The sequence below is a fragment of the Archangium lipolyticum genome (assembly GCF_024623785.1).
Taxonomy (GTDB): Bacteria; Myxococcota; Myxococcia; order Myxococcales; family Myxococcaceae; genus Archangium; species Archangium lipolyticum.
This window is the reverse complement of record NZ_JANKBZ010000033.1, coordinates 1-115,343: the sequence shown is the minus strand read 5'-3', so window position 1 is coordinate 115,343 and position 115,343 is coordinate 1. Positions and strand designations below refer to the sequence as shown.

Sequence of the window (115,343 nt, the reverse complement as noted above, 5' to 3'; positions counted from 1 at the left end):
CTACCTCATCTCGGGCAGTCGCGGACCAGAGCAAGGCACATGCCGTCCCGGTGGGGCACGTGCTCCCGCTCTACCCACGGGAAATTACCGGGAAATCCGACCCTTGGAGTGGGGCTCGACATGTCGAGAGGTGTCGAGCCGTGTCCAGGGCGCTTCTTCAGGGCTCGAGCCCCAGCTCCTTGATGCGGCGGCGCAGGGCCTGCTTGGAGACCTCCAGGCGCTCCACCATGGCGTCCAGGTTGCCCTGACACTCGTGGTGGCAACGGGTGATCTCCTCCGTGCTCAGGTCTCCCGCGGTCCGGATGCTCTTGCTGCGCTCGATCAGGTCATAGATGGAGGTCCGGGAGATGCCGAGCTGATCCGCCGTGGGTTTGAGGTCCCAGGAGTTCTCCCGCAGTGCGGCGATGAGCTCCTGCTCGGTGATGTCCGAGGGTTTGCGGCGGGGGACGGGGGGGGTCCTGGGTGTCGGCGTCTCCGGGGCGGTGAGGGCGCGTCCGGCGGGGAAGGGCAGGGCGGAGCCCAGCTCGCGCTCGATCCGGGGATCGACCCGCAGGTGGGGCAGGCCCCGGCTGGCGATGACCAGCTGCCGGACCACGTTGCGCAGCTGGCGGATGTTGCCGGGCCAGGAGTAGCGGACGAGGCGGGCCGCCAGCGAGGCCGGCAGCCACGGCTCGGCGGAGGAATCGGTGTGGGACAGGCGCCAGGACTCGCCGATGGCCTCGAGCTCCTCGCGGGCGAAGTGGAGGAAGAGCAGACCGATGTCCTCGCGGCGCTCGCGCAGCGGGGGCACGCGGATGTCATAGCCGGTCAGCCGGTGCAGCAGCGGGGCCTTGAAGCGTCCCTCCTGGATGCGCGCCTCCAGGTTGGCATCCGTCGCGGCGACGAGGCGCACGTCCGTGGTCAGGGGCGTGTGCCCGCCCACCGGGTACATCTCGCCCGTCTCCAGCACGCGCAGCAGCATCACCTGGACTTCGGGGGGCGCTTCACCCACCTCGTCGAGGAACAGGGTGCCCCCCTGGGCGGCGCGGAAGAAGCCCTCGCGGTCCCGCGTGGCGCCCGTATAGGCACCCTTGTGCGCGCCGAAGAGCTCCGCGGCGGCCAGCTCCTTGGGGATGGCGCCCAGGTTCACGCTGATGAACTTCTCGCCCCGGCGCTTGCTCCGCTCGTGGATGGCGCGAGCCACCAGCTCCTTGCCCGTTCCCGTCTCGCCCCGGATGAGCACCGGGACCTCCAGGTCGGCGATCTGCTCGATGTGCGCGCGCACGCGCCGGGTGCTCGCGCTCTCACCCACCATGCCCAGCGCGTCCGGGGAGGGCTCGTCCGTCTCGGGCTCCATCAGGTGCAGGAGGAGCACCACGCGCTCGGCGAGCTCGAGCGGAACGCCCGCGGTCAGCTCCTCGGGTCCGAACTCCCGGCCTCCCCGGATCGGCTCGCCCGCCACCACCTGGGTGCCCCCCTCCTCGACGAGCAGCCGCAGCCGCCCCTCTCCGGCGGACATGAAGCGCAGCGGCTTCCTGCTCAGGCCGCGATCGGCGAGGGGTGCTCCCGGGGCGCCACCGGGCCGCACGAACTCCGGCGCCATCCGGGACAGGGACACCTCTCCACCGGCGAGCACCTCGCGCAGCAGGAGCTGCTCTCCCACCCGCCACATGTCGGGATGCGAGACGATGGTCAGGGCTGGAACGAGGCGAACGGATTGAGCGCCGACGCTCCGTTTCGGCCGGCTGAGTGTGGTCACGTCATCCAGCTGACCTTCATTCATGGCTTTTCACTGTACACTGGGGACTGACCCTGGACGATGTCTCCGCCTTGCTGGTGGGGGACCCCCAGCCAGCAAGGCGCTTGCTCGCCAGCTCCCCTCGCGTCTCTTCGTGAGCGGAGGGCAGTGGACCGCCGGGCGGGCTTTTGCCGGAACGGCCGGGCGTGCCAACCCTGTGGGTATGGCGACCCCTCGACGACCCAGTGGCTCCGCCCGGGAGCGATTGCGTACCTACCGTGAGAAGCGTGACTTCACCAGCACTTCCGAGCCCGCCCCGGAGGTTCCGGCTCCACGCGGTGGGAGTGGACCCGTCTTCGTGGTGCACAAGCACGACGCCACGCGGCTGCATTACGATCTGCGGCTGGAGATAGACGGGGTGCTGGTGAGCTGGGCCATTCCGAAGGGCCCCAGCTACGACCCCGCCGACAAGCGGCTGGCGGTGCAGACCGAAGACCATCCGCTGGCCTACGCCACCTTCGAGGGCCGCATCCCCGAGGGCAGCTATGGGGCGGGGGATTCGATTCTCTGGGACTCGGGCACCTTCGACACGGTGCCGCCGGGCCAGGCCTCCGAGCAGCTCTCGCGGGGACGTCTGCACGTGGCGCTGCACGGACAGAAGCTCGAGGGGGAGTGGCACCTCATCCGCACGCGTCCCAGCGGGAAGAAGGCGCAGTGGTTGTGCTTCAAGGCCAAGGACGGCACCGAGCGGGCCGGCTACGACGTCGCGCAGGAGCGCCCCGAGTCCGTGAAGTCCGGGCAGAGCGTCACCCGCGGGCCTACGCGCCGCACCCGGAAGCCCACGGCGAAGTCCGCGCGCAAGGCGAGTCCCTCGCGCCGGGTGGCACGGGTGCGCACGCCCGAGGCCCTGCTGGAGCGGGTGGGGTCGCCCATGCTGGCGACGCTCGCCCAGGTGGACGCCACCGAGGGGGCCGACTGGCTCTTCGAGGTGAAGTACGACGGCTTCCGCGCGCTCGCCGGGCTCCAGGGAGGCAGGGTCGCGCTTCAGTCGCGCGGCGGGAAGGATCTGTCCCTCCGCTTCCCGGCCATTGCCCGGGCGCTCGAGACGCTCGGCGAGCACGAGGCGGTGGTGGACGGAGAAATCGTGGCCCTGGACGCACAGGGGCGCTCTCGCTTCCAACTGCTCGGCCAGGGCGCCGAGGAGCGCTTCGTCATCTTCGACCTGCTGTGGCTCGAGGGAGAGGACCTGCGCGCCCTGCCGCTGGAGGAGCGCCGGGAGCGGCTCGAGCGGCTGCTCGCGCGGGTGAAGCCACCGGTGGTGCTCGCCGAGCGGGTGGAGGGCAGCGCGAGCGAGGCGCTGGCGGAGGCGAGACGGAACGAGTGGGAAGGCGTCATGGCCAAGCGCGTGGGCAGCCCCTACACGCCGGGCCGGAGCGCCACGTGGCTCAAGCTGAAGGTGCAGGCCAACCAGGAGGTGGCCATCGTGGGGTTCACGCCCATGGCCAACGAGCGGCCGGAGCTCGGCTCGCTGCTGGTGGCGGTGCGTGAGGGTGAGGGCTGGCACTACGCGGGCAAGGTGGGCACGGGCTACAGCGCGAAGGTGCGGCGCGAGCTGCTCACGCGTCTGTCGCGCGACGTGGTGAAGAAGCCGCCGGTGGAGGACGCGCCCTTCGTACGGGACGCCCTGCGCAACGAGGAGGCGCGCTGGGTGAAGCCGCGCTACGTGGCCCAGGTAGCCTTCACCGAGTGGACCGAGGATGGCCGTCTGCGCCATCCCTCCTTCCAGGGTTTGCGCAACGACAAGCGCCCCGAGGAGTGCGTGCGGGAGCGGCCGCGCAGCACGCCGGTGGGTGGGCCGGGCACGAAGAAGTCCACGGCGCGAGGCCCCCACCGGCGGACCGGGACCAAGGCGCGCCGGGGGACGGCGGCCGCGGGCAGGACCGCCGTGGCCCGGAAGGAGCAGGAGGCCACCACTTCCAGGGCGGGCCGTACGCCGCTGGTGGCGCTCACCCATGGAGAGCGGGTCCTCTTCCCCGAGCCCGGCTTCACCAAGGCGGACGTGTTCGCCTACTTCCGGGACGTGGCGCCCCTGATGGTGCCGGCGCTCGCCGGACGGCCGCTCGCGCTGCAACAGTGGCCGCGCGGAGTGGACGAGCCCGGCTTCTTCCGCCAGGGGGTGAAGGGCACGCCGGACTGGCTCACCACCGCGTGCATCCACCACGAGACGAAAGACCTGCCCCACGTGGTGGTGGACCGGCCCGAGTCGCTGTTGTGGCTCGCCAACCAGTCCGCGCTCACCCTGCACATCTGGTCGAGCCGGGTGGGGCACCTGGAGGAGCCGGATTGGGTGTTCTTCGATCTGGACCCGGGCAGTGGGACCTTCGATGACCTCATCCAGTTGACCACCTCGTTGCGGCGCTACCTGGAGGGGTTGGAACTGAACAGCGTGCCCAAGACCTCTGGCAAGCGGGGCCTGCACGTGCTGGTGCCGCTCGCTCCCGGGCACACCTACGAGCAGGTCCTGGAGTTCGCCCACGCGACGTTCGAGGAGCTCGCCCGGAAGCACCCGGAGCTGGCCACCACCGCACGAGCCAAGAGCCAGAGACAGGGGCGGCTGTACCTGGACGCGGACCAGAACGCCTGGGGCAAGACGCTCGTGGCGCCGTACTCGCTGCGCGCCCTGCCGCACGCTCCGGTGTCCACGCCCCTGAAGTGGTCCGAGGTGACCCGGCGGTTGGATCCCACCCGCTTCACCCTCGGCACGATGCGCCGGCGCCTGGACAAGGTGGGAGAGCTGTTCGCCCCGGCACTGGCCGGCGGGCAGAAGCTGCCTTCACCCTCCCGGGCCGCATCGAAGCGCCGACGGTAGGCTCGGACATGCGCGTTGCACTGCTGTTTCTCAAGATTCGGTGTGACGCGCTTCCAGGGTCAAGGCGTGCACGGTCTGGGAGTTCACCCGGTAAACACCGCTAGTCAATTCCGGGCGGGGTGGTAGCGTGCGCTCTCCGAGAACATGAGACAAATGGCGGACGGAGCGGACAGCCTTCTTCGGCAGAGGGATCGAGCCGGGCAACTGGCCGCTTGGGGGCGTCTGGACGTGGCGCTCACCGAGTTCCGGCGACTCGAATCGGAGGGGCGCACGCAGGAGGCCCTCGCTGGCTACGAGGGGCTCGCGAAGGCCTGGGCCCATGGCAGCCAACTGCTGCGCGCCATCGTGGCGTGCAAGGCGCTGTCGAGGCTCGGACCGGCCCCCCTCCGCATCCAGTCCCTCATCGCGAGCCTCTACGCGCGCCAGGGCGTGAGCCCGTCCAACGAGGGCACGGGGCCGCTGTCCTCCGCCGAGCTGGAGTCCCTGCTGGAGCGGGAGAACCCGGCGTTGTCGGTGCCCATCTTCTCGATGCTGGACCGCGACGCGTTCGTGGCGCTGCTCGACGCGGTGGAGGTGCGCACGTTCGCGGCCGGCCAGACGGTGGTGCGCGAGGGCGAGCCGGGCGCGTCGATGGTCTTCATGGCGGAGGGGCGCGCGGACATCGTGCGGACGCTGGAGGACGGCTCGCGGCAGGCGGGGCCCTCGGTGGTGGAGGGCGGGGCCTTCGGGGAGCTGACGCTGCTGGTCGAGGGGCCACGGTCGGCGGGGCTGGTGGCGGCGGTGCCCTCCGTGCTGCTGGAGCTGACGAGGGAGCGGCTGGTGGAGGTCGCCGGCCGGCATCCGCTGCTGATACGGGTGGTGGAGGCCTTCTGCCGGAGGCGCGCGGTGGACAACCTGCTGCGCACCCACCCGATGTTCTCGCTGCTACCGTACGAGCAGCAGCGGGTGGTGGCGCGCGAGTTCCGGCTCCAGCGGGTGGAGGCGGGCACGACGCTGCTCACCGCCGGAGCCACCGGAGACGCCGTCTACCTGCTGCTGCGTGGCCGTTGCACCCCCTACCATGTGCACCCGGACGGCCACGAGACGCCCTACCCGGTGCTGCGCGAGGGCGACGTGCTCGGGGAGATCTCCCTGCTGCTGGACAAGCCGGTGACGGCCATGGTGCGGGCGGACGTCCAGTGCCTGCTGCTGCGGCTCGATCGTTCGGCGTGCGAGCGGCACATCTTCAGCCAGCCGGGCATGCGGGATGCGCTGATGCGGATCGGCGCCGAGCGCCTGCGGCGGACCGCCCGGGTGCTCGCGGAGCGCTCCCTGCCCGAGGGCGACCCGGGCCTGTAGCCATGGGTGTGCCGGGTGACCCGGACGGGCGGTGAAAGCCCCCCAACCGTCCGCCTCTGGAATCCCCCGCAGGAACCCTTTGCAAGCCGCTTTCGACGGGCCTAGAAGACGCACGATCCCAGCGGACGGTAAGGAAGGACGGCACTCACAATGACGGACAGTTTCAAGAGCAAGAGCCAGTTGAAGGTGGGCTCGGCCACGTACGACTTCTACAGCCTCGCCAAGGTGGGCAAGGACCACGCCTCGGTCGCGCGCCTGCCCTTCTCGCTGAAGATCCTGCTCGAGAACCTGCTGCGCCACGAGGATGGCCGCGTGGTGAAGCGCGAGCACGTCGAGAAGATGCTCGCCTGGAACCCCAAGGCGGACCCGGACACTGAAATCTCCTTCCACCCGGCCCGCGTGCTGCTGCAGGACTTCACCGGCGTGCCCGCGGTGGTGGACCTGGCCGCCATGCGCGAGGCGCTCGCCGCCATGGGTGGCGACCCCGCGAAGATCAACCCGCGCAACCCGGCCGACCTGGTCATCGACCACTCGTTCCAGGTGGACGTGTTCGGCACCTCGGACGCGTTCCGCGCCAACGCCGAGCTCGAGTTCGACCGCAACAAGGAGCGCTACGCGTTCCTGCGTTGGGGTCAGAACGCGTTCAAGAACTTCCGCGTGGTGCCGCCCGACGTGGGCATCTGCCACCAGGTGAACCTGGAGTACCTGGCCCAGGTGGCCTTCCGTCAGGGCAACGTGGTGTGCCCCGACACGCTGGTGGGCACCGACAGCCACACCACCATGATCAACGGCCTGGGCGTGGTGGGCTGGGGCGTGGGCGGCATCGAGGCCGAGGCGGCGCTGCTCGGCCAGCCCATCACCATGCTGATTCCGCAGGTGGTGGGCTTCAAGCTGTCCGGCAAGCTGCCGGCGGGCGCCACCGCGACGGACCTGGTGCTCACCGTCACGCAGATGCTCCGCAAGAAGGGCGTGGTGGGCAAGTTCGTCGAGTTCTACGGCAACGGTCTCAAGAGCCTGTCGCTGCCGGACCGCGCCACCATCGCCAACATGGCGCCCGAGTACGGCGCCACCATCGGCTTCTTCCCGGTGGACGAGGAGAGCCTCAACTACCTGCGCTTCACCGGCCGCCCGCCGGAGCTCGTCGCGCTCGCCGAGGCCTATTACAAGGAGCAGGGCCTCTTCCACACCGAGAGCACGCCGGACCCGGTCTTCAGCGACACGCTGGAGCTGGACCTGGCCACGGTGGTGCCGAGCCTCGCCGGCCCCAAGCGCCCGCAGGACCGCGTGCCCCTCAAGGACATGAAGGCCGGCTACGAGAAGTCGCTGGTGGAGATGCTCTCCGCGGGCAAGAGCAAGGGCGAGGACGACGAGGGCGGCGGCAAGGCCAAGGCCCCCGCGGCCCCGGTGCCTCCCGAGCGCCTCAAGCAGACCGTCACCGTCAAGCAGGGCAACCAGAGCTACGAGCTGGGCCACGGCGCCGTCGTCATCGCCTCCATCACCTCGTGCACCAACACCTCCAACCCGGCGGTGCTGCTGGGCGCGGGCCTGCTGGCCAAGAAGGCCGTGGAGCGCGGCATCAACGTGAAGCCCTGGGTGAAGACGAGCCTGGCCCCGGGCAGCCGCGTGGTGACGGACTACCTCAAGGAGGCCGGCCTCATGCCCTACCTGGAGGCGCTCGGCTTCCACATCGTGGGCTACGGCTGCGCCACCTGCATCGGCAACTCGGGCCCGCTGCCGGACCCGGTGGCCGAGGCCGTCACCACGGGCGACCTCGTGGTGGCCGCGGTGCTCAGCGGCAACCGCAACTTCGAGGGCCGCATCAACCCGCACGTGCGCATGAACTACCTGGCCTCGCCGCCGCTGGTGGTGGCGTACGCCCTGGCCGGTGAGGTGGGCAAGGACCTGGACACCGAGCCGCTCGGCACCGACCGCAACGGCGCCCCGGTGTTCCTCAAGGACATCTGGCCCTCCGCCGAGGAGATCCGCGGCTTCATCAACTCCGCGGTGAAGCCCGAGCAGTTCCGCAGCCAGTACTCGCGCGCCATGGAGGGCGACCAGCTCTGGCAGCAGCTCCAGTCCGGTGGCGGCAACACGTTCAAGTGGGACCCCAAGTCCACCTACGTGCGCAAGCCGACCTTCCTGGAGAACATCCCCGCCGAGCCCAAGCCGCTCTCGGACATCAAGGGCGCCCAGGTGCTCGCGGTGCTGGGCGACTCGGTGACGACGGACCACATCTCGCCCGCGGGCAACATCGCCAAGACGAGCCCGGCCGCCAAGTACCTCATGGAGCAGGGCGTGGAGCCCAAGGACTTCAACTCCTACGGCGCGCGCCGCGGCAACCACGAGGTGATGGTGCGCGGCACCTTCGCCAACATCCGCCTGAAGAACCTGCTGGTGCCGGGCGTGGAGGGCGGTGTCACCGTCCACATCCCCACCCGCGAGCGGATGAGCATCTACGACGCCTCCATGAAGTACCAGCAGGCGGGCACTCCGCTGGTGGTGCTCGCGGGCGCCGAGTACGGCACGGGCTCCAGCCGTGACTGGGCCGCCAAGGGCACGGCGATGCTCGGCATCAAGGCTGTCATCGCCAAGAGCTTCGAGCGCATCCACCGCTCGAACCTCATCGGCATGGGCGTGCTGCCGCTGCAGTTCGAGGCGGGCCAGGACGCGCAGAGCCTGGGCCTGACCGGCCACGAGTCGTTCGAGATCGTCGGCATCGCGGAGAACCTGGCGCCGCAGAAGAAGCTCACCGTGAAGGCCACGGGCGAGGGCGGCTCCAAGGAGTTCACCGTGCTGTGCCGCATCGACACGCCGAATGAGCTCGACTACTACCGGCATGGCGGCATCCTGCTGTACGTGATGCGCCAGCTGGCCAAGGCGTAGTCCACGTCAAGAAAATCGGGAGGAGCCGCCCCCCAGCAGCTCCTCCCGACCCATCCCCACCCAACCCCGTCCGTCCTCCCCCACCGCCTTGCCGGAGTGGGGTAGAGCATCCCACGTGCCAGCGGGGCCCGGCGGAAAGGGCGTGTGATTTCGCGGTCTTATCGAGCCGTGGCAGGGTGCATCGGCGGGGAGCCGGTAAGACTGACAGAGCTCCTCCGCCGCGTGTCGGCCCGCTGTCGGGGCGGACCGCCTTCACCACCGCCGAGGTTCGATGGTTCCACCAGCGGGCGGGCAGGCGGGCGCTCCCACATGCCTGGCACCTCCCCACCGGGTCTGCTTTGGAACGTTCTTGTGCCTGAGCAGCGCCCCAAACCCGTTGTAATATGGGGAGGCGCGGCGCCGCTCTCCGAGCTCGAGGCCGCTGGAAAGCGAGCATGAGTACCGAGTCGGCACCAAGCAGTGATCGCACCTACGATGCGGAGCAGGATCTGCAGCACCGGTTGAGCCTGGCGACCCCGGAGCACACCACGCGCGGCTTCCTGTTCACCTCCACGTTGAGGGTGGTGCGCGACCTCGGCGAGAGCGAGGCCGTGGTGCGGCGTTGCATGGCCGCGAGCGGGGAGAAGTCCTTCGCGGAGTTCTTCAACTACCCCACGCGCTCCCTGCTGTTGTTGCTCGCCGCCGCGGCCCAGGCGCTGAGCGGCAGGTTCGGCGGCTTCGGCGAGGCCCTGCGGCAGATCGGCTTCAAGGCCGGGGAGAGCTACATGGAGACCCCGGTCGGGCGGACGGCGATGCAGCAGGCCGGAGGGCCTCCCCAGCAGATCATGGGCACCCTGCAGACGCTCTACTGGGTGTTGACGAGCTACGGAAAGCCCGAGGTGACCTGGACCGGGCCCAAGAGTGGCGTCCTCGCCATCCAGCGCACCCTCATGCCGCTCGCCTACCACGAGGGTGCGGCGGTCTCGATGGCGACGAAGCTGGGCATGCGGGGCGTGAAGGTGCGCGCGCGCAAGACGGGCGAGCTCAGCATCGAGCTGGAGTTCTGCTGGTGAGCCGGACGAAGGTCCGGGCGCCTCACGCCTCCTTCAGCCGGGCCCACGCCGCCCGGTAGCGGGCCAGCCGCTCGGCGTCCTTCGCGGTGACGGCCGGCAGCCGGCGCACGTCCATGTTGTCCTCCAGGTCCGCCAGCTTCACCCGGCGCGCGAGCGCGTGGGGGCGGACGCGTTCGATGAAGGACTCGTACGTCTCGCCCTCTCGCTTCGTCAGGTGTTCCAGCGCGCCCAGCACCTCCTCCGGGTAGCCGAGCCCGCGCAGCCGCTCCAGTGTGTAGGGCGAGTCCTCCACCACGTCGTGCAGGACGGCCACCATCCGCTCCAGCTCCCCATCCAGGCGCAGCATCACCCGCAGGGGGTGGAGGATGTACGTCTGTCCGGCCTTGTCCCGCTGGCCCCGGTGGGCCTCCACGGCCAGGGCGATCGCGTCTTCGAGGGTGGGCACGGAGTGGGCTCCTTTCACCAGAGGCCCTTCTTGCTGCGCTGGGCCTTCTTCTCGCCTTCCCGCTTCTTGGTCTCCAGACGGCGCCGCTGCGAGCCCTTGGTGGGCTTCGTCTTGTGGCGCTTCTTGGGCACGTAGGTGAGCGCCTGGAGTCCCTCGCGCAGGCGCTCGAGGGCGGCGCCCTTGTTCTGCACCTGGCTGCGGCGCTCGGTGCCCGTGACGGACAGGCCGGTGGGGGGATGGGTCAGACGTACCCCACTGGCGGTGGTGTTGCGGTGCTGGCCGCCCGGGCCGGAGGCGATGAAGTACTCGACCTCGCAGGCCTTGAGCAGGGCTTCATCGTCCAGGGCGAGGGCCTCCAGAGCGGCCTGGCGGCGGGAAGGATCGACATTCATGGAAGCGTCAACCTAGTAACACTCCGGCATACCCGCGAGTCGGATGTCATCCGATTGAATCTACACTGCATTTATTTACATATACGGTGCTCATGGGTTAACAGGCCGGGTCTGGATACCCGGAAAAACCCTCCCAAGGGAACGAAGAGGAACGCACATGATGGGGAGTACCGTGTCGAGGAGCCTGGGAGTCACGCTCCTGCTGCTCGTGACCTCGCTGTTTGCCGCGTGTGACGCGGGCGGAGAGGGCGATGAGCGGACGCTGGCCTCGCAGCGCGCTCCCGCCATCATCGTGCAGGGCCGGCCGTACCGGTTGGCCGGTGGGTCGGGTCATTCCCTGTTCGTGACGCCGGCGGACACGGTGTGGAGCTGGGGCATCAACAGCCAGGGCCAGCTCGGGGACGGCACCACCGCCCAGCGGCTGAGCCCGGTGCAGGTGCAGGGGCTCACGGGCATCACGGCCGTGGCCGCGGGCAACACGCACTCGCTGGCGCTGAAGGCGGATGGCACGGTGTGGGCCTGGGGTGGCAACGGCGAGGGGCAGCTCGGGGATGGCACCACCAGCCAGCGGCTGACTCCCGTGCAGGTGCCGGGGCTGACGAGCGTGAAGGCCATCGCCGCGGGCAACACGTACTCGCTGGCGCTGAAGGCGGATGGCACGGTGTGGGCCTGGGGCGCCAACGACGCCAGCCAGCTCGGGGATGGCACCACCACCTCGAGCGTCTCACCCGTGCAGGTGCTGGGGCTGGCGGACGTGAAGGCCATCGCCGCGGGTGACTCCCATGGCCTGGCCCTGCTCCAGGACGGCACCGTGTGGGGCTGGGGCAGCAACTACTTCGGCCAGCTCGGCGATGACACCGCCGCCACGCATGCCAGGGCGGTGCGGATCTCCGGCCTCACGGGCATCAGCGCCATCGCTGGCGGGTGGGCCCACAGCCTGGCGGTGGACGCCAACGGCGTGGTGTGGGCCTGGGGTGACAACACGTACGGCCAGCTTGGCAACGAGGGCGCCGCCCCGTCCACCACGCCGACGCGGGTCCTCGGCCTCTCGAACATCACGGCCCTCGCCAGTGGCTCCTACCACTCCCTCGCCCGGCGCATCGACGGCACGGTGTGGGCCTGGGGCGACAACAGCCTGGGGCAGGTGAGCGCGGCGGGGGCCAGCGTGCAGCGCGTCGCCATCCGGGTGCCCGAGCTCCTGGACGTGCAGGCCATCGCCTGCGGCAACTCCTATTCGCTGCTCGCGCTGGGCGACAACACCGTGCGGGGCTGGGGCCTCAACAACTCCGGCCAGCTCGGCAATGGCAGCGCCAGCTGGCGCCCCCTTCCGGGTCAGGTGCAGGGCCTCTCCGGCGTGGCGCAGATCGCCTCCGGAGAGCTGCATGCCCTCGCCGTACGCGGGTCGGACGGCACGGTGTGGACCTGGGGCCAGAACGACTATGGCCAGCTGGGCGATGGCACCCTCACCCTGCGCGCCCTGCCGGTGCAGGTGCCGGGGCTGACGTCCGTGCGGGCCCTCGCCGCGGCCACCTACCACTCGCTGGCGGTGAAGAGCGACGGCACGGTGTGGGCCTGGGGCGACAACATCCATGGCGAGCTGGGCGATGGGACGAACGTCCAGCGGACGAGCCCGGTGCGGGTGACGGGCCTCACGGGCGTCTCGGCCGTGGCGGCGGGCACCTACCACTCGCTGGCGTTGAAGAGCGACGGCACGGTGTGGGCCTGGGGCTACGACAACTATGGACAGCTCGGGGATGGAGCCTTCTCCGGCAACCCGCGCACCACCGCGGTGCAGGTGCGGGGCCTCACGGGCGTCGTGGCCGTGGCGGCGGGCACCTACCACTCGCTGGCGTTGAAGAGCGACGGCACGGTGTGGGTCTGGGGCTACAACGGCACGGGCCAGCTCGGCGATGGCACCAACGTCTCGAGCAACCTCCCCGTGCAGTTGAAGGGGCTGTCGGGCGTGAGGTCCATCGCGGCGGGGGCCTACCACTCGGTGGTGGTGAAGGACGATGGCTCGGCGTGGTCCTGGGGAGACAACACGTACGGCCAGCTCGGAGATGGGAGCACCCAGACGCAATACACGCCGGTCCAGGTCGCGGTCGTCACGGAGGGCATGTCCGTCTCCTGCCGGGGCAACCACGTGGTGGTGCGGCGCACCGACGGCACGCTCTGGGCGTGGGGACGCAATGGCCAGGGACAGCTCGGTACGGGCAACAGCACCTCCGTGAACGTGGCGGTGCCGGTGCCGAGCTTCTCGCGCATCGCGGCCATCGCGGTGGGGGCCCGCTCCTCGCTGGCGTTGCGGACCGATGGCACGGTGTGGGCCTGGGGCGACAGCACCTATGGCCAGCTGGGCAATGGCGTCACCAGCTCCGTCTTCTTCCCCGTGCGGACGAGGGGCAACCCGCGCTTCTCCCTGCTCGCCTCGGGCGACCACCACTCCCTGCTCGTGCGCGACGACAACGCCGTGTGGGGCTGGGGGAACAATGGCAAGGGGCAGCTGGGTACCGGCAATACCCTCCACCGGACCTCGCCCACCCGGGTCCGGGGCCTCACGTGTGTCGTGGCCGTGTCGGGTGGCGCCGCCTACACCCTGGCGCTGCGCTGCGATGGCACGGTGTGGGCGTGGGGTGACAACACCCATGGCCAGCTCGGGGTGGGCTCCCAGTCCTCGCGCACCACCCCCGTGCAGGTGCAGGGGCTCTCGAATGTCGTGAGCTTCTCGGCGGGTTCCTCCCATGCGCTGGCGGTGCGCTCCGACGGCACGGTGTGGGCCTGGGGGCTCAACGACAGTGGGCAGCTCGGGGATGGCACCACGCTCTGGCGCAACACCCCGGTGCAGGTGCGGGGCTTGCTGGACGTCATGGCCGTCTCGGCTGGCGCCGCCCACTCGCTGGCGGTGAAGAGCGACGGCACGGTGTGGGCCTGGGGACGCAACACCTCCGGGCAGCTCGGCGATGGCACCACCACCTCGCGCGGCCTGCCGGTGCTCGTGCCGGAGCTCGCGGGCGCCACGGCCATCTCCGCGGGTGACTCCCACTCGCTGGCGCTGACGGGTGACGGCTCCGTGTGGGGCTGGGGTGACAACACCTCCGGCCAGCTCGGCACGGGCTCCACCGACTCGAGCTACCTCCCGGTGCGGGCGCTGGAGCTCTCGAAAGTCACGGCCATCGCGACCCACCACTCGCACTCCCTGGCCCTGCTGGCGGATGGCTCCTTGTGGAGCTGGGGCGGCAATGACTTCGGGCAGCTCGGGGATGGCACCTCCCATCCGCGCTTCCTGCCCACGCAGGTGCCGGGAGTCTCGGACGTCGTGGCCATCGCCGCCGGCTACCAGCACACCCTGGCGCAGTCCCGGGACGGGACGCTCCTGACGTGGGGCAGCAACGAGTATGGGCAACTGGCGGAGGCGTCCACGAGCTTCCGAGGGAGCCCGGAGCTCATCTCCGGGCTGACGGATGGGACGGCCCTCGCGGCCGGCGCCCACCACGCCTTGGTGCTGCACGCGGACGGCACCGTGTCGGCCTGGGGCCTGAACATCAATGGCCAGAGTTCCAAGCCGGGGTGGGTGGAGGGGCTGACGGACGTCACCGCCATCGCCGCCGGTGCCTCCCACAATCTGGCCCTGCGCTCGGATGGCACGGTGTGGGCCTGGGGTCTGAACGAGCAGGGCCAGCTTGGCGACGGGACGCGCTTGGACCGGTCCGTGCCGGTCCAGGTGCTCGAGCTGAGTGACGTGAAGGCCATCGCCGCCGGCGCCGCCCACTCGCTGGCGCTGCGGAGTGACGGCACGGTGTGGGCCTGGGGCGGCAACACCTCCGGGCAGCTCGGCGATGGCACCACGGCCGGGAGCCTCGTTCCGGTGCGGGTGGTGGAGCTGGCGGGCATCGTGGGTGTCGCCGCGGGAGACGCCCACTCCCTGGCCCTGCGCGAGGACCGGACGGTATGGGCCTGGGGCGGCAACGACTTCGGGCAGCTCGGGGAGGGCACCACCCAGATGCAGCTCCTGCCGGTGCAGGTGGTCGGGCCGTCGGACGTCCAGGCCATCGTCGCGGGAGCGGCCCACTCCCTGGCCCTGGATGGCGCCGGCTCGGTGTGGGCCTGGGGCTCCAATGCGAGCGGCCAGCTCGGAGATGGCACCACCGTGCCGCAGCCGTTGCCGGTACGGTTGGAGACGGTGACGAGCCTCCAGGGCATCGCCTCCGGGGCGAATCACTCCGTGGGCCTGCTCCCCGATGGAGGGCTCGCCACCTGGGGAAGCAATGCGCACGGCGAGCTCGGGGATGGCACCAACGACGCGCGCCCCCAGCCCGCCGGGGTGGTGGGGCTCGCGGACGTGACGCGAGTCGCCGCGGGCCATGCCTTCACGCTGGCCCTGAGGTCCGACGGCTCCGTGGCCAGCTGGGGCGGCAATCTGTACGGCACGCTGGGCAATGGCGTGATGTCCCAGCGTCTCACGCCGGGCGCCGTCCAGTTCTGAGTGAGGTGGCGCGCGGTGCGCCTCCTCACCTCGCGAACCGCTTCCGGAGGGGCTTCTCCTCCTGGAGCAGGAGGCGCACGAGCCGCTGGCCGAACGTCAGCAGGACGATGCCCATCAGTATCTGGCCGCCGAGGATGATGCGGTTGACGTCCACCGCCGGCATCCAGCGCACCTTGCCCTTGCTCAGGACGAAGGCGCCGGCCGGACGGGCCCGCAAGCCGAAGCCGCTGCCGTAACCCTTGCCCGTGCCCGCGGGAGTCTCCGCTCCCTCGGGGGCGGTGCCTTCTCCGCCACCTCCGCCGCCTCCTCCGCTCACCCAGGCGGCGGGAATCACCGTCACCTCGCCCTGCTGGATGGGTTCTCCGAAGACGCGCCGGACATTGAAGGCGTCGCGAGCCCTGTCGATGACATCATTGACGTCCATGTGGCTACCCCCTGTGTTCCGAGGACCTTCCCGGATGAGGTAGCCACCTGCGAAAGGGGTAGCACCGGGCGCCTGCTCGGAGGCGCCCCCGGCCCGCGCCCTTCTCCCGATGAGAGGCCATGCCTCTCATTCTGAGAGGGATATGAGGGCACAATCCGGTGGAGGTCAGTAGTTCCAGGGGTTTACATGTTGGCAGGGGGATTGCTCTAGGGAAGGGGTGTAGAGGCACCCTTCCTGGAGACGACTCCAATGTCCATCGAGACCTGGCGGATCGACACCACCCACTCCTCCATCGGCTTCACCGTGCGGCACATGGTGGTGGCCCGCGTGCACGGCCGCTTCACCCGGTACGAGGGCCGGCTGTTCGTGAACGGCGACGACCTCAGGAGCGCGCAGGCGGAGGTGAAGATCGAAGCGGCGAGCATCGACACGCAGCTGGAGGCGCGTGACACCCACCTGCGCTCGCCGGACTTCTTCGACGTGGCGGCCTTCAAGCGCGTCATCTTCCGCAGCCGGCGCGTGGTGGCGGTGGGCAAGGACCGCTACCAGGTGGTGGGAGACCTGACGATCAAGGACTTCACGCGCGAGGTGGTGTTGGACGCCGAGTTCCTCGGCCGCGTGACGGATCCGTTCGGCACCGAGCGCCTGGCCTTCAGCGCTCGCACGAGCATCGATCGCAAGGACTTCGGTCTGACGTGGAACAAGGCGCTGGAGACGGGCGGGGTGTTCGTGGGCGAGCGCATCGACATCGAGCTCGATGTGCAAGCAGTGAAGGCGGCCGCCTTGGAGAAGGCGGCGTGAAGCGGAGAGAGGCTGGCCGGCCGCTCAGCCGGCGCCAGGTGACTGGCGGGCTGGTGGCCGGCGTAACGGGCCTGATGGGAGGGACGCTGCTCACGCGCGGCGAATCGCTCCCGGGCCCTCGTGCATCGAAGAAAGTTGGAGAACAGGAGTACCCCATGATGATCGTTCGACCCTCTGAAGCGCGCGGACATGCGAACCACGGTTGGCTGGACAGCCACCACACCTTCTCGTTCGCGGACTACTACGACCCGGACCAGATGGGCTTCCGCTCCCTGCGAGTCATCAACGAGGACCGGGTGGCGCCGCGCAGCGGTTTCGGCACGCACCCGCACCGGGACATGGAGATCATCACCTACGTGCTCTCGGGGCAGATCGAGCACCGGGACAGCATGGGCACGCTCGGGCTGCTGCGCGCGGGCGAGCTGCAACGCATGACGGCGGGCACCGGCGTGCTGCACAGCGAGATGAACAAGAGCGGCGAGGAGCTGCACTTCCTGCAGATCTGGATCCTCCCCGAGCGCAAGGGCCTGACGCCGAGCTACGAGCAGAAGGCCTTCACGGAGCAGGAGCGCCAGGGCCGCTTCAGGCTGGTGGTGTCTCCGGAGGGGAAGGACGGCGCGCTGAAGGTGCACCAGGACATGCGGCTGTACAGCACGCTCCTGGGCAAGGGCGAGCAGACGGAGTACGCGCTGGCGCCGGGCCGGCATGCGTGGCTGCAGGTGGCGAGGGGCAAGGGCACGCTCAACGGCGTGGAGCTGAAGGCCGGGGATGGAGTGGCGGTGTCCGAGGAGTCGCGCCTGGTGCTCAGCGCCTCCGAGCCGCTCGAGGCGTTGCTGTTCGATCTGGCGTGAGTCAGCGAAAGACGGACAGGGCGGTCTCGTAGGTGCCCACGTGGGCCTCGAGGGTGGCGGAGATCGGCTTCGAATAGCCGCCACCCAGGGTGAGCACGAGGGGGAGGCCGCGATGCCAGGCGGCCTCCAGCACGAGCCGGTCGCGCTCCCTCATCCCCGCGTGGGTGAGGGAGAGCCGGCCGAGGGAGTCCCCGGCGAGAGGATCCACGCCGGCCTGGTAGAAGAGGATGTCGGCGCCCGCTGCCTCGAGCACCTCGGGCAGATGGGTGGCGAGCACCTCGAGGTAGGCGCGGTCATCGGTGCCATCGGGCAGACCGACATCGCGGCTGGAGCGCTGCTTGCGGAAGGGGAAGTTGTGCTCGCCGTGGATGGAGAAGGTGAAGACGGAGTCATCGCCCTCGAAGACGGCGGCGGTGCCGTTGCCCTGGTGCACGTCCAGGTCCACCACGACGGCGCGCTGGATGCGGCGCCGGGCCTGGAGGACGCGGATGGCCACGGCGATGTCGTTGAAGACGCAGTAGCCCTCGCCATGGTCGGGGAAGGAGTGGTGGGTGCCCCCGGCGAGGTTGCCGGCGAGCCCGTCCTCGAGCGCGGCCAGGGCGGCGCCCACGGTGCCTCCCACGGAGGCGCGGGAGCGCACGAGCAGCTCCTCGGACCAGGGGAAACCCAGCCGGCGGATCTCCGCCTCGGAGAGGGTGCCCGTCCAGAGGGCATCGAGGTAGCGCGAGGTGTGGACGCGCTCCAGGTCCTCGCGAGCGATGGGCTCGGAGGGGCAGAGCCAGGAGGGGGCGAGGACGCCGCGCTCCAGGAGCAATTCATGGAGGAGCCGGTACTTCTCCATGGGGAAGCGGTGTCCGGGGGGGAGGGGGACGACGTACTGGTCGCAGTGGAAGACGCGCACGGGTGGGGACAGGCGTAGCGCCGGGGCGGGGCGGGTGCAACCGGAGGCGACAGACCCAAGCGGCGGCTCGTCCGTTACACCAGCGAGCGCGCGCTGGAATTTCGACCCGGTTTTCCTCTCCCCGGAGCCCCTGCCATGACCCTGAAGCCCTTCTCGCGCCCCGTTCTCGGGGCCGCGCTGGCCCTCCTCACGTTCGCGTCTCCCCTGGCCCTTGCCGAGGCCCCGCCGGTCCAACAGCAGCCCCAGTCGCAGCAGCAGCCACCGTCTCAGCAGCAGAAACAGGCGCGTCCGAGGATCGACGTGGTCTTCGTGCTGGACACGACGGGCTCGATGGGAGGGCTCATCGAGGGAGCGAAGCAGAAGATCTTCTCCATCGCGTCGCGGATCGCGCAGGGCAAGCCCACGCCCCAGGTGAGGGTGGGGCTGGTGGCGTACCGGGACGTGGGGGACGAGTACGTGACGAGGCGGTACGACCTCACGGAGGACCTGGACGGCATCTTCACGCACCTGCGGAAGCTGCAGGCGGATGGGGGAGGGGACACGCCGGAGCACGTGGGGCGGGGCCTGGGCGAGGCGGTGTCGAAGCTGTCGTGGGACCAGAACCGGGAGACGATGAAGCTCATCTTCCTGGTGGGGGACGCGCCGCCAGCGAATCGCCAGGACGAGTGGAACTTCAACCGCTGGGTGAAGAAGGCGGTGGAGAAGCACATCGTGGTGAACACGGTGCGCTGCGGAGCGGACGCGGAGACGGAGTCCAGCTGGAAGCTCGCGGCGAGGCTGACGGACGGCAGGTACGAGTCGCTGGAGCAGTCGGGCGGGATGGTGGCGGTGGTGACGCCGTACGACGCGGAGCTGGCGAAGGTGAACGCGGAGCTGGCGCGCAAGACGATGTACGCGGGGAAGAAGGAGGCGCAGCTGGCGAACCGGGCCCGAGCGGAGCAGATGGCGGAGCTGGCGCCGGAAGCGGCGGCCGAGCGCATCCAGTTCCTGAAGACGACGCGAGGGGCGGGGAAGGCGCCGTCCGCGCCGGCGCCGTCCGCGGCGCCGGTGACGGTGGGAGGGGCGGTGGACCTGGCGTCCCAACCGGAGGCGCTGGCGAGCGTGAAGGACGACGAGCTGCCGCAGGAGCTGCGGGGGCTGGACGCGAAGGCGCGCGAGGTGAAGGTGAAGCAGCTGGCCGAGGAGCGGAAGTCGCTGGAGGAGAAGGCGACGAAGCTGGCGGCGGAGCGTGACGCCTGGAGGGCGAAGAACGTGGCGGAGAAGGAAGACTCCTTCGACGCGAACGTGATGAAGGGCGTGAAGGAGAAGGCGGCGAAGTACGGCCTGTCCTACTGAGCCCTCCGCGCGTTGACAGCCGTGAGCCCTTCCAGGACGATGTCTGGGTGAATCATTCCGCGAGCATTCATCGAGCCCGGCGCCTGCCACGTGGGGTGCGCTGGGGCCTGCTGCTCTGCGTGCTCCCGCTCCTGGCGGGGTGCAACAAGAAGACCGAGACGACGCCGGACGAGCCCCCCACGCGGGCCGCCGAGCCCGCGCCTCGCCGCGAGCCGCTCCTGCTGGAGATCAACGGCTTCAACTACACCGACCTGTACATCGACAGCTTCGAGGTGAACGGACAGGGCGGGGGCAATCTGTTCGTCAGCTCTCCGGAGTCAGGGGGCGGCGGTGGCGTGTGTTGCGTGAGCTGGTCGCCGGAGGGCACGACGCCAGTGCGGCTGAAGATCACGTGGACGCGTGACCGCAAGCGCTGGTGCGAGAAGGAAGTCCTGCTCACGGGCCCCGCTCCCTCCAATCCCCGTCACCTCGGGGTTCATTTCTTCCCCGATGGACACATCGAAGCCGAGGTCACGGAGGACTACCCGGACCTGAAGCTTCGGATGGAGCGTGTGGATACGGCCCGGCGCAAGCCATCGGGTAACACCGTCGCCGACGAGCAAACCGCCAGGTGCCAGAATGAAGAATGATCCGCTCAAGCAGAAGCAACGGTTGATGCCAGACCTGCGCCAGTCCGCCTCGTTGTCGGATGTGCGGAGCGAGGGAACGGCGAAGGGCTCCGCCGAGAACACCGGCAAGGCGAAGAACACCGTGGTCCCCGCGCAGGTGGGTCACTGGGTCAGCTTCTTCTTCGACGGCACTGGCAACAACATGGAAGCGGACGTCCGCAATGACAAGCACAGCAACGTGGCTCGGCTGTTCCGCTTGCACCAGGACAATCCCGCTCAGGGCATCTTCCGTTATTACCTGCCCGGCATTGGCACGCTCTTCAGAGCCATCAACGACACCGGCGGAAAGATGGCCGCTGGCACCGGCGGCAAGGGCGAGGAGCGCCTGGATTGGGCGATGAATCTGCTGGAGGAGCGTTTCGCGAAGAGCAAGGGCGCGCTGCTCAACGTATCGCTGTTCGGCTTCTCGCGTGGAGCGGCGCTGGCGCGTGCTTTCGCTGTGCGTATCGCCGAGCGGTCCGAGCGCGGAAAGGATGGTGTCTGGCGCTTCTCGCACAAGGGCACCGGGTATCCGATCCGGATTTGCTTCATGGGGTTGTTCGACACCGTGGCCTCCGTGGGTGTGGCCATGGCCGCGAACAACGAGCCGGCCCGTGGCTTGACGGTGGGCTTGTTCGGCCTGGAGACGGCGATGAAGAATCGCAGCGGCTTCAGCAACGCGCTCGAGAACATCGCCTTTGGTGACGCGCCGGGGGCGGATCCAGCGGCGGGCATGGCCAACGGTCATATGGCCTGGGGAGATGACCTCCACATTCCCGAGATGGTGGTGGACTGCCTCCACCTGGTGGCTGCCCATGAGATCCGCAACTCCTTCCCGCTGGACAGCGTGCTCCAGGGCTTGCGCTACCCGAAGAACTGCCGAGAGATCGTCTTTCCCGGCGCTCACTCGGACGTCGGAGGTGGCTACCGCAAAGGGGAGGGGGCGCGAAGCCCGAGCTCCGGCTCACTCCTGAGCCTGATCCCCTTGTGGGAGATGCGTACCCAGGCGCTCAAGGCCGGAGTGCCGCTGTTGAAGACGATCGATTCCGAGGTCCAGAAGATGGACTTCGGAGAAGACCCCGCGAGCAAGAGCAGCTTCGAGACACTCAAGCGCCGGTACATCCACTACATGAAGGTCGCGGGCTGGGGAGGCAAGCCGCTGGGCAGCATGATGCTGTCGCACATGAAGCTCTACTACCAGTGGCGCTTCTTTGAGATCGCCAGAGACCAGAAGGCGCGTGCGGCGAAGCTCCCGACGAAGGACGCGGCCTTCATGAAGGACTTCGAGCCCAGGTGGGAGCAGGAGCGCGTCAAGCTGGAGGCCAGGACGAAGAAGCTGAAGGGCGAGACCGATGCGCACATGGCGAATGCCCTGGCGCTCAGCCGGAGCGCGGTGATTCCCAGCGTGAGTGAGAAGGCTCGGAACGAGGTGACGCTCGCCAGGCAGAAGCGGGAGGAGTTCCTCACCGCGCAGTCCCTGCTGGACGCGCAACCCAACTCGGACGGCTCGTTCGTTCGCAACTCGGACCTCTATGATGCGCAGCTCCTGGCGGACGCGCGCACTCTCCAGGCGGCGGTCAAGAAGGGAAGGACGAACCTGCGTCCGCACTACCGGGCGCTGCTCGATGCATACGAGGCCGAGCAACGCGGGCAGGGTCTGCGCGACCCGGAGATCATCGCGTTCTTCGACACCTACGTGCATGACTCCCTGGCGGGATTCGGTGGGGACGCGACCCTGCCTTCCGACCCTCGTGTCCTCTACATCGGTGGTGACGAGAAGCTGCGTTACGCCATGAACAAGCCCGGGGGGATGAATTTCCCGGCCTCCATGACGAGCTGAGCCAGCCGTCCACGGGGCTGCTACAAGGGGACTTCGTTCACCCGAGGCCCCGATGGACTTTTCCGCGCTAGCTCTTTCTCCGCCGCTGCTGCAGATCCTCGAGGAACTGGACTTCCGGACTGCCACGCCCATCCAGGCCCAGAGCATTCCGGTGTTGTTGCAGGGCCGGGATCTCGTCGGCCAGGCGAAGACGGGGAGCGGGAAGACGGCGGCCTTCGCGCTTCCGATTCTGCAGAAGATCCAGCTCCAGAGGCGGCGGCTTCAGGCACTCGTGCTCTGCCCGACGCGCGAGCTCTGTGCCCAGGTGGCCGGAGAGTTCCGGCGGCTGGGCCGGAGATTGCCCGGACTCCAGGTGCTCGTGCTCGCGGGAGGCCAGCCCGTCCGGCCCCAGGTGAACGCGCTCGAGAAGGGCGCGCACATCGCTGTCGGGACTCCTGGCCGCATCCTGGACCTGCTCCAACGGGAGGCACTCGAGACGCGTCAGCTCGCCACCGTGGTGCTCGACGAGGCCGATCGGATGCTCGACATGGGCTTCCGGGAGGACATGGAGCGCATCCTCGGGGAGACGCCGCCGACGCGGCAGACGGTGCTCTTCTCGGCCACGTTCCCTCCGGACATCGAGGCGATGAGCCGTGCCTTCCAGAAGGAGCCCGTGCGGGTGACGGTGGCGGAGGCCGACGCGGCGCCCGACATCCAACAGCTCAGCTACACGTGCGAGCCCGAGGAGAAGACGGCGCTCCTGCTGCGAATCCTGCGGCAGTACCAGCCGGCCTCGGCCATCGTGTTCTGCAACCTGAAGGCGACGGTCGTCGAGCTGACGCGGGCGCTGGTCGAGGCGGGGGTGGGGGCGGACGGTCTCCAGGGCGACATGGAGCAGATCGAACGCGATGACGTCATGGCGAAGTTCCGCAACCACAGCGTCCGGGTGCTCATCGCGACGGATGTGGCGGGCCGGGGCATCGACGTCGAGGCGCTCGATGCCGTCATCAACTTCGATCTGCCCTCACAGCCCGAGCCCTACGTGCACCGCATCGGCCGCACGGGGCGCGCGGGGAGAAGGGGGCTGGCCATCTCCATCGCCACCCCGCGAGACGAGCGCAAGATCGAGAGCATCGAGCTCGCCACCGGAGTGAAGCTGGAGCGCGCGAGCGTGGAGGCGCTGCCCCCAGCGGGTCCGGCGGGTGGCGTGTCACTGGAGGCGGCCTGGGAGACGCTCTTCATCTCCGCCGGACGCAAGGACAAGATGAGGCCGGGGGACATCCTGGGTGCCCTGACGGGAGAGGCCGGCGGACTGAGCGCCTCGGACATCGGGAAGATCGAGATCCACGATCGTCATGCCTACGTCGCCGTCTCCAAGCGCATCGCGCGCGTGGCGCTTCAGCGGCTGCGCGAGGGCCGCATCAAGGGGCGCAGATACCAGATCGAACGGGTGAGGTAGTGGACCGTCCGCGTTGCCCGTCGCTTCAGGTGTTGACGAACTCCTCCAGGCGCTTGCGATTGAGGGTCTGGTTCAAGAACGAGAAGTCATCGCCGTAATTGGAGAGCGAGAGGTCGCTCTGCTGGGCGAGCCATCGGGCGAGGTGTTCCTCGTCCTTGAACCGCCGCCATTCGCGGTCGCTGAATCCGTCCCAGAGCGAGGTGTAGACGAAGCTCCCGTCCTCGTCCTTGAACAGGCCCATGCCGCAGTAGTCGCGGTGGCTGAAGCCGAGCGATGCACCCGTCTTCAACCTTCGCGCCACGCTCCAGGCCAGCTCGGGGCCGAAGGGCTCGTCGCTCGGCGCCACGTTACGAAAGTAGGCCAGCCGCGAGTCCACCTGCCTCGCGGCAGCCTCCAGCGTCTCCAACTCCCGCAGGCTCTTGACCTCGGCCGCGCCCATCAGCGTCACCGACGAAGTCCGCGCGGTCAGGTCCACCTGGACGGTGAGCACGCTGTTTCCCGGGTGTTGCTGGAGGAGCTTCTCCGCGAGGGTGGCGAACGGCTCGAACCGGAACTGGAAGAAGCTCTCGGGCTGGCCATTGGCGCCCGTGGCGTACACGAGCGAGTCGAGCTGCTCGGTCTCTCCCGCCGCGATGCGGGTCATCTCCAGCGTGCCTTCCATGCACCGGTTCCGCTGGAGGAATTCCCCCAGGGCCCGGGCGATCTCCTCGCCGGCCGGTCCCGTGGGGAGGGCGGGGCGTTTCCTCGCATCGAGGTGCTCGCGCTGGCTGGTGAGCTTGTTCCGCTCCTCCGTCAGCTCGGCCAACCTGCGTTGCCGCCACGACTCGAACTCATCGCGTACGTTGCTCATCCCTGGACCTCACCCGAGGGGCCTTCCATCCGGGATAGGAAAGCACAAGGACTTCGGCCAGTTCCATCGGGACGGGGAGCGCTTGACGCATCCCACCTCGGGTGGGACGTTGGAAGACCGCCCCTGACAAGATGGCTACCGAATCCCACCCGACCCCGTTCGTCCTCGAGCGCAATCAGCGCCTGTCGCGTTCCCTGCTCTGGGGCTGCCAGCGGGCCTTCTTCGAGCACCAGGGCATCGAGGCCTGGCGCCAGGGCTTCGTCCCGAACTTCATCACCAGCAATCCCGTCATCGGCCAGGCCTATGCGCAGGTGGTGCTGGGCTGGATGCGGGACTGGTGCGAGGGCGCTCTGGCGGAGGGCGGCCGGTTCCTGGCGCCGGATCCACGCCAACCCTTCTACCTCATCGAGCTCGGGGCCGGAGCGGGGCGCTTCGCCTTCCACTTCCTGGAGGCCTTCCGCCGGCTGCGCGCGCGCTCCCAGCTCCGGGACGTGGCCTTCCAGTACGTGATGACGGACCTGCCGGAGCGCAACATCGAGTTCTGGCTGTCCCATCCACGCCTCCAGCCCTTCCTGGAGGAGGGCCTGCTGGATGTCGCCCGCTTCGATGCCGAGCGCGACGAGCAGCTCGTGCTCCGCCGCTCCGGCACCGTCCTGGCGCCGGGGTCGGTGGCCAATCCGCTCGCGCTGGTGGCCAACTACTTCTTCGACAGCATTCCGCAGGACGCCTTCTCCCTGCATGACGGCGTCCTCCACGAGTGCCTCGTCTCCGTCGCCTCGCCGCGGCCCGAGCCGGAGCTGGTCTCGCCGGACCTCCTGGAGCGGGCGGTGGTGTCCTTCGAGGACCACCCGGTGAAGGGTGACTGCTATGGAGACGCGGAGCTGGACGGCATCCTGGCGGACTACCAGCAGCGGCTGGACGACACGACGTTCCTGTTCCCCTCCTCCGCGCTGCGGTGCCTGCGGCGGCTGCAACGGCTCGCGGGGGACCGGCTGCTGCTGCTCTCCGGTGACAAGGGCCACGGCAGCGGGGACGAGCTGAGGGAGCGCTCGTCCGGGGTGAGCCTGGTGAAGCACGGGGGCGCCTTCTCGCTGATGGTGAACTACGACGCCATCGGCCAGTACTTCCGTCTCCGGAACGGACAGGTGCTGCGTCCCATCCATCGCCACGTGAGCCTGCACGTGGCGGCCTTCCTCCTGGGCCAGCCGCCGAGCGGCCATGGTGAGACGGAGCTGGCGTACGAGGAGGCCATCGAGAGATTCGGGCCGGACGACTACTCCACCCTCCTGAAGCGGCTCGCGAAGCACTACGAGGAGATGTCGCTGGAGGAACTCCTGGCCGCCCTGCGTTGGAGCGGCTGGGATTCCGGCATGCTGATGGACGTCTTCCCCGTGTTGATGGCGCAGGCCGAGTCCGCGGACGAGCCGCTGCGGCAGGAGGTGTGCTGGGCCATCCAGCAGGTATGGGAGACGGACTATCCGCTCGGCGGGGAGGAGGAGGACCTGGCCTTCCACCTGGGGATGCTGCTCTACGTGATGGACCGCCCCGAGCAGGCCCTGACGTTCTTCGAGCACTCGCTGCGGCTGTGCGACGAGGAGCCTGGCACGTACTTCAACCTGGGGATGTGCCATGTGCGCCTGCGGCAGGACGCACGGGCGTTGGAGTACTTCGAGCGGGCGCTGGCCCTGGCTCCCGACTTCGGCGAGGCCCGGGACATGCTCTCCCAGCTCAAGTCCCCGGACTGGCGCCAGGGACCGGAAGAAGACGAGGAGGCGGGCGGGGACTCCGGGGAGTGAGCCGGGGTCCCAGCCGGCCTCGAGCGGCTGTCAGAAGCTCGCCTGCACCAGCAACCGCCCCTCGACGACATTCTGCCTCGAGATGGGCGCGCCCTTCTTCAGCAGCGCCGTCTGGTCTGGCTGCTCCAGGAGGAGGTACGAGCCCACCGACTCCTCGAAGATGACCGGAGTGCCCAGCAGGATGGGCAGGTCCATGATGATCTTCGCGTTGAAGTCCTTGAAGTTGTAGGTCAGCGAAGGCGTCACTTCCTGGATGCCGCGCTTGCCGGTGATGGGCGCCTCACCCACGGCGAACCGCTCGTCGGGCCGGATGTACGCATACCGGAGCGCGACTTCCACGGGCTTCCACTGGTACGCCACCTGCGCCCGGCCGCCCGGGACGCGGAGGTCTCCATAGTCATTCTGGTAGACGCCGAAGTTGCCCTCCACCTCCGCCGAGAGGACGCCCGGGCCCGCGGGAGCGCGCATCGCGACGTCGGCACCGACCTGCCACAGCCTGCCCAGGTTGTAGGGCGCCTGGCCGACGAACGGGTTCCAGTTTCCGTTCAACAGGAGCGACTTCTCCGCGGGCTTGGTGTTGAACACCGTCGAGTGGCCCACCAGCGAGTCCTTCACGTAGAGCCCGTTCACGAAGAAGGCCACCTGGGCCTTGTCGGGGACGTCCTGGTTCATCCGCGTCGCGAAGACGTCCTCGCCGAGCCCGCCGTCGAAGCCCGCGCGCAGCACCACCATCGGGGTGCCGAGCGTCTGCGGCAGATACCGCTCGGGGATGTCCCTGCCTCCACCCGTGAAGATGCCGAGGCCCGCCACCGCGGGGCCCACCTGGGTGTAGAAGGCCGCGCCCACGTCCCGGCCCACCCGGAAGGCCATGTTCTGGATGGAGCGGTCCGCGAAGAGCAGCGAGCCCGAGTCCGTCAGCCGCTCACGGCTGTAGGGCACCCGGAACTGGCCCACCCTCACATAGGTGTTGTTGCCGAGGAAGCTCAGCGGAACATCCACATACATGTCCAGCAGACCCAGCGAGATTCCCGGGGTGGGGGCCTTGATCTCATCCTCGCCACCCATCGCGATCATCACCCGGTACCGCCACGCATCGACGTTGCCCGAGAGGCTGAGCCGGCCCTGCTTGAGGAACAGGTAGAGCCGCTCGTCGCTCCGGTGCCCGTCCTCGAGCTTCTGGCCGAAACCGAGGAGCTGCAGCCTGCCGCCCACGTCCATTCGCGCGTGCTCCGTCCGGAGGACTTCCGCGCCATGCGCAACGCCAGACGCTCCCATGAGCATCGCGGCGAGGGTTGCTACCAGGTTGCTGGTTTTCATGATGTCGTCCTTTGTCTTGACGTGCGGACGTCAGAGCAAGGTGTGAGCCAACGTGGCTCCCCAGGGAGGAAGGCGCTGGGGACATGCACCGTCTGCGCGGAGGCTGGCGTCCACGCAGGACTTGCGTCTCCGGCACGCGTGCGGGCCTCTCCCCTCGCTGTGTCCTGGCTTTCGCCGGTCGCGGCATGTGGATTGAAGAGAGGGTGGGGCGTACCCGAGCGGAGCCCCCATGCCCGACCGCATTCACCATCCGTGGAGTGCTCTCCGCCCCGCCGTCCCTTTCTGGGCGGCGCTCCTGCTCCTGGGGTTGCTGGGGCTGGTGCCGGCGGCCCGGGCCGAGGAGCCCGGGGGTGTGCGTCCCTTCGCGGAAGGTGAGGTGCTCGCCTACCAGGTCTCGCTGGGCCGGCACGGGCGGAGCGGGACGGGGTGGCTGCGAGTGGAGTCCACCCAACCGCTACGTGAAGAGCCGGTGGTGTTGCTGCGCTTCGACTTCAAGACCACGGTGGGGCCCGTGCAGGTGCGGCACCACTCGCGCTCGTGGCTGAGCGCTCGGCGCATGGCGGCGCTGCGCTACGAGGTGGACGAGCGCGTCCCCTTCCATTCGGTGCGCGAGCAGGTGGACATCTTCCCCGACGAGCAGCGCTGGGCAGGGCGGGACGAGCGGGGACGGAGCGCCTCGACGGAGCCACTGGACGAGCTGTCCTTTCTCTATGCGTTGCGCACGCTGCCGCTCGTTCCCGGGAGTGTCTCGCGGATGGATCGGCACTTCGATGCGCGGCGCAACCCGGTGGTGGTGCGCGTGTTGCGGCGTGAGGCGCTGCGCGTTCCGGCCGGGGAGTTCTCCACCGTCTTGGTGGAGATGGAGGTGCGCGACCCCAAGCGCTTCGGCGGCCGGGGCGTGTTGCGCCTGTACCTCACGGATGATGAACGCCGGCTACCGGTGCGCATCGAGTCGAAGGTGCCCGTCGCCGGGCAGCTGGTCCTCGAACTCGAGCCGCCCCCGCCGGAAACGGAAAGGAAGGTCGAGCCATGAAACGCCTTGTTCCTCTTCTGGTGACGCTCGCCTGGGCGGGTGCGGTCGCCGCGCAGCCCGGCATGGTCCTCCAACCCGGTGGCGAGCTGGCCATCGACGGCACGTCCACGGTGCGTGACTTCACGTGCAAGGCGCGGGGGGTGACGGCCCGGCTCACCCCTGGCGAGGCGGGTGGGGAGCTCGTGCTCGAACAGCTGGCGGGGGCTCTGAGCGAGGTGGTGTTGGAGGTTCCCGCCGGGCGGCTCGACTGCGCTAACGGAACGATGAACGAGCACATGTACAACGCGCTGCAGTCGCGGCAGCACCCCACCATCCGCTTCCAGATGAAGGGTTATGAGGTGGGGGCCGTGAAGGATGGCCAGGTGCCGCTGCGCATCCACGGCGAGCTGACACTGGCGGGGGTGACGAAGCCGGTCGACCTGGATGTCCGCGCCACGCAAACCCCGGAGGGCGGGTTGCGGGTCCGGGGCCGGTACACGCTCCGCATGCCCGACTGGGGAGTGCGCCCGCCCACCCTGATGCTGGGGACCTTGAAGGTGGGTGAGGCGGTGGTCATCCGCTTCGACTTCGCACTCCAGCGGCAGTAGGCGGAGCGAGGGCTACAGCGCGACGATGGGCCTCACTGCCTGGATGATGACCTGGTCACGCGGGATACCGTGCTCGTCGAGACGGACCTGGACGGGTTCGGTGGCCTCCACGTCGACGAGCCCTACCCGGATGTAGCCGTTCGTCTCGTCGTAGCCGAGCCGCCCGACGCCGGGCACGCCCATGGCGTGGCTGGCCGCGTCCTTCATCTCCTCGGAGGCACTTCCGCGTGGAGGACGGGCCCTCACGGCCATGCTGGCGGCCTCCTCTCCGAAGATGTCACGCAGTCTGGCCTCGGCGGCCTCACGCTGTTCGAGGTCGAAGAGGAAGACGATCCACTGGCCATTCTCGCGTGCGATGCCGCCGAAGGCCGGGACTTCCTGGGTGACGCGGAGGAAGCGCTGGGTGAGCGCGCTCTGCTCCGGTCCCTTATCGGGCTCGGGCGTGATGCAGCCGACGGACAGAACGAGGCACAGCAGGGCGATTCGGCTCGACATACGGGTTCTCTCCTCTCACGCGTGGGCGCGCAGGAAGTCCACGAGCGGCGGATTGACGCTCTCGGGATGGGTCATGTTGGGGGCATGCGCGGCACCCGGGACGGGGACGTAGCGCTTGCTGCCCGGGAGGGTCTTGTGGAGGTACTCACCTTCGGATGAAGGAATGCCGGCATCGGCGAGCCCGTGGAACACGATGGCGGGGCAGCGGATCTCGTTCAGCCGGGGCTGGATGTCGTCGCGCTCGATGAGGTTGTTCATGGCGGCGACGAAGTGGTTCTTGGGGACCTGGCGCCAGCGGTCGAGCCAGGGCGAGTAGAAGCGCTCGTCTCCGATGATGCCGCCCGCGAGGTTCTGGATGATGTTCTCCGTGGCACCTGGGGTGCCCCAAAGGTCCCGGACCTGCCGGTATCCGGCGCGGAGCTGCTCGTCATCGATGGTGCCACGGGTGCTCATGAGGACGAGGGCGCGGACGCGCTCGGGGTAGCGGATCGCGACGCGGAGGGCGCAGTAGCCGCCCTGGGACATGCCGCCGACGACGGCCCGCTGGATGCCGAGGTGGTCGAGCAGGGCGATGCAGTCCGCGGCCGAGTCGTAGAGGTTGAAGGGCTTGCCGTCCCAGCGGGTGCGGCCAAAGCCACGAGCGTCCCAGCGGATGACGCGGAACGCGGGGGCGAGCGCCTGCACCTGCGCGTCGAACATGCGGCCGTCCATGAGGAAGCCGTGGGCCAGGATGACGGCGGGACCGGAGCCGCCGGAGTCCTCGAAATAGATGCCTTGGTGGTTGAGCTCGGCGATGGGCATGCCGGTTTTCTACCATGGGGGAGGAGAGGGATCTCGGGTCGCTCAGTCACTCCCGCGTCACCGCGCGCAGGACGAGCTCCCGGCGCTGGTCGAGCAGCCGCAGGGACACGGGGAGCAGCGCGCGGTACAGCACGGCATTCACCGCCGCGCACAGGGCGATCATCGCCAGCGTCCGGCCATCGGGCCCGTTCTCGCCGGCGAACCGCAAGGCCCAGACGAAGGGGGCGCACCCCACGCTCGCCGCGCCGATGCCGAGCAGGGACGCGGTGAGGGGCAGCTTGTCCCGGCGCTTGAGGCTCGCGTGGAACTTCACCGGGAAGTACAGGGACAGGAAGTTGCCCGCCGCGAGCAACACGGGAATGACGGCCATCACGGCCGCCATGGCGCACAGGAAGTCCAGCGCCGAGCCCTTGCCGAAGTACACCCGGTAGAAGACACCCACCAGCAGCGCCATGGCTCCCGCCGCCAGGCCCTGCACCCGGTTCTTCGCCCGCAGCACGTCTCCCAGCTCCACGGGCGCGGCGATGAGCATGGCCAGCCCGTGCCCGTCATAGGCGAACGTGTTCTGCGAGAACGTGGACGCCATCACCACCGCGCCATAGATGCACAGTCCACCCATCAGCCACGCATCCACGCTCGCGCCCAGCAGGTACTCGAAGAGGGCCCGTCCCGAGGTCAGCTTCAGCAGGATGGCCAGCACGAAGGGCACCGCCGCGAGCAGCCGCGCGCGCGGGTTGCGCCACAGGTCCAGCGCCTCGCGCACCACCAGCGTGGTGTACCGCGTGCGTGTCCGGGCGAACGGATCGCTGTCCCCGGAGGCCTTCGCCGAGGCGCCGCCGCGGCCCACGTTGCGGTGGAAGCGCAGCAGCAGCGCGTAGGCGATGCCCAGCCCCAGCAGTGTGAAGAAGACCATGCCCACGCCGTTGGCCAGGGCGTTGCGCCGGTAGCCGTAGGTGAGCTCCAGCAGCGCGTCCCCGAAGAAGCCCGGAGGCACCCGCCCGAGGGCGATGGTGGCGTCGATGATGATGGCCATGTCCAGCTTGTCCACGCCTCCTTCGCCCATGGCGGTGGTCAGCCACGAGGTGTCGATGGGCGGGATGAAGGACGCGGCCGTGAGGAACACCAGGAAGCCGCCGCCGATGAGCTGCGCGCTGTGCTTCTCGCGCAGAACGTTGAGCACCAGGTGTAGCCCCACCCGGCTCCACGCCGCGTTCAGCAGCGCGAACAGCACGTAGAGCGCCACCGCGAACCACTTCACGCGCACCGGGTGCACCGAGGCGAAGCCGAGCGCCGCTCCCGTCAACGGTGCGTAGAAGACGAACGCGCGAGGCTCGAAGAGGCTCGCCACCGTGGAGGCGATGAGCAGCCGGAAGGGCGAGATGGGGAAGGGTGCGTAGCGGCTCAGCTCCGAGTGGTCGTCCACGCCCGCGCTCATCAGCGGCCAGGCCACCCAGACCGCCGACGTGACGAAGCACAGCAGGTTGAGGATGAAGAAGGGCCAGACGTCGTTCCGGGCGATGGTCGGCAGGCGCATCAGCCCGTAGAACGTCACCCCCAGGCCCCAGGCGGGAGCGCTCGACAGCAGGAATGCACCCACCGCCATCAGCCGGTTCCTGCCCGGCCCCTGGTTGAGCCCGATGTTCAACCGCAGGCCCCACAACAGCCACAGGTGCCGGAAGAAGCCCGGCGCGGCCGGCCGGTTCATGCCGCCCCCCGGCGCGCTTCCACCCCGGCGGGCGGGGCCTCTCCATAGAAGGACAGCTTCGCGTTGCGCGCGGCCGGCACGGAGATGAGCTTCTCGAAGACGGACTCCAGCGAGGGCGCGTCGTAGCGCTCCATCAGCTCCCGCACCGTCCCCTGGTCCAGCATCCTCCCGCCCCGGATGACGCCCGCGTGCGTGGCCAGCCGCTCCGCGATCTCCAGCACGTGCGTGGTGAGCAGCAGCGTCACCCCCCGCCGGCTCAGCTCGCGCAGCAGCTCGCGGATGACTCCCGCCGCCAGCACGTCGATGCCCTCGAAGGGCTCGTCCAGCAGCACCAGCTCCGGCGCGTGGATGAGCGCCGCGGCGATGGCCAGCCGCCTCCTCATGCCCTTGGAGTACTCGGCCACCAGCGCTCCCGCCTTGTACGTCAGCTCCGTGAGCTCGAGCAGCTCCGCCGCCCGCGCCGCCGCCTCGTCCCCGGACAGGCCGTACATCCTCCCGCAGAAGGTGAGGTACTGCCTCCCCGAGAGCCGCTCGAAGAGGCTCAGCTCCTCGGGCACCACGCCGATGTGGCGCTTCACCTCCAGCGGCTTCGCCACCGCGTCCACGCCCAGCAGGGAGATCCTCCCGGCGTCCGGCGCGTACACACCCGTGAGCAGTGCGATGGTGGTGGACTTGCCCGCTCCGTTGGGGCCGAGGAATGCGTAGAAGGCGCCCCGGGGAATGGTGAGCTCCATCCCGTTGAGCGCGGTGAAGTCGCCGAAGCGCTTCACGAGCCCGTGGGCGTCGACGGCCAGTTCAGGGGGGGTTGCGGACATGAGAGGGAGGGATCTCACCCGACTCCACCCTCCCTCTACAATCCCCCCGTTGTCCGAGGGCGAGCCTGGGGGGCCGTCCCTGGCGTAGGATGCGCCCAGGCCCCATTTTCGAGCACCTCATGGACTCCTCTTCTCGGACAAACGTGGATCGCGCCCGGCTCCTCATCACCTGCGCGGATCGCCCCGGTGTCGTCGCGGCCGTGTCTCAGCTCCTCTACGAGCAGGGCGCCAACGTGGTGGACTCGGATCAGCACACCGAGCCCGATGACCTGCGCTTCTTCATGCGGCTGGAGTTCGACCTCCCTGGACTCGAGGCGCGTCTCTCCTCACTGGCGAGCGCCTTCCAGCCGGTGGCCGAGCGCTTCGGGATGCAGTGGCAGCTCACCCCCGCCGCGCGCGTCAAGCGCATGGCCGTCTTCGTCTCCAAGCAGGATCACTGTCTTCAAGAGCTGCTGTGGTTGTTGAAGAAGGGCGAGCTGGCCGCCCACATCCCCCTCGTGGTGAGCAACCACCCGGATGCGCGCGAGGTGGTGGCCCCCTTCGGCGTCCCCCTGCACCACATCCCCGTCACCGCGGAGACCAAGGCCCAGGCCGAGGCCTCCACCCTGGAGCTGATGCGGGCCCAGGGCGTGGACCTCATCGTCCTCGCCCGCTACATGCAGATCCTCAGCGCGGACTTCATCTCGCGCTTCGGCAAGCCCATCATCAACATCCACCACAGCTTCCTGCCCGCCTTCATCGGCGCCAACCCGTATGCCCAGGCTCATGCCCGCGGTGTGAAGTTGATTGGCGCCACGGCCCACTACGTCACCGCCGAGCTCGACGCCGGTCCCATCATCGACCAGGACGTCCATCGGGTGGGGCATCGTGATGCGGTGGCGGATCTGGTCCGCATCGGACGCCGCGTCGAGCGCACCGTGCTCGCGCGCGCCGTCGCCTGGCATCTGGAGGACCGGGTGTTGCTACACGGGAACAAGACCGTCGTCTTCGCGTGAGACTCGCGGGTCTCAGTGCACCATCGCCACTTCCGGCGGGCCGATGATGCGCTGCACCGTCATCCTCACCTTGTCCAGATCCACCGGCTTGGAGATGTAGCCGGCCGCTCCCACCAGCTCCGCCTCCCACTCGAAGCCGTAGCCCGAGATGATGATGATCGGCAGCCCGCGCGCTCTCGGCATCTTCTTGAGCGCGTCCAGCAGCCCCCAGCCACTCATCACGGGCATCCGCAGATCCAACAGCACCGCCTGCGGAATGTCGCCCTCGAGCGTGTCCAGGGCCTCGCGCCCGTTGGCGGCCTGCTCCGTGCGGTAGCCCATCTCCTCTAGGGCATCGCAGATGAGCGTGCGGTGGCTCGCGTCGTCATCGACGACCAGGATGTAGGACATGGCGGGGCCTCGAAAGAGTCTTCCAACAACGAAGGCGGATTCTATGGGGAGCAACATGGGAATGCCCTCCCGGTTCCGGAAGGGGTGTGCCCGCTTTTCAACACCCTCCGAAAAGTTGGAGGGCATTCCGTCCCAGGATGCCCGCCTCCACTTCGTCCCCCAGCTTCAGGGCCAACAGCTGCTTCACCTCCCGGTCCCAGGCATAGGGCAGGTTGGGGAAGTCCGTGCCGTAGAGGATGCGTTCGGGGCGTACCTCCAGCAAGCGGCGGGGGAGGGGCATGGGGAAGTAGCCGGACAGCATCATGGTGGTGTCCAGCCAGAGGTTGTCGTGGCGCTCCAGCAGCCGCTCGTACGCGCCGAACTCGTCCGCCCCCAGGTGGGGCACGCACAGCTTGAGGCCTGGGTGGTCCTTCAACACCCGCTCCACGCGCTCGGCCGAGCAGAGGGCATGCACATCGCACTTGTAATGGGGGCTGGCGGGCTCGCGGCCCGCGTGCATCACCAGCGGCCGCCCGGCCCGCGCGCAGGCGGCGTACACCTCGTGCAGTTCGGGCGCGTCCGGGGCGAAGCACTGCACGTGGCAGTGCAGCTTCACGCCCTTGAGCCCCGCCTCGAAGGCCTCGGCCAGTATTTCCGCCGCGCCCTCTTCGCCCGGCAGCACGGTGGCCAGCCCCCACACCCTCGGCTCGGCCCGGGCCACCTCGGCCACGTAGGTGTTGAGGAAGCGCGCCATGCCCGGCTTGTGCGCGTAGTGGAGCGCCACCACCCGGCTCACCCCCCGCGACAGCAGGAAGGACACCACCCTCGGCGTGTGCAGCTTGTAGCGGATGGGCCAGCCGTACTGCTCGAACCAGCGCCACACCGCCTCGAAGACGGGGTCCGGGAAGAGGTGCACATGGGCATCCACCACGGGCGGCAGCCCCTCGGGCAACCGGGGTCCCTCCTCATCATCGAGGGCCGGCAGGGGCATCGGCGACTTGCCGTGCGCCAGCCAGCCGGAGGCGGGGCCCAGGCAGGCGGGGTACTCGTCGGGATGGGACATGCGCGGCGGAGCCTACTCCTTCTTCCGCTCCGGGCCCGTCTTCGGCTCGTCGTCCAGCCGCCGCAGATAGGTGTTCTGCGAGTAGCCAGCCCGCTCCAGGCGCTGGGTCTCGATGAGGTCGGCGACCTTCGTGCACACCTGGCTCAGCACACGGAGGGACTCGGCCAGCAGCTTCTCGGCCTGGTCCTGCGCGTCCGCGCGCTTGATGATGGTCCGATCGCGGCGGAACAACTGGGGCAACTTCATCCTGGTCAATCTAAGGGATGGCGTGCCCCCATGCCACCGGGACGACGAGGGCGGTCTCCGCGCCATCCACTCCACCGAGCGGCGCTCCGGGAGCGGCCGCACTCGCGCGTCCTCCGCGCGAGTGTTGGCCCGTTGACGCATCCAGACGACGCAAAGCGCCAGAAATCAACAACTTAACAGCCCAGCAAATTTACACGTTGGATCCGGCCCGGTCGTGGAGGGGTGTCGCGCCGAGGGAGAGCGTCCGGTAAACGACCAATATCAGGGGCCTTTCACGAATTTTCAGCTGGGGGGGTGACGAGCGGAAAATTTGTGCTTACAGTGCGTCCATTCACTTCAACTTCCCGACGATTCGTCGAAAGGGGGACTGCGCATGGCTTACGACGGCGAGCTGGTGAAAATGGCGAATGGCCGCTGGGCGCGGTTCCAGCGCTGCCAGGTGTACCGCCCGGGTGTGGAGGATGCGGGCGAGACGATGATGCTGATCGCCGTGGAGTTGGACGAGCGCTATCAGCTGTTGCTGGACGAGGTAGCGGACTCGCTGGCGCAGTACCGGCACCGGGGCATCCCGGTGCAGGCGAAGCTGGACGACGCGGCGCAGCGGCTGACGCTGCACCCCGAGGAGTCCAGCGCGCTTCACTAGTGTGTGGTCAGCGAGGCCGGTAGAAGCGCGCGGCGTTTTCACAAGCCACGCGCTTCACCACTCGCTCCGAGAGCTTCGCCTTGGCCAGCAGGTTGGCCACGCGCGCGAGCCCGAGGATGTCTCCGGCGCCATCGCCGGCATCCGAGTTGAGCACCAGCCGTTCACTGCCGAGCCGGCGAACCAGAGCGACAGCGCGTTCGGCCCGCAGTGCCTCGGGGTGCAGGGTCAATCCCGCCCAGTGTCCACAGCCGAGGATGTTGCGCACGGTGCGGCCGTTGGCGTGGTCCACCAGCACGCGCGAGGGCCGCACACCGGACTCGCGCAGCAGGGTGAGGATGCGCCGGGTGTGGCGCTCCTTGTCGTGGGCCGGGGTGTGCACCACCACCTTCAGCTTGAGCTGGCGCGCGAGCGCGAGCTGCTCGAGGAAGGCCTCCTCCTCCTCGATGCCGCCCGCGTGCAGTCCCGTTTCGCCCAGGGCCACCACGCGTCCGCCCTGGAAGTATTCGGGGAGGCTCGCGAGCACCTCGGACAGGCCGCGGCGGGGGATGCAGCGCGGGTGCACCCCCAGCGCCGCCCAGGCGCGGATGCCCAGCTTCTCCAACCGCGGGAGCTGCCGGTACATCAGGTCATCGAAGTGCTTGCGCAGCGCCTTGGGCGTGGGCTCGGGGAGGTGGTGGGCCATTACCAGCGCGCGCTCCACGCCGAAGAAGCGCATGGACTCGAGGTCCTGATCGCTCAGGGTCTCGGGGTGCAGGTGCGCGTCGAAGAGATGGAGGAGCGGCTCGGGCACGGGTGTTCTCGGTTCTGTCAGTCCTGGCCCAGGCCAGCGCCCTCGTTGCGCGGGTCGCTCGCCGGGTAGCGCAGGTTGGTCCGGGGATCGCTGTAGACGGCCTCGGCGTCACCCCAGGCCTCCTGCTTGCGAATCTTGTGGCCCTTGGCCTCCAGCGCCGCCTGCGTGGCGGGCTCCAGGCCCCAGCGGTCCACCCAGAGCTCGTCCGGGAGGTACTGGTGGTGCAGCCGGCCCGTCCCCACCGCGCGCGTCAGGTCCATGCCGTGGTCGACGAGGTTGCCGATGACCTGGATGACGGTGGTGGGGATGGTGGAGCCACCCGGGCTGCCCACCGCCAGCATCACCTTCTTCGGGTCCTCCTTGGAGAAGACGAGGGTGGGGGACATGGAGGACAGGGGCACCTTGCCCGGGGCGATGGCGTTGGCCTCGCCCGTCACCAGGCCGTAGGCGTTGGGTACGCCGGGCCGCGCGGCGAAGTCATCCATCTCGTCGTTGAGGAGCACGCCGGTGCCCTTGGCGACGAGGCACGAGCCGAAGGCGTAGTTCACCGTGGTGGTGAGGGCCACCGCGTTGCCGTCCTTGTCGATGACGGAGATGTGCGTGGTGTTCTTCTTCTCCGGCTGCGGGCTGGCCGGGTCGTACCAGGTGTCGCTCGGGTTCTTCAGCGTGGAGCCAGTGGAGCCCTCCATCGGCGCGAGCAGCGAGGCGCTCGGCGTGGCCTTCTTCGGGTCGATGCTCCCGGCCAGGTCCGCGACGTAGCCCGTGGAGGTGAGGCGCTCCATGGGAATCTTCACGAAGGCCGGGTCGCCCAGGTACTTCACCCGATCCACGTACACGCGGCGCACCGCCTCCACGTAGAGGTGGAGGTCCTCGGGGTTGCGGTAGTCCACGCCCTTGGGGCGCAGCCGCTCCATCGCGCCGAGCACCTGCACCACCGCCAGTCCACCCGCGCTCGGCGGCGGCATGGTGAGGATGCGGTGGCCGCGGTAGCTGCCCTCCAGCGGCTCATGGGTGCGCGTCTTGTAGCCCTTGAGGTCCTCCAGTGTGAGCAGGCCGCCGCCCGCCTTCACCGTGTCCACCATCGCCTGGGCCAGGGGGCCCGAGTAGAAGGCCTTGGCTCCATCCTTCGCGAGCGCCCCCAGCGTGCGGGCCAGCTCCGGCTGGCGCACGAGGTGGCCGACGGGCGGCACATCCAACTCGCCCTTCTCGTTTTTCGAGAGAAAGAGACGCGCGGCCTCCGGGTCCTGCCGCAGGCAGTCGCGCCGCAGGGTGGCCAGCGCCTGGTACTTGGGAGACACCCAGAAGCCGTTGCGGGCGGCCTCGATGGCGGGCTGGAGCACCACCGCGCGCGACAGCTTCCCGTGCTTCTCCAGCAGCTCCAGGTAGCCGGCCACCGCGCCGGGCACCGCCACGCTCAGCGCGCCGTCCGTGGACAGCCCTGGCACTACCTGGCCGTCCTTCAGGTACATGTCGCGCGTGGCCCCCTTGGGCGCAACCTCCCGGAAATCCAGCACCCGCGTCTGGCCCGCCTTCGCGTCATGCACCAGCGCGAAGCCTCCACCGCCCAGCCCTGAGTGGTAGGGCCCCACCACCGCCAGCGTGAAGGCCGCCGCCACGGACGCGTCCACCGCGTTGCCGCCCTTCTGCAGCATCCGCAGCGCGGCCTCGCTCGCCATCGGGTGGGCCGTGGCCACCGCTCCGCCCCGGTACGGCCTCGCCGCCCAGGCCGGCCCCACTGCCACCAGCAGCACCGCAAGCATCACGCCCCACCACATCCGGTGCGTTCGTATCTTTACCGTCTCCACGTGCAACGCCTCCATGTCGGGCCCGCAACTCGTGCTTCACACAGCGAGGGTTCTGGAGTATCCCGCCGCCGCCCGGACTCGCCACATAACGGTTTCGTCGCGACGAAGTGTCCGGCGGACGCCAGCACGCTCGGTCGGCGGTTTGACCGGCCCACGGGAGAGGGCATCCTGTGGAAGACGCTCGGCGACGCCGGGGGAAACATGAACGCCAACCTGACGACAGTGAAGACGCAGCCGAGTCCGCCGGAAGTTCCGGTGACGACGGTCTTCCTCAAGCCGACGTTCGGTATCACCGTGCTGAGCAACACGTTGTCCGTTTCCGTGAAGGCGCATGCGGAGGGGACTCGCCTCGCGCGCCCGTCGGCCCGCGGTTGACGTGCCGCGCTCGCGTCCCTAGTAATCGCCGCCATGACAGCTCCTCTGGCGGCGGTGGTGTTGTGCGCGGGCAAGGGCACGCGGATGAAGTCGGAGAAGGCCAAGGTCCTTCACCCCATCCTCGGCAAGCCCCTCTGTGCCTATCCCCTCATCCGGGCCCTGGAACTGGGTGCCTCCCCCGTGGTGCCGGTGGTGGGCCACCAGGCCGAGGAGGTGGAGCGCTCCATCCGCGCCCACTTCCCCACCGCGCCCCTGCGCTTCGCGCTCCAGAAGGAGCAGCGGGGCACGGCCGACGCGGTGCGCTCGGCCGAGAGCGCGCTGAAGGACTTCAACGGGCGCGTCTTCATCCTCTACGGTGACGTGCCGCTGGTGCGCCGCGAGACGCTCGAGGCGCTGGTGGCCGCGCACGACAAGAGCGGTGGCGTGCTGGCGATGGTGTCCACCCAGCCGCCGGATCCGACGGGCTACGGCCGCGTCATCCGCGAGCTGGGCAAGGTGGTGCGCATCGTCGAGCACAAGGACGCCACCCCCGAGCAGCGCCAGGTGCGCGAGTGCAACGCCGGTATCTACCTGGTGGAGTCGTCCTTCCTGTGGAAGGCGCTGGCCAACATCCGCAGCGCCAACGCGCAGGGTGAGTTCTACCTGACGGACCTGGTGGAACTGGCCGCGGCCCAGGGCCCGGTGGCCGCCATCGACGCCGACTTCGGCGAGACGGCCGGAGTGAACGACCGCGTGGAGCTGGCGGCGCGCGCCCGGGCGCTCCAGGAGCGCATCAACGTGGGTCACATGCGCAACGGCGTCACGCTGATGGACCCGGCCACCACCTACATCGAGGAGGGCGTGGCCATCGGGTCGGACACGGAGATTGGCCCCATGGTGACGCTGTCGGGTGCCACCGTGGTCGGCCGCAACGTCACCATCGGACAGGGCTGTGTCCTGCACGCCTCCTCGGTGGCCGACGGGACGAACATGAAGCCGTACACCGTGCTGGAGGAGGCGCGGGTGGGCGAGCGCTGCATCCTCGGCCCGTTCTCGCGGCTGCGGCCCGGGACGGACCTCGCCGAGGAGGTGCACCTGGGCAACTTCGTGGAGACGAAGAAGGCCCGCATCGGCCGCGGCTCCAAGGCCAACCACCTCGCCTACCTGGGCGACGCGAAGATCGGCTCCGGGGTGAATGTGGGTGCCGGTACCATCACCTGCAACTACGACGGCGTGAACAAGCACGTCACCGAGCTGGGCAACGGCGTCTTCATCGGCTCGGACTCGCAGCTGGTGGCCCCTGTGAAAGTCGGGGACGGTGCGTATGTCGGTGCGGGCACCACTGTGACGAAAGATGTGCCTCCTGGCAGCCTCGCTGTGTCACGGACGCCACAGGTCAACATGGAAGGCTGGGTGGAGAGGAAGAAGGCGCGCATGGCCAGGTCCGCGGAAGCAGGGGCTTCCAAGTCGGACAAGGCGTCCGCGGGGTAGTCGGCCCGCGATTTGCTTGTCTCCCGGGTGACAGGTGTCGCCCGGTGTGGGTGGAACTGCCCCCGGAATTTGCAAACGGGGGCTCGGGCGTGAGAGAGGACGGACAACATGTGCGGCATTGTTGGGTACGTTGGGGATAAGGAGTCGGCTCCCATTCTGGTCTCCGGGCTGAAGAAGCTGGAGTACCGCGGGTATGACTCCGCTGGCGTGGCGGTGGTGCACCGCAACACGCTCAATGTGGTTCGCGCCACGGGCAAGCTGAAGAACCTGGAGAACCGGGTCCAGGCCGATACGCCCCAGGGCAACATCGGCATCGGCCACACGCGGTGGGCCACGCACGGACGTCCCTCGGACGAGAACGCGCACCCGCACACCTACGGCGGCGTGGCGGTGGTGCACAACGGCATCATCGAGAACCACCTGGCCCTCAAGGAGGAGCTGCGCGCCAAGGGGCACCACTTCTCCTCGGAGACGGACTCCGAGGTCTTCGCCCACCTCATCTCCGATGAGCTCAAGCGGGGCGTGGATCTGCCGGACGCGGTGCGCACGGCCATCGCCCAGGTGAAGGGCACCTACGCCCTGGCGGTGGTGACCACGAGCGACCCGAACCGGATCGTCTGCACCAAGGACTCCTCGCCCATGGTGCTCGGCCTGGGCCAGGGACAGAACTTCGTGGCCAGCGACGTGCCGGCGCTGCTCGAGCACACGCGCGACTTCGTCTACATGGAGGAGGGTGACCTGGCCGTCGTCACCGCCGCCAGCGTGGACATCTACAACCGCGCCGGCAACAAGGTGAACCGGCCCACCCGCCGCATCGACTGGACGCCGATGATGGCGGAGAAGGGCGGCCACAAGCACTTCATGCACAAGGAGATTCTCGAGCAGCCTCGCGCCGTGGCGGACACGCTGCGCGGCCGCATGCTCCTCTCCGAGGGCGATGTGCACTTCGAGGGCTGGAACCTGAGCGCCGAGAAGGTCCGGGCGCTCACCAAGGTGACGATCCTCGCCTGCGGCACCTCGTGGCACTCGGGCATCGTCGGCAAGGCGATGATCGAGTCGCTGGCGCGCATCCCCGTGGAAGTGGAGCTGGCCAGCGAGTTCCGCTACCGCGATCCCATCGTGGAGCCCACGCACCTGGCCATCGCCATCAGCCAGTCCGGCGAGACGGCGGACACGCTGGCGGCCTTCAAGGAGGCCAAGGCGCGCGGCGCGACGGCGCTCGCCCTGTGCAACGTCATCGGCAGCGCCATGACGCGTGAGGCGGACATCACCATCCTCACCAACGCGGGCCCGGAGATCGGCGTGGCCTCCACCAAGGCCTTCACCACGCAGTTGGTGGGCCTCTACCTGCTCGCGGTGAAGCTGGGCCGCATGCGTGGCACCCTCACCGTCAAGGCGGCCCAGGAGCACCTGACCGCGCTCACCGAGGTGCCCAAGATGATCGAGGACGTGCTCAAGTGCGAGCCCTCGGTCAAGCGCGTGGCGCGCGAGTTCATGGGCGCCCAGGACTTCCTCTTCCTCGGCCGTGGCCCCATGCACCCGGTGGCGCTCGAGGGCGCGCTCAAGCTCAAGGAGATCTCCTACATCCACGCCGAGGGCTACGCCGGCGGCGAGATGAAGCACGGCCCCATCGCGCTCATCGACGAGAAGATGCCGGTGGTGATCATCGCCCCCAAGCAGCCGCACGTCGCCTACGAGAAGATCATCGGCAACATCGAGGAGGTGCGGGCGCGCGGTGGCAAGGTCATCGCCATCATCGACGAGGATGACACGCACGTGGCCACGCTCGCCGACCACATCATCCGGATTCCCGCCGCCAGCGCGCTGCTCGCGCCGGTGGTGGCCACCATCCCGATGCAGCTCCTCTCCTACCACGTGGCGGATCTGCGCGGGAACGACGTGGACCAGCCGCGCAACCTCGCCAAGAGCGTGACGGTCGAGTAGTCCGCCGCGCCCGGACCGGAGCCCGGTCCTCACCAACGCCCGGGGACGCCTTTCGAGGCCCCCGGGCGTTGTCGTTTCCACCGCCAGGCTTCAGCGGCCGAACTGGATGACGTAGAGGGGGCCTTCGCCGGTGACGGCGATTTCTCCCTTCTTGTTCACCGAGGAGTCCGTCGCGTTCGGGAACTCGTTGAAGCCGCGCGACCAGTCCTCACGGCCGTTGCTCAGGAGGTACCGGGCGATGAACAGCCTCGCGTCGGGTTGGGCCTCCTCGGAACCCGCGACGAGCACCCCGCCGCGGTTATCGATGTCGACGGAGACGAGCAGACCCGGCGTCTGCCGGGCCCAGCGCTCGTTGCCACCTCCCGTGAAGGCGAGCGCGATGCCGTTGGACGGAAAGTCCTCCGGAGCGGTGAACGTCTGCCCCCTGAACTCGAAGGAGCCGTTGAAGATGCCCACCGCGACGACGCGGTTGTCGCGTGCCGCGAGATCGAAGATGGCGCCCGTGCTGCCCTCGAGCGCGCGTGACCACTCGCCCTCGCCATCGCAGGAGACCTTGCGCAGGTAGGGCGTGCCGACCCCGCTGGGTATCTCCGGGAAGCGGATGCCACCGAAGTAGAAGTTCCCGTGCTCGTCCGCGGTGAGCGCATCGGTCCTGGCCACCACGTCATCGACGAAGACCCATTCGAGCTCGCCCCGCGAGGAATACTTCGCGACGAACGCGTGGAAGTCCGCGCCCGTGATGGGGCCCTCGCCGAAGTCGAACTCCGTGGCGCCCTCCAGCGTGCCCGTGATGGCGATGCGGTCCTTCCTGTCCACCGCGACCTCCCGCGCGCGGGTGGGCAGCCGGAGCGCCCAGAGGGCATGTCCGTCCGGGTCGAGCTTCAGCAGGTACTCGCCCGTCGTCATCGTCACGCCATCCCGGACGAGCCGCCCGCCGACATTCAGGGAGAGCACGATGTTGCCCCTCGAATCGACCGCCATCGCGGCGCCAAAGGCGCCGGCCACGGGCGGATCGGCGATGGGCTCACCCGAGAGGATGATGCCCCACAGCAGGCTGCCATCGGGGGCGTACTTCGCGAGCCCCGCGATGCGCGAGCCCGATGCCGAGGCCGGCGGGCTGATGGGCCCGGCGCCGAAGTCGATGGGACCGCCGATGTCCGTCACGAGGACGATGACGTTGCCTCGCGGGTCATGCCGGATGGCCACCGTCTCGCTCTCGGTGGTGGCGAGGATGTTCCGCACCCACTTCTGTTCCGGCGGAGTCGATTCCCGCCGGTGCTCCTGGGCGAGCTCCTCCACCGCCTCGGTGGACGGCTCCACGACGACACCGCCGCAGGCCGACAGTCCCGCCAGCACCAGGGCTCCGCATAGAGCCATCCCTGTCCATTGCCGTTTCATGGTTCCCCTCCTGCGGGAGCCGTGAGGACTCCCGCACCTCGAACGGTGCTCGTGGAGAGGAGGGGGAGCCGCTGTTCTCCAGGGATGTGGGGTGTCCCGGAATGAACAGCGGCGGCAGTTGGTCCGCCACCCAGGCCAGGGAGTTAGCGCTCAGAAGTTCGCATCGAAGGTGACCTCTCCGGCGACTCCCACCTGGTACGCCGAGACGCGGCGCTCGAAGAAGTTCGCGAGCTCCTGCACGTCCTGCAGATCCATGAAGCCGAACGGGTTCTTCGCCCCGTAGCGCTTCGGCAGTTCCAGCATCGCGAGCCGCTGATCGGCCACGTACTCGAGGTACTGCCGCATCTCGCGCACGGAGAGGCCCGCCACGCCGAGCTCCAGCAGGTCCTCGGCGAAGCGCAGCTCGCACGTCACCGCCTCGTCGAGCATGGTGGCCACCTGCCGCTCCAGCTCCGCGTCGAAGAGGTCCGGCTCCTCGCGGCGCACCGTCTTCACCACCTCGAAGGCGAAGGCCATGTGCGCGCTCTCGTCGCGGAAGACCCAGTTGGTCCCCGCCGCCAGCCCGTGCAGCAGCCCCCGCGAGCGCAGGAAGTACACGTACGCGAACGCCGCGAAGAAGAAGAGCCCCTCGATGCAGGCCGCGAAGCAGATGAGGTTCAGCAGGAAGCGCCGCCGGTGCTCCCGCGTCTCCAGCCGCTCCAGCTCGTGCACGGAATCCATCCACTTGAAGCAGAACGCGGCCTTCTCCCGGATGCTCGGGATGTTGTCGATCGCCGCGAAGGCCTTCGCACGCTCGGCCGGGTCCGGCACGTACGTGTCGAGCAGCGTGAGGTAGAACTGCACATGCAGCGCCTCCTCGTAGAGCTGCCGCGACAGGTACATGCGCGCCTCGGGCGAGTTCACGTGCTTGTAGAGGTTCAGCACGAGGTTGTTCGCCACGATGGAGTCGCCCGTCGCGAAGAAGGCCACCAGCCGCTGGATGAGGTGCCGGTCCGCCGCCGTCATCTTCGAGCGCAGGTCACCCACGTCCGTCGAGAAGTCCACCTCCTCCACCGTCCAGGTGTTCTTGATGGCGTTGCGGTACATCTCGAAGAAGGCCGGGTACTGCATCGGCCGGAGCGTGAGGTTCAGGCCTGGATCCAACAGGCGCGCACCCGTCTTCGGCGTTGCGTTGGAGGGGATGCTCATTGGCAGGCCTCGCAGCTCTCGGGGTTCTCCAGGGAGCAGGCGATGGCCTGTTCCTCGGTGGGCTTCGGTGCCGCCTGGGCCGTGTTCCGGGACACGTCGACGGTGGCCTTCGCGATGCGCGTCGCCGGACGCGAGCGCAGGTAGTAGGTCGTCTTCAGCCCCTTCTTCCAGGCGTACATGTACATGGAGCTCAGCTGCCCGATGTTCGGCGACTCCATGAACAGGTTGAGCGACTGGCTCTGGTCGATGAAGGCGCCCCGGTCCGCCGCCATGTCGACGAGCGAGCGCATCGGCAGCTCCCACGCGGTGCGATAGATGGCGCGCACGTCGGCGGGAATCTCCCCGAGCGACTGGATGGAGCCCTCCGCCACCTTGATGCGCGAGCGCATGTCCTCGTTCCACAGCCCCAGGGACTTCAGCTCCTCGACGAGGTAGCGGTTGACCTGGAGGAAGTCGCCCGAGAGCGTCTCCCGCTTGAAGAGGTTGGAGACCTGCGGCTCGATGCACTCGTAGCAGCCGGCGATGGACGCGATGGTCGCCGTCGGCGCGATGGCGATGAGCAGCGAGTTGCGCAGCCCCACGGACTTGATGCGGGCTCGGAGCGCCTCCCACCGCGCGGGGTCCTCGGGCGTCACGCCCCAGGCGTCGAACTGGAGCTCACCGCGCGCCGCACGTGTCTCCTGGAAGCTCGGATGGGCACCGCGCTCGGCCGCCAGCTCCGCCGAGGCGGACAGGGCGTGGAAGTAGATGTCCTCGGAGATCTTCCGCGACAGCGTGCGCGCCTCGGGGCTGTCGAAGGGCAGGCGCATCTGGAAGAACACGTCCTGCAGGCCCATCAGGCCCAGCCCCACCGGGCGCCAGCGCAGGTTCGAGCCCTTCGCCGAGTCGATGGGGTAGTAGTTCAGGTCAATCACCCGATCCAACTGGCGCACCGCGGACCGCACCGTCCTCGCGAGCTTGTCCCAGTCGAAGGCCACTCCACCGGCGTCGTTCGCCAGCGTGTGCCGCGCGAGGTTGATGGAGCCGAGGTTGCAGACGGCGGTCTCGTCCTTCGAGGTCACCTCGAGAATCTCCGTGCAGAGGTTCGAGAGGTGGACGACGCGGCCCGGCAGCGCCGTCTGGTTGCAGGCCCGGTTCGACTTGTCCTTGAACGTCATCCAGCCGTTCCCGGTCTGCGCGAGCGTCCGCATCATCCGCCCGTAGAGCTCGCGGGCCTTCACCGTCTTGTGCGCGAGTCCCTCCGCCTCGGCCTTCTCATAGGCGCGCTCGAACGCCTCGCCGTACTGGTCCGTGAGGTGCGGCACCGCCTTTGGATCGAACAGGGACCAGTTCCCATCGGCCTCGACGCGCTTCATGAAGAGGTCGGGGATCCAGTTCGCGAGGTTCAGGTTGTGCGTGCGCCGGGCCTCGTCGCCGGTGTTGTCGCGCAGCTCGAGGAACTCCTCCAGGTCCGCGTGCCAGGTCTCCAGGTACACGCAGCAGGCACCCTTGCGCTTGCCTCCCTGGTTCACCGCGGCCACCGACGCATCCAGCGTCTTCAGCCACGGCACGATGCCGTTGCTGTGCCCGTTCGTGCTCTCGATGAGCGAGCCGCGCGAGCGGATCCGGTGGTAGGCCAGCCCGATGCCCCCCGAGAACTTCGAGAGCATCGCCACGTCCATGTAGCGCTGGTAGATGCTCGCCAGCTCGTCCTCGGGCGAGTCCAGCAGGAAGCAGGACGAGAGCTGCTCGTGGCGCGTGCCGGAGTTGAAGAGGGTGGGCGAGCTCGGCACGTACTCCAGCATCGAGAAGAGCCGGTAGAGCTCGAGCACGTCGGCGATGGTGTCACCGAGCGCCACCGCGATGCGCATGAAGAAGTGCTGGGGCGTCTCGAGCACCTCCCGCGTCTGGGGGTGCTTGAGCAGGTAGCGGTCATAGACCGTGCGCAGCCCGAAGTACTCGAAGAGGCGGTTGCGCGAGGGATCGATCGCGTCGTTCAGCTTGCGGCTGTTCGCCGAGACGAGCCCGGCCACGCGGTCGTTCACCAGCCCGAGCCGGTGGCCCGCGGCGATGGACTGCGAGAAGGAGTGGATCTCCTGTCCGGAGACCTCCTTGTCGATGTACGTCGCGAGCAGCCGCGCCGCGAGCTTCGCGTACTCGGGCTCCTCCAGCGTGAGCGAGGCGGCGGTCTGGATGGAGAGCTGATCCAGCTCCTTCGTCGAGGCGCCGTCGTAGAGGCCAGCGATCGTCTTCGTCGCCATGCGGATGGCGTCCACCTGGCGCAGCCCATCGCAACACCGGCTGATCGCCCGGACGATCTTGTTCAGGTCCGCGACCTCGAGCGTTCCATTGCGCTTGCGCACCCGCATGGTGGTGGGGGGCGTGGGCGCGGGGGTCGTCTCGGGGAGGTGATGGGCGGGCAGGGGGGGCGAGCCCTGCTCGCGTCCCGGGGTGTGGCTTCCGTTCAGCATGCTGCTCCTCGCGTACTGTCAGGGCCGCGCGCGAGCTGCGCTCGCGACCACGTGAACCCGAAGACACGAGGAGAGGAGACAGGCCGGGACCACCACGGAACGAAGCCGCGGCGCTCGGACCTCCCGCCTCCCCACGAGGCTTCCAGGTCGAGCTGCCGCTGGATTTCTCCCAGAGGCAGGTGCTGGCAGGTCTTCGGGCTCGCGAGCACTCGGCTGACGCCGGTTCCTACTACCGCCCGCTTCCCGGCCTCTCGGCCAGTGCGTGTGGACGGATTCGTTCTCGCTTACCGCTGCGGGGGCAGCTCCGGATTCACACCGGATTCCCTTTCAAGCCCAGGCACTTGCCCGGGCACCAGCGACGCGCGCCAACCTAGGGGCGGGTTCGGACGCTGTCAAAAGGATCTACCTCGCCCGGCTACGGACGGCCCTTTTCCCGCTCCCAGAGTGCGAGAGAGAGGGCCTGTTGCATCGCGCTCTGTACCTCGCGCGCGCTGAAGGGTTGTCCGGTGTCCAACGCCCAGGTGAAGAGCGCTCCCGCGAACTCGCCCGCCGTGCGATAGCGCTGGTTCACGTCCGGTGCCAGCGCCTTGCGGATCACCGCCGCGAGCCTCCGGTCCAGCGTGTCCGGCAGGTTCAGCTTCGCCGCCTGGATAGCCCCCATCACCACGTCCGGATCATCGCTGCCGCGCTCGAAGGGGTGGGTGCCCACCACCAGCTCGTGCAGGACGATTCCCAACGAGAAGAGATCCGATGCCTGCGTCACCGTGTCCCCGCGCGTCTGCTCCGGCGACAGGTAGTGCAGCTTGCCCGCCGTCACCCCGTCCTCCGGCCCCAGGTCCAGCCCGCGCGCCTTGGCCACGCCGAAGTCGCCGAGCTTCACCTCGCACTGCCCGGAGAAGAAGATGTTGGAGGGGTTCACGTCCCCGTGGACGAGCTCCAGCGGCCGGCCACTGCGCGTGCGCGCCTGGTGGAAGTACGCCAGCGCCCGCAGTGCCTCGATGCACACGTGGACGCCCATCGCCAACGGGATGTCCCGCCCCTGCTGGTGGTGCACCCGGAGGAGCCCCTCCAGGTCTCCACCGACCAGGAACTCCATGGCGATGAAGTAGCGCCCGAAGGCCTCGCCAATCTCCAGCCGGCTCACCAGGTTGGGGTGCTCCAGCAGGCCCATCAGGTCCGCCTCGTCGGCGAAGGCCTCCGCGCTGACGTCCTTGCGCATCAGCTTCAGCGCCACCTTGAAGGGGCTGCCCTTCTCGTCCCGGGCCTCCGCGAGGAACACCTCCGCCATGCCCCCCGAGCCCAGCCGCGAGCGGAGCACGTAGCGCCCGAAGCGGCGCGAGGGGATTTCCACCGTCTTGGTGGAAGGGGGTGGGGGAGGGGGGATGACCGGCAAGGTATCGCCACTCTAACGCTTCCCCCGAGGGCGGGGGAGCTGTCCTCCAGGAAGCGGGATGGGGCCCGCTCGCGTCCGCTGCCGGAAGCTCCGGCTCGGGGCCTGTCGGGAAGCTTTGGAAGCGGGCGGAGCCGGCCATTACAGTCCGGCCGTGTCCAGCACCACCCATACCCGCCCCCCCGGCTCTGGCCCTCGTGAGGACGAGTCAGGAGGGGAGGTACCATCCCTGGCCCCCTGGGAGGCGCCGGACAGCCCTCCCGCGCCCTCACCCTCGCGGGAGGCGACGCGGGCGGTGCCCCGCCTCGTCGAGGAGGCCCGGGCGGCCTCGGGCGCCGAGCGCCAGGCCCTGGCGGCGCGGCTCAACCGGGAATTGGAGGCACTGGAGTTGGAGGAGGGCTCGCGCGAGGTGGCGGACCTGCTCCTCCACCTCTTGGAGAGTGGGCAGCTGGAGGGATTGGAGGCGGCGGAGGGCCGGACATGCCGGGGCGTGGCGGTCGAGACCCTGCTGGGGCTCGGCTACCCCTATGCGTTGGAGGTGCGCCCCGAGGACCTGGAGTACCTGCGCAACCAGTCCCGGCCCAACCGGAAGGGGCTCCTGCCGGAGGGGGCTCTGGGGGCCGGGGTGCTGGCGGCGGGATTCGTCGGCGAGTGGATGTTGCGGCCCTCGGAGATGGCCGAAGGGGAGCGTGCGCTGGGGCTGTCCCTCTTCTTCCTCATGGCGCTGACGGGGCTGGTGGCGGCATTGTGGGGTGATGAACGCTCGGACACCCGGCGGGCGGGCCTGCTGGGGCTGCTCGTCCTGTCGGTCGTTCAGCTATACCTGGGCACTCTCGGCGGTTACTACGGAACCCTCAGCGGGGTGGGCGGACTGTTGGCCTGGCTGCTCCTCTTGCTGCCGCGGCGCTGAACGCCGTGGGTCATGTCAGAGGGATGGACTAGGGTCTTCACATCGCGTACTAAACGCGAGTTCAGGTGGGCCGGGGTGGCTCGCCGCATACGCAAGGAGCAAGACGAAATGGCCGTGAATCCAGAGAAGGAGAAGGCGATCGAACTGGCGATGTCCGCTGTGGAGCGCCAGTTCGGTAAGGGGTCGATCATGCGGCTCGGCAACGAGGAGCCGCTGGTTCGGGATGTTCAGGCCATTTCGACGGGAAGCATCTCGCTCGACATCGCGCTGGGCGTCGGCGGCGTGCCCCGGGGTCGTATCGTGGAAATCTACGGGCCGGAGTCCTCCGGTAAGACGACCCTCTGCCTCCACATCGTGGCCGAGGCGCAGAAGCGCGGTGGCGTGGCCGGCTACATCGACGCCGAGCACGCGCTGGACATCGGTTACGCGCGCAAGCTGGGCGTGCGCACCGATGACCTGCTGCTGAGCCAGCCGGACACGGGCGAGCAGGCCCTCGAAATCGCCGAGATGCTGGTGCGCTCGGGCGCCATCGACGTGCTGGTGGTGGACTCGGTGGCGGCACTCGTGCCGAAGGCCGAGCTCGAGGGCGAGATGGGCGATGCGCACATGGGCGTGCAGGCCCGCCTGATGAGCCAGGCGCTGCGCAAGCTGACGGGTACCATCAGCAAGAGCCAGACGTGCGTCATCTTCATCAACCAGATCCGCATGAAGATCGGCGTGATGTTCGGCAACCCGGAGACGACGACGGGCGGTAACGCGCTGAAGTTCTACGCGTCGCAGCGCCTGGACATCCGCCGCGTGGGCGCCATCAAGAATGGCGAGAACGTGGTGGGCAGCCGCACCCGCGTGAAGGTGGTGAAGAACAAGGTGGCGCCTCCGTTCAAGGAGGTCGAGTTCGACATCATGTACGGCACGGGTATCTCGAAGGAGGGTGACCTCATCGACCTGGCGTCGAATGACGGCATCATCGAGAAGAGCGGCAGCTGGTTCTCCTTCAAGGGAGAGCGCATCGGCCAGGGCCGTGAGAACGCGAAGGACTACCTGCGCGACCACGCGGAGGTGTCCAAGGACGTGGAGCGGCAGGTGCTGGAGAAGTACGGCATCGGCAAGCCGGCCGTCGCGGCTGTCGCGGCTCCCGCCGAGGGCGAGGCTCCCGCCGAGGGCCACACCGAGAAGCGCCAGCGCGTGAAGGCCGTGAAGTAGTCCGAGCCTTCAGTGCCTGAAGTACCCAGGGGCCGTCTCCCGCGAGGGAGGCGGCCCCTTACTTCTTGCGGGCTGGGCCGTGCGGCGGAGGTGCGAGAGGTGCTCAGGTGATTGGTGGGGCGTAGCGGAAGGCTTCGAAGATGTCGGTAACGGTCGTCACCGGCTCGAGTGCCAGGGAGCCGCTCATGCTCTCGTCGCAGAGAGTCAGGGGCTCGTGGGCGGAGATGATGGCGCGGCACCACAGGGCGAAATCGGCGCAGTCCCGGAGGTCGCCGATGAAGGCAATGGCGCTGCCCGCCCGGTTGAGTGAGCCATCCACATGGGAGTGTGCCATGGGAACGCTGAACTCCAGCGCGTAGCTACTGCTCGGAGCGGAGACGCGCTCCACGGTGGCTTGGGGCCACTGGGTGCACAGCAGGCGAGCAAAGTCGGGGGCCGAGACGAGATCATCAGACTCGGTAATGACGAAGTATTTCATGACGGACCTCGTCGCTTACGGGCGGACGAGAACCTCCCCAGAGAGGTTGAATTGCCTGAGAAGCGCCTCGAAGAAGGGTGCTGCGCGGGTGTCATTGACGACGACTTCGAGCCCAACAGGTGGAGTCGCGGGGTCTTTGATGACAGCGGCGTACCGGCGGAACTCTTCAATGACATCCTCCTGGACCACGAGCCGGATTCGCTCGTTGCACTTCGAGCCCGGAATGAAGGGGCTCCTTTCAGGTGCGTCGATGTGCTTGACCTCCACGAGCCGGGCATTGCTCAGCCGGGCTCCATCCGCCCAGATTTGTTCACCGCCGCCAGAGACCAGGAACTCTTCTGGTCCAGCATGCTTCCGCTGGTAGGCATACGGCTCTGGTGACTCCCGGGTAGGCCGACGCCTGGCTTGAGCGAGCCAGGCCTTGAAAGATTCGAGGTCGACTTTCTTGGGGGAGGCAGTCTCTTGTTGCGTAGGGTTGGCGCTGGATCGAACACCAGAGGCAGCCAGAGCGGGAATTTCCGTAGCCGTTTCGGAGGCACTGACTGCCATAGCAGACGCGTGGGGCGCTCTGATGTTTCGTGTGGCTGATAGCGGTTCCAATTCCGATGGCTTGGGACCTGCTTTGCCGGCAATCTTTTTCGTCAGGATGATGGTCACCACGGTCACACCCGCGGTCGCCATGGCCCTGGCCAGATGGGTAGCAGCAGCATCAAGGTCGGCGTCGCTGCGTGCCCCTGATGCGCGGTTCGCATAGGTCCAGAGGGCGTCAGCGATCATTCCTGCCTGTGCGGTCAGTGCGATGACTCCCAACGACAGGAGCGCTGCATCTACGACCTGCCCAACGATAGGGACGCCCTGGGCTCCGAGCCAGGCTGCGGTCAGCGTACTCATTGCCGCGAGGCTCTCCGGGGTCAGCAATGCCTGGACTTCCCTTGTTGCTTCCACTGGGAGCTTTCCCAGTGCTCGGACAAACGATCGGCAGAGTTTCTCTGGACCCTCCATCTGGATGACGGGCTGGGTGCGAGCCTGACAGATCCCGTCCTCAATGGAGTTCGCCAGGGCGGGCTGAGCGAGCATGAGGCCCAGGCAACAGATGAAGAACCGCACGGCTACCTTCCTTTTTGGGTTCAATGCGACCACCCAGAGGTTGCCAAGAACGTGGAGTGGTCAGGTGCTGGATACGGGGAAAAGAGGCAGGGGGATGCGTCTGCTCCGTCTCAGCTCGTAGCCGACCCAAGCGCTCCGATTTCCTTCAAGCCCAGGACGACCTCCTCATAGAGCTTCTTGTGCTCGACTCTTGCCTGCGGGTGGTTCGCCGCGACGAGCACCGCATTGATCGCCGAGGGGCGGAGCCAGAGCAGTCCATTGGAGGCCTTCTGCCAATCGCGCCAGTGCTCCTCGAAGAGGATGTACTTGGCGATTTCCCCGGTACCGCACGCGATGATGATGTCGGGCGCGTAGAGGCGGAGCTGCCGGACGAGGAACTCACGGTCCCGATAGGCTGCGGCCCACAGCTCCGTCTGGATGCAGGCGGCGGCACCTCCACACTTGTTGAGGTTGACGACCGCGAGCTTCGAGATGGCATCCCGCCGTGAGTCGGGCGTGGCGGGCGGGAACCTTCTCCCAGGGAAGGCCGCCTCCGTGGATTCCGTGGAGCCAGTAGGAGATGACGGTCCAGGTCGGTCCGATGCTGCCATCGCCCACCACGTCGAAGAGGTTCCAGGGCGGGACGCTCTTGTCCGCGTTGACCTCCTTCAGGAGGAAGAGAACTCGGGGTGGAGTCTCCCAGTACAAGGAGCCCTGGGCCATTCCGTCCGGATAGAAGGGGAGGTTGCCTCGGGTAAGGTGCTGCCTCCACTCGGAGAAGAGCGCTGCTTCGTCTTGCTCGATGTCTGGGCGCATGCACCCTCCATGGTCATGCGGGTTGGGCCTTGGCGAGCGTATCAGCCCGCCCGCTCCCCGATCAGGCATGCTGCGGAGTCGGTGGTTCTCGCACTAGGATGCCGGCCGCAGCATCCTGGCTGGTACGAGGGAGTCACGTGATGGAGGAGGAAATCTCGCTGGTCGGTCTGACGGAGGACATGCGGATCAACTCCGTCATCATCGGCTTCATCGACCTGTGCCTGATGGTCTTCCCGATGCGCCTCCGCGCCTGCTACCTGCTGGGGAGCCACGCGTCGAGAGATGCGGTGAGCGACAGCGACCTCGACCTGGTGCTCGTCTTCAAGGACCGCCTCCAGGAGGGGGAGGCGGAGCGCCTCGAGCGCTTCCGCCGCTCCGTGAACGCGATGGCCCGGTTCCCCCTGGACGTGAGCGCGGAGGAGGAGGCCCGGTTGCTGGCGGACGGGGCCGTCAACCTCAAACAGACCTCCCTGTTGCTGGCCGGTGAGGACATCCGCGAGCGCATCCCGTTGCTGCCCCTCGACCAGTGGGTGCGCTTCGCCATGCACCGGCCCTACATCTTCATGGAGCGCGCCCGCGCTCGCGCCGAGGGCGAGCCGCTGCGCTATCCGCTCAAGTACCCGGACCCGCGCGGAACGCTCTACGGCTACGACCACTCCGCGGTGATGGATGCCGAGGGCAACCCGCGTCCGGGCTTCAAGGAACTGGTCACCCTCGCCTGCCGGCTCGCGATGGCCGACCTGGCGCGGAAGGCCGGAAGGTACGCATGCTCCAAGCGTGAAATCATCGAGGCCCACCGCCAGCACGTGAACGACGCCTGGTCGCTCCTGTTCGAGCAGATCTACGCCTGCCGCAAGCGCTGGGGCTACCGGGTGCCCGAGGCCCCCGCGGACCAGGAACACCTGCGCTCCCTCTGCGCCCGGATTCTGGACGCGGAGAACCTCTTCCTGGGCTCCTACAAGGACTTCCTGCTGGCCGAGCTCCAGCGTGGAGAGGTGCGCGACCGCGTACTGGCGGCCCGGCGTCTGGGGGAGATCCTCTATCCCGGCGATGAGGTGCCCGCCGCGTTGAATCAGCTCGAGGCCGCGCCGGAGCCGGAGTTGCGCGAGGCCGCTCGGGAATCGCTCCGCCTCATTGCCCAGTACTCCGCCAGCTAGTCTGCCCGCGGACTGACAGTCACCGCCGCCCCATGTCCCAGGCTTCTTCCCCTGTCCTCCTGCGCCGCATCCTGGGCCTGGCCCGCTCCGAGGGGCGTGCCCTGTCCGTGGGCATCTTCTTCCTGTTGCTCGGCAGCGGCATGGCCCTGCTCTTCCCTCAGGCCCTCCGCTTCATCGTCGATGAGGCACTCGGGGCGCGGAACCAGGCACTCATCGATCGGGCCGCTCTCGGGGTGATCGCCGTCTTCGCCGTGCAGGCCGTGGCCGATGCGCTGCGCTATTACTTCTTCACCACTGCCGGCGAGCGCATCGTGACGCGGCTGCGGCACGACCTGTTCTCCAGCCTCGTGGCCCAGGAGGTGGCCTTCTTCGACGAGCACAAGACGGGGGAGATCACCAGCCGGCTCACCGCGGACACCCAGGTGCTTCAAAACGCGGTGAGCAACAACATCGCCATCGCGCTGCGCAGCGGGGCCCAGGCAGTGGGGGGGCTCGCGCTGCTCCTCTACACCTCGCCCATCCTCACCCTCCTGATGCTGGCCGTCGTGCCCCCCGTCGTCGTCGCGACCGTGCTCTTCGGCCGCCGCATCCGCCAGACCTCCCGGAAGGTGCAGGCCGCGCTCGCCGAGGCCAACGGCGTCGCCGACGAGGTCTTCTCCGGCATCCGCACCGTGCGCGCCTTCGCCGCCGAGCGCCAGGAGGTGGGGCGCTACCGCCACGGTCTGGGGCACGCCGTCGAGCTGGCTCGCGAGCGCACCCGCCTGTCCACCGCCTATGTCGTCAGCACTTCCTTCGCGAGCATCATCGCCGCCTCCATGGTGCTGTGGTACGGCAGCCGGTTGATGCTGCGCGGCGAGTTCTCCATTGGCAGCCTCACTTCCTTCCTCGTCTACTCCATCCTCGTCGCCACCGCCCTGAGTGGGCTGACGGATCTGTGGGCCGACCTCATGCGCGCCTCGGGCTCCGCCGAGCGCGTCTTCGAAATGCTCGACCGCCAGCCCTCCATGCCCTCGACTGGCGGCGAGCGCATCCGGGAGCTCCGGGGCCAGGTCGAGTTCCAGGCGGTACGCTTCGCTTATCCCTCTCGCCCGGACGTGCCCGTGCTCCAGGAGATCGACCTGGTGCTCCAGCCGGGCGAGGTGGTGGCCCTCGTCGGCCCCTCGGGCGGCGGCAAGTCCACCCTCGCCGCGCTGCTGGCTCGCATGTACGACCCTCAGGGTGGGCGTATCCTGGTGGATGGTGTGGAGCTGCGCACGCTCGATCCCGAGTGGCTGCGCCAGCAGATCGGCTCGGTGGCTCAGGAGCCGATGCTCTTCTCCGGCCCCATCGCCGACAACATCCGCTACGGCCGCGCCGATGCCACCGACGCCGAGGTGGAGGCCGCCGCGCGCGCCGCCAATGCGCATGTGTTCATCTCCCGGTTTCCCGAGGGCTATCGCACCCTGGTGGGCGAGCGCGGCGTGCAGCTCTCCGGTGGGCAGAAGCAGCGCATCGCCATCGCTCGCGCGGTGCTCAAGAACCCGCGCCTGCTGGTGCTGGATGAGGCGACGAGTGCGCTCGACGCGGAGAGCGAGCACCTGGTGCAGGAGGCCCTGGAGCGGCTGATGCAGGGACGGACCACCCTCATCATCGCGCACCGTCTGTCCACGGTGATTGGTGCGGACCGTGTGCTGGTGCTGGAGGGCGGCAGGGTGGTGCAGAGCGGCAACCACGCCACGCTCATGGGCCAGGACGGTCTCTACCGCCGTCTGGTGGAGCGTCAGTTCGTGGCCGCCTGACGCGAGGTCCGTGGATGTCCCCTCTCCCAGAGGGAGAGGGTCCAACCTGGTTCCTCACCGTGGATGCCCCCCGTTTTTCTCCATGGGGGGCATGCTCGGCACTAGCTGGCTTGCTGGAGCTTTCCCTCCGCTCGCGCCCGCTCCAGCAATGTCCGCAGCCGCGCCGCCAGGTGCTCCACGTGCGGCAGGGCGATCAGGCTGAAGTGGTCGCCCGGCACCTCGTGCACCTCCACTCCTCCTCGCGCCAGCCCGCCCCAGCCCAGATCCTCCTCCTGGCCCTCGGGCCCCTCGGCGGCTCTCAGCAGCACCAGTGAGCCCTCGTAGGGCTTCGGCACGTACGCTCGCGTGGCGCTCAGGTTGCGCGCATACATCCGCCAGAGCGCCCGCAGCTCCTCGCACGCCTCCTCCTCCAGGCCGAGGCTGACTCCGGGTTGCCCCTCCAGCACCGCCCTCAGCTCCACCGCGTCCACCTGCCCGAGCACCTCCGCCGCCCTCGGATGTATCCCCGACAGCCGCGACAGGTGATCGGCGAACTGGAACATCGCCCGTCCCACCTTCTCCTCTCCGGTGAGGTCTTCCCCAGCCTCCGGGTCCTGGCCCCGCGCGTCGATGATGACCAGCAGCCCCACCTGCTCGCCCCGCTCCTTCAGCTGTCTCGCCATCTCGTAGGCCACCCTCCCGCCCATGGACCAGCCTCCCAACAGGTACGGGCCCTCGGGCTGCACCTCGCGCACGGCTTCCAGGTAGCGCGCGGCCATCTCCTCCACCGTCTCGCCGGAACCGCTCGCCGGCACCTGTAGTCCGTAGAAGGGCTGATCCGCGTCCAGCCGCCTCGACAGCTCCAGGTACCCCAGCACGCTTCCTCCCACCGGGTGCACGCAGAAGAAGGGTCTCGCGCTTCCTCCCTTCCTCAGCGTCACCAGCGGCGAGTCCGACGTGGTGCCCGCCTCGATGCGCGCCGCCAGTCCTTCCAGCGTGGGTGCATCGAACAGGTCGATCACCGCGATCTGGACGTCGAACAGCGTCCCCACGCGTGCCACCACCTGCGTCGCCAACAGCGAGTGTCCGCCCATCTCGAAGAAGTGGTCGTGCACCCCCACGCGCGGCACGCGGAGCAGCTCCTGCCAGAGCTCCGCCAGCTTCCGCTCCGTCTCGGTGCGAGGCGCCACGTACGCCTCCTCCGCCCTCGTCCGCGAGGGGGCCGGCAGTGCCTTCCGGTCCACCTTTCCATTGGAGGTCAGCGGCAGCGTCTCCAGCACCACGAAGGCCGCGGGCACCATGTAGTCCGGCAGCCGCTCCTCCAGGTACTGGTGCAGCTCCCGCTCCTCCAACGCGTGCTCCGGCTTGCCCACCGCGTACGCCACCAGCTGCTTGCCGCTCCCGGCCTCCTCGCGCGCCACCACCACGCACTCGCCCACGCCGGGGTGTTGACCCAGCGCCGCTTCCACCTCGCCCAGCTCCACCCGGTAGCCACGGATCTTCAACTGGTGGTCCACCCGGCCGAGGAACTCGATGCGGCCTCCTTCCAGCCACCGCACCCGGTCTCCCGTCCGGTACAGCCGCGCACCCGCCTCACCGCTGAAGCGGTCCGGGACGAAGCGCTCCGCCGTCAGCTCCGGCCGGCCCAGGTAGCCCCGGCCCACGCTCGCTCCTCCGATGTACAGCTCGCCCGGTACGCCCGGTGGCACCGGCTGCTCGTACCCGTCCAGCACGTACACCCGCACGTTGCCCATCGGCCGGCCCAGCGGCACCGTCTGCGCCCCCGGCACCCGCACCCCGCGCTCCACCTTCTGCGCGAGCACGCCCACCGTCGTCTCCGTCGGGCCGTAGTGGTTGTACACCTCGCACTCCGGCGCCAGGGCGTGCACCTTCTCCACCAGTGCCCACTCGGACTTGTCTCCGCCCAGCACCAGCCGCTGGCGCGGCAGCAGCGCCTGCGCGTCCCCTCCCGCCAGCAGCGCCTCCAGGTGCGTCGGGACGACCTTCAGTCCCTCCACCCGGTGCTTCCGTCCGTAGGCCGCCATCCGCCCCGCGTCCGAGGCCGTCTCCTTCTCCACCAGGTGCACCGTCCCCCCCGCGCACAGCGTGGGGAAGAGGGCCGTGTGCCCCAGGTCCGCCGCCAGCGTCGACACCGACGCGAAGCTCATCCCCTGGGGCAGCTCCAGCCGCTGGCTGACACCCGCCACGTAGCAGGCCAGCTGCTGGTGCTCGATGCACACCCCCTTCGGTTGTCCCGTGCTCCCCGACGTGTAGATGATGTACGCCGCGTTGCCCGGCGACACCTCGCTCCCGGGCGCCTCCTCCGGCTGGGACTCGATCAGCCCGTCCCCGGCGTCCAGACACACCAGGAACCCACCCCGTGAGGGCAGCTCGTCCGCCAGCTTCTCCTCGGTGACGATGACCTGCACACGCGCGTCATCGAACACGTGCCGCACCCGCTCCGGGAAGCGCGCGAAGGAAGGATCCACCGGCACGTAGGCTCCGCCCGCCTTGAGGATGCCCAGCAGGCCCACCAGCGCGTGCGCCCGCCGCTCCACGAACAGGCCCACCCGCATCTCCGGCCCCACCCCCAGCACCTTCAGCCAGTGCGCCAGCTGGTTGGCCCGCCGCTCCAACTCCCCGTAGGTGAGCTGCTCGTCCCCGGCGACCACCGCCACCGCGTCCGGCACCCTCGCCGCCTGCTCGGAGATGAGCTCGTGGATGCACCGCCGCGCGTACGGCGCCGCGGTGTCATTCCACTCCACCAGTACCCGTCGCCGCTCCTCCTCCGTCAGCAGGGGCAGCTCGGACAGCCGCTGCCGCCCCTCCTGCGCCACCACGCCTTCCAGCAACCGCTGGAAGTGCCGCGCCATGCGCTCCACCGTGGAGGCATCGAAGAGGTCCGCGCTGTACATCCACGAGCACAGCAGTCCCTCGGGCGTCGGGTTCACCAGCACCGTCAGGTCCAGCTTGGAGGGGGCGTCGACCGACTCCTCGTGGCTCAGCTTCAACCCGGGCAGCACGGGCGACGACAACGGCATGTTCTGCAGCACCAGCTTCACCTGGAAGAGCGGAGCGTGCGCCGTGCTGCGCGCCGGGTTGAGCGCTCGCACCACCTCCTCGAAGGGCACGTCCTGGTGCGAGCTCGCCTCCGTCGACACCCGCTTCGCCTGCTCCAACAGTTCTCTGAAGGTGGGGTTCCCCTCCATCCTCAGCCGCAGGACGAGCTGGTTGACGAAGAAGCCGATGAGCGGCTCCGTCTCCAGGTGGTTGCGGTTGGCCACGTCCGTGCCCACCACCACGTCCGTCTGTCCGCTGTAGCGGTGCACCAGGGATTGGAATCCCGTCATCAGCACCATGAAGAGCGTGGCCCGCTCGCGCAGGGCCAGCGCCTCCAGCTTCCGCGTCAGCTCCGCGCTCAACGTCGACAGGAACGAGCCACTCCGGTAGGTGCGCACCGCGGGCCTCGGCCGGTCCGTGGGCAGCTCCATCACCGTGGGTGCCCCCTCCAGCTGCTGGCGCCAGTAGCCCAACTGGGCCTCCAGCGCCTCGTCCCGCAGCCACTGTCTCTGCCACGCCGCGTAGTCCGCGTACTGCACGGGCAGCGCGGGCAGCCGCGCGGGCCGGCCCTCATGGTACGCCGCGTACAGCTCCACCACCTCGCGCACCAACACTCCCAGGGACCAGCCGTCCGAGGCGATGTGGTGCAGCGTCAGCAGCAGCAGGTGCACCTCGTCCTGGAGCCACAGCAGCGTGGCGCGCAGGAGCGGGCCCTTCGACAGGGAGAAGGGCTTCCGTGCCTCCTCCTCCGCCAGCCGCCGCGCCTCCCGCTCACGCAGCTCGGGCGGCAGCTCCCTCAGGTCCACCCGGGCCAGCACCTGCTCCGCCGAGGGGAGCACCACCTGCGCGGGACCCTCCGGCCCCTCCTGGATGACGGTCCGGAGCGACTCGTGCCGGCGCAGCACCTCCCGGAAGGTGTGCTCCATCGCACGCGGATCCAGCGCCCCCTCGAGCCGCAGGCAGAAGGGGAGGTTGAAGGTGGGAAGACCTGGCTCGAGCTGCTCCAGGAACCACAGCCGCTGCTGCGCGAAGGACAGGGGCATCCGTTCCTGGCGCGGCATGGGCCGCAACGGCGGAATCTGGACCCGCCAGTGCTTGCCGGCGAGTGCCTCCACGCGCACGGCCTGCTCCGCCAGGGTCCGGGCCTCGAAGAGCGCCTGCAGGGGCAGCTCCACCTGGAGGGTGCCGCGGATGCGAGATAGCAGCCGCGTGGCCAGCAGCGAGTGGCCTCCCAGCTCGAAGAAGTCGTCCCGTGCGCCCACCTGCTCCACTCCGAGCAGCTCACGCCAGATCGCGGCGAGCCGCTGCTCGGTGTCCGTGCGAGGAGCGATGAAGGGAGCCGACCGCAGGCTGTCCGCGTCCGGTACGGGCAGCAGGTGGCGGGCCAGCTTGCCGCTGGGGGTGAGCGGCAGTGCCTCCAGGCGCACCAGGGCGGAGGGCACCATGTATTCGGGCAGACGGCGAGCCAGCACCTGACGCAGGGCCTCGGGCTCCCAGGCGGTGTTGGGCTGGAGCACCACGTAACCCACCAGCCGCTTGTTGCCCGGGGTGTCCTCACGCACCACGGCGGCCGCGTCGCGGACACCTGGGGCCTCACGCAGGGCGGCTTCCACCTCACCCTGCTCGATGCGGAAGCCACGCACCTTCACCTGTCCGTCCAGACGGCCCAGGTACTCGAGGGTACCGTCGGTCCGCCAGCGGGCGCGGTCGCCCGTGCGGTACAGCCGGCCTCCCGGGCGGAAGGGGTCGGGCAGGAACTTCTCGGACGTGAGTTGCGGGCGCGCGTGGTAGCCGAGCGCCAGTTGCGCGCCACCGATGAACAGCTCGCCCTGCACGCCGATGGCACACGGCTGACCGTGCGCATCCAGCACATAGAGCTGGGCATGGGACAGGGGCCTGCCGATGGGAGGCAGACGGGGCCAGGAGGAGGGAGGTCCCTGCAACCGGTAGGCGCTCGCCGCGTGCGTCTCGGAGGGGCCGTACTGATTCTCCAGAACGCACCCGGGCAGCCGCTCGAAGAGGGAGACGAGAGCGGGGGTGACCTGGAGCTGCTCACCGGCGGTGATCACCTCGCGCAGGCGCTCGGGGAGGCGGGCGCCGTGAGCCACCGCGTCGGCCAGGACCTGGAGGGCGACGAAGGGCAGGAAGAGCCGCTCGACGCCATGGCGGGCCATGTACCCGAGGAGGGCGGGCATGTCCTGGCGCACCTCGGAAGAGGGCACCACGAGGGTGCCGCCAGCGCACCAGGTGGAGAAGAGCTCCTGGAAGGAGACGTCGAAGCTCAGGGAGGCGAACTGCAGGGTGGTCGCCGCGGGGTGGACGGACTGGCGCATCTGCCAGTCGAGCAGGTTGGAGAGCGCGCGGTGCGGCATCACGACCCCCTTGGGCTTGCCCGTGCTGCCGGAGGTGTAGATGACGTAGACGGGGTGCTCCGCGGTCACGCCGGAGGACAGGGGCAGTGACGGGGCCTGGGAGAGGGCCTCCCAGCCGGCATCGAGGACCACGAGGTGGCCCGGGAAGGAGGGCAGGTTGCCGCGCAGGTGTTCCTGGGTGAGGAGCACGGGAGCGGCGGTGTCCTCGAGCATGAACGCGAGGCGCTCGGAGGGGTAGCCCGGGTCGAGCGGGAGGTAGGCGGCACCGGCCTTGAGGACGGCCAGCACGGCCACCACCATGTCCAGCGAGCGCTCCAGGCACAGGCCTACCTTGTCGCCGGGGCGCACGCCGCGAGCGTGCAGGGCATGGGCGAGCTGGTTGGCCCGGTGCTCCAACTGCGCGTATGTGAGGCGCTGGTCCTCGAAGACCACCGCCACCGCATGGGGAGTGCGGGCGGCCTGGGCCTCGACGAGCGTGTGCACGCAGACGGGGTGAGAGGGGCCCGCCGTGGTGGCGTTCCACTCCACCAGCACCCGGTTCCGCTCCGCCTCGGACAGGAAGGACAGCTCGGACAGGCGCCGCTCGGGATGGGCCACCGCATCCTCCAGCAGCAGGCGCAGGTGCTCCACCATCCGCTCGGCCGTGGCGGCCTCGAACAAGTCAGTCCGGTACTCCAGTGCGCCACTCAGTCCCCGAGCCGTCTGGTTCAAGATCAGCGTGAAGTCGAACCGGGAGGTACCGATATCCAGCGGCAGGGGCTCGACACTCAGCCCGGGGATGGTCAGCTCCGGCATGGGGGTGTTGAACAGCCCCAGCGCCACCTGGAAGAACGGCGTGCGCTCCGGTTGTCTCGGCGGCTGCAACACCTCCACGAGCTTCTCGAAGGGCACGTCCTGGTGCGCGTAGGCGCCCAGCGTCACCTCCTTCACCCGGCCGAGCAGCTCGCGGAAGGTGGGGTTGCCCTCCAGCCGCGTGCGCATCACCAGCGTGTTGACGAAGAAGCCGATGAGCCCCTCCGTCTGCGCCTGGGTGCGCCCGGCGATGGGTGCTCCCACGCTGATGTCATCCTGTCCCGAGTAGCGGGCCAGCAGCGTCTGCAAACCCGCCAGCAGGCCCATGAACAGCGTGCCGCCTTCTTGCTGGCACAGCGCTCCAAGCCGCTGGGTCAGCTCCAGCGGCAGCTCGACCCGCAGCGAGGCGCCGGGGTTTTTCGTGTCCGCGGTGCGCGGCCTGTCCGTGGGCAACTCCAGCGCGTGCGGGACCCCGTCGAGCTGCTTCCGCCAGTAGCCGAGCTGTTGCTCCAGCACCTCACCCTGGAGCCACTCGCGCTGCCACACCGCGTAATCCACGTACTGGATGGGGAGCTCGGGCAGCGGTGACGGCTTTCCGGCCGCGAATGCCTCGTAGAGCGTGACGACCTCGCGGATCAGCACGGAGAGGGACCAGCCATCCGAGACGATGTGGTGCATCGTCACCAGCAGCAGGTGCTCCCGGGCCGACAGACGCAGCAGTTGCGTGCGCAGCAGCGGCCCGTGAGCGAGGTCGAACGGCCGGCGCGCATCCTCTTGCGCCAGACGCATGGCCTCCTCTTGCCGCCGAGACTCTGGCAGGTGAGCCAGGTCCACCACCTCCAGCGCCCAGGAGGAGGCGGGGGCGATGACCTGGAGCGGCCTGTCGTCCTCGCGGACCCGGAAGGTGGTGCGGAGCGCCTGGTGACGGCGGACCAGCTCGGTGAAGGCGTGCTCCAGGGCAGCCACATCGAGCACACCCTTCAGCCGCAGGGCGGCTGGCATGTTGTAGAGCGGGCTACCCGGTTGGTACTGGTCCAGGAACCACAGCCGCTGCTGAGCGAAGGACAGCTCCGCTTCGATCGCGCGAGGGGCAATCACCGGTGCGGATACCCGGCGGGTCTGTGTGGGGACACGCGCCTGGATGCGGAGGGCGAGCGCTTCCACGGTGGGGTACTCGAACAGCTCGCGCAGGGGCAACTCCACGCCGAGGCTGGATCGCAGGCGGGAGACGACCTGAGTGGCCAGCAGGGAGTGGCCGCCCAGGGAGAAGAAGTTGTCGGTGACACTCAGGCGCGGCAGTCCCAGCACGCTGGCGAAGGCGTCCGCCAACGTCTGCTCCAAGGCGTTGCGAGGAGCGATGAAGGGAGCCGAGCCCCGCAGGCTGTCCGCGTCCGGCACGGGCAGCAGGCGACGGGCCAGCTTGCCGCTGGGGGTGAGTGGCAGCGCCTCCAAGCGTACCAGGGCCGAAGGCACCATGTACTCGGGCAGGCGGCGAGCCAGCACCTGACGCAGGGCCTCGGGCTCCCAGGCGGTGTTGGGCTGGAGCACCACGTAGCCCACCAGCCGCTTGTCACCCGGAGAGTCCTCGCGCACCACGGCGGCCGCGTCGCGGACACCCGGGGCCTCGCGCAGGGCGGCTTCCACCTCACCCTGCTCGATGCGGAAGCCACGCACCTTCACCTGTCCATCCAGACGGCCCAGGTACTCGAGGGTACCGTCGGCCCGCCAGCGGGCGCGGTCGCCCGTGCGGTACAGCCGGCCTCCCGGGCGGAAGGGGTCGGGCAGGAACTTCTCGGACGTGAGTTGCGGGCGTGCGTGGTAACCGAGCGCCAGCTGCACGCCACCGATGAACAGCTCGCCCTGCACGCCGATGGCACACGGCTGGCCATTCGCATCCAGCACGTAGAGCTGGGTATGGGACAGGGGCTTGCCGATGGGGGGGAGGCGGGGCCAGGTGGAGGGCGGGCCCTGCAGCCGGTAGGCGCTCGTCGCGTGCGTCTCGGAGGGGCCGTACTGATTCTCCAGAACGCACCCGGGCAGCCGCTCGAAGAGGGAGACGAGGGCGGGGGTGACCTGGAGTTGCTCACCGGCGGTGATCACCTCGCGCAGGCGCTCGGGGAGGCGGGCGCCGTGAGCCACCGCGTCAGCCATGGACTGGAGGGCGACGAAGGGCAGGAAGAGCCGCTCGACGCCGTGGCGGGCCATGTACTCCAGGAGGGCGGGCATGTCCTGGCGCACCTCGGAGGAGGGCACCACGAGGGTGCCGCCAGCGCACCAGGTGGAGAAGAGCTCCTGGAAGGAGACGTCGAAGCTCAGGGAGGCGAACTGCAGGGTGGTCGCCGCGGGGTGGACGGACTGACGCAGCTGCCACTCCAAGAGATTGGAGAGGGCGCGGTGATGCATCACGACGCCCTTGGGCCTGCCCGTGCTGCCGGAGGTGTAGATGAGGTAGCAGGTGGACTCGGGCGACAGCGCGAGTGCCGGAGCATGGACGGGCTGGCGGGAGAGCGTCTCCGCCTCGGTGTCCACGCTCACCACCCGGGTCCGCGTGTCCACGGGCAGCAGGGAGGCCAGTCGTGAGTGCGTGAGCACCAGGGGCGCCTCGGCGTCCTGGAGCATGAAGGCCAGGCGCTCGTAGGGGTAGCCCGGGTCGAGTGGCAGGTAGGCGGCACCGGCCTTGAGGACGGCCAGCACGGCCACCACCATGTCCAGCGAGCGCTCCAGGCACAGGCCCACCCTGTCACCGGGGCGTACGCCCTGGGCGTGGAGGGCATGGGCGAGCTGGTTGGCCCGACGCTCCAACTGCGCGTAGGTGAGGCGCTGAGCCTCGAAGACCACCGCCACCGCATTCGGAGTGCGGGCGGCCTGGGCCTCGACGAGCGTGTGCACGCAGACGGGACGAGAGGGGCCCGCCGTGGTGGCGTTCCACTCCACCAGGACCCGGTTCCGCTCCTCCTCGGACATGAGGGACAGCTCGGACAGGCGCCGCTCGGGATGAGCCACCGCGTCCTCCAGCAGCAGGCGCAGGTGTTCCATCATCCGCTCGGCCGTGGCTGCCTCGAACAGGTCGCTCCGGTACTCCAGCGCGCCACTCAGACCCCGAGCCGTCTGGCTCAAGGTCAGCGTGAAGTCGAACCGGGAGGTACCGATATCCAGCGACAGGGGCTCGATGCTCAGCCCGGGGACGGACAGCTCCGCCGTGGGCGTGTTGAGCAGCCCCAGCGCCACCTGGAAGAAGGGCGTGCGCTCCGGCTGCCTGGGCGGCTGCAGCACCTCCACGAGCCTCTCGAAGGGCACGTCCTGGTGCGCGTACGCCCCCAGCGTCACTTCCTTCACCCGGCCGAGCAGCTCGCGGAAGGTGGGGTTGCCTTCCATCCGCGTGCGCATCACCAGCGTGTTGACGAAGAAGCCGATGAGCCCCTCCATCTGCGCCTGGGTGCGGCCAGCGATGGGCGCTCCCACGCTGATGTCATCCTGTCCCGAGTAGCGGGCCAGCAGTGTCTGCAAACCCGCCAGCAGGCCCATGAACAGCGTGGCGCCTTCGCGCTGGCACAGCGCGCCAAGCCGCTGCATCAGCTCCAGCGGCAGCTCGACCCGCAGCGAAGCGCCGGGGTTGTTCGTATCCGCGGTGCGCGGCCTGTCCGTAGGCAGCTCCAGCGCGGGCGGTGCGTCCTCGAGCTGCTTCCGCCAGTAGCCGAGCTGCTGCTCCAGCACCTCGCCCTGGAGCCACTCGCGCTGCCACACCGCGTAATCCACGTATTGGATGGGCAGCTCTGGCAGAGGTGACGGCTTTCCGGCCGCGAATGCCTCGTAGAGCGTGACGACCTCGCGGATCAGCACGGAGAGGGACCAGCCGTCCGAGGCGATGTGGTGCATCGTCACGAGCAACAGGTGCTCTCGAGCCGACAGACGCAGCAGTTGTGTGCGCAGCATCGGTCCGTGGGCGAGGTCGAACGGCTGGCGCGCATCCTCTTGCGCCAGACGCATGGCCTCCTCTTCCCGTTGGAACTCCGGCAGGTGCGCCAGGTCCACGATCTTCAGAGTCCAGGGCGAGGCGGGTGGGATGACCTGGAGCGGCTTGTCCTCACGGACCTGGAAGGTGGTGCGGAGCACCTGGTGACGGCGGACCAGCTCGGTGAAGGTGCGCTCCAGGGCGGCCACATCGAGCGTGCCCTTCAGCCGCAGGGCGGCTGGCATGTTGTAGAGGGCGCTATCCGGTTGGTACTGATCCAGGAACCACAGCCGTTGCTGTGCGAAGGACAGCTCCGCCTCGCTCAGCTCCGTGCGCGGGATGAGCACTGGCGCGCGAGTCTTGTGCTCATCGCCATTCATGCGCGCCTGGATGCGGAGGGCGAGCGCTTCAACCGTGGGGCACTCGAACAGCTCACGCAGAGACAACTCCACGCCCATGCCGGAGCGCAGGCGGGAGACCACCTGAGTGGCCAGCAGGGAGTGGCCGCCCAGGGTGAAGAAGTTGTCGGTGACGCTCAGGCGCGGCAGTCCCAGCACACTGGCGAAGGCGTCCGCCAACGTCTGCTCCAAGGAGTTGCGAGGAGCGATGAAGGGAGCCGAGCCACGCAAGCTGTCCGCGTCCGGCACGGGCAGCAGGCGGCGAGCCAGCTTGCCGCTAGGTGTCAGAGGCAGGGCCTCCAGGCGCACCAGGGCCGAGGGCACCATGTATTCGGGCAGGCGGCGAGCCAGCACCTGACGCAGGGCCTCCGGCTGCCAGGCGGCGTCGGGCTGGAGCACCACGTAGCCCACCAGCCGCTTGTCACCCGGAGCGTCCTCACGCACCACGGCGGCCGCGTCGCGGACACCTGGAGCCTCGCGCAGGGCGGCTTCCACCTCACCCTGCTCGATGCGGAAGCCACGCACCTTCACCTGTCCATCCAGGCGGCCGAGGTATTCCAGGTTGCCGTCGGCCCGCCAGCGGGCGCGGTCGCCCGTGCGGTACACACGGCCACCCTGGCGGAAGGGGTCGGGCAGGAACTTCTCGGACGTGAGCTGCGGGCGTGCGTGGTAGCCGAGCGCCAGCTGCACGCCGCCAATGAACAGCTCGCCCTGCACGCCAATGGCACACGGCTGGCCATTCGCATCCAGCACGTAGAGCTGGGTGTGGGGCAGAGGCGTGCCGATGGGAGGCAGGCGGGGCCAGGTGGAGGGAGGGCCCTGCAGCCGGTAGGCACTCACCACGTGGGTTTCGGAGGGGCCGTACTGGTTCTCCAGAACGCACCCGGGCAGCCGCTCGAAGAGGGAGACGAGGGCGGGGGTGACCTGGAGCTGCTCACCGGCGGTGACCACCTCGCGCAGACGCTCGGGGAGAGGGGCGCCGTGAGCCACGGCGTCGGCCAGGGCCTGGAGGGCGACGAAGGGCAGGAAGAGCCGCTCGACGCCATGGCGGGCCATGTACCCGAGGAGGGCGGGCACGTCCTGGCGCACCTCGGAGGAGGGCACCACGAGGGTGCCGCCAGCGCACCAGGTGGAGAAGAGCTCCTGGAAGGAGACGTCGAAGCTCAGGGAGGCGAACTGCAGGGTGGTGGCCGCGGGTTTGACGGACTGGCTCAGCTGCCACTGCAAGAGATTGGAGAGAGCGCGGTGAGGCAGCGCCACGCCCTTGGGCTTGCCCGTGCTGCCAGAGGTGTAGATGAGGTAGCAGGTGGACTCGGGCGACAGCGCGAGTGCCGGAGCATGGACGGGCTGGCGGGAGAGAGACTCCGCTTCAGTGTCCACGCTCACCATTCGGGTCTTCGCGGGGAGCGAGGAGACCAGGCGCGAGTGCGTGAGCACCAGGGACGCCTCGGCGTCCTGGAGCATGAAGGCCAGGCGCTCGGAGGGGTAGCCCGGGTCGAGCGGGAGGTAGGCGGCGCCGGCCTTGAGGACGGCCAGCACGGCCACCACCATGTCCAGCGAGCGCTCCAGGCACAGGCCCACCCTGTCACCGGGACGCACGCCCTGGGCGTGCAGGGCGTGGGCGAGCTGGTTGGCCCGGCGCTCCAACTGCGCATAGGTGAGGCGCTGCTCCTCGAAGACCACCGCCACTGCATTCGGAGTGCGGGCGGCCTGGGTCTCGACGAGCGTGTGCACGCAGGCGGGATGAGAGGGGCTCGCCGTGGTGGCGTTCCACTCCACCAGCAACTGGCGTCGCTCGGCCTCGGACAGGAGGGACAGCTCGGACAGACGCCGCTCGGGATGGGCCACCGCGTCCTCCAGCAGCAGGCGCAGGTGCTTCATCATCCGCTCGGCCGTGGCGGCCTCGAACAAGTCACTCCGGTACTCGAGCGTGGTGCTCAGGCCACGAGGCGTCTCGGTGACGAGCAGTGTGAAGTCGAACTTCGCGGTGCCGCTGTCCACCTCCAACAGCCGGAGGTCGAGTCCGGGGACGGACAGCTCCGCCGTGGGCGTGTTGAGCAGGACCAATGCCACCTGGAAGAAGGGCGTGCGCTCCGGCTGCCTGGGCGGTTGCAACACCTCCACGAGCCTCTCGAAGGGCACGTCCTGGTGCGCGTAGGCGCCCAGCGTCACTTCCTTCACCCGGGCGAGCAGCTCACGGAAGGTGGGGTTGCCCTCCAGCCGCGTGCGCATCACCAGCGTGTTGACGAAGAAGCCAACGAGCCCTTCCGTCTGCGCCTGGGTGCGGCCGGCGATGGGCGCTCCCACGCTGATGTCATCCTGTCCCGAGTAGCGGGCCAGCAGCGTCTGCAATCCCGCCAGCAGGCCCATGAACAGCGTGGTGCCTTCGCGCTGGCACAGTGCTCTGAGCCGTTGAATCAGCGCCGGTGGCAGCTCCACCTGCATCAGTGCGCCGGGGTTGCTCGTATCCGCGGTGCGCGGCCTGTCCGTGGGCAGCTCCAGCGCGGGCGGTGCGTCCTCGAGCTGCTTCCGCCAGTAGCCGATTTGCTGCTCCAGCACCTCGCCCTGGAGCCACTCGCGCTGCCACACCGAGTAGTCCACGTACTGGATGGGCAGCTCGGGCAGCGGCGACGGCCTGCCGGTGACGGAGGACTCGTACAGCGCCACCATGTCGCGGATCAGCAAGGCGATGGACCAGCCGTCCGAGATGATGTGGTGCAGGGTGATGGGCAGCAGGTACTCGCGCTCTCCCAGGCGCAGCAGCCGGGCGCGCAGGAGCGGCCCGTGAGCGAGGTCGAACGGCTGGCGCGCCTCTTCGTGCGCCAGGCGCATGGCTTCCTCTTCCCGCTGAGACTCTGGCAGGTGCGCCAGGTCCACCACCTCCATCGTCCAGGGCGAGACGGGTGAGATGACCTGGAGCGGCTTGTTCTCACGGACCTGGAAGGTGGTGCGGAGCACCTGGTGACGGCGGACCAGCTCGGTGAAGGCGCGCTCCAGGGCGGCCACATCGAGCGTGCCCTTCAGCCGCAGGGCGGCTGGCATGTTGTAGAGCGCGCTATCCGGTTGGTACTGATCCAGGAACCACAGCCGCTGCTGAGCGAAGGACAGCTCCGCCTCCGTCAGCTCCGTGCGCGGGATGAGCACTGGCGCGTGAGTCCTGTGCTCATCGCCAGCCATGCGCGCCTGGATGCGGAGGGCGAGCTCTTCCACGGTGGGGTACTCGAACAGCTCACGCAGGGGCAACTCCACGCCCAGGCCGGAGCGCAGGCGGGAGGCCACCTGTGTGGCCAGCAGGGAGTGGCCGCCCAGGGAGAAGAAGTTGTCGGTGACGCTCAGGCGCGACAGGCCCAATACGCTGGCGAAGGTCTCCGCCAGCGTCTGCTCCAGGGCATTACGAGGATCGATGAAGGGAGCCGAGCCACGCAAGCTGTCCGCGTCCGGCACGGGCAGCAGGCGGCGAGCCAGCTTGCCGCTAGGTGTCAGAGGCAGGGCCTCCAGACGCACCAGGGCGGAGGGCACCATGTACTCGGGCAGGCGGCGAGCCAGCACCTGACGCAGGGCCTCCGGCTCCCAGGCGGTGTTGGGCTGGAGCACCACGTAGCCCACCAGCCGCTTGTCACCCGGAGAGTCCTCACGCACCACCGCTGCCGCGTCGCGGACTCCTGGGGCCTCACGCAGGGCGGCTTCCACCTCACCCTGTTCGATGCGGAAGCCACGCACCTTTACCTGTCCATCCAGGCGGCCGAGGTACTCGACAGTGCCGTCAGCCCGCCAGCGAGCGCGGTCACCCGTGCGGTAAAGCTGGCCTCCCGGGCGGAAGGGGTCGGGCAGGAACTTCTCGGACGTGAGCTGAGGACGGGCGTGGTAGCCGAGTGCCAGCTGCGCGCCACCGATGAACAGCTCGCCCTGTACGCCAATGGCGCAGGGCTGGCCCTGGGCATCGAGCACGTAGAGCTGGTTGTGGGGCAGGGGCGTGCCGATGGGAGGCAGGCGGGGCCAGGTGGAGGGAGGGCCCTGCAACCGGTAGGCACTCACCACGTGGGTTTCGGAGGGGCCGTACTGATTCTCCAGCACGCACCCGGGGAGCCGCTCGAAGAGGGAGACGAGGGTGGGGGTGACCTGGAGTTGCTCACCGGCGGTGACCACCTCGCGCAGGCGCTCGGGGAGAGGAGCGCCGTGAGCCACGGCGTCGGCCAGGGCCTGGAGGGCGACGAAGGGCAGGAAGAGCCGCTCGACGCCGTGGCGGGCCATGTACCCGAGGAGGGCGGGCATGTCCTGGCGCACCTCGGAAGAGGGCACCACGAGGGTGCCGCCAGCGCACCAGGTGGAGAAGAGCTCCTGGAAGGAGACGTCGAAGCTCAGGGAGGCGAACTGCAGGGTGGTGGCCGCGGGTTTGACGGACCGGCTCAGCTGCCACTCGAGCAGGTTGGAGAGGGCGCGGTGAGGCAGCGCGACGCCCTTGGGCTTGCCCGTGCTGCCGGAGGTGTAGATGAGGTAGCAGGTGGACTCGGGCGACAGCGTGAGTGCCGGAGCATGGACGGGCTGGCGGGAGATCGTCTCCGCCTCGGTGTCCACGCTCACCACCCGGGTCCGCGTGTCCACGGGCAGCAGGGAGGCCAGGCGCGAGTGCGTGAGCACGAGGGACGCCTCGGCGTCCTGGAGCATGAAGGCCAGGCGCTCGGAGGGGTAGCCCGGGTCGAGCGGGAGGTAGGCGGCGCCGGCCTTGAGGACGGCCAGCACGGCCACCACCATGTCCAGCGAGCGCTCCAGGCACAGGCCCACCCTGTCACCAGGGCGCACGCCTTGCGCATGCAGGGCGTGGGCGAGCTGGTTGGCCCGGCGCTCCAACTGCGCATAGGTGAGGCGCTGGTCCTCGAAGACCGCCGCCACCGCATGGGGAGTGCGGGCGGCCTGGGCCTCGACGAGCGTGTGCACGCAGACGGGGCGAGAGGGAGCCGCCGTGGTGGCGTTCCACTCCACCAGCAACTGGCGCCGTTCGGCCTCGGACAGGAGGGACAGCTCGGACAGACGCCGCTCGGGATGGGCTACCGCGTCCTCCAGCAGCAGGAGCAGGTGCTTCATCATCCGCTCGGCCGTGGCGGCCTCGAACAAGTCACTCCGGTACTCGAACGTGGTGCTCAGGCCACGAGGCGTCTCGATGAAGAACACCGTGAAGTCGAACTTCGCGGTGCCGCTGTCCACCTCCAATGGCCGGAAGGTGAGCCCGGGCGCGGTCAGCTCCGCCGTGGGCGTGTTGATCAGGACCAGCGCCACCTGGAAGAAGGGCGTGTGCTCCGGCTGCCTGGGCGGTTGCAACACCTCCACCAGCTTCTCGAAGGGCACGTCCTGGTTCGCGTACGCTCCCAGCGTCACCTCCCGTGCCTGCCTCAGTACCGACAGGAAGCTCGGATCCCCCTCCAGCCGGGTGCGAAGCACCAGCGTGTTGACGAAGAAGCCGAGGAGCGCCTCGGTCTGCGGCTGATTGCGCCCGGCGATGGGCGCTCCCACGCAGATGTCATCCTGCCCCGTGTAGCGAGCCAGCAGCGCCTGCAGGCCGGCCAGCAGGCCCATGAACAACGTGCCCTTCTCACGCCGGCACAGCGCCCTCAGCCCCTGTATCAGCGCCGGCGGCATCTCCAACCTCAGCGAGGCGCCGGGGTTGCTCGTGTCCGCAGTGCGCGGCTTGTCCGTGGGCAGCTCCAGCACGGGCGGGGCCCCGTCGAGCTGCTTCCTCCAATACTCCACCTGCTTCGTCAGGACCTGCCCTTGCAGCCACTCGCGCTGCCACACCGCGTAATCCACGTACTGGATGGGCAGCTCGGGCAGCGGTGACGGCTTTCCAGCCGCGAACGCCGCGTAGAGCGTGACGACCTCGCGGGTCAGCACTGCGACGGACCAGGAGTCCGAGACGATGTGGTGCATCGTCACCAGCAGCAGGTGCACCCGGTCCGACAGCCTCAGCACCCGCGGGCGCAGCAGGGGCCCCCGGGACAGATCGAAGGGCCGGCTCGCCTCCTCGCGCGCCAGACGCATCCCCTCGGCTTCCCGCTCCGACTCCGGCAGGTGCCCGAGGTCCTCCACCTCCAGCTTCCAGTCCACGCTGGGGGCGATGACCTGCACCGGGGAGCCTTCATGGGTCTGGAAGGTCGTGTGCAGGGTCTCATGGCGGCGCATCAGCTCGGCGAAGGCCCGCCCGAGGGCGTCCGCGTCGAGCGTGCCCTCCAGCCGCATCGCGGCCGGCATGTTGTAGAGCGGGCTGCCCGGCTGGTACTGGTCCAGGAACCACAGCCGCTGCTGCGCGTACGAGAGGGGCAACAGGCCCGTCCGGGGCACGCGCGCGATGACACCGCCCTGGCTCTCCGGGGCTTCGGTGCGGACCGGGGCGGAGGTGCTCGGTGGTGGCTCCGACGGGGTCGGGCGGCGCCGGGTCGTGGGCGTAAGGATCTCCACCTCTCCGTTCGCGCGGTAGCGGGCGGGCGTACCGGTTCCATACAGGCTGACGCCGGTCCCCTCGGGCGAGGGGCGGAGCCGGGCCCGGGTCACCTCGGGCGCCTTCCAGAAGCCCAGCGGCACCGCGTCACCGCCCAGGAACAGCTCACCCACCACGCCCACCGGGGTGCGGCGTCCCGCCGCATCCAACACGAACAGCGAGCCCCGGGGCGCGTTCTCCCTCGCGCCGGGCAACAGGGACACGGGAGCCACCACTCGCGCGGAGGCCACCTTCTTCAGCGTCTCGGCCAGGTCGGCCGGGAGCCCATCGGCCTCGTCCAGCACCAGCGTGCGCACGGGGCCGAGCACCTTGGCGGCGTCCGGCATCCTCGCGAGCGTCTGGGCGAGCGCGATGGTGCAGCGCAGGTGCGCCGGGGGGCTGGCGCGCAGCGACTCCACCAGGGCCTGGGTGCCATCGGCCTCCACGAGCACCGGAGTGGCTGGCGCGTGGGCCACACCCTCCTGGCTCCGGCGGCGCAGCACGTCCAGGTGCCGCAGGCCCTCCATCGCGGCCTCATGGCCCAAGCCGAAGTCGATGAGGCACGCCACCTCGTCCACGTCCGCCCGGCGCAGCTGCTCCACCCGGGCCATGAGCGTCTCCGGCGTGCCGAGCATTCCGCCCGCCTCCAGGTACCGGGAGACGCCCATCTCCAGCAGGATCTGCCGGTCCTGGGGCGTGAGGCTGCTCATGTCGAAGCTCGTGCCCTGGCTCGTCACCAGTGCCTGGACCAGCTCCACCGAGCTGCGGAAGTAGCGGATGAGCGGCTCGCGCGCCTGCCGCTTCACTTCCTCCTGGGTGCTCGCCACGAAGGTGTGCAGCATCAGCACCACGTGGCCCCGGCCGCCGTGCCCCGCCTTGCGCCGCGCCTCGCGGTAGATGGCGATCTTCCGGGGCAGCTCCTCGAAGTCCTGTCCCAGTCCCAGCACGTTGGTGAGCAGGCCCGTGCCCAGCTCTCCCGCCAGCCGGAAGGTCTCCGGATTGAAGGCGGCGGTGATCCAGATGGGCAGCTCCGTCTGCACCGGCCGGGGACGGATGGCGATCTCCACCTCGGCCCCGGTGCCGTTGGTGCGGCGCACGGTGCCACCACTCCAGAGCGTGCGCATCTCCTCCACTCCGCGCCGGAGGGCCTCGGTCCGCTGCGTGAAGTTGCGTGGCGCGAAGAGGAAGTCGTTGACGTTCCAGCCCGTGGCGAAGGACACGCCGACACGGCCATCGGAGAGGTTGTCGACGACGGACCACTCCTCGGCCACGCGGATGGGATCATGCAGCGGGAGCACCACGCTGCCGGCGCGCAGGGAGACCCGCTCGGTGACCATGGCCAGCGCCGAGCTGGTGGCGATGGGGCTGGGGTAGGGGCCACCGAAGGCATGGAAGTGCCGCTCCGGGGTCCACACCGCGGTGAAGCCGTGCGTGTCGGCGAACTTCGCTCCCTCGATGAGGAGCTGGTACTTCTTCCGCCCGGAGGACTCCGAGTCGTTGGCGAAGTAGAAGAGGCTGAAGTCCAGGGGCCGCGTCCCGGTCTGCTCGGGGCGGAGCGCCACGAGCCGTGCGGAGGGCCGCGCCGGGAACACCACCTGGAGCCCGCGTGCGAGCGCCCAGAGCAGCTCCACGCCCGCGGGGTCGGCGGACGCGTCCGAGATGCTCAGCCAGGTCTCGCCCGCGCGGACGTCGAGACGCGCATCCATCGCGGCGAAGCGGTGGAGCAGGTTGCGGTGGTTCCACATCACGCGTGGACGGTCACCGTCGTCCGTCTCCCGCGCCAGGCAGGCGAGGCCGTCCGCATCCACCGCGGGCGTGAGGGCCACGGCCGGGAGCTCGCCGGAGAGCGCGAGGCGGATGACCCGGGACTCGTCCAGTCCCGGAGGGAGCGGAGAACCCGCGGCGGTGATGAAGAGGGGGGTGGCCCCTTCCAGTCCGAGCGAGGACAGCTCCTCGCGCTGCTCCCAGGAGACGAGCGCATAGGCCCCACCGGAAGCCAGCACACCCCACAGGGCCACCGCACGCTCGGGCGAGGGCTCCAGACACACGGCCACGGGGACGCCAGGGCCCACGCCGCGAGCACGCAGCGCGGACGCGAGCGCGAGCGCGTGTGCGCGCAGGGCCCGCCAGGTCAGGCGTTGGTCTCCCCGGCGGAGCGCCACCTCATCCGGGGTGCGCTCCGCCTGGGCGGACAGCAGGGCCGCGAGGGACGCGGCCGCGGAGGCTCCGGCCGCCGGCCGCTCGGTCCGCTCCGGGGCTCCCTCCAGGGACAGCTGGGACAGGGGCTTGTCCGGCGAGGCCATCGCATCGGAGAGCAACGCCTCCAGCTGCGAGAGGAGCCGGGTGATGGTGGAGGCGTCGAACAGATCGACGGCGTACTCCAGCGTGCCGGAGAAGCCTTGCGCGTCCTCGCGCATGAGCACCGTGATGTCCGCGAGCGCGGTGCCGTACTGCGCGGGCAGCTCGGTGACCTCGAAGTAGCTCAGCCGCAGGCCCGGGAACTCCAGGATGGGCGCGGACACGCCCTGGGCGTGCAGCAGGAAGATGACGTCGAACAGGCGGGACAGCGCTGCTTCCTCACCGGGCTCGAGCTCCTCCAGGAGCTGCTCGTAGGGCACGTCCGGATTCGCGAAGGCGGCGAGCGTGGTGTCACGGACGCGGAGCGCGAGCGCGCGGAAGCTCGGATCTCCCGCCAGGGAGGTGCGCAGGCCCAGGGCGTGCGCCACGTAGCCGATCTGCGGCTCCAGCTCGGGGCGGGTCCGGTTGCCGATGGAGGTGCCCATGAGGATGTCCTCCTGACCCGTGCAGCGGGCCAGGAGTGCCTTGAAGCCGGCGAGCAGCGTCATGAACGGCGTGAGGCCCTCGCGGTTGCTGAAGGCATTCAGGGCGGTGCTGAGCGCCTGGGGGAGGGCGAACGTGTACCGCGCGCCACGCCGGCGCGTGCCGGCGACTCGCGGGCGGTCCATCGGGAGGGGGAGGGGACCGGGCCGCCGCGCGAGCTGCTTGCGCCAGTACGCCTGCTGCGCGGCGAGCGTGCCATCGGACAGGGCGCGGCGCTGCCAGACGGCGAAGTCGATGTACTGGATGGGCAGCTCCGGCAGGGGCACGGGCCGCTGGTGGATGAAGCCCGTGTAGATGGCCACCGATTCCCGGATGAAGTTCACCAGGGTGAGGGTGTCCGCCACGATGTGGTGGATGGTGACGAACAGCACGTGCTCGGCCTCGGCCATCCGGACCAGCTGCACCCGGACCAGGGGACCCTGAGCGAGCACGAACGGCTCGGCGGGCGCGAGGCGGGCCAGCCGCATCGCCTCGGCCTCGCGGTCCCCGGCGAAGTCGCGCAGGTCCACCACGGGCAGGGAGGCGCGCATCTCCGGGAGGATGCGCGGCACGACCTTGCCGTCCACCTGCTGGAAGACGGTACGCAGCGACTCGTGCCGGCGGATGACCTCGTTGAAGCTGCGCTCCAGGACGGCGTACCGCAGCTCGCCGGAGATCCGGATCGCGAGAGGCTCGTTGAAGATGGAGCTGCCCGGCTGCCGCTGCTCCATTTTCCAGAGGCGGGCCTGCACGTAGGACAGGGGCAGCTCACCGGTCCGGGGAACGGGGACCATCGCCGTCGCCGGAGCCTCGCCGGCCGGCTGCTCCGCCCGGAGCCGGGCCTCGATGCGCGCGGCCAGGCCGGAGATGGTGGGCGCCTCGAACAGGTCGTTGAGGGGAATCTGCGTCCGGAACGTCTCGCGCAGCCGGGTGAGCAGCTGCGCCGCCATCAGCGAGTTGCCACCCAGGTCGAGGAAGTTGTCGTCCGGGCCGATCTCCTCCAGGCCCAGCCTCTCGCGCCACAGCTCCGTCAGGCGCTGCTGGATGTCACCCAGGGGCGCACGCTGGACGGGAGCCGGGGGCGTCACAGGGGCCACGGGCGTTACAGGAGCCACGGGCGTCACGGGAGCCACGGGAGCCTGGGGCGGCGGCACGGCGGCAACGGGCGCGGGGGCCGCGGTGGCGGCCGGTTCCGGCAGGGGGAGCACGGGCCGCTCCTCCAGGGTGATGCGCTTCTCCTCGAAGGGATAGCCCGGCAGCGGGATGCGGCGGCGGTGCTCGTGGGCGTGGAAGCCCTTCCAGTCCACGGCCGCGCCAGCGCGCCAGAGCGCGCCCAGCGACTCCAGCAGGGTCTGGGCATCGGAGGAGGAAGTGCCGCTCCGGCGGAGCGAGGGCACCGCCACCGTCTCGCGCTCGGTACGCACGCGCGACCGGGCGAGCGCGGTGAGGCCCTGGTCCGGGCCGGCTTCGATGAACCAGCCGCAGCCGGCTTCCACCAGCGCATCCAGTCCAGCGGCGAAGCGCACCGGCTCCCGCATCTGCCGGGCCCAGTAGCGCGGGGAGGCCGCCTCCTCGGGGCGGATCCACGTGCCGGTGAGGCTGGACACGTAGGGAATGGAGGGCGCGTTCAGCGTGAGTCCGGCCACGGCCCGTTCCAGCTCGGCCATCACCGGCTCCACCGCGCTCGAGTGGAACGCGTACGACGAGGCGAGGCGCATCACGCCCACGCGACACGCCGACAGCGTGCGCTCCAGCGACTCCACCGCCTCGGCGGGTCCGGACACCGTGCAGCGATCCGGGCCGTTGAGGGCGGCGATCTCCAGGCCACCGGAGAGCAGCTGCGTCACCTCTTCGGCGGAGAGCCCCACCGAGAGCATGCCGCCGGGCGGGAGCCGGGACATGAGCTCCCCGCGAAGGACGGCCAGCCGCAGCGCGTCCTCCAGGGAGAGCACGCCGGACAGGCACGCCGCCGCGTACTCGCCGAAGCTGTGGCCGAGCAGCGCGGACGGCTTGAAGCCGAAGCCCATCCACATCCGCGCGAGCGCGTACTCCACGGACAGCAGCGCGGGCAGCGCGAAGCGCGGCTGGGCGAGACACGCCTCCGCGTGGGCCTCGGCGCCGGGCTCGGGGAAGAGCACCGGGCGCAAGTCCTCCTTCAGCCCCGCCTTCGGCAGCAGCTCCAGGCACGCGTCCAGCTCACGCCGGAAGAGCGGCTCGGACGCGTACAGCTCCTGGGCCATCCGGACGGACTGAGCGCCCTGACCGGGGAAGAGGAAGGCCACCCGGCGGGACCGGGCGGTGGCGAGGTCGCGCACCTCGGACGGAGCGCCCGGCTTGCGCAGCGCGCGCACGAGCTCCTCGGCATCCCCGGCGACCAGCGCACGACGGTACTCGAAGGCCTTGCGGCCCATGGCGAGGGTGAAGGCCACGTTCGCCAGGTCCACCGTCGGGTGGGCCTCCACGAAGTCGGCCAGCTCGCGGGTCATCGTCTCCAGCGCGGAGGCACTCCGGGCGGACAGCGTGAAGAGCTGCCGGTTGCGATGGCCGCCCTTTCCGCCGTCCTGGCGGGGGGCCTCCTCCAACACCATATGGGCGTTGGTGCCACCAATGCCGAACGAGCTGACCGCGGCCCTCCTCGGGCCCTCACCGGGCTCCCAGGGGCGCAGGGTGGTGTTCACGAAGAAGGGGCTGCGCACGAAGTCGATCTCCGGGTTGGGTCGCTCGAAGTGGAGGCTGGGAGGCAGCTCGCCATGATGCAGCGCGAGCGTGGCCTTGATGAGACCGGCGACGCCGGCGGCGGTGTCCAGGTGCCCGATGTTGGTCTTCAGCGAGCCGATCGCGCAGTAGCCCGTGCGATCGGTGTGGGCGCGGTAGGCGCGGGTGAGCGCCGCGATCTCTATCGGATCTCCCAGCGGGGTGCCGGTGCCGTGGGCCTCCACGTAGCCGATGGTGGAGGGGTCCACGCCGGCCGAGGCCAGGGCCCGGGCGATCACCTCGCTCTGTCCCTGGACGCTGGGAGCGGTGTAGCTGATCTTGGTGGCCGCGTCGTTGTTGAGGGCCGAGCCCTTGATGACCGCGTAGACGTGGTCCCCATCGCGCAGGGCGTCCGCGAGCCGCTTGAGCACCACCACGCCCAGGCCGTTGCCCAGGACGGTGCCCCGGGCGCTCGCGTCGAACGCGCGGCAGTGCCCGTCGGGAGAGAGGATCATCCCCTCCTGGAAGACGTACCCGGTGCGCTGGGGCAGGGAGATCCTCACCGCGCCGCCCAGCGCCATGTCGGACTGACGGGTGCGCAGGCTCTGGCACGCGAGGTGGATGGCCACCAGGCCGGTGGAGCAGGCGGTGTAGACGTTGATGCACTCACCGGAGAGCCCGAGCTTGTAGGCCGTCTTGGTGGCCACGTTCTCGCCACCGGTGGTTGCCAGGGCCTCGAACATCGAGGCCGGGTCCTTGCGCGTCTGGCCGAGCAACGAGAGCATGTGCGCGTTCGCGCTGCTCGCGCCGGCATGCAGCGAGATGGGTCCCTGGAAGCGCTCCGGGTCGTAGCCGGCGTCCTCCAGGGCGTTCCACGCGCACTGGAGGAAGAGCCGCTGCTGCGGATCCATCCACTTCGCCTCGCGCGGGGACACATCGAAGAAGCTGGCATCGAACCCGTCCGCGCCCTCGAGGACCCCGCCCGCGGGGACGAAGTCCGGATGGTCGCGCAGCGAATCGGAGAACAGCGGCGACGTCTCCAGCTCCTCCGGAGCGAAGCGGGAGATGGACTCCACGCCCTGGCGCAGGTTCTCCCAGAAGGCGTGGACGTCGCGGGCGCCGGGGAAGCGCCCGGCCATGCCGATGATGGCGATGTCGTTGGAGCCGTCCTCCTCGGAAGGCTTGTGGCGCGGCGCGGGCTCGGCGCGGGTCGCCGGAAGGTCCCGCCCCAGCCGCGTGGCCAGCGCTTGCACGGTGGGGTGCTCGAAGAGATGGGTGACGGGCACGTCCTGGCCCAGCTCCTCGCGCAGCTGCGTGCTCGCCTTGACCACCAGCAGCGAGCTACCGCCCAGGTCATCGAAGAAGTGGTCGTGCTGTCCCACGCGCGGAACCTGGAGCACGCGGGCCCAGACCGAGGCGATGCGCCGTTCCAGCTCGGAGAGGGACTCGGAGGCGGGGGCGGCCGGCGCGGGGTTCACCGACTCGGGGGCGGGCAGCGCCTGGCGATCCACCTTGCCGCTCGGGGCGAGCGGGAGCGCGCTCATCCGCACGAAGGCGGAGGGCACCATCGCGTCGGGGAGCCGCTCCTTGAGGAACCGCCGCAGGGCGGCCGGCTCCACGTCCTCGCCCGCCACCACGTACGCCACCAGCCGCTTCTCGCCCGCGCTCTCGCTCAGGACGACCACCGACTGGCGCACGCCAGGGTGCAGGGCCAGTGCCGCTTCCACCTCGCCCAGCTCCACGCGCACGCCGCGCACCTTCACCTGTGCATCGCGCCGCCCGAGGAACTCCACGCGTCCATCCCGCAGCAGGCGCACCAGGTCCCCGGTGCGGTACAGCCGCCCACCCGGGACGGTGTCGAAGGGGTTGGGGACGAAGCGCTCGGCGGTGAGCGCGGGGCGGTTCAGATAGCCGCGGCCCACTCCCACGCCTCCCAGGTACAGCTCGCCGGGAATGCCCACGGGCACGGGCTCCATCCGCGCGTCCAGGACGTACATCTGGTTGCCCGGGTGGACCCGGCCGATCGACGGCTGGCGGGGATCCACGTCCTGGTCGATGAGCGCGCAGATGGACACCTCGGTGGGGCCATAGGCATTGAGCAAGCGGCGGCCCGGCTTCCATCTCCTGGCCAGCTCCGGTGTGCACGCCTCACCGCAGGAGGCCACCATCCCCAGCTCCGGCAATGCCTCCGGCTGCAGCGGAGCCAGCGAGGTGGGGGTGGCGGTGATGTGGGTGATGCGCTTGTCCGCGAGCATCTTCTGCAGCGGTGGGCCGGGCAGCAGCGACTCCGGCGGGGCGAAGATCAGCTCCGCGCCGGAGAGCAGCGTGGAGAAGATATCGCTGAGGGAGGCATCGAAGCCGATGGCCGACATCTGCAGGACGCGGTCGCCGGGACGCGGGTCCAGGGCCACCTGCATGGCACGGGCGGTATTGCACAGGCCCCGGTGCTCCAGCAGGGTGCCCTTGGGGGTGCCGGTGGAGCCGGACGTGAAGATGACGTAGGCCAGACTCGAGGGAGTGACGGCCGGCGCTGGCGAGAGCGCCGTTTCGGGCTGGGACTCCAGCAGCGAGCGGTCCGTGTCCACGAGCACCAGCAGTTGCTGCGGCGTGGCCAGCTGATCGGCCAGCTCCTCGCGGCTGATCAGCACGGGCACCTCGGCCTCGCGCAGCATCAACTGCAACCGGGCGTGCGGGTAGTTGGTATCGAGTGGCAGGAAGGCGCCACCGGACTTGAGCACGCCGAGCAACGCCACGAGCAGCTCCGGCGTGCGCTCCAGGTGGATGCCCACCATCACTTCCGGCCCGACACCGAGTGACCGGAGATGCCAGGCGAGCTGGTTGGCGCGTGCGTCCAGCTCGCGATAGGTGAGGGAGCGCCCTTCGAAGGAGACGGCGGTGGACTCGGGGGTGAGACGCACCTGCTCCTCGAACATGCGGTGCGCGAGGTCATCCGGCACGGCGGGCCCGGTGCGGCTCCACTCCACCAGCACACGGTGACGCTCCGCCTCGGAGAGCAGGGAGAGCTCGGTGACGCGGCGCTCGGGCGCGGCGGCGGCCCCCTCCAGCAGGATGCCCAGGTGCCCCAGCATGCGGGCGACGGTGTCCGCGTCGAAGAGGTCGGTGGCGTACTCGCAGAGCAGCTCCACACCGTTGGGGGTGTCGGTGACGGAGAGGCTGAGGTCGAGCTTGGTGGCGCCGGTGTCTCCCAGGGTGCTCTCCATGGAGAGACCCGTCGGTCCCCGCGTCTCGGATGCGGCATCCTGGAGCGCCAGATTCACCTGGAAGATCGGCGCATGGGCCAGGGTGCGCTCCGGGTTGAGCGCGCGCACCAGCTCGTCGAAGGGCAGATCCTGGTGCGCCCAGACGTCCAGCATCGACTGGTGGAGCTGTGCGAGCAGCTCACGGAAGGTGGGTGCTCCGGCCAACTTGCCGCGTACGGCGAGCTGGTTGACGAACAGTCCGATGAGCCCCGCCGTCTCGGGCCGGGTGCGGTGGGCGGAGTCCACGCCCACCACGATGTCCTCCTGGCCGGTGTAGCGGTGCAGCAGGAGCTGGAAGCCGGCCAGCAGCGCGACGAAGGGGGTGGTGCCCTCGCGCCGCGCGAGCGCCTTCACCCGCTCCCAGGCCTCCCGCTCGAGCCACCGTACCACCTGTGCCCCCCGGTAGGTCTGCGCCTTGGGCCGGGCGCGGTCCCCGGGCAGCTCCAGCATGGGAGGTGCTCCGGCGAGGTACTTCCGCCACCAGCCGAGCAGATCCTCGAGCCGCTCGCCGCGCAGCCACTCGTGCTGCCAGACCGCGTAGTCGGCGTACTGGATGGGCAGCTCGGGGAGGGTGGGCGTGCGTCCGGTGGAGAAGGCCGCATAGAGCGCCTCCACCTCGCGAACCAGGACGCGCATGGACCAGCCATCCGCGATGATGTGGTGCAGCGTCAGCAGCAGCAGGTGCCGCTCGGTGCCGAGGCGCAGCAGGGTGGCCCGGATCAACGGTCCCCGGTCGAGCTGGAACGGGCGTCCGGCCTCCTCGCGCGCGAGCCGGTGGGCCTCCTGCTCACGCTTCTCCTCCGGCAGTCCGCTCAGATCCACGACGGCGAGCGACAGGTCCAGCTCGCCCAGGATGCGCTGGTGCGGCTCGCTCCCCTCCTCGATGAACACCGTCCGGAGTGTCTCGTGCCGCCGTACCAGGGTTTGAAGGCTCCGCTCCAGCGCGGGCACATCCACGGCCCCGCTCAATCGGGAGACCACGGGGACGTTGTAGAAGGCGCTGCCCGGCTCCAGCCGGTCGAGGAACCACAGCCGTTGCTGCGCGAAGGAGAGCGGCAGGGACCGGTTACGAGGAGCACGGGGGATCGATGGGCGCGTACCGGCCGCCGCCTTCCGCGCGGAGATCTCCCGGGCCAGCTCCGAGGCGCTCGCCCCGCGCAGCAGCGTCTCCATGGGAATCGCCACGCCCAGGTCCTTCTCCAGCCCGTGCGCCAGCTCCACCGCGGCCAACGAGTCCAGGCCCAGGCGGGTGAGCGGTACGTCCGGCGCCAATGACCCCGCGCGAGCGCCCAGCCGGGCGGAGATCCGCGCCAGCACCAGCGCCTCCAGCTCACTGGAGGCGGCGACGGGGGCGGGGGCGGGCGCGGCAGGAGCGGACACGGCCGGCGCTACGGACTCCGAGGCTCGCCATGTATGGACCACGCGCAGCTCGCCCGCGAGGAACGCGGCCCGGCAGGCGCGGCGCTGCACCTTGCCGCTGGAGGTCTTCGGCAGGCTGCCCGGCTCGATGAGCACCAGCGCATGGGGCCGCACCTCGTGCCCCTCCGCCAGCCTCTGCAGGATGGTGCCCGAGACGTCCTCCGCGGCGCCGTCCAGCTTGCGCGGGTCCACCTCCTGCACCACCACCAGCCGCTCCTCGCCCTCCGCCTCGACACTGAAGGCGGCACCACACCCGGGCCGCAGCGCCGGGTGGCTCCGCTCCACCGTGTGCTCCAGGTCCTGCGGATAGAGGTTGCGGCCGCGCAGGATGATGAGGTCCTTGCGCCGCCCGGTCACGTACAGCTCGCCCCCCTCGAGGAAGCCCAGGTCCCCGGTGCGGAGGAACGGTCCCTCCCCGGCGGCGGTGCGCGCGCGGAAGATGGCCTCCGACTCCTCCGCCAGCCGCCAGTAGCCCTGGGCCACGCTGGGGCCGCTCACCCAGATCTCACCGACCTCACCCGCCGGGAGCTCCCGGAGCGACTCCGGATCCACCACGAGCAGGCGTTGATCCCGCAGCGACCCGCCACAGCCCACCAGCGTCCGGGCCTCGCTTCGCGGTTGGGGCTCCACGGCCCGGCCACGCTCCAGCGCGGCGGCGTCCACCGCGCGCGGGTGGGGCGGTTCGGACTTCGCTCCGCCCGAGACGATGAGGGTGGCCTCGGCCAGCCCGTAGCAGGGGTAGAACGCCTCGCGGCGGAAGCCTCGCGGCGCGAACGCCTCGGTGAACCGGTCGAGCGTCTCGGAGCGGATCGGCTCGGCGCCGCAGAACGCCACCTCCCAGCTGCTCAGGTCCAGCCCCTCCCGCTCCTCGGGGGAGATGCGGCGGACGCACAGCTCGAAGGCGAAGTTGGGACCGCCGCTGATGGTGCCACCGAAGCGGCTGATGGCCTCCAGCCAGGCGCGCGGGCGCTTGAGGAACGACAGCGGCGACATCAGCGCGGTGTGGAAGCCCTGGTACAGCGGCACCAGGATGCCGCCGATGAGCCCCATGTCATGGTAGGGCGGCAGCCAGATGACGCCCACGCTGTCATCACGCGTCTGGAAGGCCCCGCGGATCAGCTCCAGGTTGTGCAGCAGGTTGGCGTGACTGAGCATCACGCCCTTGGGCGTGCCGGTGGAGCCGGAGGTGTACTGGAGGAAGGCCAGCGAGTCGGCGCTCACCGGGGGCTTGCGCCAGGAGGCCTCGCCGCCCGGCTCGAGCGTGTCGGTGGCCACCCAGCGCAGCGCCTTCAGGTCGGGCGCGTCCTGGAAGAACAGCTCCGCCATCGACAGGACGAAGGAGGTGGTGAGCACCACCGTGGCTCCCGAGTCCTGGATGATGGCCCTCAGCCGAGGCAGCGTGCGCTCCAGCCGCGAGGGATCCGGAGGATAGGCGGGCACCGCCACCAGTCCCGAGAAGAGGCATCCGAAGAACCCGGTGAGGTACTCGGCTCCCGGGGGATAGAGCAGCACCGCGCGCTCGCCCGCGGGCGCCAGCTGCTGGAGGGCGGCGCCAATCCGTCTCGCGTGCGCGTACAGCTCACCGCGCGTCAGCGGAGTTCCTTCTCCGTCCCCTTCCTCCAGGAAGGTGTAGAGGCGCTGCTCGGAACGGGTGGCACTTCGCTCTTCGAGGAGATCGATGAGGGTGCGGGGCTGGTGCATGGTCGATGGTGGGGGAAGATGGGGCTCGGAGGCTGCCGCGCCTGCCAGGGGATCCTTCATGATACGTCACTTTGCGTGAAGCCAGTTTTTGGCGGCGCTCGGCCCCCTGCTTGCCGCACGCACGGCCTCCGGTTGGAGCCGGGGACTGGGATTGCCCCCCCCCAGGTCCGCTGAAGCGCCTCAATTCACGAAGGTGAGCGCGCCGGAGGGCAGCTCGGTGCCCGCGGGCCACACGACGTAGGCCGCGCGCCGGGAGTGATTCCACGCTCGCAGCAGCTCTTGGCGCTTGTACGTCACGTGCACCGTCTCGTCGTTGGGGAAGGCGGGGTCGTTGCAGACGACGTCTCCCGAGGGGGTGAACCCCTTCACCACGATGAGGTGCCCGTCCGAGCGGGTGATGGGCGAGCCGGTCAGCTCCCCTGGCTCGTAGGCGATGCTGATGCTGACGGGGATGCCCTCGGAGACGAGCCGCTCCACCTGCGCGAACGAGTCGAAGCGCGCCACCAGGGCGTGCAGGGCGCCGTCTCCCAGCGCGGAGGCGTAGGCGGTGTTGAAGGGCCAGTTGCCGGTGCCTCCATAGACACGGTCATGGATGTACTCGGCCGCCACCGGCACCGGGACCACGAGCTCGTCGCGGCCCAGCTTCTTCGCCCAGTACGCGAGGATCATCGAGGTCGAGGTGGGCGAGCACCAGGCGCCGCCATCCGGCGGGTAGAGCATCTGCGAGCGACCGGGCACGTCCAGCACCGTTCCCCAGGCGCGCTGGTCCGAGGCTTCGTCCGCGGCGGTGCGGGTCGTATCGGTCATCGCCGCCGAGAGCGCGCGGACGCGGGGGCTCACGCCGGGCCTGGTGGAGAAGAGCCACACCGTCATGCGCAGCGCGTCCGCCTTCTTCTTCAGGGCGAGGGTGTCGGTGAGGACGCGGCCCTGCGCGTCCTCCTGGCGATCCTTGCTGTGGCGCACGACGGTACCCGGGTCGAAGGCCCAGACGCCGAAGTCGTAGTCCTTCGTCCACTGGCCCTCCACGCGTGCGGCGAGCGTCAGCCGCACCCAGGTGCCGGGCGGAGTGAGCGCGTCGAAGGAGGGCACCACGTTGTCGAAGCCGGCGGGGACGGAGAGCTCCTCCGAGAGGGCGCTGCCGAAGACGTAGCTGCCCGGGGCGGGAGGCGTCGTGGTGTCGGGCGGTACGTGCGAGGGGAACGGGTCGGGCGCGGAGCGGGCCGTCGCCGCGTCGAGCTCCAGCGCTCCCTCCGGGGTGAGCGCGGTGCCCTGGCGGGTGAAGCGCTCGAAGTCACGCGCCCGCGCGCTCTTTCTCCAGATTCTCGCCACCGGGCCTTCCTCCGTGGATGGGGTCGTGGGCCGTGCCTGCCAGGCACAGGCCGTCAACGTCGATGCCAGCAGGACCAGATACAGCGGGACTCGGGCAGTCGTCAGGGTCTTCATGGGGCTCGGGTGAATGCTGTCGGGGGGAGTATCCGGGGGCTCACTTCGCCAGCTCGGAGAGCAGCTGGTAGACGAACTCGGCGCCGGGCTGGAGCGAGGCCACCGGGATGCGCTCGTTGGGCGCGTGGGCCGTCCGGGCGTCGTCCGGCGTGAGGGCGAAGAGGTCGATGCCGTAGGCGTGGATGCCGGCGCGGCGCAGCGCGGTGGACTCGGTGGTGCCGGTGGACATGCGGGGGAAGACGGGGGCGCCGGGCCACACGCGGGCGGCGGCGGACCGGGTGGCGCGGAACATCGCGTTGTCTCCCACGGGCGAGGCGGGCGAGTCCGGAGGCTTCATGTCCAGCTGCACCTGGATGTCCGGGTCGTCCACGGCCGCGACGAGCCGGGCGCGGACGGCCTGGATGTCCTCGTCCGGGAGCAGCCGGCAGTTGATGGTGGCCTCGGCGGTGGCGGGGATGACGTTGGGCCGGGTGCCGGCGTTGAAGACGGTGGGCACGCAGGTGGTGCGCAGCACGGCCGCGAGGGCCGGCTCCAGCCGGGCGATGGTGTCCACCGCCTCCTGGGGCGGAGCGTCCGGGGTGGCCGCGAGCCGTTGAAGGGCCTGGCCCAGCTCACCGCCCGTCACCTTCACGCGGCCCTCCACGTTCAACCGGGTCACGGGCGTGAGCCGGGTGGGGAAGGTGAGGGCTCCGACGCGGGCCACCGCCGCGGCCAGGCGCACCATGGGGTTGGGCGCGGCCGGAGGCACCGAGGAGTGGCCGCCGGGCCCGGTGGCCTTGAGCACCACGTTGCGCGACACGCGCTCCGCGGCCTGGAGGCTGACGAAGCGCACGCGGGCGCGATCCTCGGACAGCTCCGTGAGGCCTCCCTCGTTGAGGGCGAGCTCCGCCTCGCGCAGCTCGGGATGGTGCTCCAGCAGCCAGCCGATGCCCGCGTTGGAGCCCACCTCCTCGTCCGCGCTGAGCACGAGCACCACGTCGCGCGAGAGCTTCGTCCCCTCGCGTTTCAGCCGCCGCAGCGCGAGCACGCTGGCCGCCACCATGCCCTTGTTGTCCTGGACGCCGCGTCCGTAGAGGAAGCCATCGCGCTCGGTGAGCGTCCACGGGTCGGACGCCCACTCCTCGCGCCGGGCGGGGACCGTGTCGAGGTGGGCGAGCACCAGCACGGGGCGTGCGCGGCCGCTGCCCTTCAGCCGGGCGATGAGGTGGGCGCGTCCGGGAACGGGCTCGGCGAGCTGGGACTCGATGCCGGCCTCGCGCAACCACCGCGCGGCCACCTGGGCGGCGGCGGCCTCGTTGCCCGGGGGATTGGAGGTGTCCACGGCGATGAGCTCGGCGAGCAGCGTGCGCATCTCCCCGGCGGCGCGGGGCGGAGTGCTCCGGGACGGGCCGGCGGCGTGGCCGCAACCCGGCAGTGCCAGGAGGGCGAGAACGAAGAGCAGGGGGCGCATGCCTCCAGTGTATGGGAGTCCGTGGCGCCGTGGGGAGGAACGGGAGGAGACCGTGACTCCCGGCCTGTGCTAATGGCAAAGCGCCTGGAGGCCCCCCGACATGTCGCTCCCGCTCACCGTCCGAACCATCGAGCTGCCCCTCCGCCACGCGTGGACCATCTCGCGAGGGACCAGCACCTCGAAGCGCAACGTCCTCGTGGAGCTTCGCGAGGGAGCCCTGGTGGGCCGGGGCGAGGCCGCTCCGAACGTGCGCTACGGCGAGTCCGCGGAGACGGTGACCGAGGCGCTCCAGAAGCTGGCTCCCGTGCTCGAGGGGGCGGACCTGCGTCACTTCCGCGTGCTCTCGGAGCGCATCGAGCAGGCCCTGCCGGGAAACCACGCGGCGAAGGCGGCGCTGGACATCGCGCTGTACGATCTCGCGGGCAAGCGGCTCGGGGCGCCGCTCTACCGGATGCTGGGCCTGGACGCGGCGCGGATGCCCCTCACGTCGTTCTCCATCGGCATCGACGACCCGGAGACGCTGGTGCGCAAGGTGCGTGAGGCGGAGCCGTACCCCGTGCTCAAGGTGAAGCTGGGCGCACAGTCGGTGCGAGAGACGTTCGGCGCGGTGCGGGCCGCCACGCCCAAGACGGTGCGGGTGGACGCCAACGAGGCCTGGGGCCCCGAGGAGGCGCTGAAGCACATCGAGTGGCTGGCGGGGCAGGGGGTGGAGCTGGTGGAGCAGCCGCTGCCGGCGGCGGACACGGAGGGAGCGAAGTGGCTGCGCCAGCGCTCGCCGCTGCCGCTGGTGGCGGACGAGGCGGTGATGATGGCGGTGGACGTGCCGAAGCTGGCCGAGGGCTACCACGGCATCAACGTCAAGTTGCAGAAGTGCGGAGGCATCCGCGAGGCGCTGCGCATCATCGAGACGGCGCGCTCCTGCGGGCTGAAGGTGATGTTGGGGTGCATGGTGGAGACGTCGTTGGGCATCGCGGCGGCGGCGCACCTGGGGCCGCTGGTGGACTGGCTGGACCTGGACGGCAACCTGCTCATCTCGGCGGACCCCTTCCGCGGGCACCCCGTGGAGCAGGGCTACATCCGCCTGGGTGACGGGCCCGGGCTGGGCGTGGAGCCCCAGGGCTCTCCATGACGGAGCCGCTCGTCCAGAGCCCGATGGCGGTGCTCACGGTGCTGCTGGCCGTGCTGGCGCTGCTGTTCCTCGCGGAGCGACACCCGGTGGGCGCGCGGGTCTTCAGGGTCCTGCCCATCCTCGTCCTCGTCTACTTCATCCCCACGCTGCTCTCGAACACGGGCGTCATCCCCACGAAGTCGGACCTCTACGGCTTCGTGTCGGCGTACCTGCTGCCGACGAGCCTGGTGCTCCAGGTGCTGTCGATGGACTTGAAGGCCATCGCGCGGTTGGGGCGCAACGCGGTGGTGCTGTTCCTGGCGGGGACGGCGGGCATCATCATCGGCGGGCCGCTCGCGTACTTGCTGCTGGGCCACTGGATGCCGGCGGAGCTCGGTGAACAGGCGTGGAAGGGGCTGGCGGCGCTGAGTGGCTCGTGGATTGGCGGCAGCGCGAACTTCGTGGCCATCGGGCAGAGCATCGGGACGCGGGAAGACACGCTGAGCATGATGGTGGTGGTGGACGTGGGCGTGTCGAACATGTGGACGGCGGTGCTGCTCTACTTCGCGGGCCGCGAGCGGCAGATGGACGAGCGCATGGGCGCGGACCGGCGAGCCATCGACGTGGTGCGCGAGCAGGTGGAGCGCTTCCACGCCTCGGTGCTGCGGCCCGCGAGCCTGTCGGACCTGGTGTGGATCCTCACCCTCGGGTTTGGCACCACGGTGGCGTGCACGGCGCTCGCGAAGCAGTTGCCGGACATCGGCACCATCATCACGGGCTTCACCTGGGTGGTCATCCTGGTGACGACGGTGGGGGCGGCGCTCTCGTTCACCCCGCTGCGCAACCTGGAGGGGGCCGGGGCGAGCCGCATCGGCGCGCTGTTCCTCTACGTGCTGGTGATGACCATTGGCGCCAAGGCGGACTTCCGGCGGCTGCTGGACGCGCCCGCGATGGTGGCGGTGGGCGTGGTGTGGATGGCGGTGCACGCGGGCTTCATCCTGGGGGCACGGCGGCTGCTGCGGGCGCCCATCTTCTTCGCGGCGGTGGGCTCGCAGGCCAACGTGGGCGGAGCGGCCTCCGCGTCGGTAGTGGCGGCGGCCTTCCATCCGGCGCTCGCGCCCGTGGGGGTGATGCTGGCGGTGGCCGGCTACGTGCTGGGCACCTACGGCGGGCTGCTGTGCGCGGTGCTGCTGGAGCAGGTGTACCGGCTCCTCCACTGAGGGCCTCGACTCCGGGCTGTCGAATTCGTGCTTCCCTCAGTTTCCGTCCGCACGCTCCTGGTCCTCGGGGCGAACGCGGCCCTGCCGGCGCATCTCACGAGCGAGAAAGGGGGCATGCTCCTCGAAGAACCACAGTGGAACGGGCCGGGTGGGATCCTTGGGGTTCCAGTACATGTTGAACCACCGGCGGCGCATGTTCTTGCACTCGGGGGAGTTGAGCTTCAAGCGGGTGCACGTGTCTTCCACGCGCTTCTTCAAGTCCGCTTCGAGGTCTTTCGCGGGTTCGACCTCGAAGGTGTCCAGGTTGAGCACGAACCAGCCGTCACGCACGTCGAATGGATCCAAGACGTCCGTGAAGGCGTTCTTGCATGCGTTCATCAGCGAGCATGCGAGCCGGTAGTTGTCCCACTCGTAGGCTTCACGAGGCGCGGCCTTCGTGATGGCGACGAAGTGATCCACCGTCGGACCCGCGATGGGCTCGATATAGAAGCATGAATAGGCGCAGATGCCCCGATATGCCGCGTGGAGCGCATCGAGCGCCCGGGTCCAGTAGTCGTACTGACGGAGCACCTTGGGGCTCAGGTCCTCGAGCCGATCCGCTTGTTTCCGGATGCGAGGACCTGGGCGGCTGAGCGTTGGTACCTGCCCCGTCAGCTCGGCCAGGGCGCTCAGACCGGGCTGGCGGACTTCCCCATCGAAGTCGAAGTCGGGTGGACGTGGTTCGGGCTGCTTCTCGACGCGGATCATTTCTCGAGTCCCGACTGCCTCGCCCAGAACCGCCACTGCACCCAGAACGGATCGACGTCCGGAAGACTCTCCCGCAGCTTCTGTTGGGCCTCGTCGAACTCCGTGCGTTGGACGTCCTGGCGGCGCATCAGGTCTTCGGCCCTCTGGAGGGCCTGCTCCGCCTCCAGGGAGCGGGGCTCACCCAGTGCGAACACGTCGGAGATGAGCCAGGAGTTCGCGTCGCCGCGCCGCCGCCAGGTCTCCCGCTCCAGGGTCACCTCACCGTTGACCAATTGCATATGCCAGAGCGCGTCTCGCTGGGGATCGAACAGCGGTTCCAGCGAGGCGAGTAGGAGCGGTGAGTGGGTCACGGCGACAACCTGGATCTCCACATCATCAGCGCCCGTGAGGGCCTCCATCACGCTCAGCAGCGAGCGCAGGATGGTCCGTTGCCAGCGCGGATGCAGGTGCGCTTCGACCTCGTCGATCAGGAAGATGATCTGCCGGGTCACGTCCTGATTGAGCAGACGACTCGCCTGGATGTGCTCCTGCCAGGTCCACACGAGCAGGTAGGCAAGAGCGATGATGCGCTTGACCCCCGCGGAGGCATGCACCACCGGCACTTCCTGACCATAGGCCGTCCGGAGCGTCGGCATGTCGCGTACGTCTTCCAGGCTGATTCGGGTGAGCTCTCCTGGAACGATGCGTTCCTCATCGGAGGGAGAGAGGACTTCCAGCACCTTCAAGAGCTGCAGGTAGGGCTCGTTGTTGCGACCCTGCCAGGAGGCCCAGTCCCGGATCAGGCCATTGCAAAGAACCTTGCCGTCTGGCTGCAGTCCATCCCAGACCTGAGAGGGCGTGAAGTGATAGGCGAGGGGTCGGTCCGGAGCGTTCACTCCCAGGGTAGGTGCGTTCTTCCAGTAGTTGCGCGCCGGATCCCAGACCGAGAAAGAGCCATCCACGCGGGCATAGAGAACCAGTCCTGGGTTGCCGGGCCGCCCTCGCTTGGGCGTCCAGGCCTGCTGCTGAAAGTCGTATTCGCTGGAGTAGTCGACAGCGGTGGTCTTGCTCCTGTACCGGAAGGAGATGGTGGGACGGATACCCTGTCCACGGTGGGGCAGCGCGGGGGAACTGGCCCAGGAGCGGGTCAGCGCCCACCAGGCGACGTCCAGGATGAACGTCTTCCCGAGCCCATTGTCACCCGTGAGCAGATTCAGCCGGGGCGCGAAGTCGAATTCCAACTTCGGTGCCGGTCCGACGTGATGGAGCTCCAGCCGTTCGAGCATCGTCTCTCCGAGCGTGGATCGCCCGTCCCGCGCGGGTATAGGTCAGGTCGGGTGTAGGGACAAATCCCGGGCAGACCTCGTGGAAGATCAGGCCAGGGGCGTGCTGGGCTCTGCCTGTTGCGGCCTGGGCTGGCGCAGCGTCGATGCCGCCACGCCGCTCAAGCCAATCAACCCCACGAGGTTGGGGAACACCTGCAAGCCATTCATCAGGTCGCCCCAGGCCCAGATGGTCTCCACCTTGCCCATGGCTCCGAAGACGACCAATCCGCAGTAGAGCCACCGGTAGGGCACGGTGACGCGCAGACCAATGGCATACTCGAGGAACTGCTCGCCGTAGTAGGCCCAGCCAATCAGCGTGGTGTAGCCGAACAGGAAGGCGCAGAACGCGACGATCCACCCGCCCACGGTGGGCATGGCGGTGTTGAAGGCCTGGGCCACCACGGCCGTGCTCGTGAGCCCGGACGTCCACGCGCCGCTCGCCAGGATCACCAGCGCGCTGATGGTCGAGGTGACGCACGAGACGATGAACACCTCCATCACCGCCTGGAGCCCCTGCTGGACGGGGGCGTCGGTGCGCGCCGTGCCATAGGCCACCGCCGCGGTGCCATACCCCGCCTCGTTGGCGTAGATGCCCCGGGCGATGCCGTAGCGCATGGCCACCATCATCCCCACTCCGGCGGCGCCACCTCCGGCCGCATGCATGGAGAAGGCCTCGCGGAAGACGAGCGCGAACACCTCGGGCAGCCGCGCCGCGTGCGTGAGGATGACCACGAGCCCGCCGGCCAGGTAGAGGCCCACCTTCAGCGGAGCGAGGCGCTCGGCCGCGCGGCCGATGCTCTTCACGCCGCCGATGACCACCAGCCACGTGAGCACGGCGATGGCGATGCCCGAGGCCAGGGGCGGAATCGAGAACTGGCTCTGCAGCACCACGGCCATGGAGTTGGGCTGGGTGAAGGGCGTCGTCGTGAGCGCGGCCACGCCCGCGATGAGCGCGTAGAGCCACGCCAGCTTCGGCGAGCCCAGTCCGTCCTTCAGGTAGTGCATCGGGCCCGCGGACAGCCGCTCCCCGTGAACCTGGCGGTAGCGGATGCCCAGCACCGCCTCGCAGAACTTGATGGACGTGGCGAAGAATCCATATACCCAGATCCAGAACAGCGCCCCCGGTCCGCCGCTCACGATGGCCGTGGCCACGCCCGCGATGTTGCCGGTGCCGATGGACGCCGCGAGCGCGGTCATGAACGCCTGGAAGGGACTCAGCGATCCGGCGCCGCTCGCCTGCGTGGGCACCATGGCGCGCAGCGCGTCCCGGAAGCGCGCCACCTGGACGAACCGGAGCCGCACCGTCAGGAACACGCCAGTCCCGAGCAGGAGGGCCATGGTCCAGGGTCCCCAGACGGCGTTGCTGGCTACGTCGATCGCGTGGCGGATGGGTTCGGGCAGCATGTGGGCCCGTCATAGTCCGTCCAGGCCCTTCCTGGCACCTTCCCCCCTCACGTTCCCTCGCGAACTCGGCAAACACGCCGAGGGCCGCCGGGAGGTGAAACGTGGCATCCTGCCGATCAGGCTCATGACCCCGTCCGCCCCCGCTACCCCCCGCGAGCTCTCCGAGCTCTGGTCCGAGGTCCATCCCCAGGACCTGCCCCCTCCCGCCCTCGTCCGCCACGCCCTCGTGGAGGAGCGGCTCCGGCGGCTCCGCGAGGCGGCGCCGGACCTGTTCCACTTGGAGGAGGTCGGCCGCTCTGTAGAGGGGCGTTCGCTCAACCTCATCCGGTTCGGGAGCGGTCCCCGGCACATCCTCCTCTGGTCCCAGATGCACGGGGACGAGCCCACCGCCACGACGGCGCTCCTCGACCTCTTCGAATACGTGCGCCGCCACCGTGCGCATCCCCGCGTGGCGCGGCTGCTCTCCGCGCTCTCCCTGCACGCCCTGCCGATGCTCAACCCGGATGGCGCCGAGCGCTTCCAGCGGCGCAACGCGCAGGGCATCGACATCAACCGGGACGCGCTGGCGCTCCAGACCCCCGAGGGGCGGACGCTCAAGGCGGTGAGGGACCGGCTCCAGCCGTCGCTCGGCTTCAACCTCCACAACCAGAGCTGGCGCACGGCGGTGGGGGGCACGGGCCGGCCCGCCTCCATCTCGCTGCTGGCTCCGCCCTTCGACGTGGCGCGCGGGGACAACCCGGGGCGGGTGCTCGCCAAGAAGGTGTGCGCCGTCATCCGGGACGCCCTGGAGCCGCTCGCCCCCGGGCAGATCGGCCGCTACGACGACTCCTTCGAGACCCGCGCCTTCGGCGACAACCTGGTGCGCTGGGGCACGCCCACCGTGCTCATCGAGACCGGCCCGTGGCCCTCGGCCGAGCCGGATGTGCCGCTGCTCCGGCTCAACTTCGTGGCCCTGGTGACCGCCCTGGATTCACTGGCGAGCGGGGAGGTGGAGCACGCGGACCTCGCGCGCTACGAGTCCATCCCCTTCAATGAGAGCAAGGGCCTGCTGCACCTCGTCATCCGGGGCGCCCACGTCTTCGGCGAGGCGGGGGACGCCTTCCTCGCGGATGTTGGCGTGGCGGCGACCCTGGCGGTGCGCGACCGGGAGGGCACACCCTCCGTGGTGCTCACGGGCACCGTCGAGGAGCTGGGGGACCTGCGCGTGTACGGCGCCGTGGAGGTCGTGGACGGCACCGGGCTCACGGTGGTGCCGCTCCCCGCCGGGGGCGTGAAGGAAGGGGACACGCTGCCCCTGCCTCCCCGGAGCGCGCTCACACTGCGGGTGGAGCTGCCCGCGGAGTTGATGTTGCTGCGGCCGGTGGAGCCCGCTGGGAGTTACCGGGTGGAGCGAATCATCCGCTACGGGTGTTGATTTCCCAACATTGACGAAAATGTGGCAAAGGTAGGACCTGACTTCCTAGGAGGGGGCGTCACCTTTGCTTTCACACGTTCGACTCGCTCGCGGCTTGTGTGTCCTGCTGTTGCTGTTCGGAGCCAGCGCCTGGGCCCAGGGCACCGCGGTCATCACCGGAAAGATCGTCAATACAGCCGACAAGAAGCCGCTGCAGGACGCGGTGGTGACGGCCACCTCCCCGAGTCTCCAGGGCGAGCAGACGGTGCTCACGGATGCCAGCGGTCTGTACCGCATTCCCCAGCTGCCGCCGGGTCTCTACACCCTCCGGGTGGAGCACGAGGGGTTCCGCCCCTATGCGCGTGATGGCATCCAGCTGCTCATCGACCGCACCATCCGCTTCAACGTGGAGCTGCTGCCGGAGTCGGGGCTGAGTGAGGAGATGGTCGTCACGGCCACCGCGCCGACCATCGACGTGGGCTCGAGCGCGTCGGGCATGAGCGTGGACTCCAACCTGCTGCGCAACCTGGCGGTGAGCCGCCCGGGCTCGAAGGGCTCGGCGTCGCGCTCCTTCGAGTCCCTGGCCGAGATGGCTCCCGGCGCGCAGGAGGACCAGTTCGGCGTGAGCATCAACGGCAGCACCTCGCCCGAGAACCAGTTCGTGGTGGATGGCCTGTCGGTGAACGACCCGGCGGTGGGCACCATCGGCACGCCGCTCTCGGTGGAGTTCGTCAAGGAGGTCAACGTCATCACCGGTGGCTACATGCCCGAGTACGGCCGCTCCACGGGCGGTGTGCTCAACGTGGTCACCAAGTCCGGTTCCAACGAGTTCCACGGCTCGCTCTTCGGCAACGTGGCCCCGGGCTTCCTCCAGACGGCGGCCCTGGAGCTCCAGCAGGCCGGCAGCGTCATCTCCGCGAAAGGTACGCCGTGGAACCAGGGGGACTTCGGCTTCGAGCTGGGCGGCCCCATCGTGAAGGACAAGCTGTGGTTCTACGCCGGTGTGGCGCCCTCGTTCACCCGCATCCAGGTGTCGCGGCAGCTCAACGCCTACGATCTCTGCACCGCGGTGGACCCGGCCAACGGCTGCACGGCGGTGGGCAAGGCGCGGATCGACCCCACCACCCGGTTCGCCCAGACGACACCCATCGAGGGCACACGGGTGGATCGCTTCGCGGACGACCGGACCATCCAGTACATCGGCAAGCTCACGTACCTCTTCAACCCGGACCACAACCTGTCGCTGACGGTGTACGGCACGCCCAACTGGTCGGGCGGCGCGGGTCGGTACTCCTTCAGCCGCGATGGGGCCCCCGAGGTGTGCAGCGGGCTGTCCTGCACCGGGTACGTCCAGGGCTCCTATGAGTCCATCGCCACCCGGCGCACGGGCGGCGCGCTGGATGTCGTGGCCAAGCAGTCCTCCTCCTTCTTCAACAAGGCGCTGCTGATCGACGCGACGGTCGGCTGGCACCACCAGGATGCCTCCATCCTCCCGTCGGACGGCTCGCAGCTGGGGGGCGACGGCCTTGCCGCCGTGCCGAAGATCACCTGGCGCCGCTCGAGCAATCCCGGCTACCACTCCATCACCGAGTTCGAGAGCATCCCCGACGCGGCCGCCTGCGCGGAGCCGGGCGCGAGCGTGGCGCGCTGCCCCGTCACCGCGTACACCACGGGTGGGCCCGGGACGATCAGCGTTTCGGAGCTGGACCGCTACCAGGGTAAGGTGCTGGGGACGTACCTGTTCGAGGGGCTCGGCCACCACGTCATCAAGGCGGGCTTCGACGCCGAGGGCGCCAGCTTCTACAACAACCGCGCGCGCACCGGCCTGGCTCCCTGGCGCGAGTGCCCGGACGGCACGTGCTTCGAGAGCCGGACCCAGTACGGCTACCTCGATGCGCCTGACCAGCCCGTCTTCCTGCCCTCGAAGGAGGGGACGACCACCTCGCTGACGGTCGGCGGCTTCGTCCAGGACAGCTGGTCCATCCTCGACAAGGTGACGGTCAACGCGGGCGTGCGCTACGACACGCAGACCATCTGGGGCATGGACGGCAAGATGGGCCTGAATCTGCCCCACCAGTGGTCGCCCCGCATCGGCGTCATCTACGACTTCACCCAGCAGGGCCGCTCGAAGCTCTACGCCAACTACGCGCGCTTCTACGAGAACGTCCCCCTCGACATGGCCGACCTGTCGTTCCCGCAGCAGCAGCAGCTGGCGGCCACCTACAACGCGTCCTGCGATCCCAGGGATCCGGCCGACCTCGCTCCCGGCGGGGACTGCACCCTGGCCGCCAACCGGCAGACGCGTGGAACCCCAGAGAGCCCCAACCAGCAGTGGGTCTCCGAGGGCGGAGACCGTGTGCCGGTGGATCCGAAGATCCGCGCCCAGTCCAGCGATGAGTTCGTCCTTGGCGCCGAGTACGAGGTGCTGCTCGGGCGCGTGGGCGTCTCGTATACCCGGCGCTACCTCAACGACGTCATCGAGGACATGAGTCGCGACAACACCCGCACCTTCTTCCTGGGCAACCCGGGCAAGGGCTACTCGACGGACTTCCCCGAGGCGCGCCGCGACTACGACGCGGTGAACGTCTACTACACCAAGACCTTCTCCAATGATTGGCTGGCCCAGGTCAGCTACACGTGGTCCTCGCTGCGCGGCAATTACTCGGGTCTGTTCCGCGCGGAAAACGCCCAGCTCTCGCCCAACCTGACGCGCGACTTCGACCTGGTGTCGCTGACCACCAACCGCGATGGGGCGCTGCCGGGTGACCGCACCCACGCCTTCAAGGCCTTTGGCGCCAAGGAGTTCCAGCTGGGCAAGGACATGTCCATCAACCTGGGCGGTGGTTACCGGGCGCGCTCGGGCGCGCCGCTGAACTACCTGGGCTATCACCCGATCTACACCGGCGCGGAGACGTTCCTCCTGCCGCGCGGCAGCGCGGGCCGGTTGCCCTGGGTCCACAACATCGACGGCCACCTGGGCCTCAATCGGCGGCTGTCCGGCAACTACACGCTCAGCCTCACCCTGGACGTCTTCAACGTCTTCAACTTCCAGCAGGTGACGGACGTGGACCAGGTCTTCACCACCGCCGATGTCAAGCCCATCGAGAAGGACGGCAAGCCGGTGAACGTCACCAGCTGCGTCACCCCGGGTAGCCCCGACTGCCGCGTCTATCTCGCCAGCAGCTCGGATGAGAATCCCAAGACCATCCAGGGTTCGGACATCAACCCCAACTTCAAGCGCCCGATCGCCTACCAGACGCCTCGCGCCGTGCGCTTCGGCATGAGGCTGAGCTTCTAATGCGGGCACCCGGGAGAGACTCCATGAACCTTCGATTGATCGGATCGGTTTCGGGTGCGGTGCTGTTCGCCTCGACCCTGGGCGCCTGTGGCGCCGAGCAGCAGGACCCGCAGTGCCTGGTGGGCAAGGGCGCGTTCGCGACCGTCTACACCCTGAAGCAGGGACAGGACGCGAGCCGTACGTGCGCTCAGCTCAAGCCGGAGCGGGTGGGCCTGGAGAAGTATTTCAACCAGGATCCCAACGGGCGGGACTCGGTGTCCCTCCGCGCACGGCGGATCGGCGACGAGCTGGCGCACAAGGACACCCAGATGGATCCGGACGCGCCCAGGGAGCCCAACTCCGTGGGCGAGCTGACGGCGGATGCTCCGGGCGCGGACAACTTCTGCGAGGTGCCCACGCTCAACCCGGCGCGGCTGGTGTCGCGCTACGGGGGGGTCAGCAAGGCGCCCGTCAGCCTCACCTACGAGTGGTCCAACGTGCGCATCTACAGCACGCCGCAGATTCCGGGCACGCAGTTCGTCGCGGACCTGCGCTACACCCAGAACGACTGCACCGCCGAGTACTCGGTGAAGGGCATCTGGCCGGTGGTGGCGTGCGGGACGGAAATCACGCTCGATACCGACGCCGATGGGGATGGCAAGAAGGACAAGAAGACGGTGCCGGATGAGTCCAAGTGCGACCCGAATCCGGATCCCGCCGTGGGCCGCGTCCGCGGCTCCGGCATCAACCCCATCTTCCCGGTGAAGTGCGATCCGAACGTGATGATCTGCGTACTCACGGGCGAGGTTCCCTCGGACAAGCCGTGAACCTCCGGGGGCCAGCGGACAGGCTGCCGCCGGCCCCCTTCCGCCCACTCGCAATCTTGTGTGGGGTGGTGTAGGGTGTGTGTCGCCATGCACGCCTACGCCGTCGAGCTGTCGAAGGAACTGGGCCTCAAGCCCGAGCAGGTGGACCGGACCCTGGCCCTGAGTGAGGAAGGGGCGACCGTCCCCTTCATCGCCCGCTACCGCAAGGAGGCCACCGGTGGCCTCGACGAGGTGCAGATCCAGGCCATCCTGGATTGGGCCGCCGAGCGCGCCGAGCTCGACTCGCGCCGGGAGACCATCCTCCGCACCATCGAGGGGCAGGGGAAGCTCACCCCCGAGCTGGCCCAGGCGCTTCAGCGCGCGAAGACGCGCACCGAGCTGGAGGACCTGTACCTCCCCTACAAGCCCAAGCGCCGCACCCGTGCCGCCATCGCCCGCGAGCGTGGCCTGGAGCCGCTCGCCGACCTCCTCTGGAAGCAGGAGGCGGGGAAGAAGGACGACGTCGCCGCCCGCGCGCGCTCGTTCGTCAATCCGGAGAAGGAGGTGCCGGATCTGGAGGCCGCGCTCGCCGGGGCGCGTGACATCTGCGCCGAGCGCGTCGCCGAGGACGCGGGCCTGCGCCGCTCCGCCCGGGAGCTGTGCGTGCAGAAGGGCCGCCTGCGCTCGGCCGTCGTCGCGAAGAAGAAGGACGAGGCCACCAAGTTCGACAACTACGCCGACCACGAGGAGGACCTGTCCAAGGCGCCCTCGCACCGCATCCTCGCGCTGCTGCGCGGCGAGTCCGAGGAGGTGCTGCGCATCCAGCTGGCCCTCCCGGATGACGAGGTGAAGGGCACGCTCGCCTCGCGCGTGGTGACGAAGCCCCAGTCTCCGTTCGCCCCCGAGCTGCGCGCCGCGGTGGAGGACTCGTGGGACCGGCTCATGGGCCCCTCGCTGGAGTCCGAGCTGCGCAACGAGCTCAAGGAGCGCGCGGACCGCGAGGCCATCGTCGTCTTCGGCCAGAACCTGCGCCACCTGCTGCTCAGCGCGCCCGCGGGGAGCCGTCCCGTGCTCGCGTTGGATCCCGGCCTGCGCACCGGCATCAAGGCCGCCATGCTCGATGGCACCGGCAAGCTGGTGGACACCGCCACGCTCTACACGGAGAGGAGCGGGAGCGAGCGCGCCGCCGCCGCCAAGCAGTGCGGAGCCATCATCCTCAAGCACAAGCCCGAGCTCATCGCCGTGGGCAACGGCACCGGCAGCCGCGAGGCGGAGACCTTCGTGCGTGAGGTGCTCAAGGCGCTCGGCTCGCAGGTGCCCGTCGTGTCCGTGAGCGAGCAGGGCGCCTCCATCTACTCGGCCTCCGAGGTGGCCCGCGAGGAGTTCCCCGACCTGGACGTGTCGCTGCGCGGCGCCGTGTCCATCGGCCGCCGGTTGCAGGACCCCCTGGCCGAGCTGGTGAAGATCGATCCCAAGAGCATCGGCGTGGGCCAGTACCAGCACGACGTGGACCAGGGCCTGCTCAAGAAGAAGCTGGGCGAGGTGGTGGACTCGTGCGTCAACGCGGTGGGCGTGGACGTCAACACCGCGTCGCCCCAGCTGCTGGAGCACGTGTCCGGCATCGGCCCCACGCTGGCGAAGAAGATCGTCTCGCACCGCGCGGCCAAGGGCCGCTTCAGCACGCGGCGTGAAATCCTGAAGGTGAGCGGGCTGGGCCCGAAGACGTTCGAGCAGGCGGCGGGCTTCCTGCGCGTGCACGGCCCCGAGCCGCTCGACGCCAGCGCCGTGCACCCCGAGCGCTACGGCGTCGTCGAGCGCATGGCGAAGGACCTGGGCGTCGACGTGAAGCAGCTGGTGGGCAACAGCGCGCTGGTGCGGAAGATCGACCCGAAGCGCTACCTGGGGCCGGACCTGGGGGAGATGACGCTGAAGGACATCCTCGCCGAGCTGGAGAAGCCCAGCAGGGATCCTCGTGGCGACTTCACCGCGCCCTCCTACCGGGAGGACCTGCAGAAGCTGGAGGACGTGAAGGAGGGGATGGTGCTGCAGGGCGTCGTCACCAACGTCACCGCCTTCGGGGCCTTCGTCGACGTGGGGGTCCACCAGGACGGGCTCGTCCACGTGTCCCAGCTCTCCACACGCTTCGTGAAGGACCCGGGCGAGGTGGTGAAGGTGGGCGACCGGCTGACGGTGAAGGTGCTGAGCGTGGACCTGGCGCGGAAGCGGCTCGCGCTCTCCGTGCGCGCCGTCACCGAGGGCTCCCCGGCCGCTCCTTCCGTTGGAACTCCACGCTCCTCGGGGAGCGAGGCCCGCCCGGCGGGTGGTGCGCCGCGCGCCCCAGCCGGGAAGCAGGCGGGCGGAAAGGCGCCGGCTCCCCAGAAGCCCTCTGCCGAGCCCTTCAACAACCCGTTCCGCAATCTCAAGCGCTGAGAAGACAGCACCTCACGGGTGCCGGGAATGCTCCCACCCGGCACCCGTGACCATTCGTGGGTGGGTCTCGCCTCCGACCCGGGCTCGTATATTCTGGGCAAACGGGATTTCCGGGGGAGACCATGGGACGACTGTTGCCAGGAGGGTGGGGCCTCGCGCTGCTGTGCGGCGTGGCCGTGGCACAGGAGAAGACGCCTGGCGGGAGCCCGGACCGAGGGGCGGCTCCGTGAACATCCTCCGGAGTTTCCAGGGCAGGCATCTCCTCGTCTTTCTTCTGATCGACGTGGCCCTGGTGGGCTTCTTGATGGCCACCCTGTCCAGCGGCGGCGGCAGGGTGATGGCCCTCGTGCTGGCGCTGCTGGTCTTCTGGCGTGCGCGGGTCCTGCTGCGCCAGCTTCAGCAGCTGCGGGTCACCCTGCTGCGCATCATCGACGGTGGGGACCTGAGCCAGCGCATCCAGGTGCGGTCGAAGGACGAGCTGGGCGCCCTCGCGGGCACCTTCAACCTGATGCTCGAGCAGCTCGAGGAGCACACCGCCGAGCTGGAGCGCTCGCGCGACCATCTCTCCCTGTTGGCGCAGATCACCTCCACGTCTCCCAACGCCATCATCATGGTGGGCGGGGAGGGGTGGATCCACGTCTGGAACACGGCGGCGGAGAAGCTCTTCGGGTGGCCACGGCTGGAGATGTTGGGGGCGTCCTTCCTGGAGCGGGTGGTGCCCGAGGACGAGCGCGGGCGGTTCTCCGGGCTCGCCGCCCGCGCCACGGAGGGCGAGCCGGTGGAGGCGGAGCTGTCGCTGATCACCTCGCGGGCGGGCACGATTCCGGTGCAGGTCACCCTGTCGCGCATTCTCGACGCGCTGGGGCAGGTGCAGGGGCACGTCTGCATCGTGAGGGACCTGCGCGAGTACAAGCGGCTGCGCGAGTCGCTGGTGCAGTCGGAGAAGATGGCGGCGGTGGGCACGCTGGTGGCGGGCCTCTCGCACGAGCTCAACAATCCGCTCGGCATCATCCTCGGCTTCGCGCAGGGACTGTTGAGGAAGCCCTCCCAGGACGAGGCGTCGCGCATGGCGCTGCTCTCCATCGAGAAGCAGACGCAGCGCTGCGCCCAGCTGGTGCGGACGCTCCTGGACTTCTCCCGCCGGGGTGGCCCGGAGCGCGAGCGCATCGAGGTGGGACCCATGCTGGAGCGTGTGTGCGAGCTGGCCATGGGGCAGGCCCGGCACGGAGAGGTGAGCCTGGGGATCGTCCCCTCGCCGGTGGGCCTGCCCGAGCTGGAGGGCCGGGTGGCGGAGCTCGAGTCGGCGCTGCTGAACCTGGTGGGCAACGGGCTGGACGCGACGCCGCCGGGGGGCAGCGTGTCCATCGCGGCGCGCGCTTCTCCCACACGTGACGGGGTGGAGCTGGCCGTGAAGGACACCGGGCGGGGGATTCCCCCGGACATGCTCCAGCGCATCTTCGATCCCTTCTTCACCACCAAGCCGGTCGGGCAGGGGACGGGCCTGGGCTTGTCCATCACCCGCAGCATCATCGAGTCGCACGGAGGCCGCATCGACGTGGAGTCGGTGCTCGGCTCCGGGACGACGGTGCGTCTCTGGCTCCCCGCGGCGCTGGCGCATCACACGGAGGTCTCCGCTTGAGCCCGCGCCCTTCCTCCTCCACAGGAACCCCCGCCGTGCCCACCCCCTCGTCGACCCGGAGCTCCCCCATGCCTGAGCAGATCCTCGTCGTGGACGATGAACGGGACATGCGCCTGCTCCTGCGGTACCAGTTGGAGCTGGAGGGGTACGCCATCACCGAGGCGTCCGACGGCAAGGCCGCCCTGCGCGTGCTGCGCGAGTGCTCACCCGGCCTGGTCATCACCGACGTCCGGATGCCCTTCATGAGCGGGCTCGAGCTGTTGCACGAGGTGAAGCAGGCGCTGCCGGCCACCGAGGTCATCGTCGCCACCGGCTATGCCGAGGTGGAGACCGCCATCGAATGCATGAGGGCCGGTGCGTTCGACCTCATCCGCAAGCCGTTCGACATCCACGAGATGTACTCGTGCGTGGCGCGCGCGCTCGACCGCTACCGGCTCAACGTCTCGGCGGACCTGGTGCGGGCGAGCCAGGCCTTCTTCTCGACGAACGAGCTGGAGCGGCTCCCGCAGGCCATCGTGGAGGGGAGCCAGTCGCTGCTGGCCGCGGACGCGGTGGTGCTGCTGATGCCGGATGTGCAGGGGCGGTTGCAGCAGGTGCACGAGCGGGGCCTGGCCTCCGAGGCCGAGGGCACCCTGCTGCGCGAGCTGGCGGAGAAGGTCGTCCACGCGCTGGCCATCGATCGGACGCCGGCGCTCGTGGCGCCGGGGCTCGAGGATCGGCGGCTCGGCCCCAACCGGGAGCTGGGGTTGGGGATGGGGGCGTCGCTCATCCTCTATCCGCTGGCGGTGGGGGAGCGGGTGCTCGGGGTGCTGGGCCTGCTGCGCAGGGAGAGCTCGCGCATCTTCGGCAAGAAGGATCTGGATCGCACGGCGGTGCTCTCCAGCCATGTGGTGCTGGCGCTGGAGAACGGGCGCCTGGCCTGCCAGCTCGCGGCGTCCGAGCGGCTGGCGACGCTGGGGCAGGTGGCGGCGGGGATCGGGCATGAGATCAACAACCCCGCGGCCTACGTGCTCAGCAACCTGGGCTTCATCCGGGATCAACTGGCCGCGCTGCGCCGGGGTGCCCAGGTGGACATGGACGAGCTGGAGCAGGCGGTGCTGGACGCGCGCGAGGGCGCCCACCGGATCAGCGACATCGTGCGGGACATGCGCTCGCTGGCGCGCACGGATGACGAGGACAGGGGGTGGTTCGATCTCAACGAGGCCATCCGTTCGGCGCTGCGCATCGCGCGCATCGAGACGACGCAGCGGGCGGACGTCAAGACCCAGCTCGCCGAGGGCCTGCTGGTGCGGGGGAGCCCGGGGCCCGTCTCACAGGTCTTCGTCAACCTGCTCGTCAACGCGGCGCAGGCGATCGCGGAAGGGGATGGGACGCGCAGGGAGATCCGTCTCACCACCCGGGGTGAGGCCGGCCTGGCCATCATCGAGGTCAGCGACACGGGTCCCGGAATCTCCTCGGAGCTCCTGCCCCGGCTCTTCCAACCCTTCTTCACCACGAAGGGCTCGACGGGCACGGGACTGGGACTGTCCATCAGCCGCAACATCGTGCGGCGGCTCGGGGGGGAGATCGCGGTGCGCAGCGTGCCGGGAGACGGGACAGTGTTCACCGTCTCGCTGCCCACCCGTTTGCTGGCGGATGGCTGACGCGGTCCGGTGGTGGTTTGGGTGGTGCCGGTCCGTAGCGCGGGTTATGCCGCGCGCATGAACTTCCGACATCTCGGCGGCAGTGGTCTCATGGTCAGCGAAATCTCCTACGGGAACTGGCTGACCCATGGCTCCCAGGTCGAGGAGGCCGCGGCGCTCGCTTGTGTCCGTGCCGCGCTCGAAGAGGGCATCACCACCTTCGATACCGCGGATGTCTATGCCGCGACTCGCGCGGAGGAGGTGCTCGGCCGTGCCCTGGCGGGCCAGCGGCGCGAGGGCCTGGAGATCTTCACCAAGGTGTACTGGCCCACGGGTCCCGGCCCGAATGACCGGGGCCTGTCGCGCAAGCACATCCTGGAGTCCATCAACGGCTCGCTGCGGCGGCTGAAGACGGACTACGTGGACCTGTACCAGGCGCACCGGTACGACGTCGAGACGCCGCTCGAGGAGACGATGCAGGCCTTCGCGGACGTGGTGCGGCAGGGCAAGGCGCTCTACATCGGCGTGTCCGAGTGGACGGCGGAGCAGATCCGCGAGGGCGTGAAGCTGGCGAAGCAGCTGGGCTTCCAGCTCATCTCCAGCCAGCCGCAGTACTCCATGCTGTGGCGGATCATCGAGGCCGAGGTGGTGCCGACCTCGAAGGAATTGGGGGTGGGGCAGATCGTCTGGTCGCCGATCGCGCAGGGCGTGCTGACGGGCAAGTACAAGCCGGGACAGAAGCCGCCGGAGGGGAGCCGGGCCACGGACGAGAAGGGCGGCGCGCGCTTCGTCCAGCGCTTCATGTCGGATGACGTGCTGACGCGGGTGCAGCAGCTCAAGCCCGTGGCGGACGGGGTGGGCCTGTCACTGGCGCAGCTGGCGGTGGCGTGGGTGCTGCAGAACCCGAACGTGGCCTCGGCGATCATCGGTGCGTCGCGGCCCGAGCAGGTGAAGGAGAACGTGAAGGCGGCGGGGGTGAAGCTGAGCGCGGACGTGATGCGCCGCATCGACGAAATCCTGGGTCCCGTGGTGGAGAGGGATCCCTCCAGGACGGCGAGCCCCGACAAGCGGCCGTGACCACCATCCCCTCTCCCTTCGGTCCCCGATACCCTCACCCCGTCCCTCTCCCGGAGGGAGAGGGGAGAGGGGGGGCCTCGATGGGGAAGGGGACCACTTCCTCTCCCAGCTGTCTGGCTCGGGCGAGCAGCTTGTGGAAGCGGTCCGTTCCATTGCGTGCGTCGAACTTCGCGGCGATGCCCTCCGCCTGTGTGGCCAGCCAGCCGCGAAGCGCTCTCGCCTCGTACTGGTCCTCGGACGAGTACAACGTGAAGGTGCGCGGCAGCGAGAGCGTCACCCGCTCCCGTCCCTCCACCAGCGCCCGCTCCATCAGCGCGAGCGAGGCCGTATAGAAGGTGAAGCGGTCGCGGTGACTCGAGTGCTCCAGTGCCCACCCCACGTGGCGTGCGAAGAGTTTCAGTCCTCGCTCCACGTTGCCGGTAAGGGTCAGGAACTCCAGGTGCTCGCCCAGGGTGGCGAGGAACTCGCGGTTGCGCTGCACCAGGTCATAGCCGCGCAGGTGGCTGTCCCGTGCCCGCTCCAGCTGTCCCAGCTTGAAGAGCGGGTAGAGCACGCTGCCCAGCGTCAGGTGGGGCACCTCGGCGCACGCGCTGTGCCCCTCCAGCAGGGGCCGTGCCTTCTCGAGCACCACGGCGTATTCGCCCCGGTCGATGTGATGGTCCAGCTCATCGTCCAGCTCGCAGGCGCGGCAATCGGTGAGGTGATCGCGCGGCTCCTTGACCCACTGGGCCCAGAAGGACTCGGCCGCCGCGTCGTCGCCCATGTCCCGAGCCGCCTGGTAGCGCAGCTTCAGCACGGCCCGCCGTCCGGCGCCCGCCTTCGCGAAGCACTGCTCCACGTCATCCAGCGCGCCCTCTATCTGCTTGCGGCTGATGTGGGGGAACTCATCGAGCCGGCCCACCACCCACTTCTGCTTCCACAGAAGGGGCTCGGGAGAGAAACGCTCCGGATCCCTCTGCTGCTGTCCGCGGCACCAGGCGAAGGCCACCAGGGCCCGGTCCGGGAAGCCGCCGAAGGTGGCCGCGTCGATGAGGGCGTCGCGCACCTCGAAGGCGAGCGGCACGTCACCGTGCGCGTCCGCGAGCCGCGCGGCCTCCTCCAGGGCCATCACCTTGGCCTCGCCCGGCTCCAGCCTCTCCGCGCGCCCGAGCAGCTTGCCGACCTGCTCGCGCCAGTCCAGCTCCGTCAATGTACTCCCCCTGAGCCTTCGTCATCGTCCAGGCGCGCCGCGATGAGGCCGAGCAGCCCCCGGTTCAGCAGGGCCATCTCCCGCGCGTTGAGCGGGCGGTGCCCCAGCAGCAGCGCCTGCACGTACAGCATCTCCACCGACAGTTTGAGCTGCGCGTCGTCCCTCACCCGGGCCAGCCGGCGCACCACGGGGTTGAGGAAGTTGAAGCACAACTGCGGCCGCTCCTCCTCCCGGGACTCCGCCATCGCTCCTTCCAGCATGGCGGCGTACAGCTCGTCCGTCTCCTCGCGGGCGCGCTCCGCGTCGCGCCGGAAGGCCCCGTCGTCCACGTCCCCGTAGAGCGTGGGCACCTCGGGGGGCAGGAACTTCTTGAGGGTCACCTCGCAGCGGAAGGGCTCCAGGGCCTCCTCGGCCACCTGCCGCAGCCGGGCCACCGCGTCGCGCTCCTCCGGCGTCAGCTCCTCGAAGCGCTGGGGAAGCTGCGCGGCGGAGAAGAGCTCCACCTGGGTGTCCGGCAGCACGCGCGGCAGCTTCTCGAGCAGCGCGGTGTCGTGCGTGTAGGCGCCATTGATGATGCACAGCCCCTGCGCCGCCGCCACGCGTGCCACCTGCCGGAAGGCATCCAGGTTCGTGACGTAGCGCACCGTGGGGAAGGACTGGCGGTAGTGCTCGAGCGTCATCATCCCCAGCGTCGTCTCGAAGGGCAGCCAGTGGATGACGAGCCGGTAGAAGTCATCATCGTCCAGCGCGAGCGCCTTCACCGACAGGCCATGCAGGGCGATGAGGCGTTGCAGGGCGCGGGGCTCGTGCGTGGCCAGGTCCACCAGGTACTGCCGCAGCGACTGGCCGAGCGACTCGCGAGCCCGGGCCAGCGTGGCGTCCTCGTAGAAGGACTCGCGGCTGGCGGTGGGGCGCAGGCCCTGGGCATTCACCACGCAGCGCACGAAGAAGGCCCACTCGGGGAGCAGGTTCTCCGCGCTCTCGGACAGCAACATGTCCTTGAGGTACACGCGGTGTTTCTGCCGGGCGTTGAAGTGCGGCGAGAAGGGCAGCACGAAGGCCACGCCCTCCACCTGGCCCGCCTCCGCGCGCAGGGGGATGCAGTCCACGAACTCCATGCCGAACACCTCGCGCCCGTAGGCCAGCAGCGCCGCGCGGCGCTCCGCCGCGCTCGCGTACTGGCGGCGCCAGGGCGGGGGGGCCGGGTTGAGGTGCTCGGTGTGGCTGTTCACGCCGAGGTGGATGGGGAAGGGCAGCAGCCCTCCGTAATGCGCCGCGAGCTGCCGCACCCGCTCGGCGGTGAAGTACTCGGCGGCATCCGCCCGGGCGACGAGGAAGACCTGGGTCCCCGGCCGCTCCAGTGGGTGCTCGGAGGGCCGCACGGAGTAGGTGCCATCATGCCGGCCCCGCCACTCCACGGTACCGCCGTCTCCCCGGGCCGAGCGCGTCACCACCAGCAGCTCGTCGCACACCATGAAGCAGGAGAGCAGACCGATGCCGAACTGGCCGATGAAGTCGTTGCGGCGCGCCTCCAGCGTCTCGCGTTTCGAGCTCTCGCCGATGGTGGCCAGGAAGCGGTGCAGCTCTTCTTCCGTCAGCCCCACGCCGTCGTCGCTGAAGAGCAGGGTGGGCAGCCCACCATCCTGCTTCTCGATGAGCTCCACCCGCACCGAGCCCCGGTGGGTGGGCTCCAGGTGCTGCCGGGCGCGGATGGCGTCGGTGGCGTTCTGCAACAGCTCGCGCACGAACACGCCAGGCGTGCTGTAGAGGTGGTGGGACAGGAGGTCGATGACCCCCCTGAGGTTGACCTGGAAGCGATGGTCCACGGGCGGAGCAGCCTAGCGTATACCCCGCGACCCGTACGCCCCCTCCGGTGGGCTGTCCACCTCGCAATGCAGGGCCGCCGGATTTGCCTCGGGACGAGTGTTCGCCCGCTGAACAAGCGGCCCGCCGGGCGCCGGGGCGCCGCCGGTGGCATGAACCTCCGCTCTGGCGTCTCCTCCGGGCGCGGTGGAGCGCCAGTGGCGTTGGGACGGCGAAGTAGGTTATTCCCTACCCGCTGCCCGGGGTGTGGCACCCGGGGTGGAGCTTCCATGCACTCAGGCAAGGCGGGATGGCTCTCCTCGTTGCTCGAGGAGTCGGTCGCGACCCATGCGCGCGCGCCGGGTCTCGTCGTGCCCGTGGAGCTCCCCGAGTCCAGCTCCGGCCGTGCCCGTGCCCGCGCGTACCTGCGCCGGATGCTGCGTGCCAGTGGTCTGTTGTACGGCACTCCCGCGGAGGGGGTGGGGGGAGCCTCCGGCGAGGGTGCTCCCGAGGAGCTGCTCTTCCGCGCGGTGGTGCGCACCCTGGCGCGCATGGCCCTGGACATCGCGTCCCTGGCCGGTGCTCCCGCGGGCCCTCGCGGCGAGCAGCTCCTGCTCCTCTTCGCCGTCCTCACCGGCCAGCTGGACGAGGCCCAGGCCATCGAGGAGAAGCTGCGCCAGGGGCACGAGGTTTCCCGGCGGCTGTGGAGCAGGGTGGAGGACGCGCTGGAGCGCCGCGCCCTGTCGCTGTCGGGGGATCCGGCCTACGGGCTCGTCCTCCACAATGGGGCGATCTACGCCGACGCACACATGTTCGGCCGGCAGGCGCTCGACTTCTTCGCCCGCCAGGGGCTGAACCGGGAGATGGCCCGGCGCCGGATCGACTTCGCCGCCCGGCAGAAGGCGCTGCTCGTGGAGGTGCTCACCGGCCTGGCCTGCGTGGATCGGCAGCCCACCTACTCCGCGCGCCGCGCCATCCTCCGGCAGGTGGAGGACCTGGGGCTCCCGCACGCGCTGGAGGGCGAGCTGCGTGCCGCCGTGAGGCAGTCCTTCGAGCGCCGCCGCCCGCTGAAGACGGTGGTGAAGGACGTGCGCAGCGTGGACCTGCGGCGGTTCATCCTGGAGCAGACGCTGCTGGCCTCCCTGGTGGACGGCCGGCGCTCCCGGGGCGAGCGCGTCTTCATCGAGCAGCTGACCCGGGCGCTCCGGGTGCCCGAGAGCACCGTGCACCAGTTGGAGCTGGAGGTCGCCGAGTTCTATGCGAAGAACCGCTCGGTGGTGGATGTCTTCACCGTGTCCTCCGCGGCCGACGTGATGGGGGAGGACCTCGTGTCGAGCATGCAGGACACGATGGAGCGCAACTTCCACCGGCTCATGCAGGAGGTCCGGGAGACGGGCGAGCTGTACCACCTGCTCACCAGGGCCGCGCGCGGACAGCCGCTCACCGCTGGGGAACGCCAGCGCATGCGGGCGCAGCTGATCGACGTGGCCAAGGCGATTCCGGCGCTCGCCATCTTCGCGGCGCCGGGAGGGCTGTTGCTGCTGGTGGCCCTGGCCAAGGTGCTGCCCTTCAACCTGTTGCCCAGCGCGTTCCAGGACGAGCCCGCGCCCGCGAGCCCCGAGGAGGATGGCTCGGAGGGTGGGGACGAGCCCCCGGTGCGCGGGGTGGGCTGAGCTCCATGTCCCTGTCCGAGCTGTGCCGGCGCTGCGGGCTGTGCTGTGACGGCAACCTCTTCAGCCACGTTCCGCTCCAGGGCTCCGAGGTCGAGGCGGCCCGGCGGAACGGGCTCGACGTGGTGGCGCTCGCGGATGGCTCGCCCGCGGTCCGGCAGGGCTGTACGGCTCTCAAGGGGCGGCAGTGTTCGCTCTACGCGGAGCGCCCGGAAGGGTGCCGCCGCTATGACTGCCAGTTGTTCAAGAAGCTGGCTGGGAAGCGCGTCTCGTTCGAGGACGCGCTCGCGGTAGTGGAGCAGGCGCACGCGTTGCTGTCGGCCGTGGAGCGCTGCCTCGGGCCTGACACGGACCCGCGCCCGTCGTCAGTGCTGGAGCGCGCGAGGTTCGCCGCCTGGGGCGAGGACGGTGCGTCTTCATCCGAGACGTGCGCCGCGCGGGAGTCCGCCGAGGCCTTCCTGGACCGCCACTTCCATGGTGGCCCGAGGTCCTTCGAGCGCTGAAGGCGCGGTCGGAAGCAGGCAGGCAAAGGGACGCCAACGGCATGCGTCACACTCGCGCCATCCGCACTCCGTCCTGGTGATAGGCGGAATCCCACTCATCCGGGGCGGACAGATGATCGAAGAGAAACGCATGCAGACGCTCGAATCACGGCTTCACAAGGAGAAGAAGAAGAAGGAGAAGAAGAAGAAGAAGGATGAGAGCGTGAAGCTCGATGTGAAGTACGCAACCCATGAGGTCGTCCGGTTCGATTCGACTACCGGGAAGATGGTGAAGGAGCAGGTCAAGCTGCGCTCCTACAATGGGAAGTTGATGGGGCCTCTCATCGAGCGGTGTCCGGGGGACACGCTGCTGGTGTCGCTCAGCAACTTCCTTCCCCACGAAGAACACGACCCGGAGCCGCACCACAACGGACTGCATGGCCTCAACACGACCAATCTCCACGTCCACGGGTTGCACGTCTCCCCGGCTGGCAACTCGGACAACGTGCGGATCCAGATCGCCCCTGGCGAGCACTTCCATTACGAAATCAAGATTCCCGACGGCCATCCGCCAGGGACCTACTGGTACCACTCGCACAAGCACGGCTCGACGGCCGTCCAGGTCGCCAGCGGCATGGCCGGCCCCCTCATCATCCGGGGCGCCATCGATGAGCTGCCCCCCATCCGCGCGGCCCAGGAGCACCTCTTCTTCTTCCAGGAAATCGTCTACTCGCGAGGCATTCCGGACCCCGAGGATCCGAGCAAGAAGGTGAACGGACTGGATGGTTCCGACGCGCCGTTCGCGCCTGGGTTCAATGACAGGGAGGGGATCCGCTTCTCCGTCAATGGCGAGTTCGAACCCACCATCCAGATGACGCCGGGCGACGTGCACCGCTGGCGGTTCATCCACGCCGGCATCCATGAGGGGCTCATGGTCCGGTTGGTCTCGAAGGACGATCCGCGGGTGGTCATTCCCCAGTACCAGATCGCGCATGACGGCATCACCACGGGCCGGCTCGACAAGGTGGAGACGACGGAGCTGTTCTCCGGCTACCGCACGGACGTGCTGGTGCATGCGGTGGACGCGGAGGGCCATCCGTTGAAGCCAGGCACCTACCTGCTGATGGATGAGCGGAATCCCACCATCGCCCCGGAGCGCCGGGTGCTGGCCCGCATCGTGGTGAAGGGCTGGTCGGTGCGTAACAAGCGGCTGCCCACCGAGAAGGAGCTACGGCCTCATGCCCGCCCGCCCATCGAGCTGCCCGAGGATGAGGAGATCACCGAGCAGCATATCGAGTTCTCCACCAATCTGGACCCGGCCGGCGTCACGTTCCGAATCAACGGCAAGGAATTCAATCCCGATGACCCGCCGCTCCCGCTCAAGCTCGGCAGGGTGGAGCGGTGGATCATCTCGTCACTCGACGCGCTGCCCTTCCAGAACCACACGTTCCACATCCACGTGAATCCCTTCATGGTGGAGACCGGGGATGGGAAGGTGCTCTGGAAGGACACGATCGTGGTGCGCCCGAAGCAGACGATCAAGCTGCTCACCCGCTACGATCTCTACATCGGGGTGTTTCCGATCCACTGCCACATCCCGTTCCACGAGGACCACGGCATGATGCAGTTCGTGGAGGTCAAGGAAGGCCAGCCCAACCACACTCCAAGCCACCATTAGTGCACCGCCTGGGGGAGGCCTCCTCAAAGAGGTCAGGAGCGATGCCGCTCGGCGACGCGGTAGAGCTGGGTGAGGGAATGATCCAACAGCGACTGGCGTGAGCGCATGTAGCGGTGGGCCCGGACATAGGGAAACCAGACGCGCGGGCCGACGCGCACCTGCATTTCTCCGAGCTTCTTGCGCGGTATCCACTGCCCGCCGAGGTTGCGTACCAGCACCTCCCCCAGGTACGCGGCCACGGCGGGCACCGCGTGCTCGTCGATGCGCTGCCTCTCGAAGACCCTCGGGAAGTCCTCGCACCAGAAGTAAGCATCGACGTCCGTGAGTGACTCAGGGGTCTCCTTGAAGACGGAGGGCTCCTGGGCGTGCAGGAGCGCCACGAGTTGCTCGGCGAGGTGGCCATAGTACTGGCGCACGCGCTCCGGGTCCTCCACGTCCGGGGGGAGGGCGGATTCAGCGGGGAGCCACTCATCCGGCTCGGGCGGCTGCCAGACGTTGAGCTCCGCGATCTTGCGCTGGCGCTCGCTGACGGTGACGTGGTCCACCACGCGCGAGAGGAGTGGCGCCAGGTCCGGATGGAAGTGGGGCTCCACGGGGGTGAGCGTGGCGCTGCGCTCGCGCAGAGTGCGCAGAACGGTGTCGAAGTCCAGGTCCGGCCGGAGGTGGACGAGCGCCAGGGCCTGGGCCCGGCGTGCCTCGTCGCTGGCGAAGTCCGCGGCGGTGGGCCAGGTCACCAGGAGGACGGCGCCGTTGGGAAGAACCTCCACCCGGTGGGCGGGTGTGGACAGGATGCGTTCGCGGCCGATGGTCTCCACCAGCTTGGGGCCGAAGACGTTGAGCCAGGACACCGCGTAGAGCTTGTCGAACCCGTCCCGCACCGAGGTCTGTAGATCACGGCCGAAGAAGGGCGCGTCCGACAACTGGTCTTCCGCCAGGCTGTTGGCGTTGGCGTGGGTGACGGGATGGTGGGTGGCCCAGGCTCGAACCATGTCCACGAATTCCCGGCAGCGCTCCGCCTCCGCGAAGAAGGACATGGGTTTTACTTCGACCGAGATGCGCAGTTCGGGAGGGAGAGGCGGGAAATAGAGCCTGAGCCGCAGATACAACGCGGGCCACTTCGTGCGACCGAGCACGATGGACGTACTGTTCTCGTCACGCTTCTCCTCCAAGGCTTTCCAAATGGCGGCGCGGGAGTATTTGCGTTGCCGCTTGCCCTCAACGACGTCCGGCATCCACTTGCCCGCGTACTCCTCGAGCGCCTGGAGGGTGGGCTCCAACTCGCGCTCGAGTGCCGCCTGCTGGTCGAAGGCACCTTCGAAGGTGAGGGTGAGACAGTCCTCGGCCTTCAAGTCCGATGACTTCAGTCTCTTCATTGGAACAGCACCTCCACTCCCTTGACCTCCCTCCCCGTTTCTTCCACGGCGGCCTTCTGTTCGTTGGGCTTCTTGGGCTTGAGCTCACCGCCCTCGTAGATGAGGCGGACCCTCCGCACTGACACCTGCTTGTCGAAGAGTTCCAGAACGCGTCGGCGGATGTTCAGCGTTTCGCCGTAATACCGCAGGGCTTCGCTCGCGTCCGCGACCATTTGCACTGTCAAGGCGTCTTCCTCCAACAGCGCGAGGTTGCGGCTCTTGAAGCTGAACGTCTCCACGCGAGGAGGCTGTCCTGTGGGGGGCTCTGCCTCGATGACGAGCACGTCCGCGTAGCGCACACCGTCCGTGCCCTGCTTCGCCACGCCCACGTTCGTTTCAATCCTCGGTGAAGTCCTGGAGGTATCGGCGCATGGCCCGGGGCAGGGCCGCGTCTGCTCGCAACTGGGACACCATGAAACGCTCGAACGCCAGGCCTCGGGCGAATTGCCCCCGCATCTTCTCGTAGCCATCCCACGTCAGGGGCGGCTTCACCGCCTGGCTTCTCTTCAGCTCCCCCAGGCGCCTCTCCCAATGGACGACGTACTCGCGCCAGCGCGTGTGAAGAGGAACGCGGCGCGTTTCTGGTTGAGGACGTCGGCGCCCGCTCGCAGAGGCCCCAATGCGCCAAGCCGGACGGCGGACCAGTCATCCAGCTTCGCCACGAGCCGGGCCATGTCCACCCCGCGTTGAAGCTCGATGAACTCGGCGGGCGAGGCGCACGCCAGGAAAGGGGCGAGCACCTCCTCGCTGGAGGACAGGTGGGGCTAAGCCATGTGGACTAAGTTCTTTCAGGGGGTAACATCGCCGCTGAGCAGGAGAGAGGAGCGGCGATGTCCTCTGAGCAGCGTAGCATCCGGCTGACACCCCGGCAGAGGCTGGCACTACAAAGGGCTACGCGGCAGAG

The 115,343-nt window shown here is 69.3% G+C and carries 70 protein-coding genes and 1 riboswitch; of the genes, 35 read left to right on the top strand and 35 right to left on the bottom strand.

From position 1 onward, the window contains the following. Positions 1-157: 157 nt before the first annotated feature. The gene (locus NR810_RS42550) at positions 158-1,762 is read right to left on the bottom strand and encodes a sigma 54-interacting transcriptional regulator (protein ID WP_257461113.1); all 1,605 of its coding nucleotides are present in this window, start codon (positions 1,760-1,762) and stop codon (positions 158-160) included. 220 nt (positions 1,763-1,982) lie between these two features. Here NR810_RS42550 and ligD point away from each other — a divergent pair, with 220 nt between their 5' ends. The 4 genes from ligD to NR810_RS42530 all read left to right on the top strand — a co-directional run bounded on the left by ligD (position 1,983) and on the right by NR810_RS42530 (position 9,859). Continuing rightward, a complete protein-coding gene (gene ligD, locus NR810_RS42545; protein WP_257461111.1) occupies positions 1,983-4,586 on the top strand; it encodes a DNA ligase D in 2,604 nt (867 codons plus the stop codon). Between the two features lie 228 nt (positions 4,587-4,814). Further along, positions 4,815-5,924, top strand: coding sequence for a cyclic nucleotide-binding domain-containing protein (locus NR810_RS42540; protein ID WP_257461109.1), 1,110 nt, complete (start codon positions 4,815-4,817; stop codon positions 5,922-5,924). A gap of 150 nt (positions 5,925-6,074) precedes the next feature. After that, positions 6,075-8,807, top strand: coding sequence for an aconitate hydratase AcnA (gene acnA / locus NR810_RS42535; RefSeq protein ID WP_257461106.1), 2,733 nt, complete (start codon positions 6,075-6,077; stop codon positions 8,805-8,807). Between the two features lie 434 nt (positions 8,808-9,241). Further along, positions 9,242-9,859 carry a DUF2378 family protein gene (locus NR810_RS42530; RefSeq protein WP_257461104.1) on the top strand — a complete coding sequence of 206 codons (618 nt, stop codon included), beginning with the start codon at positions 9,242-9,244 and terminating at the stop codon, positions 9,857-9,859. Between the two features lie 22 nt (positions 9,860-9,881). Here the strand turns inward: NR810_RS42530 and NR810_RS42525 are convergent, their stop codons facing one another. Next, the gene (locus NR810_RS42525; protein WP_257461101.1) at positions 9,882-10,304 is read right to left on the bottom strand and encodes a GTP pyrophosphokinase; all 423 of its coding nucleotides are present in this window, start codon (positions 10,302-10,304) and stop codon (positions 9,882-9,884) included. A gap of 14 nt (positions 10,305-10,318) precedes the next feature. Next, positions 10,319-10,696 carry a peptide chain release factor family protein gene (locus NR810_RS42520; RefSeq protein WP_257461099.1) on the bottom strand — a complete coding sequence of 126 codons (378 nt, stop codon included), beginning with the start codon at positions 10,694-10,696 and terminating at the stop codon, positions 10,319-10,321. Between the two features lie 157 nt (positions 10,697-10,853). Between NR810_RS42520 and NR810_RS42515 the strand changes: the two genes are divergently transcribed. Next, the gene (locus tag NR810_RS42515; RefSeq protein WP_257461097.1) at positions 10,854-15,179 is read left to right on the top strand and encodes an RCC1 domain-containing protein; all 4,326 of its coding nucleotides are present in this window, start codon (positions 10,854-10,856) and stop codon (positions 15,177-15,179) included. A gap of 25 nt (positions 15,180-15,204) precedes the next feature. On the opposite strand, the gene NR810_RS42510 is transcribed toward NR810_RS42515, so the two are convergent. Then, positions 15,205-15,603, bottom strand: a complete 399-nt coding sequence (locus NR810_RS42510; protein WP_257461096.1) for a GerW family sporulation protein — start codon at positions 15,601-15,603, stop codon at positions 15,205-15,207. A gap of 249 nt (positions 15,604-15,852) precedes the next feature. Here NR810_RS42510 and NR810_RS42505 point away from each other — a divergent pair, with 249 nt between their 5' ends. Next, positions 15,853-16,404 (top strand): YceI family protein, encoded by a 552-nt coding sequence (locus NR810_RS42505; protein WP_257461093.1) that lies wholly within the window; start codon positions 15,853-15,855, stop codon positions 16,402-16,404. A gap of 155 nt (positions 16,405-16,559) precedes the next feature. Continuing rightward, positions 16,560-17,255, top strand: a complete 696-nt coding sequence (locus NR810_RS42500) for a pirin family protein (protein ID WP_257461092.1) — start codon at positions 16,560-16,562, stop codon at positions 17,253-17,255. Between the two features lies 1 nt (position 17,256). Here the strand turns inward: NR810_RS42500 and NR810_RS42495 are convergent, their stop codons facing one another. Continuing rightward, on the bottom strand, positions 17,257-18,096 hold the full coding sequence (locus tag NR810_RS42495) for a histone deacetylase family protein (RefSeq protein ID WP_257461090.1): 840 nt from the start codon (positions 18,094-18,096) through the stop codon (positions 17,257-17,259). A 195-nt stretch (positions 18,097-18,291) separates the two neighbouring features. Here NR810_RS42495 and NR810_RS42490 point away from each other — a divergent pair, with 195 nt between their 5' ends. Genes NR810_RS42490 through dbpA form a run of 4 tightly spaced genes read left to right on the top strand, consistent with a single transcriptional unit; the run spans position 18,292 to position 23,416 of the window. Then, on the top strand, positions 18,292-19,491 hold the full coding sequence (locus NR810_RS42490) for a vWA domain-containing protein (protein ID WP_257461087.1): 1,200 nt from the start codon (positions 18,292-18,294) through the stop codon (positions 19,489-19,491). Positions 19,492-19,538: 47 nt separating this feature from the next. Beyond that, positions 19,539-20,120 carry a DUF3304 domain-containing protein gene (locus NR810_RS42485; protein ID WP_257461086.1) on the top strand — a complete coding sequence of 194 codons (582 nt, stop codon included), beginning with the start codon at positions 19,539-19,541 and terminating at the stop codon, positions 20,118-20,120. Continuing rightward, the gene (locus NR810_RS42480; protein WP_257461085.1) at positions 20,110-21,978 is read left to right on the top strand and encodes a T6SS phospholipase effector Tle1-like catalytic domain-containing protein; all 1,869 of its coding nucleotides are present in this window, start codon (positions 20,110-20,112) and stop codon (positions 21,976-21,978) included. Before NR810_RS42485 ends, NR810_RS42480 begins: the two co-directional genes overlap by 11 nt. Positions 21,979-22,030: 52 nt before the next feature. Continuing rightward, the gene (gene dbpA / locus NR810_RS42475; RefSeq protein ID WP_257461084.1) at positions 22,031-23,416 is read left to right on the top strand and encodes an ATP-dependent RNA helicase DbpA; all 1,386 of its coding nucleotides are present in this window, start codon (positions 22,031-22,033) and stop codon (positions 23,414-23,416) included. 25 nt (positions 23,417-23,441) lie between these two features. Here the strand turns inward: dbpA and NR810_RS42470 are convergent, their stop codons facing one another. Further along, positions 23,442-24,266, bottom strand: coding sequence for a hypothetical protein (locus NR810_RS42470; protein WP_257461082.1), 825 nt, complete (start codon positions 24,264-24,266; stop codon positions 23,442-23,444). A gap of 131 nt (positions 24,267-24,397) precedes the next feature. On the opposite strand from NR810_RS42470, the gene NR810_RS42465 reads away from it, so the two are divergent. Next, complete coding sequence (locus NR810_RS42465) at positions 24,398-26,062, top strand: tetratricopeptide repeat protein (protein WP_257461081.1); 1,665 nt, start codon at positions 24,398-24,400, stop codon at positions 26,060-26,062. Between the two features lie 30 nt (positions 26,063-26,092). On the opposite strand, the gene NR810_RS42460 is transcribed toward NR810_RS42465, so the two are convergent. Further along, positions 26,093-27,379: an OprO/OprP family phosphate-selective porin gene (locus NR810_RS42460; protein ID WP_257461080.1), complete on the bottom strand. Its 1,287-nt coding sequence runs from the start codon at positions 27,377-27,379 to the stop codon at positions 26,093-26,095. A 229-nt stretch (positions 27,380-27,608) separates the two neighbouring features. On the opposite strand from NR810_RS42460, the gene NR810_RS42455 reads away from it, so the two are divergent. Both NR810_RS42455 and NR810_RS42450 read left to right on the top strand, forming a co-directional pair. Continuing rightward, entirely contained in the window at positions 27,609-28,412 is an 804-nt protein-coding gene (locus tag NR810_RS42455; RefSeq protein ID WP_257461079.1) for a DUF3108 domain-containing protein, read from the top strand. Next, entirely contained in the window at positions 28,409-28,999 is a 591-nt protein-coding gene (locus NR810_RS42450) for a YceI family protein (protein WP_257461078.1), read from the top strand. Before NR810_RS42455 ends, NR810_RS42450 begins: the two co-directional genes overlap by 4 nt. Before the next feature lie 12 nt (positions 29,000-29,011). Here NR810_RS42450 and NR810_RS42445 read toward each other — a convergent pair whose 3' ends face one another. Genes NR810_RS42445 through NR810_RS42430 form a run of 4 tightly spaced genes read right to left on the bottom strand, consistent with a single transcriptional unit; the run spans position 29,012 to position 32,815 of the window. Beyond that, on the bottom strand, positions 29,012-29,494 hold the full coding sequence (locus tag NR810_RS42445; RefSeq protein WP_257461077.1) for a hypothetical protein: 483 nt from the start codon (positions 29,492-29,494) through the stop codon (positions 29,012-29,014). A 15-nt stretch (positions 29,495-29,509) separates the two neighbouring features. Next, complete coding sequence (locus NR810_RS42440) at positions 29,510-30,295, bottom strand: alpha/beta fold hydrolase (RefSeq protein ID WP_257461076.1); 786 nt, start codon at positions 30,293-30,295, stop codon at positions 29,510-29,512. Between the two features lie 46 nt (positions 30,296-30,341). Next, on the bottom strand, positions 30,342-32,000 hold the full coding sequence (locus NR810_RS42435) for a hypothetical protein (protein ID WP_257461073.1): 1,659 nt from the start codon (positions 31,998-32,000) through the stop codon (positions 30,342-30,344). Further along, positions 31,997-32,815 carry an ABC transporter ATP-binding protein gene (locus tag NR810_RS42430; protein WP_257461072.1) on the bottom strand — a complete coding sequence of 273 codons (819 nt, stop codon included), beginning with the start codon at positions 32,813-32,815 and terminating at the stop codon, positions 31,997-31,999. The genes NR810_RS42435 and NR810_RS42430 overlap by 4 nt, the downstream gene beginning before the upstream one ends. A 119-nt stretch (positions 32,816-32,934) precedes the next feature. On the opposite strand from NR810_RS42430, the gene purU reads away from it, so the two are divergent. After that, entirely contained in the window at positions 32,935-33,810 is an 876-nt protein-coding gene (gene purU / locus NR810_RS42425) for a formyltetrahydrofolate deformylase (RefSeq protein ID WP_257461070.1), read from the top strand. A 12-nt stretch (positions 33,811-33,822) separates the two neighbouring features. Here the strand turns inward: purU and NR810_RS42420 are convergent, their stop codons facing one another. The 3 genes from NR810_RS42420 to NR810_RS42410 form a co-directional block, all read right to left on the bottom strand. Continuing rightward, positions 33,823-34,200, bottom strand: coding sequence for a response regulator (locus tag NR810_RS42420; protein ID WP_204221473.1), 378 nt, complete (start codon positions 34,198-34,200; stop codon positions 33,823-33,825). 97 nt (positions 34,201-34,297) lie between these two features. Beyond that, on the bottom strand, positions 34,298-35,170 hold the full coding sequence (locus NR810_RS42415) for an amidohydrolase family protein (RefSeq protein WP_407653891.1): 873 nt from the start codon (positions 35,168-35,170) through the stop codon (positions 34,298-34,300). Between the two features lie 84 nt (positions 35,171-35,254). After that, positions 35,255-35,488 carry a hypothetical protein gene (locus NR810_RS42410; protein WP_257461067.1) on the bottom strand — a complete coding sequence of 78 codons (234 nt, stop codon included), beginning with the start codon at positions 35,486-35,488 and terminating at the stop codon, positions 35,255-35,257. A gap of 373 nt (positions 35,489-35,861) precedes the next feature. On the opposite strand from NR810_RS42410, the gene NR810_RS42405 reads away from it, so the two are divergent. Further along, positions 35,862-36,131, top strand: a complete 270-nt coding sequence (locus NR810_RS42405) for a hypothetical protein (RefSeq protein ID WP_257461066.1) — start codon at positions 35,862-35,864, stop codon at positions 36,129-36,131. Positions 36,132-36,138: 7 nt separating this feature from the next. Here NR810_RS42405 and NR810_RS42400 read toward each other — a convergent pair whose 3' ends face one another. Beyond that, on the bottom strand, positions 36,139-36,921 hold the full coding sequence (locus NR810_RS42400; RefSeq protein ID WP_257461065.1) for a TatD family hydrolase: 783 nt from the start codon (positions 36,919-36,921) through the stop codon (positions 36,139-36,141). Positions 36,922-36,938: 17 nt separating this feature from the next. Further along, complete coding sequence (gene ggt, locus NR810_RS42395; protein WP_407653890.1) at positions 36,939-38,696, bottom strand: gamma-glutamyltransferase; 1,758 nt, start codon at positions 38,694-38,696, stop codon at positions 36,939-36,941. A 231-nt stretch (positions 38,697-38,927) separates the two neighbouring features. Here ggt and NR810_RS42390 point away from each other — a divergent pair, with 231 nt between their 5' ends. From NR810_RS42390 to glmS, 3 genes are all read left to right on the top strand, one after another. Further along, complete coding sequence (locus tag NR810_RS42390; protein WP_257461063.1) at positions 38,928-39,101, top strand: hypothetical protein; 174 nt, start codon at positions 38,928-38,930, stop codon at positions 39,099-39,101. Positions 39,102-39,125: 24 nt separating this feature from the next. Next, complete coding sequence (gene glmU / locus NR810_RS42385; RefSeq protein WP_407653889.1) at positions 39,126-40,571, top strand: bifunctional UDP-N-acetylglucosamine diphosphorylase/glucosamine-1-phosphate N-acetyltransferase GlmU; 1,446 nt, start codon at positions 39,126-39,128, stop codon at positions 40,569-40,571. Positions 40,572-40,679: 108 nt separating this feature from the next. After that, the gene (gene glmS, locus NR810_RS42380) at positions 40,680-42,515 is read left to right on the top strand and encodes a glutamine--fructose-6-phosphate transaminase (isomerizing) (protein WP_257461061.1); all 1,836 of its coding nucleotides are present in this window, start codon (positions 40,680-40,682) and stop codon (positions 42,513-42,515) included. A 90-nt stretch (positions 42,516-42,605) separates the two neighbouring features. On the opposite strand, the gene NR810_RS42375 is transcribed toward glmS, so the two are convergent. The 4 genes from NR810_RS42375 to NR810_RS42360 all read right to left on the bottom strand — a co-directional run bounded on the left by NR810_RS42375 (position 42,606) and on the right by NR810_RS42360 (position 48,944). Then, positions 42,606-43,913 (bottom strand): hypothetical protein, encoded by a 1,308-nt coding sequence (locus NR810_RS42375; protein ID WP_257461060.1) that lies wholly within the window; start codon positions 43,911-43,913, stop codon positions 42,606-42,608. Between the two features lie 150 nt (positions 43,914-44,063). Beyond that, on the bottom strand, positions 44,064-45,101 hold the full coding sequence (locus tag NR810_RS42370; RefSeq protein WP_257461059.1) for a ribonucleotide-diphosphate reductase subunit beta: 1,038 nt from the start codon (positions 45,099-45,101) through the stop codon (positions 44,064-44,066). After that, entirely contained in the window at positions 45,098-47,551 is a 2,454-nt protein-coding gene (locus NR810_RS42365) for a ribonucleoside-diphosphate reductase subunit alpha (RefSeq protein WP_407653888.1), read from the bottom strand. Before NR810_RS42365 ends, NR810_RS42370 begins: the two co-directional genes overlap by 4 nt. 167 nt (positions 47,552-47,718) lie before the next feature. Further along, a riboswitch (cobalamin riboswitch) is annotated at positions 47,719-47,924 on the bottom strand. 42 nt (positions 47,925-47,966) lie between these two features. After that, positions 47,967-48,944, bottom strand: a complete 978-nt coding sequence (locus NR810_RS42360) for a serine/threonine-protein kinase (protein WP_257461058.1) — start codon at positions 48,942-48,944, stop codon at positions 47,967-47,969. Positions 48,945-49,236: 292 nt separating this feature from the next. Between NR810_RS42360 and NR810_RS42355 the strand changes: the two genes are divergently transcribed. After that, on the top strand, positions 49,237-49,851 hold the full coding sequence (locus NR810_RS42355; RefSeq protein ID WP_257461057.1) for a hypothetical protein: 615 nt from the start codon (positions 49,237-49,239) through the stop codon (positions 49,849-49,851). 108 nt (positions 49,852-49,959) lie between these two features. Then, a complete protein-coding gene (recA, locus tag NR810_RS42350) occupies positions 49,960-51,054 on the top strand; it encodes a recombinase RecA (protein ID WP_257461056.1) in 1,095 nt (364 codons plus the stop codon). Positions 51,055-51,157: 103 nt separating this feature from the next. On the opposite strand, the gene NR810_RS42345 is transcribed toward recA, so the two are convergent. The 3 genes from NR810_RS42345 to NR810_RS42335 form a co-directional block, all read right to left on the bottom strand. Next, positions 51,158-51,532, bottom strand: coding sequence for a hypothetical protein (locus NR810_RS42345; RefSeq protein ID WP_257461054.1), 375 nt, complete (start codon positions 51,530-51,532; stop codon positions 51,158-51,160). Positions 51,533-51,547: 15 nt separating this feature from the next. Beyond that, positions 51,548-52,639, bottom strand: coding sequence for a restriction endonuclease fold toxin-2 domain-containing protein (locus NR810_RS42340; RefSeq protein ID WP_257461053.1), 1,092 nt, complete (start codon positions 52,637-52,639; stop codon positions 51,548-51,550). A 110-nt stretch (positions 52,640-52,749) separates the two neighbouring features. Beyond that, a complete protein-coding gene (locus NR810_RS42335; protein ID WP_257461052.1) occupies positions 52,750-53,229 on the bottom strand; it encodes a hypothetical protein in 480 nt (159 codons plus the stop codon). 345 nt (positions 53,230-53,574) lie between these two features. Between NR810_RS42335 and NR810_RS42330 the strand changes: the two genes are divergently transcribed. Both NR810_RS42330 and NR810_RS42325 read left to right on the top strand, forming a co-directional pair. Continuing rightward, the gene (locus NR810_RS42330; RefSeq protein WP_257461051.1) at positions 53,575-54,591 is read left to right on the top strand and encodes a nucleotidyltransferase domain-containing protein; all 1,017 of its coding nucleotides are present in this window, start codon (positions 53,575-53,577) and stop codon (positions 54,589-54,591) included. Positions 54,592-54,623: 32 nt separating this feature from the next. After that, a complete protein-coding gene (locus tag NR810_RS42325; protein ID WP_257461049.1) occupies positions 54,624-56,369 on the top strand; it encodes an ABC transporter ATP-binding protein in 1,746 nt (581 codons plus the stop codon). Between the two features lie 101 nt (positions 56,370-56,470). Here NR810_RS42325 and NR810_RS42320 read toward each other — a convergent pair whose 3' ends face one another. The 3 genes from NR810_RS42320 to NR810_RS42310 form a co-directional block, all read right to left on the bottom strand. Further along, on the bottom strand, positions 56,471-85,345 hold the full coding sequence (locus NR810_RS42320; protein WP_257461048.1) for a non-ribosomal peptide synthase/polyketide synthase: 28,875 nt from the start codon (positions 85,343-85,345) through the stop codon (positions 56,471-56,473). A 120-nt stretch (positions 85,346-85,465) separates the two neighbouring features. Next, complete coding sequence (locus NR810_RS42315) at positions 85,466-86,614, bottom strand: C39 family peptidase (protein ID WP_257461047.1); 1,149 nt, start codon at positions 86,612-86,614, stop codon at positions 85,466-85,468. Between the two features lie 154 nt (positions 86,615-86,768). After that, positions 86,769-88,178 carry a M20/M25/M40 family metallo-hydrolase gene (locus NR810_RS42310; RefSeq protein WP_257461045.1) on the bottom strand — a complete coding sequence of 470 codons (1,410 nt, stop codon included), beginning with the start codon at positions 88,176-88,178 and terminating at the stop codon, positions 86,769-86,771. Between the two features lie 100 nt (positions 88,179-88,278). Between NR810_RS42310 and NR810_RS42305 the strand changes: the two genes are divergently transcribed. Together NR810_RS42305 and NR810_RS42300 are read left to right on the top strand one after the other, a co-directional pair. After that, positions 88,279-89,307, top strand: coding sequence for a dipeptide epimerase (locus tag NR810_RS42305; protein WP_257461044.1), 1,029 nt, complete (start codon positions 88,279-88,281; stop codon positions 89,305-89,307). Further along, a complete protein-coding gene (locus NR810_RS42300) occupies positions 89,304-90,506 on the top strand; it encodes a DUF819 family protein (protein ID WP_257461042.1) in 1,203 nt (400 codons plus the stop codon). Before NR810_RS42305 ends, NR810_RS42300 begins: the two co-directional genes overlap by 4 nt. Before the next feature lie 36 nt (positions 90,507-90,542). Here NR810_RS42300 and NR810_RS42295 read toward each other — a convergent pair whose 3' ends face one another. The 3 genes from NR810_RS42295 to NR810_RS42285 all read right to left on the bottom strand — a co-directional run bounded on the left by NR810_RS42295 (position 90,543) and on the right by NR810_RS42285 (position 93,961). Continuing rightward, the gene (locus tag NR810_RS42295) at positions 90,543-91,253 is read right to left on the bottom strand and encodes a hypothetical protein (RefSeq protein ID WP_257461040.1); all 711 of its coding nucleotides are present in this window, start codon (positions 91,251-91,253) and stop codon (positions 90,543-90,545) included. Continuing rightward, on the bottom strand, positions 91,250-92,518 hold the full coding sequence (locus tag NR810_RS42290) for an AAA family ATPase (RefSeq protein WP_257461037.1): 1,269 nt from the start codon (positions 92,516-92,518) through the stop codon (positions 91,250-91,252). Before NR810_RS42290 ends, NR810_RS42295 begins: the two co-directional genes overlap by 4 nt. A gap of 87 nt (positions 92,519-92,605) precedes the next feature. Beyond that, positions 92,606-93,961, bottom strand: coding sequence for an alanine/glycine:cation symporter family protein (locus tag NR810_RS42285; RefSeq protein ID WP_257461034.1), 1,356 nt, complete (start codon positions 93,959-93,961; stop codon positions 92,606-92,608). Between the two features lie 124 nt (positions 93,962-94,085). On the opposite strand from NR810_RS42285, the gene NR810_RS42280 reads away from it, so the two are divergent. The 7 genes from NR810_RS42280 (at position 94,086) to NR810_RS42250 (ending at position 106,205) form a co-directional block, all read left to right on the top strand. Further along, positions 94,086-95,375: a M14 family metallopeptidase gene (locus NR810_RS42280; protein WP_257461033.1), complete on the top strand. Its 1,290-nt coding sequence runs from the start codon at positions 94,086-94,088 to the stop codon at positions 95,373-95,375. A gap of 64 nt (positions 95,376-95,439) precedes the next feature. Continuing rightward, positions 95,440-98,652, top strand: a complete 3,213-nt coding sequence (locus tag NR810_RS42275) for a TonB-dependent receptor (RefSeq protein WP_257461032.1) — start codon at positions 95,440-95,442, stop codon at positions 98,650-98,652. 23 nt (positions 98,653-98,675) lie between these two features. Continuing rightward, complete coding sequence (locus NR810_RS42270) at positions 98,676-99,458, top strand: hypothetical protein (protein WP_257461030.1); 783 nt, start codon at positions 98,676-98,678, stop codon at positions 99,456-99,458. A gap of 87 nt (positions 99,459-99,545) precedes the next feature. Continuing rightward, positions 99,546-101,867 carry a Tex family protein gene (locus tag NR810_RS42265; RefSeq protein ID WP_257461028.1) on the top strand — a complete coding sequence of 774 codons (2,322 nt, stop codon included), beginning with the start codon at positions 99,546-99,548 and terminating at the stop codon, positions 101,865-101,867. A gap of 226 nt (positions 101,868-102,093) precedes the next feature. Further along, on the top strand, positions 102,094-103,506 hold the full coding sequence (locus NR810_RS42260; RefSeq protein WP_257461025.1) for a sensor histidine kinase: 1,413 nt from the start codon (positions 102,094-102,096) through the stop codon (positions 103,504-103,506). Positions 103,507-103,574: 68 nt separating this feature from the next. Next, the gene (locus NR810_RS42255) at positions 103,575-105,149 is read left to right on the top strand and encodes a hybrid sensor histidine kinase/response regulator (protein WP_257461023.1); all 1,575 of its coding nucleotides are present in this window, start codon (positions 103,575-103,577) and stop codon (positions 105,147-105,149) included. 57 nt (positions 105,150-105,206) lie between these two features. Next, on the top strand, positions 105,207-106,205 hold the full coding sequence (locus NR810_RS42250; RefSeq protein ID WP_257461022.1) for an aldo/keto reductase family protein: 999 nt from the start codon (positions 105,207-105,209) through the stop codon (positions 106,203-106,205). A 34-nt stretch (positions 106,206-106,239) separates the two neighbouring features. On the opposite strand, the gene NR810_RS42245 is transcribed toward NR810_RS42250, so the two are convergent. Beyond that, positions 106,240-107,394 carry a hypothetical protein gene (locus NR810_RS42245; RefSeq protein ID WP_257461021.1) on the bottom strand — a complete coding sequence of 385 codons (1,155 nt, stop codon included), beginning with the start codon at positions 107,392-107,394 and terminating at the stop codon, positions 106,240-106,242. Continuing rightward, positions 107,391-109,220: an HSP90 family protein gene (locus NR810_RS42240; protein WP_257461020.1), complete on the bottom strand. Its 1,830-nt coding sequence runs from the start codon at positions 109,218-109,220 to the stop codon at positions 107,391-107,393. Before NR810_RS42240 ends, NR810_RS42245 begins: the two co-directional genes overlap by 4 nt. A gap of 267 nt (positions 109,221-109,487) precedes the next feature. On the opposite strand from NR810_RS42240, the gene NR810_RS42235 reads away from it, so the two are divergent. From NR810_RS42235 to NR810_RS42225, 3 genes are all read left to right on the top strand, one after another. Continuing rightward, positions 109,488-110,870, top strand: a complete 1,383-nt coding sequence (locus NR810_RS42235) for an LETM1 domain-containing protein (RefSeq protein WP_257461018.1) — start codon at positions 109,488-109,490, stop codon at positions 110,868-110,870. A gap of 5 nt (positions 110,871-110,875) precedes the next feature. Further along, positions 110,876-111,370: a YkgJ family cysteine cluster protein gene (locus NR810_RS42230; protein WP_257461017.1), complete on the top strand. Its 495-nt coding sequence runs from the start codon at positions 110,876-110,878 to the stop codon at positions 111,368-111,370. A 130-nt stretch (positions 111,371-111,500) separates the two neighbouring features. Further along, positions 111,501-113,027 (top strand): multicopper oxidase family protein, encoded by a 1,527-nt coding sequence (locus tag NR810_RS42225; protein WP_257461016.1) that lies wholly within the window; start codon positions 111,501-111,503, stop codon positions 113,025-113,027. Between the two features lie 32 nt (positions 113,028-113,059). Here NR810_RS42225 and NR810_RS42220 read toward each other — a convergent pair whose 3' ends face one another. From NR810_RS42220 to NR810_RS42210, 4 genes are read right to left on the bottom strand one after another with little or no spacing between them, the layout of a single operon-like run. Further along, positions 113,060-114,400: a hypothetical protein gene (locus NR810_RS42220; RefSeq protein ID WP_257461015.1), complete on the bottom strand. Its 1,341-nt coding sequence runs from the start codon at positions 114,398-114,400 to the stop codon at positions 113,060-113,062. After that, positions 114,397-114,768 (bottom strand): hypothetical protein, encoded by a 372-nt coding sequence (locus NR810_RS52385; RefSeq protein ID WP_306818978.1) that lies wholly within the window; start codon positions 114,766-114,768, stop codon positions 114,397-114,399. Before NR810_RS52385 ends, NR810_RS42220 begins: the two co-directional genes overlap by 4 nt. Before the next feature lie 7 nt (positions 114,769-114,775). After that, positions 114,776-114,931: a hypothetical protein gene (locus NR810_RS52380; protein ID WP_306818977.1), complete on the bottom strand. Its 156-nt coding sequence runs from the start codon at positions 114,929-114,931 to the stop codon at positions 114,776-114,778. 14 nt (positions 114,932-114,945) lie between these two features. Continuing rightward, a complete protein-coding gene (locus tag NR810_RS42210) occupies positions 114,946-115,179 on the bottom strand; it encodes a hypothetical protein (protein WP_257461014.1) in 234 nt (77 codons plus the stop codon). Positions 115,180-115,343 lie beyond the last annotated feature (164 nt).

What these genes read in the sequence shown, in the direction of transcription:
- NR810_RS42550 (WP_257461113.1), bottom strand. Translation starts at nt 1,762, where the DNA reads ATGAATGAAGGTCAGCTGGATGACGTGACCACACTCAGCCGGCCGAAA.
- acnA (WP_257461106.1), top strand. Translation starts at nt 6,075, where the DNA reads ATGACGGACAGTTTCAAGAGCAAGAGCCAGTTGAAGGTGGGCTCGGCC.
- NR810_RS42530 (WP_257461104.1), top strand. Translation starts at nt 9,242, where the DNA reads ATGAGTACCGAGTCGGCACCAAGCAGTGATCGCACCTACGATGCGGAG.
- NR810_RS42520 (WP_257461099.1), bottom strand. Translation starts at nt 10,696, where the DNA reads ATGAATGTCGATCCTTCCCGCCGCCAGGCCGCTCTGGAGGCCCTCGCC.
- NR810_RS42515 (WP_257461097.1), top strand. Translation starts at nt 10,854, where the DNA reads ATGATGGGGAGTACCGTGTCGAGGAGCCTGGGAGTCACGCTCCTGCTG.
- NR810_RS42510 (WP_257461096.1), bottom strand. Translation starts at nt 15,603, where the DNA reads ATGGACGTCAATGATGTCATCGACAGGGCTCGCGACGCCTTCAATGTC.
- NR810_RS42505 (WP_257461093.1), top strand. Translation starts at nt 15,853, where the DNA reads ATGTCCATCGAGACCTGGCGGATCGACACCACCCACTCCTCCATCGGC.
- NR810_RS42500 (WP_257461092.1), top strand. Translation starts at nt 16,560, where the DNA reads ATGATGATCGTTCGACCCTCTGAAGCGCGCGGACATGCGAACCACGGT.
- NR810_RS42495 (WP_257461090.1), bottom strand. Translation starts at nt 18,096, where the DNA reads ATGGAGAAGTACCGGCTCCTCCATGAATTGCTCCTGGAGCGCGGCGTC.
- NR810_RS42490 (WP_257461087.1), top strand. Translation starts at nt 18,292, where the DNA reads ATGACCCTGAAGCCCTTCTCGCGCCCCGTTCTCGGGGCCGCGCTGGCC.
- NR810_RS42480 (WP_257461085.1), top strand. Translation starts at nt 20,110, where the DNA reads ATGAAGAATGATCCGCTCAAGCAGAAGCAACGGTTGATGCCAGACCTG.
- dbpA (WP_257461084.1), top strand. Translation starts at nt 22,031, where the DNA reads ATGGACTTTTCCGCGCTAGCTCTTTCTCCGCCGCTGCTGCAGATCCTC.
- NR810_RS42470 (WP_257461082.1), bottom strand. Translation starts at nt 24,266, where the DNA reads ATGAGCAACGTACGCGATGAGTTCGAGTCGTGGCGGCAACGCAGGTTG.
- NR810_RS42465 (WP_257461081.1), top strand. Translation starts at nt 24,398, where the DNA reads ATGGCTACCGAATCCCACCCGACCCCGTTCGTCCTCGAGCGCAATCAG.
- NR810_RS42460 (WP_257461080.1), bottom strand. Translation starts at nt 27,379, where the DNA reads ATGAAAACCAGCAACCTGGTAGCAACCCTCGCCGCGATGCTCATGGGA.
- NR810_RS42455 (WP_257461079.1), top strand. Translation starts at nt 27,609, where the DNA reads ATGCCCGACCGCATTCACCATCCGTGGAGTGCTCTCCGCCCCGCCGTC.
- NR810_RS42450 (WP_257461078.1), top strand. Translation starts at nt 28,409, where the DNA reads ATGAAACGCCTTGTTCCTCTTCTGGTGACGCTCGCCTGGGCGGGTGCG.
- NR810_RS42445 (WP_257461077.1), bottom strand. Translation starts at nt 29,494, where the DNA reads ATGTCGAGCCGAATCGCCCTGCTGTGCCTCGTTCTGTCCGTCGGCTGC.
- NR810_RS42440 (WP_257461076.1), bottom strand. Translation starts at nt 30,295, where the DNA reads ATGCCCATCGCCGAGCTCAACCACCAAGGCATCTATTTCGAGGACTCC.
- NR810_RS42435 (WP_257461073.1), bottom strand. Translation starts at nt 32,000, where the DNA reads ATGAACCGGCCGGCCGCGCCGGGCTTCTTCCGGCACCTGTGGCTGTTG.
- NR810_RS42430 (WP_257461072.1), bottom strand. Translation starts at nt 32,815, where the DNA reads ATGTCCGCAACCCCCCCTGAACTGGCCGTCGACGCCCACGGGCTCGTG.
- purU (WP_257461070.1), top strand. Translation starts at nt 32,935, where the DNA reads ATGGACTCCTCTTCTCGGACAAACGTGGATCGCGCCCGGCTCCTCATC.
- NR810_RS42420 (WP_204221473.1), bottom strand. Translation starts at nt 34,200, where the DNA reads ATGTCCTACATCCTGGTCGTCGATGACGACGCGAGCCACCGCACGCTC.
- NR810_RS42415 (WP_407653891.1), bottom strand. Translation starts at nt 35,170, where the DNA reads ATGCCCCTGCCGGCCCTCGATGATGAGGAGGGACCCCGGTTGCCCGAG.
- NR810_RS42410 (WP_257461067.1), bottom strand. Translation starts at nt 35,488, where the DNA reads ATGAAGTTGCCCCAGTTGTTCCGCCGCGATCGGACCATCATCAAGCGC.
- NR810_RS42405 (WP_257461066.1), top strand. Translation starts at nt 35,862, where the DNA reads ATGGCTTACGACGGCGAGCTGGTGAAAATGGCGAATGGCCGCTGGGCG.
- ggt (WP_407653890.1), bottom strand. Translation starts at nt 38,696, where the DNA reads ATGTGGTGGGGCGTGATGCTTGCGGTGCTGCTGGTGGCAGTGGGGCCG.
- NR810_RS42390 (WP_257461063.1), top strand. Translation starts at nt 38,928, where the DNA reads ATGAACGCCAACCTGACGACAGTGAAGACGCAGCCGAGTCCGCCGGAA.
- glmS (WP_257461061.1), top strand. Translation starts at nt 40,680, where the DNA reads ATGTGCGGCATTGTTGGGTACGTTGGGGATAAGGAGTCGGCTCCCATT.
- NR810_RS42375 (WP_257461060.1), bottom strand. Translation starts at nt 43,913, where the DNA reads ATGAAACGGCAATGGACAGGGATGGCTCTATGCGGAGCCCTGGTGCTG.
- NR810_RS42370 (WP_257461059.1), bottom strand. Translation starts at nt 45,101, where the DNA reads ATGAGCATCCCCTCCAACGCAACGCCGAAGACGGGTGCGCGCCTGTTG.
- NR810_RS42365 (WP_407653888.1), bottom strand. Translation starts at nt 47,551, where the DNA reads ATGCTGAACGGAAGCCACACCCCGGGACGCGAGCAGGGCTCGCCCCCC.
- recA (WP_257461056.1), top strand. Translation starts at nt 49,960, where the DNA reads ATGGCCGTGAATCCAGAGAAGGAGAAGGCGATCGAACTGGCGATGTCC.
- NR810_RS42345 (WP_257461054.1), bottom strand. Translation starts at nt 51,532, where the DNA reads ATGAAATACTTCGTCATTACCGAGTCTGATGATCTCGTCTCGGCCCCC.
- NR810_RS42335 (WP_257461052.1), bottom strand. Translation starts at nt 53,229, where the DNA reads ATGGCAGCATCGGACCGACCTGGACCGTCATCTCCTACTGGCTCCACG.
- NR810_RS42330 (WP_257461051.1), top strand. Translation starts at nt 53,575, where the DNA reads ATGGAGGAGGAAATCTCGCTGGTCGGTCTGACGGAGGACATGCGGATC.
- NR810_RS42325 (WP_257461049.1), top strand. Translation starts at nt 54,624, where the DNA reads ATGTCCCAGGCTTCTTCCCCTGTCCTCCTGCGCCGCATCCTGGGCCTG.
- NR810_RS42320 (WP_257461048.1), bottom strand. Translation starts at nt 85,345, where the DNA reads ATGAAGGATCCCCTGGCAGGCGCGGCAGCCTCCGAGCCCCATCTTCCC.
- NR810_RS42310 (WP_257461045.1), bottom strand. Translation starts at nt 88,178, where the DNA reads ATGCGCCCCCTGCTCTTCGTTCTCGCCCTCCTGGCACTGCCGGGTTGC.
- NR810_RS42305 (WP_257461044.1), top strand. Translation starts at nt 88,279, where the DNA reads ATGTCGCTCCCGCTCACCGTCCGAACCATCGAGCTGCCCCTCCGCCAC.
- NR810_RS42300 (WP_257461042.1), top strand. Translation starts at nt 89,304, where the DNA reads ATGACGGAGCCGCTCGTCCAGAGCCCGATGGCGGTGCTCACGGTGCTG.
- NR810_RS42295 (WP_257461040.1), bottom strand. Translation starts at nt 91,253, where the DNA reads ATGATCCGCGTCGAGAAGCAGCCCGAACCACGTCCACCCGACTTCGAC.
- NR810_RS42290 (WP_257461037.1), bottom strand. Translation starts at nt 92,518, where the DNA reads ATGCTCGAACGGCTGGAGCTCCATCACGTCGGACCGGCACCGAAGTTG.
- NR810_RS42285 (WP_257461034.1), bottom strand. Translation starts at nt 93,961, where the DNA reads ATGCTGCCCGAACCCATCCGCCACGCGATCGACGTAGCCAGCAACGCC.
- NR810_RS42280 (WP_257461033.1), top strand. Translation starts at nt 94,086, where the DNA reads ATGACCCCGTCCGCCCCCGCTACCCCCCGCGAGCTCTCCGAGCTCTGG.
- NR810_RS42270 (WP_257461030.1), top strand. Translation starts at nt 98,676, where the DNA reads ATGAACCTTCGATTGATCGGATCGGTTTCGGGTGCGGTGCTGTTCGCC.
- NR810_RS42265 (WP_257461028.1), top strand. Translation starts at nt 99,546, where the DNA reads ATGCACGCCTACGCCGTCGAGCTGTCGAAGGAACTGGGCCTCAAGCCC.
- NR810_RS42255 (WP_257461023.1), top strand. Translation starts at nt 103,575, where the DNA reads ATGCCTGAGCAGATCCTCGTCGTGGACGATGAACGGGACATGCGCCTG.
- NR810_RS42250 (WP_257461022.1), top strand. Translation starts at nt 105,207, where the DNA reads ATGAACTTCCGACATCTCGGCGGCAGTGGTCTCATGGTCAGCGAAATC.
- NR810_RS42235 (WP_257461018.1), top strand. Translation starts at nt 109,488, where the DNA reads ATGCACTCAGGCAAGGCGGGATGGCTCTCCTCGTTGCTCGAGGAGTCG.
- NR810_RS42230 (WP_257461017.1), top strand. Translation starts at nt 110,876, where the DNA reads ATGTCCCTGTCCGAGCTGTGCCGGCGCTGCGGGCTGTGCTGTGACGGC.
- NR810_RS42225 (WP_257461016.1), top strand. Translation starts at nt 111,501, where the DNA reads ATGCAGACGCTCGAATCACGGCTTCACAAGGAGAAGAAGAAGAAGGAG.
- NR810_RS42220 (WP_257461015.1), bottom strand. Translation starts at nt 114,400, where the DNA reads ATGAAGAGACTGAAGTCATCGGACTTGAAGGCCGAGGACTGTCTCACC.